This window comes from Paenibacillus phytohabitans, from assembly GCF_013141775.1.
Taxonomy (GTDB): domain Bacteria; phylum Bacillota; class Bacilli; order Paenibacillales; family Paenibacillaceae; genus Paenibacillus_AQ; species Paenibacillus_AQ phytohabitans.
The window spans coordinates 1-115,343 of sequence record NZ_WHOB01000089.1 but is presented as its reverse complement, the minus strand read 5'-3'; the positions used below and the strand labels follow the sequence as shown (position 1 = coordinate 115,343).

The following is a 115,343-nucleotide window of genomic DNA, read 5'->3' as shown; positions in this document are numbered from 1 at the left end:
GATTACGGGTCCTGGAGCCGCCGCCATCCGGTAATTCTGACCCCGCATCCCGGGGAGATGGCCCGGCTGGCAGGGACTTCTACAGCCCAGGTGCAGCGTGACCGGATCGGACTGGCGCTGTCTTATGCCGCAGCGCATGGCGTAATCCTGGTGCTCAAGGGAGCCCATACAGTCATAGCAACGCCCGAAGGACAGGCTTATGTGAACATCACGGGTCATCCGGGTATGGGAACCGGTGGCGCGGGTGATGTGCTGACCGGAATCATCTCCGGCCTGCTGGCCCAGGGCCTGGATGCTGCACAAGCGGCAGCCTTTGGGGTCTATCTCCACGGGCTGGCCGGAGAACGTGCCGCCCGGAAACGGGATAACCCGGCGGCCTTGATCGCCGGGGATATTATTGAGGCGCTGTGAATCGTAACTCCGGAGCTGCTGCGGCTCATTAGATATACAACATACCCGTGATTCTGCCGCTTCTGCTGCGCCCATGCTAGTCTAAGGGTAGCACTGCTCTGCCCTGAATGATTTAGTATTACGGCTCTGCCAGCGGCGGCACTGTATCAGAACAAGACCAGGCAGAGCAGCGGGATAAACAAGGCGAAGAAGGGAAGCAGGAGCGGGAAGCGTTCACCGGCAATCTGGGCGAACCGGAACAACAGCAGCACTACAAGTCCGGCAAGACCGCTGGTCATTGCGTCACCGCCCTGCTCAGAAGCCAGCCACAGGCCGGCTCCAAACCCGGCTACGGCGTATAACACCAGGGCCGGACTGAGCGAAGTGGACCGGAACATGCGCAGCAGGGCATCGGCAAGTATCGCTGCCGGTAAGCCGTAAGCGTAAATGGCATACGGCACCGATACCGGCCAGCCATCCGGCACTCCGCCTTCGTATCCATGGCCGAGCATAAACAGGGAAACGAGAATAAAGGTCAGTCCGGCGGCCGACAGCTTGGTCAGTGCGTACATGCCCGCAGTCAGGCGGACAGAAGGCAGATCATAATCCTTATGTGTGGTCATCGCTTAACATCCTTTCGGGGTGGGTGAAGAGCACGGCCGGAATGACCGGACGAATCCGGAGCATGAATCAGCTTGTAACCATGTCCCCTCCGTTAACATGAATACAGGTGCCTGTTACATAGGAAGCATCAGGGCTGGCCAGATAGACATAGGCTCCTGCCAGCTCATAGGGCTGTGCCGCCCGCTTGAATGGGGTGTCTGTGCCGAATACACTGACCTCTTCAGCGGAATAGCTGGAAGGAATCAGCGGTGTCCATACCGGACCGGGAGCCACACTGTTGACACGGATGCCGCTGTCCGCCAGTGAAAGAGCCAGGGAGCGGGTGAAGGAGACAACGGCGCCTTTGGTGGAGGAATAGTCAATGAGCTCCTTGTTGCCCTGGTAAGCGGTAATGGAGGCGGTGTTAATAATGCAGCTTCCTTTGTGCAGATGCGGGAGTGCGGCCTGGGTCAGGAAGAAGAAAGGGAAGATATTGGTGCGGTAGGTCTGGTACAGCTGCTCCTCTGTGATATCCAGAATGCTCTTCTGCGGATATTGGACGCCGTGGTTATTCACCAGAATGTCCAGCTTGCCGAAGGTCCGCACGGTGTGCTCCACCGCTTCGAAGCAGCACTCTTTATAGCGCAGATCCGTCTCAATCCGCAGGCAGCGGCGTCCAAGCTCTTCTATCCGGTGCTGCGTGGCTGCGGCATCAGAAGCTTCGTCCAAGTAAGCGATGGCAATATCTGCTCCTTCTTTGGCAAAAGCGATGGCGGCTGCTCTTCCAATGCCGCTGTCTCCGCCGGTAATCAGGGCAACCTTTCCTTTGAGCCTGCCGCTGCTGCTCTCGGGATTCTCGCTAATCGGACGCGGATTCATCAGACTCTCCAGACCCGGCTGGCGGTCCTGGTGCTGTGGGGGGAAGGCGATAGGCTGCACGCGGCATACCGTCTTTTCTCCGTAATAGGGGTAAACGGGATTCATCGGGCGATACTCCTCCTTGCCTGTTGGCTCTCCGTATATTGGTATGCATGCGCCCAGAAAAGCGTGCGCCGCAGTCCTCTTCTGGGTGATCCTTAAGACGGTCTTAACTTTACATACTAAAAACTTAGAAATGGAGAGAATAACTAATGCTATACAGACCAATGACAGCCGATGATTACGAGGCAGCTTATCAATTATGGAAGAATACGGACGGGATGGGTCTTAGTGAAGCGGACTCGCGCGGGGAAATTATCCGTTATCTGGAGCGTAATCCGGGAATCAGCCAGGTGTGTGTGGATGAGGACGGTACACTTGCGGGTACAGCGGTGTGCGGACATGACGGGCGTAGAGGATATATGTATCATGTGGCTGTCAGCAGCAGCAGCCGGGGTAAGGGTGCCGGGCGTGAGATGGTCACGCGCTGCCTGGAGAGACTGCGGGAGGAAGGCATCAGTAAATGCCATCTGATGGTCATCGGGCATAACGCTCTGGGCCGCAGCTTCTGGTCAGGCACCGGCTGGCAGGAGCGGGATGGCCTTGTGCTGTTCTCGCGGAACAGCTGATAGGTCACAAACAATGTAATAGTGTAGCTTTTGTGCGGACGCAGTATAATATATAGGAGCTTTACAAATGACTTGCACTATTCTATGTGCAATGTCGAATTTTAATAGCGGGAGACCTGAGCGATGCGGTTTAAAGATGTATTCTCAATTATCGGTCCGGCGATGGTCGGACCTTCCAGTTCGCATACAGCGGGGGCGGCGCGGATCGGCAGAGCGGCACGCCAGGTGCTTGGTGAAATGCCGCGTACGGCAGAAGTCACGTTCTTCGGTTCTTTTGCGGCCACGTATCAGGGACATGGAACAGACCGGGCTATTGCCGGAGGTCTGCTGGACTTTACCACCGATGACCACCGGCTGCCGGATTCCATAGAGCTTGCGGCCGAAGCCGGAATGGAGATTTCCTTCGGTCAGGGAACGGGCTTGTTCCCCCATCCCAATACGGTCCGCTTGCGGCTTACCGGCAGCGAGAGCGGCACAGAGCTGACGCTTACCGGGATTTCGATCGGCGGCGGCAATATCGAAATTGTTGATATTGACGGGTTCGGCGTGAAGCTTACCGGCATGTATCCAACCGTGCTGATTAATCATATGGACTATCTGGGCGTACTTGCCAGCGTTACGGATGTAATGCGGCAGGGCCAGTGCAATATTGGACATATGTCGCTGGACCGCAAGAACCGCAGCGGAGCAGCCTTGACGGTGCTGGAGCTGGATGAAGCCGCTACACCGGAGCTGCTGCGTAATTTGCGGGCGCTGCCGGCTGTGAAGTCCGTGAAAGTCGTCGATTTGAATGAACAGGCACATGTGCAGAAAGGAAAGGACATTACATCATGAATTTTCAAACACTCAGCCAGCTGGCTGTATTATGTGAAGAGCGGGGTCTGGGAATCGGCGCTCTGATGCTTGAGGAGCAGAGCGCGGAGTCGGGGCGTTCCAAGGAGCAGGAGTTCGCTACCATGAGCCAGTATTACGGCGTTATGAAGGAAGCGGTGCACCGCGGCATGCATGAAGACACCACCTCACGCAGCGGTCTGACAGGACTTGACGCCCAGCGTGTGGCTGCTTACAATGCAGCGGATGAACCTTGCCTTGGCGGTCCTGCCGGCCAGGCCATGGCGTATGCTCTTGCGGTTTCGGAAGTGAATGCTTCCATGGGACGGATTATCGCTACGCCGACCGCAGGCTCCTGCGGAATCATTCCCGGGGTGTTCCTGAGCTGTCAGGAGCGCTTCGGCTGGGACGATGACTATATGGTTACCGGCCTGTTCGCGGCTGGAGCCATCGGGTATGTTATTGCCAACAATTCTTTTGTATCGGGAGCGGAAGGCGGCTGTCAGGCCGAGGTCGGCTCAGCCATCGGGATGGCGGCAGGGGCCTTGACTGAAATGCGCGGCGGCACACCGGCGCAAGCCGTGCATGCCGTAGGACTGGCACTCAAGAATACACTGGGACTGATCTGTGATCCGGTAGGCGGACTTGTGGAGATTCCATGTATTGTCCGTAACGGCTTCGGTGCCGTCACGGCGCTTGCTGCGGCCGATATGGCACTGGCCGGTGTCCGCAGTGTGATTCCGTCCGATGAAGTAATCAAGGTCATGCTGGAGGTAGGCTCCGCTATGCCCGAGAAGCACCGCGAGACGGCAGGGGGCGGACTGGCCCAGACACCAACCGGCCGCAAGATTATGAAAGATTTACGGAACAAGAAATAATCTGCGGGTGCTTTCGGGCGGGGCTATTTGCGGGGCTATAGCATACGGAACCGTTCAAGCTGATCCCACAGCCCCTCACGCCGGAGGATTTCCTCCTGCTTCGGTCCCATCAGGTCGAAGTGGGGAAACGGCTGGCGGTTATGAATATATTGCGGCGGAAGACCGTTCTTCCTGCACCACTCCCTCAGGCGGGGGAGATCACTGCACCCGACCTTGGTCACTGTGGTGATGTCAGGAAACCGCTTGTCCAGCCAGTAATGCGTAAGGAACGCGATTTCACCAGCGGAGACCGCTTGTTTCCAGCGGGCTAGTTCTGCTCTGTTAATGCCAAAGGCCATAGCTGTCATCATCCTTATTGATCATAGTAAATTGATTATATACAAGAATATAAGATACTTCCGGAAAGGGGAGAAGAACATGAACGGGCAAGTTAGAGCGGATATCCGCCCCGGACTTCAGGTTGATATTGTACTGAAGCAGGATCAGGCGACCGGCAAACTCACACATGGCGCGGTTAAAGACATCCTGACCAATTCGCCCCGCCATCCGCACGGAATCAAAGTGCGGCTGACTGACGGACAGGTGGGACGGGTCAAGAACATTACAGGCTAAGCAATATACAGAAGAATGAAGAAGCGCCGCGAGCCGGGGCGGCTGTGTCCCTTGGGCAGCCGCCGGGGTAAGAGGCGCTTTTTGATTTGCATACAGGATCATGAGCCTGCTTAACGGCCCATGAATTCCTCTACATACTGGTCGGCCTTGGTCTGATTACATAAATTGCAGGCGCAGACACAGTTGTCCGGCGTAGTGTGCCCGCCCTTGGCACGGGGCAGCAGATGGTCAATGGTATCCCCGTATAAGCCGCAGAAATAGCAGATATACTGGTCCCGGGTCAGAATATAGGCGCGGAAATCCTTATTGCTGTATAAGCGGCGGATTGTACGGCGGTTCACGACAACTGCGGCATGCTCCCGGACAAGCGTTACCGCAAGCGCAAGATCGATCTCCTGATGCCAGCGCCGGCCTTTGTCGCTGTGGCCGCGCATCAGAATCATACCCTTGCCTGAAGGGATGAGCGCAGAGGCATCCTGCGGATCGGGCTTCGGTCCGCGCTGCTGGGGGATCGTGCGTCCCGTTTCAGCACTGCGCGGACGGGCCTTGCCCTTGAGGCCGGAGGTACCCGCGCTGCCGCGGCCTTCCTTGGCACGTTCGGGCAAGGAAGGCTGACGGCCCATGGCAGCAGGCGGTTTGGCAGCTCCGGAGCCCGCTGCAGAGATCGAGACCAGTGTCTTATCCCGCTTGGCAGTCCCCGTGCCGGTCGGACGCTCCGGCAGTGCGGGTGCCGCGCTTGCACGCGGCGGCGCAGCCGCAGCCCCTGCTTCGCGTAGCTTGCGGCATTCCCGGCAGGCTCCGCGCCGGGAGATTCCCTTGGAGCGCTTGCCTGTCCGTCTGCGGAATTCGGAGAGCGGCTTAAGCTGATGGCAATAGGCACATTGTTTGGATGGAGGAAGAATAGTTTCAGTCATAAGTATACTTGGCAGGACGGCCCTCAGCCGCAACTGTCCAATCCCTTCTGTATTTTGAAATAGAAACTTATTTACGTTATACCGCTATGTGATTTCATTGATTTGATAATAGTATAGCGTAAAGCACAGGTATTCACACAGCATGCGCCAAAAGCCGCAAATCTCCAGGGCTGTGACATCCTTCTTCGCAGTCTTGAGGAAAAACCCGTAAACTCGCAAAGTAAGGCCGTAAATCGATGATGAGGCTTGTATTGGAATACAATAATTATGAACCAGATAGGGGGAAGCTGAATGACCGTTAGTGAAAAAAAGCCCGGGGCCGTAAGACTGCTGTTTGTGCTTCAGGCATTCTTAGGCCTTGGAGCTGTCGCCGGAGGGCTGGTCCTGCTCGCCGATCCCAGTGGTGAAATGATTGGAATGCCGGCGTCCGTACTGGAGAGATCTCCGTTTGACAGTTATGCAATTCCCGGCATTCTGCTGCTGGTCATTTTTGGGCTGCTGCCGCTAATGGTGCTCTATGGTCTTTTCAATCAGCCTCAGTGGTCTTGGGCCTATGCGCTGACCCCGTTTAAGGCGCTGCATGCAGCATGGAGCTTCTCGCTTTATATCGGCTTTGGGCAGATTATCTGGATTATGGTGCAGACGTATATGATGGATACAGTCAGTATTGTTCATGTTTTCTACATGTCTCTGGGCATGCTGGTTCAGATCGTTACGCTGCTGCCTGCGGTACAGAGATATTTTATGCTGGACGGCCGTTCTGAAAGAAGTTAGAATGACAGTGAACATAAAAGGGCTTTCATTTGGGCCGCGGGAGTGAACCGGAAGTGACTACCATATACGATATTGCCAAAAGAACCGGCTATTCACCAACCACGGTATCCAAGGCGTTCAATAACTACTCTGACGTGCGGGAGAAGACGCGGCAGGAAATACTGCGTACCGCCCAGGAAATGGGATATCTTCCTAATGCGCATGCGCGTACACTGACGACCAAGAAATCCTGGACGATCGGTGTGCTGTTTGTGGAGAATACGGGAGCGGGTATCCGCCATCCTTTCTTCAGTGCGGTTATTGAGAGCTTCAAGCAGGTTGCCGTAGCCAAGGGTTACGCCCTCATGTTTATCTCGAAGGATGTCGGCGGTAAGCAGAGCGGATATCTGGAGAACTGCCGGATTCGCGGAGTCGATGGGGTTGTAGTGTTCCTCTCTGATTATGAAGACCCGTATTTCCGGGAGCTTCTGGAGAGTGATATCCCTACAGTGATTCTCGATTTCGAAACGGCGTTGTCGCATACGGTCTGCTCGGATAATATGACCGGTGCGCTGCAGGCAGTGGAATATCTGGTATCGCTCGGACACAGCAGAATTGCCCATATTTCCGGCGGAGAGAACACCTATCCGGGGAAACAGCGGGAGCTGGGGTACAGAGCGGCAATGGAGCAGCAGGGGCTTGAGGTACCGGACGAATATGTTGCCGAGGGAGCATTCTACTCTCTGGAGAACGGCTACGGCGCAATGAAGTCTTTGCTTGAGCTGCCGGAACGGCCGACGGCTGTGTTTGCTTCAGGTGACTTGCTTGCACTGGGTGCCGTGATGGCTGCCAAGGATCAGGGCCTGTCTGTACCGGAGGATATTTCAGTCATGGGTTATGATGATATTGAGCTTGCGGGATATGTTACCCCTGCACTGACCACCGTCCGCCAGAACACGGAGCTGCTGGGTACCCGGGCGGCGGAGCTTTTGCTGGCTTCGATGAACGGCCCGCGTACAAATCAGGAGGCGCTGGTTCTGCCTGTAGAGATCATCGTCAGGGATTCCTGTGCCCCGCCGGGGAAGAGATAAAAGTGCGTTCAACCGGAATGCATTTTTTTTCAGCAAAATCGAAACCGGTTTCGATTTTTTCGTTTTTATTTCGAGTTCAAATGATGAAGGAGTGAATCAACATGACAACCGTTCAAACCGTAGTAACCGCCAAAGACACAGAGGATCGTCTGAGTTCCAAAGAAGGTATTCAGTTCAAAGCAGCAACCCCTGGTACAACAGCAGATATACTGCTGCAGCCGGAGCAGGAGTTTCAAACAATCATTGGTTTTGGCGGCGCTTTCACTGAAGCGGCTGCGTATACCTTATCCCGGATGAGTCCGGAGAAACGGGCAGAGGTCATCCGGCGTTATTTTCACCCGGTGGATGGGCTGAATTACACTATGGGCCGCGTGCATATTCATAGCTGTGACTTCGCGCTCGGCAACTATACCTATGTGCAGGATGAGGATACGGAGCTTGCGACCTTCGATATTTCGCATGATCACCAGTGGGTCCTGCCGCTCATTAAGGATGCTATGGAGGTCAAAGGCGGACCCTTCACGATGCTGGCTTCACCTTGGAGCCCGCCGGCCTGGATGAAAACGAACGGGGAGATGAATAACGGCGGTTCGCTGAAGCCGGAATATGCTGCAGTCTGGGCGCGCTATTATACCAAATTCATCGAGGCTTACCGCAAGGAGGGAATTCCGGTCTGGGCAGTATCCGTGCAGAACGAGCCGGCAGCAGTGCAAGTATGGGACTCTTGTGTATATAGTGCCGAGGAAGAGCGCGATTTCGTCAAAAACCACCTCGGCCCGGTAATGCGCGAAGCCGGAATGGACGATGTGAATATCGTCATCTGGGACCATAACCGCGATATTATGATCGAGCGTGTGACTCCGATTCTGTCCGATCCGGAAGCAGCGCAGTACGTATGGGGAACCGGAATCCACTGGTACGGCGGCGAGGAGTTCGACAAGGTGGAGAAGGTGCATGAGCTTTTCCCGGATAAGCATGTGCTCTTCACCGAAGGCTGCCAGGAAGGCGGCGTGCGTCTGGGGGAATGGTTCACGGGTGAGCGCTACGGCCGGAATATGATCGGCGATCTGAATGCCTGGACAGAGGGCTATCTGGACTGGAATCTGGTGCTGGATGAGACGGGCGGACCGAACCACGTGGGGAATCTCTGCGATGCTCCGGTGATTGCGGATACGGCTACGGACGAGGTCCACTATAACAGCTCGTATTATTATATCGGGCATTTCAGCAAATTCATTGCACCGGGTGCTGTGCGGATCGGGCTGCAGTCGGCTGCGGAAGGCGTGCTGTCAGCGGCGTTCCTCAATCCGGACGGCAGCATCGCTGTTGTATTGATGAACGAAAGCGAAGCAGAACGCTCCCTGACGCTTGGCTTCGGCGGTGAAATCGCTGAGTGCACATTGCCTGCACATTCCATTGCCACACATCTGATTTCGCAAGGTTAAGCTTGCGACGGGGAAGAAAGGAAGCGCAGAGCGGGCAGAGTTGACTCATGCGGGAAGCTTGGAGTATGGAGGTGGAGGGTGGGATTTTGCAGGTAAGTAGGCTAGATGCGCGGAAGCTGGGAGTTAAGTAGTTAGAAAAACTCGTTAGAAGCTGTAAGCTAAAGTTTGATTCGGAGTGAGTTCAAGCCCCTCCCTAGCCGTCTGTTGCACTTTGTACACTAGATTGCTCCTATCTCCGCCGAAACTAGCGATCAATTGCACTATGTGCATTAGAATCCTGCGGAAGAGGCATTTTTAGGCGAAAATCCTGAAATCTATTGTATGAAATACAACAGAAGGCTGCTCGGGGGTGCAATAACACAAATTCTAATGCATAAAGTACAATCACCCAGGATTTGCAATCATACAGAGAGTTCAGCCTAATGCCGAGGCTTACAGCTCAATAGCTGAAGCGAAGCCTCGTAAGCGTACACTGATATTTTTAGGAGGAGTAACTATGAGTAATTATTATTTCGATTCAGGTAAATTTGTCATAGAGCAGTTCCACGAAGGCAAACCGTTCGCCAGCTTCCTGCCCGGACTGGCCGGATTGAAGGGGATCCCGATGTGGACGTTCTACGTGAACCGGGGGCAAGGAATCAGCAGCTTCGGAATACGGGACAAAAATTCGCCGATTATGGAGTTCTCTCCGGCCAATATTTCGTATAAGAATGTAGCTTCCACCGGATTCCGCACCTTCATCAAGCTGAAGGGTACAGCAGAAGTCTATGAGCCGTTCCAGTCGGCACGCCCTGATCCTGCGGCCAAGCGGATCATGACGATCCTGCCGAACGGACTGACCATTGAGGAGTCACATGCAGGACATGGGCTGAAGACGACAGTCCACTACTTCAACCTGCCGGGTGACGATTATGCCGCGCTGATCCGGCAGGTGGAGATCGAGAATATCAGCGGGACAGAGCTGGAGCTGGAGCTGCTGGACGGTCTTCCGGAGGTTCTTCCCTTCGGCGTAGCGAACGGGGGCTACAAAGAGATGGGGAACCTGCTGCGCAGCTGGATGGATGTGTATAACCTGGAGAACGGAATTCCGTTCTACAAGCTGCGCTCCAGCACGAATGACGATGCGGAAATGAGCCTGATTGAGAGCGGGCACTTCTATCTCTCCTCCACAACGGAAGGAGAACAGCTGTATCCGGTCGTAGATTATGAAGTAATCTTCGGCGGCAATACTTCGCTGACGTATCCGGACCGCTTCGCGAAGCTTCCGCTGGCGGAGCTGCTTGCACAGGCCCAATATCCGGCCAACAAGGTGCCGTGCGGCTTCAGCGGCGTATCCAGAACACTTGCACCGGGAGCTTCGCTGAAGCTGAATACGATCATTGGACATGTAAATGATATTGCCAGAATCAATCATCGGGCGGCTGAGCTCTGCCGGGAAGATTATTTTGCTGCCAAGGCACTGGAAGCAGCCAGTTTGACCGAGGATTTAACGGCGGATATTGCTACGCATACCTCCTCGCCGCTGTTCGATGCTTATTGCCGCCAGTCTTACCTCGATAACTTCCTGCGCGGGGGCTATCCGTTTATTTTTGATAACGGCGGTGACGGCTTCGTTGTACATCTATACTCGCGCAAGCATGGCGATATGGAACGGGATTACAACTTCTTCTCGCTGGCGCCTGAATACTATTCGCAGGGCAACGGGAACTTCCGTGATATGAACCAGAACCGGCGCAGCGATGTGTTCTTCCACCCACAGGTGGGCAGCTTCAACATCAAAATGTTCTACAGTCTGATCCAGGCAGACGGCTATAATCCGCTTAGCGTGCAGGGTACCAGCTTTGAAATTCTGCCGGGTGAGGGAGAGAAGCTTAAAGCATGGGTTGCCGGGGCGCTTGCGGAGCATCATGCCGGATTTGAGCGGCTGCTGGCCGGACGCTTCACACCAGGAAGCCTGATTAACTACATTGCGGATCACAATATTGCTTTGAACATCAGTGAGCAGGAATTCCTCAGCGGTGTGCTTGCCCTGTCGCAGCAGAACATTGAAGCCGCCTTCGGAGAAGGCTTCTGGTCCGATCACTGGACCTACAATCTTGATCTGGTGGAAGGTTATCTGGATATTTATCCGGAACGGCAGGAGGCGCTGCTGTTCGGGGACGAGACTTATACGTTCTATGACAGCCCGGCTTATGTGCTGCCGCGCAGCGAGAAATATGTAATCAGCAGCGGGCAGGTGCGGCAATTCGGGGCGCTGCTGGAGGATGAAGAGAAGCTGCACAAGCTGAAGCGCAAGGCCAGCGATACCCAGTGGCTGCGCACACAAGGCGGGCACGGGGAGATCTACCGGACCAGCCTGTTTGTGAAGATGCTGTCGCTTGCCATGAACAAATTTGCCACGCTTGATCCTTACGGGATGGGGGTAGAGATGGAAGGCAACAAGCCGGGCTGGAATGATGCTATGAACGGACTGCCGGGACTGGTCGGCTCCGGAATGAGCGAGACCTTTGAACTCAAGCGGATGCTTGTGTTCATGCTGGATGCTCTGGAGAGCGGCGCGAATATTCCTTCAACAGTAGCGCTTCCGTTAGAGATGGCTTCGCTGCTTGAGCAGGTGAACCGTGCTGTAACTGAAGTGCTTGACGGTTCACTGGCCCAATTCCCGTATTGGGACCGCGTGGCTTCAGCGCGCGAGGCTTACCGGGCAGAGATCCGCTTCGGAATTACAGGCGAGACCGCCGAAATTTCCCTTGCGGTCATCCGCGGGGCACTGGGCAAATGGCTGCGTAAGGTGGATAAGGGGATTGAGCGTGCGGTAGGAATTGGCGGCGGACTGGTTCCGACCTATTTCCGCTTCGAGGCAACACGGTTCCAGCCTGTAACGGATGAAGCCGGAGAGCCGGTCATCAGCGGCTACGGGCTGCCGAAGGCTCTGGTCGAAGAGTTCGAAGCTACTGCCCTGCCGTATTTCCTGGAAGGTCCTGCCCGCTGGCTCAAAACGCTGGACAGCAAGGAAACCGCCAAGGGAATCTACAGCAAAGTGAAACAGAGCGGGCTCTTTGATCCGGTTACATCGATGTACCGGACTTCAGTGTCGCTGGAAGAAGAATCGCATGAGATCGGCCGCATCCGGGCCTTCACACCGGGCTGGCAGGAGCGGGAGTCCAACTTCCTGCACATGTCGTACAAATATTTGCTTGAGCTGCTGAAGGCGGGGCTGTACGACGAATTCTACAGCGAGCTGAAAACCTCGCTGATTCCGTTCCTTGACCCTGAGGTCTACGGTCGCAGTACACTGGAGAATTCCTCGTTCATCTCAACAGGCGGCAATCCCGATCCTGCAACGCATGGCAGGGGGTTTGTTGCCCGGCTGAGCGGCTCAACGGCGGAGTTCCTGAGCATGTGGAGAACGATGATGGCCGGCAGCCGGCTGTTCTCTGTGGAAGACGGCGAGTTAACGCTGCAGCTGAATCCGGCACTTCCCGGCTGGCTGTTCGATGAGCAGGGTAACCTGTCCTTCACCCTGCTGGGCAGTACAGAAGTGACGTATTATAATCCGCGTCATGCCGATACCTTCGGCGGCAGCAAGGCGGTCATTCAGAATCTGACGCTGGCATTCCGGAGCGGAGAAGAGCGCGTGATTGCCGGCGGTCTGCTGCGGGGCGGGGATGCCGAGGCATTGCGGCGCGGAGAGATTGCCGCCATCCGTGCGGTAATGGAATAATCAGGCGGATTTCCACCGCGAAACAGCGGGTTGAATTCAAGGAATCTGTAGACTACAGCGGCCGGAGGGCCAAATATTCTTTGGAGTCACGGCAATCCCATATTAGCAAAAATACAAGTTCAATCTATATATTCATTCAAGTTAATAAAGGTACAGGAAGGAGGCCCGGTGGGCCTCCTTTTGATTGCCCGGGGTTAGGTGGATTAGTGGTGGATACTCTTGAATCCGCCAGTTGTCGGCGGTACGGGGAATGAGGAGCAGAAGCTCTTAAGCCCTCTGATTCCGCCGGAAGTAGGCGGAATGAGCAAATTAGAGGGATAAATCCCTCTAAATCCGCCGGAAGTGGGCGGAAGGGAACGAGCAAATCAAAGGGATAAATCCCTCTAAATCCGCCAGAAGTAGGCGATATGTTGAAATGAGGAGCAGAAGTGCTCCTCATTCCACTAAAAGTAGGCAAAACGAGCAGCCCCGAGGGACAGGCAGCTTTGAATTTGTCCCAAACGGGCAGAGTAGCACTTACCCATGCAAGCGCGGAAGGGGATTGGAGCGGGAGGAGACAATAGCTGCCGGAAGTTCTGCGCTTCCGGCAGCCGATCTCCGATGGCGGTTGAGTTTTTGAGCCAAGCCGAAAAATGAGCCCCCAAATACGAAATCTGGGACCTTACGCCCAAATACTAAAACGCATACAATAAATACATAGAGATGAAAACGCTTCACACATTAAAGTTGGGGATTTTGGAGGTCCATACGATGGAGAACAAACAAAGCACCAAACCAAATCCGGTAATGGGGCCGCTCATTCCGGCGTCAATCGAAACCGGTTCAGTTCGCAAAAATACGCTCTGGAGGAAATTTGTAGCCCAGCGTCATCTGCAGACCATGGCACTGCTTGGTGTAGTGTGGATGATCATATTCAACTACATCCCGATCTACGGCTTGATTATTTCTTTCAAGGAATATAATATCGTCAAGTCGATCGCCGAAGCCCCTTGGGTGGGCCTGGAGCATTTCAGGGAACTGTTCGCAGATGAGGATCTGCCGAATGTTATCCGCAACACGCTGGGGATCAGCTTGATCAAGCTGCTTATCGGGTTCCCGCTGCCGATCATATTCGCCCTGTTCCTCAATGAGGTCCGTTCCATCAGATTCAAGAAGACGATTCAGACGATCTCCTATCTGCCGCATTTCCTCTCCTGGGTTGTGCTTGGCGGCATTCTGGCCACCTGGCTCGCGGATATAGGGATTATCAATAATATTCTGCTTGCCCTCAATCTGATTGACAAGCCGATCACTTACCTGGCTGAACCGAGTTACTTCTGGACGATAATCATCACCTCCGACATTTGGAAGGAGCTTGGCTGGTCAGCGATTATCTACCTCGCGGCGATTGCCGGCGTGTCTCCGGAAATGTATGAGGCAGCAACGATTGACGGCGCAGGACGTTTCCAGAAAATGTGGTTTGTCACTCTGCCGGCCATCCGGGCCACGATCAGCATCCTGTTCGTCCTGGCAGTCAGCGGTGTACTGAACTCGAACTTCGACCAGATTCTGGTGCTGCGGAATTCACTTAACGACAGTACATCCAATGTAATTGATTACTATATCTATCAGACAGGTATTGTCTCCAACCGCTTCTCCTATTCTGCGGCGGTCACCCTGGTCAAAGCGGTCATTGCACTGATTCTGCTGCTGATTGCCAATCAGGTATCCAAAAAAATCAACGACACGTCGCTGTTCTAGGACAAGGAGGACCTATATATGTTTGCTCTTAAACGTAAAACCAAAGGCGAAGCGATTTTCGATATCGTCAATAATCTGGTTATGCTCTGCGTCTGCTTCCTGACGCTGTATCCGATCTGGTATGTGCTTGTCAACGCTTTCAATGACGGCAATGACGCCATGCTGGGCGGGATCTACTGGTGGCCGCGGATGTTCACACTGAAGAACTTCGATGCAGTATTTGCAAGTCCGGGGATTATGCTGGCGATGGGGGTTACCGTACTCAAGACAGTCCTTGGTGTGGCTCTGCATGTATTCTTTACAGCGATGGTAGCTTATGCCTTGTCCCGCAAGGATCTGGTTGGCGGCAAGCTCTACATTCTGATCGGCACCATTACATTGTTCTTTAACGGCGGCCTGATCCCAACCTTCCTGCTGATGCGTGATCTGCATTTACTGGATAACTTTATGGTCTTTATCATTCCTGTCATGTTCAGCTTCTTCGATCTTATTATCTTCATGACCTTCTTCCGGGAGATCCCAGATGGTCTGGAAGAAGCGGCGCGGATTGACGGAGCCAATGACTGGTCCATCTTACTGCGGATCGTGCTTCCGGTCTCCATGCCGGTTATTGCCACCATCGCGCTGTTCCACGGCGTGTATCAATGGAATGATTATTTTGCCGGCATCATCTATGTGAACAATGTGGACCTGCAGCCGATTCAGACCTATCTGTTCCGGGTCGTGGCCCAGTCCAGCTCCAATACGATGATGGTTGCTGTCCAGGGCAGCGCGGCTACAAGGTCGGTAACCTCACAGTCCATCAAGCTGGCAACCATGGTTGTCACAACGCTGCCAATCGTGTTCGTCTATCCGTTCCTGCAGCGCTATTTCGTTAAAGGCATGATGATCGGCTCCATCAAAGGCTGAGCATCTGCGAACCACAGGGTAACTCCTCCGGAGCCCATTGTCTTGCGGGCAGCGGGGTTGAGCTTATAATTACTATTTTCTAGAAAAGGGGTAAACAAGCATGGGCATGAAACATAAGCCAAAGAAAATGGTCCTGCTGCTCTTGGGACTAATGCTGACATTCTCTGCAGCGGGTTGTTCAAGCAATAATAATGCCGCAAACGGAAATACAGCAACGGAGAAGCCGGCTGAAGCTACAGAGGCACCGGCAACCAATGCAACAGAAACGACAGCTCCGGCAGCAACAGGCGATGAGCCAGGCTGGATGAGCGACACTTCACCAATCACCTTCGACTGGTATCTGAACTTTGCCTGGTTTGCCAACAAATGGGGCGTAGATCCAACTTCGCAATATGTTTCGAAGAAGACCGGCGTTAACGTTAACTTTATCGTGCCTGCAGGGAATGAGAATGAGAAGCTGAACACGCTGATTGCTTCCGGCAAGCTGCCTGACTTCATCACCCTCGGCTACTGGGAAGATGCCATCAAAAAAATGGTAGAAGGCGAATTGGTGCTTCCGCTGAACAAGCTGGCTGATGAATACGACCCGTACTTCTACAAAGTTTCCGATAAAGATAAGCTTGGCTGGTACACTCAGCCGGACGGCAATGTATACGGCTATCCTAACTCTTCCTCTTCTCCTGCCGACTATGAAAAATATGGCGATACCTATGTATCGAACCAGACGTTCGCAGTCCGCAAGGATATTTATGAAGCCATCGGCAGTCCGGATATGCGTACCCCTGAAGGCTTCCTCGCTGCGCTGAAGACAGCACAGGAGAAATTCCCTGAAGTGAACGGCCAGCCGCTGATTCCGCTGGGTCTGCATGAGTTCACTGAGAACGGCAATGACTCGCTGGAAGGCTACATTCAGAACTTCCTGGCGATTCCTTGGGAAAAAGACGGCAAGGTATATGACCGTGAAACCGATCCTGAATATGTACGCTGGATGAAAACACTCCGCCAGGCTAACCAGGACGGATTGCTTGCAAAAGATATCTTCATTGACAAACGGGCACAAATGGAAGAAAAGATCGTACAGGGACGCTACTTCGCAATGCTGTATCAACGTACAGACTTTGCTTCCCAGCAAGGAACTATTTTCCAGAAGAATCCTGATATGGTCTACATTGCTGTAGATGGACCAGCCAACACCAAACTGGATCAGCCTACACTGAATGGCCCTGGGATCTCCGGCTGGACCGTTACCCTGATCTCCAAGGATGTTAAGGATAAAGCACGCGCCATTAAATTCCTCAGCTACCTGAACAGTGAAGAAGGCCAAAAGGATCTTTTCCTGGGCGAAAAAGGGGTCAGCTATGATACAATTGAGGGCAAGGACCAATTCCTTCCTGAAGCCCTTAAGCTGATGAACTCGGACCGTGCAGCCTTTGATAAGCAATACGGCTCTTCGTTCACCTTCTGGATGATGCAAAATACGAATATTACTGACCAATGGGCACCAAAATCCGTTGAGCCGTTCAAACAACTGGAAGACTGGACCCGCGGGAAATCTATTAATACTTCGGAATTCCAGCTGATTGATCCTAGCGGTAACTCGCCGGAAGGCATCATCGCGACCAAGCTGAAACAGCTGCGCGGCAAAACCATGCCGAAGCTGCTGATGGCTGAATCCGATGCGGAATTCGATAAGATCTGGTCTGAATATCTCACTAAAAAAGAGAAGGAAGGTCAAGCGACCTTCGATGCATACCGCCAGACTAAATATGATGAGAACAAGAAAAAACTCGGAATGTAGTCTCCAATATAAGACCCAATTGCCCGCTAACCGCGGGCTTTTGGGTTATTTTCTAGTAACGGGATCTACAAGGCTCCAGCCATTAACGGAGAGGTGAATATGCGCAAACGAACAGGAGCATTATGGAATTCCTTCCGTTATTGGCTCGGACGGAGATCACTGCAAAGCCGGCTGGTTGTGGCTTATATCTTTATTATTCTGGGACCCAGTCTGCTGGTGTCCTTCTATTCGTACAAGGCCATTAACAATACGTATATGCAGGATGCGATCGAGAAAAACGACTATCTGCTGCAGATGGAGAAGCTGCATGTACTCAATCAGATTGAGGCGATGGAGCGGGCGCTCCAGATGGCGTATAGTGATAAAATCACCCGGGAGTATCTGATCAGCGAAAGTGATCCTACACTCGGAGAGCTGATTGATTACAACACAACCAGCTTCATGAACCTCAGCCAGATCCAGTTCAATAATCCGAATATTGAGCATTTGTACCTGTATTCCAGCAGTAAAAATGTATATGAGATGTGGCCGGTTATTTTCCGTGAGTCCCGGGTCTCCATGGAGCCCTGGTTTCAGAAGGCATTGGAGCTGGAAGGATTACGGAATCTGTGGTCCTTTCAGAACTCGGATATCGATCTGATGAAGCGCTTCTCGGGGGAAACAGAGCAGGGGCAACCGAAGGTATCGGTGCTGCGGGAGATCAGCATTCCGGCGGGCAATCACATCGGGATGGTTCAGGTAGATATGCTGCTGAGTAAATTCACACCTAAGACGTATACCTCGGTGCAGGATAATGAATCCCAGATGATTCTTGCGGATGATGAGCTGAACCTGTTCACCAGGACAGACAACTCTTTTCTGGAGAATAATAAGGGGCTGACTGCGGCAATTAAAGACCGGCTGGCAGAATTCGTGAAGACCGGTAAATGGGTGATGGATTATAAGGAGAACGGGAATTCCTTCATGCTGATTCAGGCGCCGCTGGAGCAGATCAATGCTTCTCTGGTTACTGTGGTCTCGATGAAAGGTGTAATGATGGATATTTCGCGTACCCGTAATCTGATTATCGGGGTTAATATCGGCTTCATCTTCCTGGTCACTGCCATTGCTTACGTGCTGAATGCATTCATCCTGAAGAATCTCCGCCGGCTGACCGAAACGATGAAGAGAGTCCGCCGGGGAGAGCCATATGGAAGTATCCGCGTCAGCGGAGGCGGCGAGGTCGGCGAGCTTGCCCATCATTTCTCCAAGCTGATGAACACAATTAATACGCTGGTGGCTCAGGCTGTCCATAAACAGGCGCTGTCGAAGGAAGCTGAGCTGCGGACGCTGCATAATCAGATTGATGCCCACTTCCTCTACAATACACTGGAGAATATCAAAATGCTGGCGGAGATTGAGAATCAGCGGACGATCTCGGATGCGCTTACCCGGCTTGGCGGCATGATGCGCTATAATTTCAAATGGACGGGTGAATACGTGAAGCTGAAAGACGAGATCCGCCATATTCAGAACTATATAGAGGTTATGAATATAAGATTCGAGCATACCATTGGGCTGGAGCTTAATATTGACAGCGCTTATCTGGAAGTGGAGGTGCTCAAAATGTCGCTGCAGCCGATTGTTGAGAACAGTGTGAAGCATGCCTGGAATGCGGACGGGATAGAGCTCACGGACCGTGTTGTGCGGATCGATATTACGGAGGCCGAGGGGGATATCTTCATCTCGCTGCGCGATAATGGCCTCGGGCTGACACCGCAGCAGCTGACCCAGCTGCATGAGGCGATTTATGCCAAGGAGGAACCGGGGGCTGACCCTTCGGGAACCAGCAGCGGCGGGTATAAGTCGGGAGGCGTCGGACTGCGCAATGTGCATCAGCGTCTGCAGCTGTTCTACGGTGAAGCCTACGGGCTGGAAGTGCAGAGTGAAGCAGGGAAATGGACAACTGTGTTCATGTCACTGCCCAAAGTTCTATTGACGGGGGATAACTAGCTATGACCAATCTGCTGATCGTGGATGATGAAAAAATGATCCGTCAAGGTCTGAAGGCGATGATCGAACGGGAATATCCGTCTGTCTACAGCATCACGATGGCGGGCAACGGTGCGGAAGCGCTGGAGCTGTACAAGCAGGAGCGGAAGGATGTCATTATTACGGATATCCGGATGCCGATTATGGACGGGATCACGCTGCTGGAACGGTTGTCGGTGGAAGCAGGCAAGGAGGAGCCGCCTGCTGTCATTATCTTAAGCGGCCATGATGATTTCGAATATGCCAAAAGCGCGATCCGCTACCGCGTGAAGGATTATCTGCTGAAGCCGATCCGCCGCGAGGAGCTGTTCGAGATTCTCGAACGGATCGGCAAGGAGGGAATGGACCGCCAGTCGAGCAGCCTGCGGCAGAAGCAGGAGGCGGAAGGCTACCGCCGCGAGCTGCGGGTTGCCCGCCTGCGGGGGCTTTTGATGCAGCGGGAGACAGAAGCATCGGCGGCACAGCTGGAGGAGCTGTCGACGCTGCAGATTCCTTTTACAGTAGGCGTAGTCAATTATTATCACCGGGACGGCGCGCGGATGAATCACGGAGAGGTCCAGGGCGTGCTGGAGCGGCTGATCGGACCGCTGGAGCATAAATTCACGGAGATTCTGACCGATTGGGACGGGAAGCTTGTACTTGTGGGGAATGTGGAGAGCTTCCTGGAGCTGGCCGGTAAGGCTGATGCCAAAGAACTTAAGCGGCTGCTCATCGGCATCAGCAGTGAGAGCCGGAGTCCGGAGCAGTTCCGTGCCTGTTACATGGAGGCGTACCGGGCGCTGCAGTATACTTTTTTGTCCCCGCAGGCCAGTTTTGTCGACTATAAGGATATCCGCGCCGGGCGCCTGAGCTTCCCTTCCCCGGAGGAGGAGCTGCGCAAGCTGCTTAATATGCTGGGAACCGAGCGGGAGAAGGAGATTAAGACGCTGCTTGGTGTTATTTTTCAGACGGACCATTTGCTGCATCTGGATTTGGATTACCTGGAGAATGTAGGGCGGAGTATTAATGAACGGGTGCTGGATGAAGTGTTCCGTGTGCATGGAGAGGCTTCGGTGGAAGTGCTGAAGCTGTACCGCGCGGTCGGCAACTTGTATAATTTCAGCAATTTCCATGACTATTACCGGGCACTGGAGCATTTGCTCCTTAGCGTGAACGATTATATTATAGGTATAAGATCTGCGCATACCGAGCATGCGGATATGGAAGAAGCGCTGGCGTATATCGAAGCGAATTATGCCCGTCCGCTGAATATGGCGATGGTCAGCAATTATGTCTCGCTCAATTATTCATATTTCAGTGAAGCCTTCAAGGCGTACACCGGGGAGAGCTTTGTGCTGTATCTCAAAAAAGTCCGCATCCGCCACGCCAAGGAGCTGCTGGCTGATCATTCCGTCAAGCTGGCCGGGGTCTCTGAGGCTGTAGGTTTTGAGAACAGCAAGCAATTCGCGCGTGTCTTTAAGGAGCTGGAGGGTATCTCTCCCGGTGAATACCGGGCGAAGCAGCTGATGGAGCGTTATTCGGGGCAGACGGAGGATAAGGAATTTTAAGATATGAACAACGGATGGCTAGAGGCTGGAGGCAATGGAATGGAAGAAGTACAAGGAACACTGATTACCGTAGATACACTTGCCGCCGACTTCCGTAAGCTGGGCGTGCATGAAGGAATGACCCTGCTGCTGCATTCTTCCTTTAAATCACTGGGACAGTGGGTGGCCGGTGGTCCGGTTGCCGTTATCCTGGCGCTGGAGAAGGTGCTGGGTGAAGAAGGGACGCTCGTTATGCCTACGCAATCCTCGGATCTGACCGATCCGTCAGGCTGGAGCAAACCGCCGGTGCCGGAGGCCTGGTGGCCCGGCATCCGGGAGCATATGCCTGCATATGACCCGGACCTGACTCCGCTTAGAGGGATGGGCGTGATTCCCGACTGCTTCCGCAAGCAGCAGGGCGTCCGGCGCAGCAGCCATCCGATCGACTCTTTTGCCGCTTGGGGGAAACACCGGGATGTCATAATCGACGGGCATAGCCTGGAGTACGCCTTCGGTGAGCATTCTCCGCTGGCCCGGATCTATGAGCTGGGAGGAAGCGTGCTGCTGCTTGGCGTAGACAATCTTAATAATACCTCACTGCATCTGGCGGAATACCGGGCAGACTATGCCGGGAAACAGGAAGTCATGGCTGCAGCGCCGATGATGGTGGACGGAGTCAGACAATGGATGGAATTCAGTGATTACAACTGGAACTCGGATGATTTCGCGGAGTTGGGCGCGGACTTTGGCCGGGAGACCAGGCTTGCTGCCAGCGGCCTGGTGGCCGCATCGGCGGCACAGCTGATTCCGCAGCGGGAGATTGTGGATTACGCGGTGAAGTGGCTGGAACGCAAGCGTACGTAAGAGGTGCAGAGGCGTAATTGATTATGGATAGAGCAAGAGAGCTATCGTCTTGAGAGGAGCAGAGTTTCATGACTACAACAACGGTGTACATTACCCGGCACGGGCAGACCGAATGGAATGTGCAGAAGCGGATGCAGGGCCATCAGGATTCAGAGCTTACGCCGCTGGGCGTCCGGCAGGCAGAATGGCTAAGCAGGAGCATGGAGCAGGTGGAGCTGGACGCGGTGTACGCGAGCTCTAGTCCCCGGGCGCTGCGGACGGCGGAGATTATCATGGGAGAGCGGGACTTGCCGCTTACGGCCTGCGATGAATTCAAGGAGATCGGCATGGGAGTCTGGGAAGGCCGTGATACCGCAGAGCTGCAGCTTCAGTATCCGGAGCAGCATCAGTTCTTCTGGAGCGACCCGGAGCAGTTCAGTGTAGAGGGCAGTGAGACCTTTGCAGCGGTGCAGGAGCGTGCGCTGGGCAAGCTGCGGGAGATCGCAGACCTCCACGAAGGCGGCTCGGTGCTCATTGTGACGCATACGGTGGTGATTAAGGTGCTTATGGCTTATTTCGAGGATAGAGCCATGAACAAGCTCTGGGATCTGCCCTACATCTATCCTACCTGTCTGTGCAGAATCGATATCACGGACGGTGTGCCCGAGATTGTGCTTCACGGCGATACCAGTCATTATGAGACCACTGAGGACGGGATGGAATCCTGATTCTGCAGCACGAACTTCTTAAGAGAAACAGGGCGATGTGCATGACGGCATCGCCCTGTTTGACGTGTTGTGCCGGCCGCTTCCTGCGGCTTCGCAGGTGAAGCAGCAGCTGGTTGCGCTGCGCTGCCTGTGGCTCCGTCCAGACTGATGAATTGCTGTACAAATTACAACAATATGTTTCTGGTGGGCAGCGAATCTGCAATAATCTTGCAGAAAGTGCAACAATCTAGCTCTGACCAGCATGAAATCGGCAAAAATCCTGCAAAAAGTACAACAATGCGCCCCGGAAGGCCCCTTCTGTGCGAAAATTCTGCAGAAAGTACAACATTTTACTTCTAGTCCACACGAAATTAAAGTGCCCGCCCGCCGGGAGTCCAAACATCTCACGCAGTTTCGACCGCAGCCTAGCGCATAATAATAAAAAGCAGAGTTCAGTCTATACAGTTATATTGCCCGTTAGGGTGACTTCACTCTTCGGACGCGTGCTCTGTTCCAGCACGGATAAGTCCCCGTCCAGCGCCTTCAGTCCCGTCCAGCGCAGCGCCACTCCTGCATACAGGGCAGGAAGAATTCCTGCGGCCAGCAAAAGAGCAGGCACCCCATAGAGCTCAGCGACCGCTCCTCCTGCCAGGGCACCGAGCGGTGACAGGCTCCCGCCAATCAGGAACCGGACCGAGTTGACCCGCCCCTGCAGGTGGCCGGGAACCAGCCGTCCATGCAGGGAGGAGCTTAAGGAACCGAAGAAAGGTCCCAGCAGTCCGGCGGCGAATACCGCAAATAGGGCAAAGAAATAGCTGGGGATGCCCCCCCACACCATTGTGACGATACCCGATAAGCCCAGGCTGCCGAGCATCACGATGCGCCGCTTCGTGATCTCGCCCATCAGGGAGATCACACCCAGTCCGGCTAAGTATCCGAGGGCAGAGGCCGTAGACAGCGAGCCCACCGCTGCTGCATCCCGGTGCAGCACCTCGCGGACATAAGGGACCATCATGGTCCATACGGCAATGGAGCTCAGATTGCTGACGGCGGCCATCATCATAATCGTCAGCATGGCGGGGAACTGCCGGTAGAACGAGAAGCCTTCGGCTACCTCCCGCAGATAGAGGGCTGTCGAGAAGCTGCCGGCGGGGGCTGCTGCCGGCTTACCCATGCGGGGCAAGAGCAGCAGAGTGGCTATCGCTGCCGTATAACAAACGGCATTGATGCCGAGCGCCGGCAAGGCCCCGCTGGCTGCGGTCAACACGCCGGCGAGGGCCGGGCCGAGAAGTGCGGCGGCACCCTTGCAGCCGTCGATGATGGCGAAGGCGCGCATCAGCTTGCTGGTGCTTGCGATGCCGGGAATCACGGCCATTGCGGTTGGCATGAACAAGGCGGAGCAGGCTCCGCTGAGACTGGCGGCAGCGAACAAATGCCACAGCTGCAGGTGGCCGGCGAGCCCCATGCCCAGCGGCAGCAGGAGGGCCAGCAGACGCAGCGACGCGAGGCAGGCCATGAACCGGACGCGGGGCAGCCGGTCGGATAAGGGGGAGCCGAGCAGGCGGAGCGCCTGCTCAGGAATCATGGAGCTGAGGGCAAGTGCACCCATAGCCAGCTTGGAGCCAGTCAGCTCATAGACAAGCCATTCCATTGCCAGCAGTCCAAAGGCATCGCCGAAGGCGCTCAAGGAAATCGTGGATAATAACCCGTAATAGCTGCGTTTGTGCATAGAACTCACCCCTCCAGGTATTCCCCGATTCGTCCGGGCAGGCCGTTCAGCGCCTCAAGGCGCAGGCTGTAGGACGTGTTTTTGCTGGTAGTATGAACAATGACCAGACCCGCCGCCCGCAGTGCGATCAGATGGTAGTGGATCGTGCTTTTGGACAGGCCGACCTCCTTCACAATCTCAGTGAAATTCAGCTGCCTGCCGGTCAGCAGGCGGAGAATGTAGAGCCGCGTCTCATCCGACAGCGCCCGGGTAAGCCGCAGCAGAGCCGGTGCGGGCCGCCCTTCTTCCGGAGGAAGAATATCACAGGAGTAGCTGGTGAACATAAATTCATCAAAGAGTGTGGAGGTTACGAGAGGCCGGGCATGATATTGCGGTGTAATAATGACCTGCTTCAGGGTTTCTGAAGGGTATAGCCGCATGCCTGCTGTGGCCGTCTCGTACACCTCCATATCATTCGTTCCGTTCAGCAGCGCCGCCCTTGCCGCAGCCTCCTGCTGCAGCCCTTCCATAATGGCCGGATCAATGCTGCTGAAATACCCCGTATCCCAAGCTCTGATGACCTCAGCGGCAGAGCTTCGCAGCTCGGCCAGGTTGGAGGGGACAGTCTGCCCGAAGCGGCCGGCAATCTCATACAGCTCACCCGGGGAGAGGGCTTCGAACCAGCCCAGGAACTTCTTGACCGTGCGCTCTTCCGGGCAGCTCCATATGTAAGGAGACAGACTGAAGTTATCGGTGAGCTTCATTACTTCTTTCATTTTCTGGAGCATAACGGGGGCGAACCGGGTCTGTACCTCGCGAATCCAGGAGATTCCAGCGTCCATAGCATTGTGGTTCTGCTTCCCGATAAAAGCATTTAAGCTGGAGATGCACTCATAGATTGGCGCGAAATCGACTGTTACCTTGTAATCCATAGGGGGTACCTGCTTTCTGGAGAAGTGATATTACGGCAGCGATATAATGAACAAATGATAACTATTTTCGATTTAGTTCTATAAATATAGAACATATTATTAGTTTTATAATAAACGAACAAATTTGCATTTGCAAGGGCTGACTTCACGAGTCTCCAGGATTTTTTAGAGCGCGTGTCACAAAATCAGGATTTTGACAGTTATACAGGCATAGAGGAGGGGGAGCTGTGGATGAAACGGAAATCTGCCGGACGAATAGAGATGCAGAACAGGAGCAGGCGGCAGAGCTGACCATGGAGCAAAGGGTTGAGAAGGTTCAGCTGGGAGATATACAGGCCTTCACTTGGATCATCAGACATTTTCAGCGGCCGATCTACCTGTACTGCTATTACCTGCTGGGTAACCGGGAAGAGGCGGAGGATGCGGCTCAGGAGATTTTTATCAGAGCCTTGGAGCGGGTGGGGCAGTACTCGGCAAAGGTCTCTTTCTCGGCCTGGCTGTATACCATTGCACGCAACCATTGCCTGGACCGGATTAAACAGAGGAACAAAGGCTTCAGGCTGCTCTCCATCTACAGGAGCCATCAGCAGCAGGCGGAGTGCGCCGAAGGTTCACGATATACGGAGGTTGTTCATGAACTGCTGGAGAAGCTGAGTATGGAGGAACGGCAAATTCTGCTGCTGAGGGCACTGGAGGAGCATAGCTTTGAGGAAATCGGAACGATTATGGACTTGAAGCCCGGGGCGGTCCGCAAAAAATATGAGCGGCTGCGCAAAAAACTCGGACGCCGTCAAAACAGTGGAGGGATGATCGCTCATGAACCACGCTAACTGGGAGGAAGAAGAATTGGAGCGGATCGGACGGATGGTCCGTGATACACCGGTCCAAGTAGATCTGGAAGAACGCATAATGAACCGGTACAAGGACGGGCAGCAGCGGGGAACGAGGACAGAACCAGTCGGACTATGCAGAAGACGAGGCAGTGTACTTCGAAGGGGTACAGGCATAGTGGCTGCGGTGCTGCTGCTGCTGTTTCTGCTGATCACGGGGACAGAGTTTATCTCTCCGACGCTGGCCGCGTCCATTAAGCAGATTCCGGGGATGGAGTCGATCTTCAGGCTAGCCGGGGATCTGGGGCTGCGGAATGCGGATCAGCAGGGGCTGGCGGCAGTACAGAAACCTGAGCTGAGCGATACCCATGACGGACTAACGCTTATTGTACCTGAAGTGCTGTACGATGGAATTCGCGTATCACTGGGGATCGGGCGCCAAACGGATGTATTGGAGTTCCGGCAGGGGGATGTTAGTGATCTCATGACAGATATTAAGCTGTCGATCAACGGTGAGGATATTAATACCTATGGTCCGCTTGGCAGCAGCGGCGGCGGTTCGTTTGGCCCGTTCTTGCTTCGCGGGAAGGATGCGGATTCAAGGATCATTCAATTCACGGATTTGCAGAATCAGGGGGGGCGGGCGTTCCCGGATGATTTTGAGCTTACGCTTACCATAGACGTACAGGGGATCCAGGAGCCTTTTGTAATTAAGCTGCCGGTGCAAAAGAAGACCTATCACAGCATCATTGCGGAGCCGTTAATCCGCCAGAGCTCCGGTATGATTTTCACACTCGATACTGTTGAGCTTACTCCGATTACAACGAGGATCACCACCCGGCTTGAACGGCCTGCAGGTCAGCCTGTCGATCATAAGGATTTCTTGGGCTATGACCTTGTGGATGATCAGGGCCATGTATTGCGGGAGATCAACGGGTCTACCGGCTGGAATGCCACAGGAGGCAATGTGCTGATCGCTGCTGCTCTATTCGAACCGCTCCAGTATAAGACGGATCATATTACGGTAAAGCCCTTCCGGATATTGTCCATAGACACAGAGGGGAACCAGGAGAAGGAGTATATCCCTGAATTTGAGGTGGAGGTGCAGGTACCGGTATCATTGCCGGATCCGGTGCCATCACTGGCGAAGTAATCATACCCGTATAAAAAGGCGGCACCTGCAGCGCATTATGCGCCGCGGGTACCGCCTTTTCAATGTATAACTTTGAGCCTGGTCAGTTAATGAATTGAAGTGACTTCAAGGTCTTCTCCAGCATCGTAGCGGCTTCCGCACGGGTAGCCAGCTTCGCCGGAGCGAACGCGCCGTCAGGTGTCCCCTGAATGATGCCTTCGGCAGCTATTCCTGCTACTGCTGCTCTGGACCAGTCCGGGATGCCTGCAGCATCACTGAATTTAGCCAGCACTGCCGGATCGGCAGTCAGGGTTTTGCCGGTGTACTTGATGGCTTTGGACAGGACCGCAGCCATTTCCTGGCGGCTGATCGGATTGCCCGGCTTGAAGCTGCCATCCGTATATCCGGTAATCAGACCTGCTGCGGCTGCTGTCTGTACGGCATCAGCATACCATGCACCTGTACTGACATCACTGAAGGTGGTTCCTCCGCTTGCGGATGCGAGTCCGAGAGAGCGGGTAATCAGTGCCGCGAATTCTGCCCGCGTGATAGACAGCGAAGGCGAGAAGGCGGTACTGCTGGTGCCGGTAATAATCAGCTTGGAAGCCAGCAGCTCAATGGATGATTGCGCCCAGTGCCCTGTAGTATCACCGAAGGTCTTGGTGGACTTCACAACCGTATAGTAGCTGTTGCTGTTGCGTTTGATCGTCACTTCAGTATTTCCGCCTGAGATGCCGGCGAAGATTGAAGGTACGAAGGACAGCTTGCCGGTAGCCGGGTCATAGGATACGGCTGTTGCCCCTTGAGAACTCAACGCTCCCGTTGCAGTGATAGTCCGCTTCACGTAGGTGCTGCCGAAGCTGTTCAGCGGCACACTTGTATTGCCGGCCTCAGCGGTAACCAAGAATTCAATGACCGGTGCGGCCAGAGTGACGGAGCCAGCCTGTGCTGCGATAGCCTTATTCAGACTGTCGAGTGTGGCGGTAGCCGCCTGGAGCAGAGAGACTGTAACCGTAAAGTCACTGGTACCAAGCTGGGCAGCCAGTGCCGTTCCGTTAATAAGGCTCAGCGGCAGCGAATAGGATGCTCCGCCGGTAGAGGTGAAAGTCAGCACTGTATTTGGTTTCGCAGCAGCCTGCTGAACCAGGACACTGCCCGGCAGTACAACTTGAGCACCGCCTGCTGAAGCAGTAAGCGGGATGATCAGCTCACTGGTGCCGGCAGGCAGGGCTGCGAGCTGTGCAGTCAGATCAGCTGCGGTAATCGTTGTTACCTGCGGCGGCACTGCTGCTGTGGCAGTAGCTGTTGGACTAGGTGATGGTGTTGCAGTTGGTACCGTTGTTCCCGGACCTCCACCTGAACCTGAAGTCGGTGCCGGTGTTGGTGTAGGAGTCGGTGCCGCACCTTTCAGGTCTGTGATGCGTCCTTCAAGGCAGGAAGTCACCGGATTATGGCTCTTCAGGTAGGCTAACAGGACTTCAAAATCTGGTAGACCCAGCTCATAATACCGTCCGTCTGCTTTGGCTGAAGCCAGCGCACGGTAGAAGTCGCCGCCTCCTGCCATGAAGGAGTTCGTGGACAGGATGTAGTAGGCTGCCGGATCAACAGGCAAGTAGGAACCGTCCGCCTGCTTGATATCAACGGAAACAATTCTTTCGCCAGCCTGAGTTACTTTGTTGGTTAATGAATCTACAATCTCCGGCTTTTTGGTCGAATCATAGGTGTATCGCATACCGGAGACGTGTGCGAACCGGCCCTGGTCGGAGCTGATTCCGCTGACCGCATTCTCCAGTGAGGAGATGATTTCAGCACCGGTTACTTTAAGTGCGGCAAGGCCGTTACCGAAAGGCAGGGTGGTCAGCACCTCGCCCATTGTAATGTCACCAACATTGATGGCCTCACGTATGCCGCCGCCGTTCTGGATAGCAACAACACCCTTGATGGAGGCGCGATCGCTAGCCGAAACGAAGCTCGGCAGGAGTTCTGTGACTTTCTCCGCGATGCTGTCGGCAATCATATTCCCGATGGGTGTTTCTTCACTGCGTACAACACGTGTCGATTTGCCATTGATCATGCGGTAAGTGTAGAGATCGACATTGGTGTAGCCTACAACCGTACTCCGTACAGTTGCCAATTCGGCATCGTATGGAGCAAGGAGTGCGCTAGCCGCAGCGTCTGGACCAAACAGGTTAACGTCCAGCAGTTTGCCTTTGTAAGTCTTGATTTCACCGTCTTTGTCGAAGGTGACGTCAAGCTCACCGAGGAACTGGCTGTACTCACCGGTCTGCACAATCAGTACATTCTTGCCGGTGCCTACATTGACGATTGGTGTTGGAGGATTATCCACCTTCGTATGTGAATGTCCGCCGACGATGATATCAATACCCGGAACGGCCTTGGCCAGTTCCTGATCAACGGTGTAACCCAGATGGGTAACCGCGATAATCTTGTTGATCCCTTGCGCCTCCAGGGCCTCAACTGTCTTCTTTGCACTTTCTATATGATTCTTGAAAATGATCTTATCACCTGGCGAAGATAATCCGACCGTGTCCTCGGTAGTCAGGCCGAAGATACCAATCTTTTCGCCGTAAACATCCTTGATGACCGATGGATAGATGTTTCCGTCCTTGGCTGTACTCTTGGCCTCATCGGTTTCAAGTATTCCGGTCATCTCATGATAGAGATCCGCAAGCTCACTGTTATTCGTGGTGAAGTCGATATTGGAGCTGGCAAACGGGAACTGGGCGGCCGTTACGAAATTCTTCAGCACTTCCGGTTGTTCCTTGTTCATATCGAATTCATGGTTACCGAAGGTCATTACATCATAGCCGATGTTATTCATGAACTTGATATCTGCCTGGCCCTTGAACTGATTGAAATATAAGGTTCCGGAAAAGACGTCACCTGCATCCAGCAGTACAGTATTGCCTGTCCGTTCGCTGCTGGTAGCTGAAGTGCGTTTCGCCACATTCTCTAAATGACCGTGAGTATCATTGGTATGCAGTACCCGCAGATTGAAATCCTCGGTAGCGAAGTCAATTTGTGCGAGTAGCGGATCATGGTCACTGATCCGGATATCGGCCGGGAATTCAGTGCCTGGAGGATAATCTCCCGGATCAGCAAAGTCCGAGTTGATATGCACGATGTCGAGTGTGGTGTCTGACGCCAGTCTATTGTTGACGAGGATATGATCCAGCGTCTGTGAATTGCCTTGGAATACGTAGGAGTAACGTTCGTTCAGCGGCAGGGTATTTACGAGATTCGTAAGCGCGCTGCCTTTGAGAATATTCAGCGTATTGGAGAACTGGAAGTCATTCAAATCGCCGAGTACGACGACATTGGCATCCGCATTCTCTTGGAGCACATCCTCAACGAAACCGTTGACGATCTTGGCAATCTTGGCCCGCTGGACTTCCGTTGTGAAGACCGGAGGCTGAACGGAGCCAAAGAGGTAATTGTCGCTGCTCTTGGAATTGAAATGGTTGGCGATCACGATTACATCGTTGCCTTCGAAAGTAAATTCCGCAGCCACCGGCTTGCGCGAGTCAATGAAGGCTTCGTTCGTCGGATCGATGCGTCCCGGATTCACACTAAGACCGGAGGTCTTGCTGTAGGTGACGGATTCAGTGGCAGAACCGGATGTGCCTGATTTCAGTGCAACGCGGTTCGTATTGTACAGGAAGCCTGAACGGATATTGCCTTCCGGAACGCCGCCGTCCTGATTGTTAACCGGAGCGATGTCGGTGTAGGCATAAGCGGATGCACCGCCGTCGATGTCTTCAATGGCGGCAATCAGTACTTCGAAGCTCTCATTAGCCTCGGTAACACCAGTGCCCGTACCATTATTATCCTGCACTTCGGTCAGGCCGATAATGTCCGGCGTTTTGAGATTGTTTACGATATCCTTGGCTACATTTTTGATCTTCTTGGGATCGTTAAGTTTAGAGAAGTTCTCAATATTAAAGGAAGCAATATTTAATTTGCCTTCTGCATTGGAAGAGAGAGAAGTCACTTCCCTTTGCAGTTTGCTGGGTGAGACATCCGGCAATGTGCCCGTTTCCGTGGAAATCAGGAATTTGCCGTAATCATAGTTCATAATACCGGTAATGTTGCTTGTGAACTGCTGACCTGTGGTGAGCACCGGTGCAGATTTCACGGAGAGGATCAGGCGCTGGGGATTGAAGTCAGCACCAGTCAGCACCAAGCCGCCCGCAGCAGAAGTGACTTCAGTCGTGTTGGCTGTTCCGTTAACTGTAACCACAGGGATTTCGAACGTGCTGCTGGAAGCATAATAGACAGCAGGGCCCACAGTGGTTGGTTTGGTAAGCTCCAGACGCATACCTTCCAGACTTTCGTAGAAGTCGATGGCATCCGTGTCAGGTTCAAATTTGACAAACTTATCATCATCGATAACCGTAGTCGGTACCACACGTCCGCCAGTACCCAGAAGGGTTGCTGCCGGAAGCGGATTGCCGATGCTGAGAACTGTAGTTTTACTGGCGGCGATTTCGGTAGTCGTCAATTGTCCGGAGAAGCCATACTCCTTGACAGTTCCGTCTACGGTTATAGCATCGCCCACTTTAACGGCACTGCTACCGCCTTTTTGGTAGATGAGAATGGCTTCAGAAGTTTTGATATCGTTATCCATATCAGCGGTTGCGGATTGGATATAGAAGTTGTTCGCGTCCTTGATGTAAGTGACAATACCTTTGACGTTGGTAACCAGGCTGTCAAGGTATGGAGATGTATGCGAAGCACCTTGAATCTGGCTGATCTTCAGATTGTCCAGTACAGCTGCAACCGTGTATTTAAAAGTAGCTGTTGGACCTTTCTCCAAATCGGGTAATAAAGAATAAGCTTTTATGGTAAGGGTGGTATAGTTTGAACCGACCACGATAGGGGATTCATACCATACGTTTTCTGCTTCTGCAATAGGGCTGTCGTTAGTGTATACGCTGTAATACACGCTTGCTGTTACTGAAGTGCTTAATGTAATGGTGGAACCTATGCCTACTTTGGAACTTGAAGCGGGGGATGCTGTGACTGAGGGGGCTTGGGTGATGCCGACATCAAACGGTACTGCTTCTGCTGAAGCCGTGCTGACCCCGGATGAGAATCCCGGGAATATCCCGGTCAAGAGCAATGCAACCGCAAGGAATAGACTAAGCGGCCTCCTGCATTGTGAAGAAAGTTTCATGTAAGTATACCTCCCCATAAAATATCATTTCCACTTAAATATAATAGAGATAATAGGTTTCCAAAGCAATTTTTCGTCAAAATTTGTTAATAGTGCATAAATTAATAGGAAGAATTCCTAAAATATTTTAATATTTAAGGAAAATTATTAGGAATACAGCTGAATTTCCTGAAAACTATGTAAACTCAATGTTATTGCAATGTAAAGTATGAAAGATAATAGAAACGGCCCCGCTGCCCATTGAAGGACGGCGAGGCCGTTTCTACTTGTTTCTATAACATCAGCTTATCTGCACCGCCCATATAAGGCCGCAGTGCCAGCGGAATATAGACCGATCCATCTTCCTGCTGATGATTCTCCAGCAATGGAATCAGAATGCGCGGCGTAGCTACCGCCGTGTTGTTCAGGGTATGGCAGTACTGCAGCCGCCCGTCTTCATCGCGGTAGCGGATACCTGAGCGGCGGGCCTGGAAGTCAAGCAGATTCGAAGCCGAATGGGTCTCCCCATAAGCCTCTCTGCTGGGCATCCAGGTCTCGATGTCATATTGCTTATGTGTCTTCATCGCCATGTCGCCGCTGCAGACGGCCACTACCCGGTAAGGCAGCTCCAGCAGCTGGAGAATATGCTCGGCATTGCCGAGAATCTCCTGCAGCATCTGCTCCGACTCTCCGGGATCGTTCCGGCACATCACCACCTGTTCGATCTTCGAGAACTGGTGCACCCGGTACAGCCCGCGTACATCGCGGCCTGCCGAGCCTACCTCACGGCGGAAGCAGGCCGACATACCGGCCAGCCGCAGCGGCTGCTCAAGCTCAAGCGTCTCATCGCTGTAGAGCGAGACCAGCGACACCTCCGAGGTGCCGGCCAGCCAGCGCTTTTCTCCCGTCAGCTCATAGGTCTGATCCATGCCGCCGGGGAAGAACCCGGTCCGCTCCAGCGCTTCCGGCCGGACGATTACCGGCACATCCATCACGGTGAAGCCGCGCTGCATCAGCACATCCAGCGCCAGCCGCTGTACGGCCAGATGCAGGAGCAGTCCGGCCCCCTTCAGCACATAGCTGCGGGGTCCACCGGCTTTGACCCCGCGTGGGATGTCGAGGATGTCGTGCAGCTCTCCGAGCTCGACATGGTCCCGCGCGCTGAAGCCGAACACCGGCGGCGCGCCATGCCGCCGCAGCTCTACATTCGCGCTGTCATCGGGCCCGATCGGCGTATCCGCCGATATGGGGTTCGGCGCGAGCAGCAACAGCTCGCCGCAGCGGCGCTCCGCCTCCAACAACTCCGCCTCCAGCGTGGTCAGCTGGGCGTTGATTGCCCGCACCTGCTCCTTCGCCTGTTCGCCGCCTGCAGCGTCGCCCTGGCGCAGCAGGCGCTCGACCTCTTTGGTCAGCGCGTTCCGGTCTGCCCGGCGCTGCTCCGTTTCCCGGCGGGCAACCCGCCGCCGGTCATCCCATTCCAGCAGTTCCGCAAGCGGGAACGCTATCTTTTTCCACTCTGCCGTCTTCCGTACAATGTCCTCATTCTCCCTGATCCAGTTCATGTCCAGCATGCCGCTATCGCTCCTTTTGTGTTAAAAAAATGCAAAAAACGCCCTCATCCATGGGACGAGGAGCGTCAGCTCGCGGTGCCACCCAGGTTGACCTAATTCCGTTTAAATAGCTGTAAAGCGCGGAATAAGGCCCTCTTTGGTCTTCGCGGTAACGGGCGAAACCCGGTAAACTTAGGGAACAGGAGAACTGCTCCGGTCGCAGACGCCTCGCGGTTGGATGCCGGTCATTGGCCTGGTCGGGATATAGGTTTGCCGTTTATTATAACCAGAGAAGGGCCGGGTTGCAAGCACATTTGAGGTTTGACAATATTCCCTGTACTCTGCTAGGATTATTACTAATTTAAAGTATTTGTGTCCGGCACAGCAGCCCGGCATATCTTATAAAAGCGGACGGAAGAGGTGCGGAAGTGGCCAAAATAGTGGTAATTAACGGTACGCCATCCCTGGTATCCCGAATCAATGCGGTGATCGAATATGCGGAGGGGGATCTGCGGGAACGCGGGTTTGAAGTGGAACGGATTAATATAGCGGAGCTTCCGGCGGAGGATCTGATTCATACCAGGTTTGAGAGCGAAGCCATCGTCAAAGCGAATGGCCTGGTGGCTGAAGCGGATGCGGTGATCGTCGTCAGTCCGGTGTACAAAGCTTCCTATACGGGAGTGCTGAAGACCTTCCTGGATCTGGTTCCGCAAAAAGGGCTGGCCGGCAAAATCGTGCTGCCGCTCTTCATGGGCGGTAGTCTGGCCCATCTGCTCGCGATCGACTATGCGCTGAAGCCAGTGCTGTCTGTGCTGGGCGCCCGGCATATTCTTGGCGGAGTCTACGCGGTAGACTCACAGGCTGTGCGCAACGACCAGGGTGTCGTTGAGCTGGCCGAGGAGCTGAAGCTGCGGCTGAACAGCGTGCTGGAAGAACTGGCGGATGAGACAGCGTATAAGGCGGCACGTAAGTCGGGAGAGTAGGCGTAAGATATCACCCTCCTGAGGAACATAAAAGGGCGCTAAACCACCGGAATGCGGTAGTTTAGTGCCCTTTTTGCTGGGTGTAAGCCCGGCTTTTACCGTGATTTATGCCCTTTGAAAGCTTAGCGCAGGCTCCCAAAGTATAACCGTATTCCCGGCAAGGCTTGCCGGGATATCTATAATCCGCTGGTTGCTGCTTCCCCGGTAGGGGAGAGTGGTGTCTTTGAGTTCCTCTACAAATCGTCCGTCGATGACCACCTGGCACAAGGCCAGCAGATTCCATTCCGGCGAACCGGGGGAAGCCGTCAGCTCCTCGTACGTATAACCGGTATAGATCCAGACCGGGAAGCCCGGCAGCTCGGTGCGGAGCTCATGGATGAAGTCAGCCGCTCCCTCTGCCGAGAAAAAAGGGTCCCCGCCTGCCAGCGTCAAGCCGTCCAGCAGCGGATTGTCTGCTATCTCGGTGATAATCTCGCGCCTGCGCTCCGGAGTGAAGACCTCTCCATAGTTGAAGTTCCAGGTCTTCGGGTTGAAGCATCCGGGGCAGCGGTGGCGGCATCCGCTGAAGAAGAGGACCGCCCGCAATCCCTCTCCTTCATTGATCGACTCCGGATAATATCCGCAGATGTTCATAGATGCTTAACGCGGTCCCGTACTTCGGCTTGCTTGGCGGCATTGAAGCGGGTCTGATAGTCGCCGGTCAGATATCCGGTTACCCGGCGCAGCCGGCGGATATGCGTTGTGTCTTCATGAGCGCCGCAGGATGGGCAATTCGTGCCGATTACACCTTCGTGGCCGCAGCCGGAGCAGCGGTCGATCGGGTGGTTGATGCTGAAATAGCTGATGTCCTGCTCCAGCGCGTATTTGATGATTTTGACGAATGCTGCAGGGTTGCTGCGGGCGTTGCCGTTCAGCTCTACATAAGAGATCGCTCCGGCGTTGCAATATTCATGGAATGGAGCTTCCAGGCTGATCTTCTTGGCTGCGCTCAGGTCGTAATAGACCGGAATGTGGAATGAATTCGTATAGTATTCACGGTCCGTTACACCCGGGATGGAACCGAGAACCTTGCGGTCTATCTTGGTGAATTTGCCGGAGAGACCTTCGGCAGGCGTAGCGAATAGAGTAATGTTCAGATCCAGCTCTTCGCTCTTGCGGTCGCAGTATTCACGCATGTGGCGGACAATAGCCACTGCCTTGGCATGGACCTCCATATCTTCGCCATGGTGTTTGCCGTACATAGCCTTCATGCACTCGGCCATACCGATGAAACCAAGGGACAGGCTGCCGTGCTTCAGCAGTTCACCTACGCTGTCTTCCGGTGCAAGCTGTTCGCCGCCTTCCCAGACGCCTTCACGCATCATGAAATCGGAGGCTTTGGCTTTCTGGGAGGCCTGAATGCGGAACCGGTGCAGCAGGCCGTCCAGCGCAACATCCATATAATGATTAAGATCTTCGAAGAAGCCTTCCTCGTCAGCGGCAAGGCGGCGGCCGGTTACTGTGCCGTAAGCCAGTCCAAGACGTACAAGGTTAAGCGTATTGAATGAAAGGTTGCCTTTGCCCGAGCAGTGATTACGTCCGAAGCGGTCGCCCAGAACACGTGTCCGGCAGCCCATCGTAGCAAATTCAGTATCCGGATCGGTTGGATCGTAGTACTGCATATTCAGCGGAGCATCCAGATTGGCGAAGTTCGGATACAGCCGGCGTGCAGAGCACTCTGCCGCTTTCAGGAACAGCTCATAGTTAGGATCACCAGGCTGCTGGTTGACACCCTGTTTGCATTTGAAGATCTGAATCGGGAACACCGGTGTTTCTCCGCTGCCAAGTCCGTTCATAGTAGCAGTTAAGAGGGAGCTGATCACCAGCTGGCCCTCCGGAGAGGTGCAGGTTCCGTAGTTGATGCTTGTAAAAGGAATCTGGCCGCCTGAGCGGCTGGACATGGTATTCAGGTTATGTACCATGCTCTCCGCAGCCTGAAGGGTTTCAATTTCTGTCTCTTTCAGGGCGAAACGGAAGGCACGCGGATACTTCTCTTCCAGATCGCTGCGGGTCATAGTGACCTCGCCGAGTGCTTCGCCGGCTGCACCTTCCTCGAAATATTCCATTCCTTTGCGGAACAGCTTAGCGAAGGATTTAGTGACATAAGGCGCCAGATCGTAATCCAGCTTGTTGGCGGATACGCCGCCGTACTGGGCATTCTGCTGGGACTGGAAAATAATCGCCACCAGCGACATAGCCGTCATAATCGAATTCGGAGGGCGGACGCTGCCGTTGCCGGTATTGAAGCCTTCGCGGAGAAGCCGTTCAAACGGGATGAAGATGCAGTTGGTTGTTCCAATGGCATATTGATCCAGGTCGTGTACATATACAACATTATCTTCAATAGCCTGCACGAGCTGTGGCGGCATCGTGAAATTGCGGGCGTACCACTTGGAATATTCACTGCCGAATTTGCTCATCTTGCCGGAGAAGCTCTCCCCGTTCAAGTTGGCGTTCTCGCGCAGCAGATCCAAATCCCGGCTGTCGATAATATCCCGTCCCAAATGAATAACTTCTTCCAAAAGAACTTCCTGTGCAGCTTGTCCTTCGTTATATCGTTTCTCCAGCAGCGTCATTGTATAGCTCTCTCCTCTCGGTATCGTAAGCGTGAAGCGTGTGCTCCATGACATCAGTAAAAAGGCATCTCCAGCCGGGAGGCGGGAAATGCCCGAATGCGTATTGCAAATATCCGAAACAGCGGACATTTGCCGGTGGTCTATGTGGAAAATACGAACGGGCACAGGGCTTGTCCTGTTCTGGAACCTGTTCTTGTACCTTCCGCAGAAGCCGATACCTGAGGACGATACTCTATCGTCCTCAGGTATCGGCAGCCTCTGGCCCGATTAACGGAAAGGCTAACTCTGCTCGTGCAGGCCGCATGCGGGCACCTCGCCTGTTCCTCGCAGGAGTCTAACCGGTGCCACAGAAACAGGCAGGTCTCCTGGCTTCCGGCATGCCCTCCGGCGCCTTCCCGAGGGGCCTCGCAGCCCCTTAGTGGCTTGTTGCCTTAGGATGCTGCTCCAGCGGCGTCTGGCGGCTGGAACATCCGGTTACAGTGGCGGGACCGCAGCGGATTTGCACCGTGTTTCCCTATTAAGCTTCAACCCTAGCAAGAGGGCGAAACACCTGTTTCTACTATATTTTGTTGTTGTTAAATAAAAGTAACTCAATATATTGTGTTTGTAAACATTTTTTTGCGAATCCGCGCGGGGAGCGGGTTCCGCAGGTTTACTCACAGATGATCCACAGTTAGTCCACAGGTAATCCACAACTTTCCTGTGGATATGGCCTTAAATGAGTCATAAATTGTCCCAAAAGATGCCACAAAGACTCCATAAATAGAGTGCGTCTAATCCTGGTAATTTTACAGGGGAGATAGTAATAGAGAGGGGGTTTCTATGGGTATTTGTGGGAGGGGCGCTGAAGGGTTACAATTAAGGAGTAAGGATAGAACAGACTCATCAAACTTGCAGGAGGGATTTCATAATGGCGATTGGCGAAGTGACCGTTATTCCGATTGGCACTGGCAGTACCAGTCTCAGCAGCTATGTGGCCGATATGCAGCGTGTGCTGCAGACCGTGGAGGGGATTACCTATGAGCTTACTTCGATGGGGACTATTATTGAAGGGCCGGTTGCACGGATTCTTGCTGCGGTAGAAGCGCTGCATGAGTCACCGTTTACGTCAGGAGCACAGCGGGTTTCCACCTCGCTTAAGATTGATGACCGTCGTGACAAGCCTTCTACGAGCCGCAGCAAGCTGGAATCCGTGGAACGCAAGCTGCAAGGAGAGTAAAAAGTATCTGTAGTTGTAATCAGATTCAACCTATAAGGAGCGGATCTTTCATGGCAAAAGCCTCACAACAGATCGGGATTCAAATGTACACACTGCGTGACCAGACGGAGCGCGATTTCCTGGGTACACTGGGCAAAGTTGCGGAGATGGGATATCAGGCGGTAGAATTCGCCGGTTATTTCGGCGTGTCTGCAGGAGAACTGCGCCGTACATTGGACCGGTTGGGTCTTGCTGCACCTTCGGCGCATGTAGGCCTGGATTTCAGCAGTCTGGATAATATGGAACGGGCGTTAGCCAAAGAAATTGAATATGCGAAGGAGCTTGGGTTACAATATATGATCACCCCTTCGGCACCGCTTCCGCAGAACCCCTCAATGGAGGATGTGACGGCGGTGATTCCATTCCTGGAGAAGGCCTCCGCGATGGTCCGTGCAGCAGGCCTGCAGTACGGGTATCACAACCATGATTATGAGTTTGCGGAGGTAGACGGCAAAGCAGTCATCGATATATGGCTGGAACAGATTCCTGCGGAGCATATGTTTGCAGAGTTCGATCTGGGCTGGGTACACAGGGGCGGAGCACGTCCTATTGACTATGTCTCCCGTTATGCCGGCCGTGTTCCGCTGGTCCACATTAAGGATTTCGGGGCAAATAATGAAGAGACTGACCTCGGGAAAGGGCAGGTTGATTTCCGGAGCGTCTTTGAGGCGGCAGAGAAGAGCGGGATTCTGTACTATATAGTAGAGCAAGAGGCTTATGCCGTGTCCTCGCTGGAGAGTGCGAAGGAGGCGCTTGGTTATTTCCGCGGGCTGGGGCTTATGCAGGGGTAGGCAGAGGTAATAGTCAAAAAGGGTTGCGTTTTCTGCTGAAAGAGTTATAATATTTTTTGTTTGGCAGGCAGACTATCCTTTAAGCTGGTGTAGCTCAGGGGTAGAGCAACGCACTCGTAATGCGTAGGCCGGGGGTTCAATTCCCTTCACCAGCATCTTTTGAATTCATATGCAGCGCGGCCTCCTGGGATTTCGGAGGCCGCGTTTTTTATGTCCTTCTACCATCCTTCTTCCCTTTACTCAACTAAAGTATGTGTGCCGAAGATCATGGAAGCGAATCTTTGGAAAATTAATATAGGCTGGCCTTCTGAATATATTAAATAAAGATTCTTAGGAGTGTTGTGGTTGGGCGGATACTTATTTGTATTATTAGTAGGGTTGGTAGCAGGAGCTATAAGTGGTGTTATAGGGACAGGCTCATCCATCATGTTATTGCCTGTTCTAGTCCTTACATTTGGTCCAAAACAAGCTGTACCCATCATGGCAGTTGCTGCTGTCATGGCGAATATTTCAAGGGTTATTGCCTGGTGGCGTGAAATCAACTGGAAAGCTTTTGTAGCCTATTCCATTACAGGTGTACCTGCTGCAGCGTTGGGTGCCCGTACTTTGTTGATATTGCCAGTGCATATGGTCGATATTGGACTCGGCATTTTTTTTCTCGCGATGATACCTTTAAGACATTGGCTCGATGCCAAAAAAATTCATATTCGCTTATGGCAGCTTTCCGTCGCCGGCGGATTGATTGGCTATTTGACTGGAATCGTTCTTTCAACAGGGCCTCTAAGTGTCCCGGCATTTAGTTCCTATGGATTGATAAAAGGAGCATTTCTTTCAACAGAAGCTATTAGCTCACTTGCACTTTATATTAGCAAGGTTGTGACTTTCCAAGAGCTCGGGGCACTTCCGAGAGAAGTGATTCTACAGGGTGTTATTGTAGGTCTCTCTCTCATGCTTGGCACTTTCGTTGCCAAGAGAGTGGTGCAGCGTATGAGTATTGCGTCATTCCGATATGTCTTGGATGTTCTCCTCTTGTGTTCCGGACTTTCGATGCTGTGGACTGCATTCGTTTCTAGTTCAAGATAGAGCGACGCGCTGTGAAAAGCTGGCAAGAAGATTTCCGCCAGCAACCTTATGCTTATAAACCTTTATTCGATTAACAGCACGGCCTTACCGGAATATCTGCGTTCCAGCAGCGCCTCGGATACCTCCGCTATCTTCTCCCATGACGCTTCCACTTCAATGAGGGGTATTAATTGGCCTGTTGAGAGGAGGCCGGCCAGCAGTTTGAGATCGTCGGCTACGGAGTAACGGCTAACTTCTTCTCCAAGAAAGAAGCTGTACAAGGTTCTGCCGCCTAAGCCTCTGACATCAAGTGTGGAGTAAGGAGAGGCTGAATGTCCCATCGAGACTAGGGTCCCTCCCGGTTCCAGCTGAGGCATCAATGCAGCCAGTGTATCACCGCCCACCGAATCCACGATTAGATGATAAGGCCCGAAAGGAATTGCCTGAGATATCGCAGCTTCTCCAACCACAACCTCATTAGCGCCGGCTTCCCGGGCAACCTGGGCTTTTTCCTTTGTTCTTGCTACACCTACTGTAAATGCCCCGGACTGTGCGGCTAACTGATGAGCCATGATTCCCACGCCTCCAGTGGAGCCGGTGATCAATATTTTCTTGCCGAGCAGCATCCCGCCCTTTCTAAGGGTGTAAAGTGCGGAAAGGCCTGCTACAGGCAAAATGGCGGCTTGGGCGAAGGTTACGTTATCCGGTATCTTTGCCAAGAACGAAACGGGAACTGCTACTCGCTCTGCCCATGCCCCCATCGGAAGAAGTCCGGTGACACGGCTTCCTTCTCTGGGTCCGGTGCCGTTCCGGGCTTGCTGGACAACAGTTCCGGCGAAATCCCAGCCCGGCCGGAATCCCTCAGCCACCTTCCTTGCATCAACAACTTCACCCCGGTTAAGGGAGAAGGCATGCACTCTAACGATTGCCTCCCCGGGCTGGGGCTGCGGTGCGGCGACTTCCTTGACGGTCAAATATCCCTCAGCCGGTGAGTCTGTAACAATTGCACGATTCATAGAATCTCCTCCATAAATATAATTAGATGCGTAATGGAAATTGCGCCCTGTTTTCATAGTGGAGTATACTGTAGGAATTGGCTTGTACCAAGAGTAGAACTACACCTCATTATGGATAAAGGCGGTGAGCCTGATGACTATACGTAAGGATAGGGACGTTCAGGATGAGACGATGAAGGGGTTAATCGCTGAAATTGAGAATCTTCGCGTATCACGTCAACTGGATTATGCTAATCAACCCCATCCGTTGTTGAAACGGTTTACTCAGCAGGAGCTTAACGATATGGCTTGCCCTACGTATAAAAACCTATTAATGGGACGCTCACACCGCATGCCGGATCGCCGGATGATTATCTGTATTGCTGAATATCTGGAGTGTACAGCCGTTGAACGGAATGCTCTGCTGCTGGCTGCCGGTTATCTCCCGGTCTATCCGGCGCTTGAAGGCGCAGCTATGGAGCAGGCGCTGGAAGAAGTGAGGCAGATCCTGAGTAGCCTGCCGCTGCCGGCAATGATTGTGAACCACATGTTAAATATCAAGGCGGTGAACGAACGGTTTAGCCGGTTATTTGAGCTGCCAGCTTCCTCTGCTTTCTATAAGGGCTTGAATATGGCCGATCTTCATTTCAATGCTGATTATCCTGTGCGCTCCCGCTCGACCTTCAATGCCGCATCCTTTGAATTATGGGAATCTCATGCAGTGGAGGGTATACATGCTTATCAAAAAATACACACCGGCTCCAGACAGGAGCCATGGTATACGCATAGCCTCGAAAGACTCCGGCAATACAGTGATTTCAATAAGTACTGGAATAAGCGGCCTGACAACACAGGTAACGAGTATGGTCAGCACAAAATGATCTTAGCCAGAATGGGTGCCTCAGATAAGTTGGTTCCTATCCGGTACAAGCAAATTCATATTTCCGCGGGCCATCATCTATATCCAAGAATTGAGGCCTACTTACCGGTCGATGAAGCTGCTCATACAGTTTTTGAACAACTGGGAAGCTGAGTGAAAACTGGACATTATGTGTTTTCTGGAATGGAGGCAAGCCTTGTATGAAGTGTCTGACGATTCGCCAGCCTTGGGCCACCTTAATTGCGCTGGGTGAAAAACAGATCGAGACCCGTTCCTGGCCGACGTCTTACCGGGGGGATTTAGCCATCCATGCCGGTATGCAGGTAGATAAGGCCATATGCAAGACGGAGCCGTATCAATCAGTGCTTGCCCGGCACGGCTACACCGCGGATAATCTGCCCTCCGGAGTAATCCTTGCGACCAGCCGGCTGGCCGGTTGCTGTGGGGTTACGCCTCAACAGGCGCAGCAGAGCTGGCCGGGCGGGAATGAATATGTGTTCGGCGATTATGCAGAAGGCCGGTACGCCTGGAAGCTGGAGGGGGGAGTTGCGCTGGCTCATCCTATACCTGCCAAGGGGCGCTTAGGTTTCTGGGAATATCCCGTTCTTGAGGAGGAATGGTGAATCCGTTTGTGACCAAATAAATAAAAATTTCATGCAGATCAGCTGTCAGCGGGTATGATAGGGATATTCAGCGGGTAATCTTCTTATATATATGGAAAGCGGACTCTGCGGCGGTATGCTGCAGGAGCCAGGGCAGAATTGCCGGGAAGGAGCGTATGCATAAGAGATGGGCAGCCTTCTTATCGCATGGCTTTGTATGCTTTGTTTGTTTATTGTGTTTAAGGATCAGGTAAGCCGGAAGATCCTGTATCCCGTAGCGGCTGTGGTTATCTGCGGCACGCTTGGGTATTGGACGATTTTAATGTAATCTTTATCTGGGTATCAGCTTATTTTCAGGTAAGGGATGTATATTGGGGTTACCAAACATCCCCCGGTGTAATATGGTACCCTGAGGTCTTGCCGATCATGGCGGGCCTCTTTTTTATGAGGGGAGAAACGCTGAGAATTAACATCGCCAGAATGCTGTTCATCTCAAGGCGGTTGAATCCGGAGCGCCAAGACCCAGATATCTGCGCATGCGGATAGTAGACTGGGCGGTAATGACATCATCCAGCAGCAGCATCCGTTCATGATAACCCCTGCAGACAAATTTGGCTTCAATGCCAACTTCCAGCTGCTGCTGTGCATAGACCTTCAGACCACGGGCTCTCATCTCGGTGCGGACATTCCGCAGGTCGGCTATGGCTGCGCCCGCCGCTGTCTGGACAACCTCCAGGTAAGGAGCGGGTGTGCGCAGCTCTGCGGATAGGATGGAAGCATCGCGTTCAAAGGCGGATAAAATGAGCGGCAGCAAGATATACGATTTCACCAGCATATTGTCCTGGCTCTCAGCTCTGTGCATCAATCTCACCTCTCTAATGAGAACATATATTCGTAATTTAACCCGAAGTTCAAAAAAAATCAATAGTATTTAAAAAAGAGGGCTATTAATGTGACATAATTCACAATAAAATAAGAAAAATTATTTTATATTAAAATTGAAATATTAAAGATTAAAAATAAATCAGATTAAAAGGAGAATGGCAATGAGTCATGAAGGAAATCTCCGCCGCGGTTTATTATTCGGGTTATTCCTTAGCGTTCCGCTCTGGGTGTCAATGATTGGCTGGATTCAGCTGCTCTAAAAATGGATTCCTGCGTGTGCAGATTTTCAGCCCTCTACGCAAACTCCCTAGAACTGTCGATTAAAGACTGCTGCCAGGGTTTGCTTAGGCGCCAGTTTTTGTGAAAATATATGAATATCATAGAGCCCTTATTATAAAAGAGCTCTCCGGTATGAACGGAAAACGGGCGGTATCCTTAAAGGGGATAGCGCCCGTTTCTTCACGTTTACCATGGTGAGCTTTGCTTAAGCGGAGATGAATTTGGGGAAGGGGGAAGGAATAGGACTAAAATACTAAATTTTAATATTTAAAATTGTAAGAAATAGCTATGTGAAAAGGAAAACATACTGCGGCGAATTAGCGGGATTATCGACTTTTTTCGTCAGGAAGTTATATTCTCATCTTGTATAAACCCTTATATATAAAGGGTTTATCAATATTTTTTTATCAAAAAAATAGCTGTGAAATGAATTGGAAATATATTGACAATATGCCAGTCGGCATCTAAACTGAAGTTAGTTCTAAAGTAACAAATATCACAGATTTCAGTTGGGTATTACATAAGCTTTTCCAATTTCATATCAATCATGTACAAACGCAAACCGTTTCGAAAGAGCGGGACGCAAAGTCAGGAATCTGATGCCCCTTAAGTCCGGGCTATGGTCGTCCGGCCGCCGTGAAGCTAACCCTTCGTGGCGGCCTTTTTTTTTGTTATAGTTTTGCGGCGATTTCATAGAATAGTTGAATAGGAGGTGTAGATTATTGAGAAGAAAAATGCGAAAAGCGGCCGCCTTTATTCTGGCGGGCGTACTGACCGTAAGTAGCGCCTTCACTTGGGGGACGGAGGTAAGGGCAACATCTGGTGTGCCTTACAATCCAACGCCGGTCTTGGGGATTGCCGGGAATTTTAATGCTTTTATCTTTGACGATTTCACGCAAGGCAATGATCAAATTGAAGGCCGTCTTGCAGCGGGGGGGAATATTACTCTCTCTGGAGGTTACGGGGTAGCCAGGGCCTACAGGAATTCTTCAGCCACCGACGTACTCGTTGCCGGCAAGAAGTTTAAACATTCGGGCAGCGGAGAAATCTACGGAAACGTTGTGTATGGGGACACCATTGAAGCCAATGAGCCTAGTGTGAACATTATAGGCGCGAAGAAGCAGGGAAGCCCGATTGATTTCCCGGCTGAGAAGCAGTATCTGATCTCGCGTTCTGCAGCATACGGGGCATTGTCCGCTACGAAAGAAGTTGGTAATAATTATGGAACACTTACAATAAGTGCGCCGGATCTTTTCAACGTAGTTCATCTGGATGCGGCAACGCTGGCGAATACAAACAATATTCAATTCAACATTGCCCAGAATGCCACGTTAATTATTAACATAAGTGGAGCTACGGTCAATGTACCAAGCTTCGCAATGAATAACGGTAGAGCAAGTCAAGTGTTGTTCAATTTCTACGAAGCGACCAAGGTGAATATTGCGTATACGACCTTCTTGGGAACGATACTGGCGCCTAAGGCGGATGTCAATTATTCCGGTGCAGAGCTTTACGGAACGCTAATTGCCAAGTCTTTTAGCGGCGGAGTAGAAATGCACCTTGGAACATACGAGGGAGATGGACCGCCGCCAATTCCGACGCCGACCGCAACACCAACACCCAGCCCATCGCCAACACCAACCGCAACACCAAACCCGACACCAACAGTGAAACCGACTGCAACGCCAACGCCGACGGCGACGGTGAAACCAACTCCAACACTGACACCAACACCGACAGCAACGGTGAAACCGACACCGACGGTAAAACCAACGCCAACACCTAAGTGCACTCCGACGCCAACACCGACAGTGAAGCCGACACCAACACCAACGATAAAGCCGACGCCGACAGTGAAGCCGACGCCGACACCAACGGTAAAGCCGACGCCGACAGTGAAGCCAACGCCGACACCTAAGTGCACTCCGACGCCAACACCGACAGTGAAGCCGACACCGACAGTGAAGCCGACACCGACAGTGAAGCCAACACCGACAGTGAAGCCAACACCGACAGTGAAACCGACACCGACACCTAAGTGCACTCCGACGCCAACACCAACAGTGAAGCCAACACCGACAGTGAAACCAACACCGACAGTGAAACCAACACCAACGCCAACGGCGGCACCGACACCAACGCCAACAGCGGCACCGACACCAACGCCAACGGCGGCACCGACACCAACGCCAACAGCTGCACCAACACCGACACCAACGGCAGCGCCGACACCAACGCCAACAGCTGCGCCAACACCAACGCCAACAGCTGCGCCAACACCGACCCCAACGGTAGCGCCGACCCCAACACCAACGCCAACACCGACACCAACGGCAGCGCCGACACCAACGCCAACGCCAACACCGACACCAACGGCAGCGCCGACACCAACGCCAACAGCTGCACCAACACCGACACCAACGGCAGCGCCGACACCAACGCCAACAGCTGCACCAACACCGACACCGACGGCAGCACCAACACCAACGCCGACGGCAGCACCAACACCAACGCCGACGGCGGCACCAACACCGACACCAACGCCAACGGTAGATCCAACACCAACGCCAACTGCAGCACCGACACCAACACCGACGGCAGCACCGACACCAACACCGACGGCAGCACCAACACCAACACCAACGGCAGCACCAACACCAACGCCGACGGCAGCACCGACACCAACGCCAACAGCGGCACCGACACCGACACCAACAGCAGCACCGACACCAACGCCAACGGCTGCACCGACACCAACGCCAACAGCGGCACCGACACCAACGCCAACGGCTGCACCGACACCAACGCCAACAGCGGCGCCAACACCAACGCCAACGGCAGCACCGACACCAACGCCGACAGTAGCACCGACACCGACGCCAACGGCAGATCCAACACCATCACCAACGATAGAGCCGACACCAACGCCAACGGCTGAACCGACACCAACGCCAACGCCAACGGCGGCACCAACACCGACACCAACGGTAGAGCCAACACAGACACCGACACCAACACCAACGCCAACGGCAGCACCAACACCAACGCCAACGGCGGCACCAACACCAACGCCAACGGCAGCACCGACACCAACGCCAACGGCAGCACCGACACCAACGGTAGAGCCGACACCAACGCCAACGGCAGAGCCAACACCGACACCAACGGCAGCACCAACACCAACGCCAACGGCAGATCCAACACCATCACCAACGGTAGAGCCAACACCAACACCGACAGCAGTACCGACACCAACGCCAACGGCAGAGCCGACACCAACACCAACGGTAGAGCCAACACCAACGCCAACGGCAGAGCCAACACCGACACCAACGGTAGAGCCAACACCAACACCGACAGCAGTACCGACACCAACGCCAACGGCAGAGCCGACACCAACACCGACAGCAGTACCGACACCAACGCCAACGGCAGAGCCGACACCAACACCAACACCAACAGTAGAGCCGACACCAACGCCAACGGTAGATCCAACACCAACGCCAACTGCAGCACCGACACCAACGCCAACGGCAGCACCGACACCAACGCCAACAGCGGCACCAACACCAACGCCAACGGCAGATCCAACACCGACACCAACGGTAGAGCCAACACCAACACCGACAGCAGTACCGACACCAACGCCAACGGCAGAGCCGACACCAACACCAACACCAACAGTAGAGCCGACACCAACGCCAACAGTAGATCCAACACCAACGCCAACTGCAGCACCGACACCAACGCCAACGGCAGCACCGACACCAACGGTAGAGCCGACACCAACGCCAACGGCAGCACCGACACCGACGCCAACGGCTGAACCGACACCAACACCAACACCAACACCAACACCAACACCAACACCAACACCAACACCAACACCAACACCAACACCAACACCAACACCAACACCAACACCAACACCAACACCAACACCAACACCGACATTACCACCGGCACCAGTGCCATCGTCTGCACCGCCCGTCTTTATTAATGTAGTGCCAACGCCGACTCCAATAATCGGCTATATTGTAAATCCAGATACCATAATCATTGATGATCCGCTGCCTTTGGGCCCTGTGGCAACAGTAACACCTCGGCCGTTAGTGGTGACACCAAGTCCAACCCTAACGCCAAGCCCAAGTGCAACACCAAGTCCAACACCGATTGTGACAATCATTGATGAAGAGATTCCGTTAGGCAATGTACCTGCGGATGCCGCGCTCCCGAAGACTGGTGAGTCCAGTCCGGCTCCTTATTACTTAGTCGGTCTAGCCCTTGCAGGATTGGGAATATTCCTCGGCAGAAGATCCAGAACAGATAAACGTAAATAAATGCAATCCGTAAGATCCTTTCCGAAAGGCTGGCGATATGACCGCTAAATCGGGAAAAGGCTGCTTTGGGAGAAGACGTTCTCCTGAAAGCAGCCTTTTTTATATGGGATATACATTTGTTATTATGTTTCCTCGTAAAAGAAAATGTGCTAAGGAGAAAGAGGTGCGTCTTTAAGATCATGGGCCCTCATGTTTATATTAAAATTTGCAATATTAAAATTAGTTCTTTATACATGGTTCCAAAATATTCTTGTAGGTGCCATCGAGGGCGTTGAGAGGATCGGGATTTAGGCGAAAAAGCTATAGATTCTTTAAAAAACCTTTTGTAACAGTGCTTTGGAATGAATCAGCAGATATAATCTATTACCAGATGTTTCAAAGGATTTCATTGACAATCAGCCTTGATAGCGGATAAACTAAAAATAGTTCCAAAGTAACGAATGTCATAGACATTAGTGTAAAAGTTTGTTTTAGTACATAATTTCACAACCTAATCTTTCACTGTATAAACGCAAACCGTTCGAAAGGACGGGACGCAAAGTCCAGGAGTCTAAAGCGCGATGGAGCGCAATGATCGTCCGACTGCCGTAAAGAGAGCAATCCTCTTTCCGGCGGTCTTTTTTTATTTATATAAATGTGGCCTATATCTATATTAACTGTGAGGTGAGCTGTATGTTCCAATTAAAAAAATTCAAACGTCTTACGGTGTTCGGACTTATAGCAGTTCTGATTGTGGGAAGCGGCGGAATTATTTCACTGGGGAGCACCTCAGTTAAAGCCGAGGGCAACTCTTTGCCGGGTAATGCATCCAAGTATAATGTGTTCATCTTGGGAGATGTTGATGTTAAACATAGTGATATTGAAGGTAGATTAGCTGCCGGCGGAAACGTGAATTTAAATGTTAATTATTCTGTGGGACATAGTCTTACTAGTGAGGAAACGAAGGAAGCCTACTCTCTCATCGCCGGTGGTAATCTGTATTATTCCCAGGGAGAAACCGTGGGTGATGTAGTCTACGGGGGGAGTTATAGCGGCAGCGGCGGCCCGCGCGGGGGAACAGGAAGCTTACAACAACAAATAAATGTTGTGGACTTTGCAGCCGAGTTCAGTTTGCTCCGTGAGAAATCTCAGCAGCTTGCTTCTCTGCCTGTTAATGGGGTTACCACTGCCAACTCCGGTAATTTCTTTTTGGAAGGTACAAATTCGGATGTTAACATATTTACTGTAGACGGCAGCAAGCTGTCTAGTGCAAATGAGTTGAGAATTAAGATTCCCGATGGCTCAACAGCTATAGTTAATATCTCCGGTACTTCAGTAACTATGAAGAATATGGGGACTGGAATTAATGGTAACGGAAATAAGGATAACGCTATGAACAGTAAAGTGTTATATAACTTCAGTCAAGCGACCAGTCTTCAAATCGAAGGTATCGGAGTTCTGGGATCTGTGCTGGCTCCATATGCCTCTATTCAATTTAATAATGGTCAAATCAACGGGAATCTGATCGGAGCTTCGCTCTCAGGATCGGGGGAATCGCACCATATTCCTTATAAGGGGCAAGATCCTCCGTCGCCAACACCGGCAGCGACGCCGACGCCAACGCCAGCAGCGACGCCGACGCCAACGCCAGCAGCGACGCCGACGCCAACGCCAGCAGCGACGCCGACGCCAACGCCAGCAGCGACGCCGACGCCAACGGCAACTCCGGCAGCGACGCCAACAGCAACTCCGGCAGCGACGCCAACAGCAACGCCGGCAGTGACGCCGACGGCAATGGCAACACCGGCAGCGACGCCGACGCCAACAGCAACGCCAGCAGCGACGCCGACGCCAACAGCGACGCCAGCAGCGACGCCGACGCCAACAGCAACACCGGCAGCGACGCCAACGCCAACAGCGACGCCGACGCCAACGGCAACACCGGCAGCGACGCCAACAGCAACACCGACAGCGGCACCAACGGCAGTGGCACCAACGGCAACGCCGACAACAGCGCCAACGCCGACACCAACGGCAACGCCAACAACAGCGCCAACGGCAACGCCGACAACAGCGCCAACGCCGACACCAACGGCAACGCCAACAACAGCGCCAACGGCAACGCCGACAGCGGCACCAACGGCAACACCGACAGCGGCACCAACGGCAACGCCGACAACAGTGCCAACGGCAACACCGACAGCGGCACCAACAACAGTGCCAACCGCTGTACCGACAACAGCACCGACAGCAACCAGCACGAGCGTCTTTGTCCCAAGCTTCGTATTTCCGACATCAACCGCTCCGACAGTGATTGGGACTATTGTGACTGATACTGACACGACTATTATTGATGACCCGGTTCCTCTCGGGCCGGCAGCATCACCGGTTGTGACGGTGCTGACAACAACAGCGCTACAGCCAGTTGTGGAGGTTCCTGCACCTGGACCTTCACCTGTAGCAGGACCGGCACCTGAAGAAATCATTATCGATGACGAGATTCCTCTGGGCAGTGTGACTGCAGAGCAAACCCTGCCGCAGACGGGTGAATCAAGTCCTTCGCCGTACTATATTACGGGTGTTGCTCTTGCCGGTCTGGGCCTGCTTCTTAGAAGAACTGCCAGAGTGAACAAGCGCAAATGATTATGATTAAGCCGCTGTGTTTGGATGAGGGCTGCTGCCGGAGAGATTCTCCGGGAAGCAGTCTTTTTGTATACGGGGAGCGCATTCAATTCGTAGCTCACTACTTACACACACCAGGCAGCGCAGACTGACGGCAGTGTTTTTAGTTGGACGGATACCATGCTATACTATGCTCAAATTATTCAAAAGCAAGAATACACATTTCCTCAAAGGGATGGTTGCTTACTGAAAGGGTGAACGTTATGTGGGGTATATACCTGCTAGTAGTGCTGTTTGTAATCGCGGGGATTTTGGCTTTTGCCGGATTTTACTTTTATGGAGTCGCTATTAAGCGGGCGCCCAAGGAATTCCTGGGCAAGACGCCGGATCTGAAGGTGGACCCGCCGGTAGCCGGAGCTTCGTGGGGGGAAGGGGCGGAATGGGTGGCACGGCAGAACTTCCGGGAAGTGGAGCTGGTCTCGGAAGATGGCCTGAAGCTGCAAGGCTACTATCTGGCTTCAGAGCGTGCTGCGGGCCGTACCGTAATTATCGCCCACGGTTATTCCGGCAAGGCTAAGGACATGGGGGCAACCGCCAAAAACTATTATGACAACCTGGGATATAATGTACTGCTGCCCGACGCCAGAGGTCATGGGAAGAGCGAAGGGGACTACATTGGCTTCGGTTGGCCGGAGCGCCGTGATTATCTGCAGTGGATCGGATTTATTCTGCAGGAGACCGGGCCGGAGGCGCAAATTGTGCTGCATGGCGTATCTATGGGCGGATCGACAGTGTTAATGACCGCCGGTGAACAGCTTCCTCCGCAGGTCAAAGCCGTTGTCGCTGATTGCGGCTACACCTCAGTCAAAGCGCAGCTGACTTACCAGCTGTGGCGGATGTATCATCTGCCGGGCTTTCCCTTTGTGCAGATTGCCAGCCTGGTAACGCGGATGAAGGCCGGCTATTATTTCGGTGAAGCTTCAGCGCTGAATCAGGTGCGTAAAGCCCGGGTGCCCATTCTGTTTATCCATGGAGATGCGGATAAGTTTGTGCCTTTTGCGATGATGGATGAGCTGTATGATGCCTGCAAGAGTCCGAAGGAGAAGCTGGTGGTACATGGAGCGGGGCATGGTCTTGCCTATGATACGGATAAAAGGGAGTATATCCGCACAGTAGGCGACTTCGTGGAACGTTACATACACAGTCCGGCAGCGGCTGATTGGGTCTAAAAAAGTCCCCGGAACGTAGACGCGCCCGATATCCGCAAACAGCGGGTATCGGGCGCTTATTATGTTCCACACATGGGGCCTTCCCTGTGTCAGGGAAGCAGCCAGCCATGTCTTATCGGTATATGAATCCCCCGCCGTTTGTGAGCGAAACGGGTGTCGTTGTTCCTTGTTATTTCCAGCAGCCGTGTGGCGAGAGAAATCCTTCCAATACGACAAAAGCCCTACCTCTCTTTTGTCCTTGCGGCTCCGTGGCCGCGCCAGTGCGAATCGGAATGCTATGTTCGAATTTAATCTCATAAAAAGGAAAAGTACTGCAAGAAAACGTAAGATTTTGTGTCCAAACTGCCGATAGTAAAGACAAGTAATTCACCGGCCTGACATCTTCTTGATGGGGATAATCATACACGAAAACAAATATTAAATTATTATAACATGTGATATATAGAAATGCAAGCGGATATTGGGCTGAGGCCGGGACGGATGATGGGACAGATGAGATTATACAGAAGATTTTTGAAAAATCAGATCCGGAATTATATATTCGGCTCAGCAGTAGCGGTGCTGGCGGTAGGGAGTTTGATTCTGCTCTCCTCTCTGGAGATTAGCAGCATTGAATACTTCAGGCTCTTGCTTGTGCTCGCCCTGTCATTCGTGATTATGGCGGTCATGGAGATCGGGGTTTTTATCAATCAGATCAGACCGGTACGCACTGCGCTGTATGAGGAGAACCTTACTTTGTCTATGCTGGAAGAGGCGTATCTGCATACACATCAATTGCCCAAGCGCGCGGTTCAGCGGATTATGGGGCCTCACCTTCTGGGCTTGTCCCTCCCGGCTGTCCTGATGACATTCTGGATGATCTACAACGGCTGGATTACTATTCCTTATTTTTATCTGATTCTGGCTATGTGCGGCGCTGTTCTTGTGGCGTGTATGCATGCGCTGATTGAATTTTTTCTGACCTGTACGGCCATTATTCCGCTGATCAAAGAATTCAGGAACCGGGCGCTGGAGCAGTATGGCGTCGACTTTTCCCTGGAAGGCCATGTGTTTGTGCCTATTCGTCCCAAATTCCTGATAAGCTGCATGCTGATCGGCACCTTTCCGCTGTTTCTGTTTATCATGGCTACCCATATTCGTCTGAATGGTCATGTAGGTCCTGTAGTTGTGGTAGGGCTTCAAAGTTACTGGGCCTGGGCGAGTATGGTGCTGCTGATCGGCACGCTCTTCTCCTCCATTGCAGCATGGCTGCTGACCAACAGTGTGCAGCATCCTATTAATGAGCTGTATCAGGCAATGAATCATGTGAAAGACGGCAATATGATTCAGGTACAGGATGAATACTCCGATGAATTCTCCAAGCTGGTTGCGGGGTTTAATATGATGGTCCGGGGGCTGCAGGCCCGGGAGCAACAGAGCCGGCAGCTGCTCGACAGCTACTTCACTACACTGGCTGTAGCGCTGGATGCCCGTGATCCTTACACGGCAGGGCATTCCCTGCGTGTCGCGGAATACTCGGTCATTATCGGCCAGCTGGCCGGACTCACCGGGCAGCAGCTGGACGATCTGCGCAAGACGGCCCTGCTGCATGATATTGGCAAGATTGGGGTGAGGGACAGCATCCTGTTCAAGGAAGAAGCCCTGACCGATGAGGAGTTTGACCAGATCAAGAGCCATTCGGTGCTTGGAGAGAATATTCTGCGGCAGATTGAACCAGTAGAAAAGATGGCACCCTATCTGGGCGGCGTCCGTTCCCATCATGAACGTTATGACGGTAAAGGATATCCGGATGGCCTTGCCGGTACGGATATTCCTTTACATGGCCGGATTATCGCTGTAGCGGATGCCTATGATGCTATGACCTCTAACCGCCCGTACCGCAAAGGGATGGATCACGACCGGGCGCTGGCTATTCTGGAGCAGGGTAGGGGCACTCAATGGGACCCGGAATTCGCCGGCTTGTTTCTGTCTTACTTTGGACGGAAGCCGGAACCTCTTCAAACAGGCTATCCCGTCAAAACAGGATAAGGATGCAGCGTTCTTCCGGTTATCCTTATATTTCTTGCAGAAGCGGATGCCATCCAGTTTATGGTGGGTTCCGCTTCTGCTTTGCGTGCCTATTTTGTGAACTGCCATTGAAATGCGACAATTAACGACTACATTCATTGAAGGATTGCGGGCGGACCGTTATAATTATTAAGTCTGGATTTTAATTAAAAAATAAGGGAGATTTCTATGAAACGCGCAGATGTGCTGCTGATTTCTATCGTTTTGATTGCTGCGCTCGCTTTTCTCGTGCCGAGATGGCTGTCAAATGATGCTGATAAAGGTGGGCCGGGCAAAGAACTTACGGCCAATATAACGGTAGACGGCAAGCTGTTCAAAACAGTAACGCTTACCAAAGAAGAGCAAACCATTGATATTCGCACAGACCGGGGCTATAACATTTTGAAGGTGCATGATTACGGGATTGAGATGTACGATGCGGATTGTCCCGATCAGGTATGTCTCGGCTTTGGATTTATCACGCTGCCCAAGCAGACCATAGTATGCCTTCCGCACCGGGTATTAGTTGAAATTGCAAGCGGGTCGGGGGAGGATGAAGTAGATGCCTATGTCCAGTAGCGAATCGGCTACAGCGCTGAAGCGGACGGTTATTATTGCGATTTTCGCGGCCGTTGCCGTAGTGCTGAGTATTGTAGAGGCTCAGATTCCGCTTGCGGGAATGGGGCTGATGCCCGGAGCCAAGCTGGGTTTCGCCAATATTATGATTTTGACCTGTATTTACTTTTTGCGTGGACGAGATGTGTTCGTGCTGGTCATTCTGAAGACGCTGCTGACCGCATTTCTGCTCGGCACACTGTCCAGTCTGCTCTTCAGCCTGTTCGGCTCGCTCTTCAGCTTTGTGGTCATGTTCGCACTGGTAAAGCTCGGCGGCAAGAAATTCAGTGTGATCGGAATCAGCATTGCAGGGGGGCTGGCTCATAATACCGGCCAGTTGCTTGCGGCCTCGTTTGTATTCAATTCAACGAGTATTTTCTACTACTTGCCGATTCTGCTGATTACCGGGATTGTGACGGGGATTGCTGTCGGCTTCGCCGTGCGGTATGTCGTAGACTCGCTATCCAAGATATCCTTGTTTGAAGAGTTCCTGAACGGACCGGGCCACTAGCTGCGGAAGGATGACTAACATGAATCAATCGTACAAAGATACAGAGGCCGGTGAGGAACCGGCCGTTATTACGCTTGCGGGAGTCTCGTTCGGATATGATCCGGAGCATCCGATTCTCCACGACATAAACGTGTCTATCCCGCAGGGGCAATGGGTAAGCATTGTAGGACCCAACGGCTGCGGGAAATCTACGCTCGTCAAGCTTCTGAATGCACTGCTGCCCAAGAGTGCCGGGGAGATTACTGTCTGCGGACATACGCTGCAGGAAGAGACCATTGGAGACATCCGGCAATGCATCGGGATGGTGTTCCAGAATCCGGATAACCAGTTTATCGGACAGACGGTAGAGGAAGATATCCTCTTCGGCCTGGAAGGCCTGTGTCTGCCCTACGAAGAGATGAAGCAGCGGCTTGATCTCTATACCGTGAAGCTGGGCATTGATCATCTGCTGTCCAAGCATCCCGGAGAGCTGTCGGGCGGACAGAAGCAGCGTGTCGCGCTTGCTTCGATTCTCGCCATGAAGCCAGGCATCGTCATCCTCGACGAGGCCTCTTCTATGTTGGACGAAGGCAGCCGTGATGAGCTTATGGGCATTCTGCGGGACATGCAGGCAGAAGGGGCGTACACGATACTGCTGATTACACATGATCCGGATGAAATCCTGGCTTCGGACCGTGTGCTTGCGCTGCATGGCGGAAGCATAGCGGCGGATGTGCCGCCTGCGCAGCTGTTCCGTAATGAAGACCTGCTGGAGAAATGCCATTTGCGGGAACCCTACCCTTGGCGTCTTGCCCGTGAACTGCAGAACCGGGGGATTACGGTGGATGTACCCGCCAGCGAAAAGGAGCTTATAGACACACTATGGCCATACAACTTCAGCAAGTAAGCTATACGTATGCTGACCGCAGTATGTGGAAGCAGACGGCGCTGCATGGGATTAATCTGAATATTGCCCAGGGGTCGCTGACCGGGATTGCCGGGGCAACGGGCTCCGGTAAGTCCACGCTGCTCCAGCTGTTCAACGGGATTCTGAAACCGACAGAAGGTACGGTGCAGGTGTTTGATATAACCATCACTGCAGGAGAGAAGTCGCCGAAGCTGCTTCCGCTGCGCCGCCGGGTCGGACTGGTCTTTCAATTCCCGGAGCAGCAGATGTTCGAAGATACGGTGGAGAAGGACCTCTGCTTCGGGCCGCTTAACTTCGGCGTGAGTCCGGAGGAGGCCAAGGAGCGGGCACGCAAAGCGATGACGGACATGGGCCTGGACCTTGCCCTGCTGGAGCGCAATCCGTTCCGCCTGAGCGGCGGACAGATGCGCAAAGCGGCCATCGCCTCGGTGCTGGCGATGGACCCGGACATTGTCGTGCTGGATGAGCCGACAGCGACGCTGGACCCGGTAAGCCGCGCCGAGCTGATCGCGCTGCTGGAGCGGCTGTGCCGCGAGCAGGGCCGGACGATCATCATCGTGACGCACCGGATGGATGAGCTGCTTCCGTATGCCGACAGCTGGGCCCTGCTTAAGGACGGCGGACTCGCCTTCCAGGGCAGCGGCCAGGAGCTGGCCGCTGATCCGGCGATCCTGGAGCGCTGCGGACTGACGGTTCCGCAGTCGCTCCGGTACTGGCAGGCCGTCGCCCAGCGCTTCGGCCTGGCCGGCGAGAAGCCGCTCCTTACGGCGGAGGCCCTCGCGGAACGGATCGCCGCCCTGCTCGAAGAGCGCAAGAACGCCGCCGGCATGGAAGAAAAGGGGAATGGCCATGAATGAACGCCTGCTGCTGGGACGCAGCATTGATACGGGCTCATGGGTCCATAAGCTGGATGCCCGGTCCAAAATTACGGGCATGCTGCTCTATGTAGTGATTATTCTGCTGTCCAATTCGTGGATGGAGATTGGGCTCATAGCAGTATTCTCCATCATTGTTATGGCAACCACCCGCATCCCGCTAAAATATTTCATTAAGGCTGCGAAGCCTTTGCGTTATCTGATGTTATTCATCTTCATTGTGCAGTCCTTGTCCGTGAAGGAAGGGGATGTCCTGTGGTCGCTGGGCTCCTTCTCTCTGCATGAGGGGGGCCTGCGGCTGGGGGCGTTCTCAGTCATCCGCATGCTCTTCCTGCTGACCTTCACGGCACTGCTGACCTTTACGACAACGCCCGGCAAGCTGAACCAGGGCCTTGAAGGTGTGCTCGCTCCGTTTAAGAAGCTCGGCCTGTCACCGGACCGGATCACGCTGATGATCAGCATCGCACTGCGCTTTATCCCGACGATTCTTGATGAAGCGCAGATTATTCTGAAGGCGCAGGCCTCGCGCGGCGCGGATCTGAAGGAGCTCCCCTTGAAAGAGAAGGCACGGATGCTCGTCTCCCTGCTGGTTCCGGTCATCGCCAGTGCTTTCCGGCGTGCCCAGGACCTGGTGTATTCCATGGAAGCCCGGGGCTTCCGTATGGATGCGCCGCGCAGCCGGTATCACCGCCTCAGGTGGGGCGCTGCTGATACGCTGTTTGTTGCTATGTTCGTTGTCTTAGGAATTGCAGTAGCATTATTGTAGGAAGTTTAGGAGGAAACAAGAATGGCACGTTATTTTAATGGTAAAGAGATTGAATTATTGGCACCTGCCGGAACGTTTGAGATCTTCAAGGCTGTGATTGAATCGAAGTGTGATGCCGTGTATTTCGGCGGTCCGGTGCTGAATATGAGAATGATGCGCAAGGGCTATAACTTGAGTCATGAGGAAATAATTGAAGCCGTGTCGATCTCCCACAAGCTGGATAAAAAAGTATACGTCACTGTAAATAATCTGTTCAGCGAAGAAGATGTGGAAGAAGCCCGAGAGTATCTGAAGTTTCTGGATGGCGCCCGTCCGGATGCGCTGATCGTTCAGGATATGGCTGTGCTGGAGCTGATCCGCGAGATGGAGCTTACCGTTCCGGTTCACGCTTCGGTCATGATGAATGTGCATAATCTGGAGATGATTCACGCACTGAAGGAGCTTGGCGTCAGCCGGGTCGTTACCTCCCGTGAGATGGATCTGCAGACAGCGAAGCTGCTGGGAAGCAGAAGCGGTGTAGAGCTGGAATATTTCATCCATGGCGATATGTGTTCCGTGCACGGAGCGAACTGCTATTTCAGTTCCCAGGTGTTCGGGATGAGCAGCAACCGGGGCAAATGCATGAAGCCTTGCCGCTGGGATTACCGGATCAAACGTGACGGCTATGTCTTCCCTGCGGAATACCCGCTGGCCGTGAAGGATATGTTCATGTATGAGCATCTTCCGGAGCTGATTGAGTCCGGTATTACTTCCTTCAAAATTGAAGGCCGCATGCGCGACCAGGAATTTATGGTGAACCTGGCCAACAGCTATGGCGATGCGATTGACCGCTATATCGATGATCCGCTGGGCTTTGACCGTACGGTGGATTCCAAAGAGCTGTACAAGAACCGCAAACGTGACTTCTCCACCGCCTATGCTTTTGGCAAACCGGGACTAACGAATATCAACCGCCGCTATGAAGGTACAGGCAAGTTCTATAGCACTGGCAAAGTATTCAGTACACCGACTGCAGAGCGCGAGCTGTCCGAAGCACGGGTAATGCAGCTGCGCGAACGGATGGCCGAAGATAAACGCAGTAAGCAGACGAAGCCGGAGCTGGCTGTGCGGGTGAATAATATGGAACAGGCGCGCCTCGTGCTGGAGATGGGTGTAGAGAGCTTATATATTCCGGGTGATGTGTTTGAGCCGGACCGTCCGTTTACGAAGCAGGATATTAAGGAGCTTGGAGCCATCAAAGGCCGGACCAAGCTGTACCTCGGAATGCCTCGGATGATGACGGAGCTGCATTTTGATCAATATGACCACTTGCTGAACGGGGAGAAGCTGCCGATTGATGGCTTGATGATTACGAACCTTGGAGCAATCCGCCGCTACCGCGGGACCGGTTACCCGATGATTGGCGATGCCAACCTGAATGTTTACAACCACCTGTCTGCCGGACTGTATACCGGACTGGGCCTTACGAAGCTTACAGTTTCACCGGAAATGACGTTGGAGCACTTTGCCTCCTTCATCTCGCGCAGCGATTTGCCGCTGGAAGTTGTGGTTCACGGAACGCCGGCGCTGATGTATATGGAGCATGATCTGTTCGAGAATACAGAAGTGATGGAGCCGATTGGTGAGGAAGACAACCAGTTTGTCAGCAATGATGTGCTGGTACTCAAAACCGACAAGGGTGAGAATCCGGTCTACCGCGACCAATATGGCCGCTGCCACCTGCTGTTCGCCAAAGAGCTGTGTTATCTGCCGATGCTGGATGAGATGAACGGACTTGGGATTGCGAGCTTCCGGATCGAAGGGGCTACTTACAGCACAGATGAACTGCGCACGATTATTGCTGCTTACCAGGCTGCGCTTAACGGACCGAAGCTGGGCGATGATCTGCTGGGCGGACTTAAGCCGGTATACGCGGGCTACACACTAGGCTCACTGCAATTTAATTAATAATAATTCAATTTTAAAATAACGCTGCGGCGAGTATAATAACGGTAAGCGGCGCATTTATAAGTTATTTTTTTCACAATCTAATAAGCCTGAATCGTATCTTCTTATTCACATCATGGACATCATCTTGGATCATCAGCAGCTGAAAGCGAGGGAACCTTCATGGAACAGAGCAACATCATTGGAAGAGATGCGGTAGCCGCCAAAAGAAAGCAGTATTTCTACCCGTGCACCGCACATTTTTACCGGGATGCACCGCAACTGGTACGCGGAAGCATGCAGTACGTGTACGATGAGAACGGCAAAGAATATACGGATTTCTTCGCCGGGGTGTCGGTTGTCGCCTGCGGCCACTGCAATCCGGCGATTACCTCCCGCACGATAGCGCAGCTGCAGCAGCTGCAGCATACCTCGACCGTCTATCTGACCCAGCCGAATGTAGATTTGGCCGAGCGTCTGGAGGGTCTGCTGCCGGGCGCGTTGCGCCGGACCTTCTTCGTTAACAGCGGCTCGGAAGCGAATGAAGGGGCACTCCTGCTGGCACGGATGCATACCGGACGCAAAGGGTTCATTGCCCTGGAAGCCGGCCTGCATGGCCGGACCAATCTTACAATGAGCGTGACCGGCCTGCAAATGTGGCGGACAGACGCTTACCTGGATGAAGATGTGACGTTCATTGAGCGTCCGTATCATCCGGAGATGACGCTGGAAGAAGCTGCTGCGCGGTCGATTCAGAGCCTGAAGCGTGTACTCGCCGAGAAAGGGGATACTATCGCCGCCATGATCGTTGAACCGATTCAGGGGAACGGCGGCATGATTATGCCAGCCCTGTCTTATTTCCGCGAGGTAAAAGCGCTGCTGGAACAGTACGGTGTACTGCTCATTGACGATGAGATTCAGACCGGCTATGGCCGTACGGGAGCTATGTTTGCCATTGAGCATTTCGGCGTAGTACCGGACATCATCAGCATGGCTAAGGCACTGGGCAACGGAGTGCCTGTCGCCGCATTTTCGACTACAGATGAGATTGCCGCATCGCTGAACAAGCCTTCGGCCTCAACGTTCGGGGGCAACCCTGTATCCGCGGCTACGGCGCTGGCTGTGCTGGATTATATCCAGAGTGAACGGCTGCCGGAACGTGCGGCTGAGCTGGGCGGACGTTTGAAGGAAGGCCTGCTCCGGCTTCAGGAGCGTTATCCTGCGCTGATCACCGATGTGCGGGGGACCGGATTCATGCTGGGTGCCGAGCTTGCCGGCTCCGAAGCTGAGGGCGCTGCTGAGCGGACAGACCATGTCCTTGAAGAGATGAAGGACCGCGGCTACCTGATCGGCAAAAACGGCATAGGCCGCAATGTTCTCGCCTTCCAGCCGCCGCTGGTCGTCACCGCAGAGAATATTGATGCTATGCTTGCTGCCTTGGATGAAGTGCTGTCCCTGGTCAAGCAAGCGATTCATTGAAGAAAGAGGCACAACATTATGGTTATCATTAATGCTTTTAAGCATACGGCACTTAAATTGAAAATGTTCAGCGAGCTGGTTATGTTCTCCCATACGCTCTTCTCCCTGCCTTTTGCCATCATCTCGATGGTATGGGCGGCGGGAGGCTGGCCTTCCGGCCATATGATGCTGTGGGGGCTGATCGCTCTGATCGGCGCGCGTAACGGGGCCAATGCGTTCAACCGCCTGGTGGACCGTACCTTTGACGGTAATAATCCGCGTACCGCACACCGGCATCTGCCGCAGCGTCTGATCGCTGAGAAGGAAGTTATCCTGTTCATCATCATCAACTATGCGCTGTTTATTGTCGCATCCGGGATGCTGAATCTGCTCTGCCTGCTGCTGTCCCCGGTGGCCATCGTGCTGATCTCGAGCTATTCGTATACGAAGCGTTTTACCTTCCTGAGTCATCTGTATCTGGGCTTCGTGATTGCCTCGGCGCCGATCGGTGCCTGGTTTGCAGTAACTGGGAATATTGCCTTCACTCCATTCGTTATCGGAACGGTGGTCATGCTCTGGATAGCCGGCTTTGACATCATCTACGGGACCCAGGACATCGATTTCGACCGGAAAAATGGCTTATGGTCCATTCCGAGCTTCTTCGGACTGGAGAACGCCCTGCGGATCTCCAAGGGTCTGCATTTCATTATGATTATGCTGCTGCTGTTCCTGTATCTCTGGCGTGATCTCGGCTGGATGTATCTGGTCGGCATCGGGATTGCTACACTGCTGCTCATGACAGAGCATAAGATCATCAAGCCTTCGAACCGTAAAATGATGAAGGTGGCTTCTTATAATTTGAACCAGGTGATCAGTATGGTGATATTGCTGTGTACGTTGATTGATTATTTTTACGTTAATTAGTTTGCTAGGGGCTAGGTATGCGCTGGCGAGAGTGAGGTTGGGAGGCTGCACTGCGCGGAATATTTGGACTTCCGATCGCTGTTAAGCTCAGATTCCCTGATTAGAACCGCTGTGAGCGGTAGGAATCCGAGCTTAAAGGCGAACGCTGACGCTTCTCCAGTTCCAAAATTCCTCTCCGTTCCGTCCTAACCTCTCCCTAGGCAAGATTAACTTCAAAAAGACAACAAGCCTACCCAGCGGGGCGGGCGGCAAAGAGCGCGACAAGCTTAGGCTTCGCGCTTTTCTTTTTGTCTGCGTGAGACAACCCCCAAGAGACACCTCCAAGAGACAACCCACAAGAGCAAACCCCAAGAGCCCCCCCAGGAGACTGCCCCAAGAGACAACCCACAATAACAACCCCCAAGAGACAACCGCAAGAGACAACTCCAAGAGACAACCCCAAGAGACAACCCCCAAGGGACAACCCACAAGAGCAAACCTAAAAAGCAAGTCCACAAGGATAACCCCAAGAGCAAACCCACAAGAGACAACCCACAAGAGCAAACCTAAAAGCAAACCACTAAGCTAAACACGCTCACGTTCGCTTTGCTGCGTTCGCTTGTTTAGCAACATCAAACAGGTAGAAATAAAGCATGGCTTACCAATTTTATTGCGCGCCGTACAGTAGAATCCAAACACGAATGAATCCTACCTATTGGGTTCTTGTATAGTTTAGGTCTCCAAAAGGTACCTGATTACCTCTGTACGGGCATAATTGTTGTACGTATTACAACTCTGATTCATCAATAGTAGGGTGTTCGGACGGATTGTTGTATGAAATACAACAATTGTTCCGCTAAGCGGCTCGGAGGAGAAAAAATGCTGCAGTTTGTACAACAATTTTACTTTAAGGCCCAGTTTATGAGCAAAATGTTGTATTCTGTGCAGGATTTTCATAAAAATCACTGGGATATAGGCGGGGGGGTCCGCATAAAGCAAAAAAAACGAGCCCCAAAGGACTCGTTTACTTAGAAATTGATATAGCATGCCGTGGTTAACCAACTGCACGGACAGCCGCTTCGGCTCACCGGTCGCGTCCGGCGAAGTACTGCAGCAGTGTGTCCAGATCGGCATGCGCCGGGAAGCTGGAGAGCTGCTGCACAATCGCTGCAGCCTGGGACAGGTAGTCCTGGCTGACAGCTTCTGTGCGGGCCAGAGCGTCGCTGTTCTTAACCAGCTCCAAGACATGCGCAACCTCTTCGGAAGAAGAAGAGGGGCCAATCTGGCGGATCACAGGAGCAAGCTCAGGGTCCTGCAGGGCGAAGAGTACAGGCAAGGTAACCTGACCATGGCGCAGGTCGCTGCCTGCGGGCTTGCCGAGCACATCCGCCGACTGGGTGAAGTCGAGGATGTCATCCTGAATCTGGAATGACATGCCGAGCGATTCGCCGAAATTATAGAGAAGATCGGCGACTTCTTCGGTGCTTTCTGTGGATAGTGCACCTACCCGCAGGCAGGTAGCCATCAGCAGTGCTGTTTTGTTACGGGACTTCTCCAAGTATTGCTCAAGTGTCAGGTTGTAATCAAAGGCATGCTCCATTTGCTGGTATTCCCCCAGACATAACTGGGCAGTGGCCACAGAAGACAGATCGTGAACGTAACGGTTCTTATCACCTGAATACTTGCTTAGCAGCTCGATGACGCGGGCGGACATATAATTGCCGATATGCACAGCAGATAAGATGCCGGTCTTGGTATGCAGCGCAGGCTCGCCCCGCCGCAGTTCGGCGTCGTCAATAATATCATCATGAATCAATGAGGCGGCGTGGATGAATTCAGCGGCTGCGGATAATTGCAGGGTTCTGCGTCCGGCCGGCTTACGTCCGAACCGGCTGCCGGCTATGACCATCAGCGGGCGTAACCGTTTGCCGCCGGAGCCGGTCAGTTCGAGAATACTCTGCGCCAGCAGCGACTTTTTGGGAACATCCTTATCGCGGGTCACCAAATTCTTAATTTCGCGGTTAATTTCATCCAGATCAATATGCAAGGCTTCGTGCAGCTTCATCTTTTGTGTTCCCACCTGTCAAATGGCTTTGCTTGTGCGGCTTCGCTGTCTGCGCTCCTGAATGAGGAATTCATCAAACCCCTGGGCCGGATCCTGTTCCGTGAAATCTCCATTTGACCGTCCAATTTGCATTTTTTTGATTGAGGGAGCCAAATATGCAACCAGATCCAGCTCTCGGCATTTCACTGCAAACTGCAGGTAAAAGCTGTATAGGTAATCTCCATCCAAAATGCTGCGGGTCAGGTCAGGATGATGTGGGACACATTCCATATGGCGCTGTGCAGCCACGGTAAGAATGGTATAAATACCTAGCAAATGGACTTTGCGGTCATATTCCAGATCATGGCGTTCCAGTACCGAGAGCAACTGCTCGCATTCTGCCGGAGAGAGATACAACTGAATTCCGGCGATCGGGGACATTTCAGCCTGAAGCATCCGGAATGTATCTTCAATGAGTTTTTTGTTCACAAGATTCTCTCCTTCTTGTCGGTTTTGCCGGAAGAAACCACAGCCCTGATTATCCCTACAAAACCATTCTGTACATCTTTATGCAGATATGTGCTTTCCCCTTGTTAAACAAGGAGAGTAATGTGTCCTAGGGACACATTACTCTTAAGAACATCATATTCAGCTTGCAGCAGCGCAGCATGTGCGTACGCCGCTACTGTATTTAAGTTATACACTTACTAAGAAGTTACCCGTATGATCAGTCGGTAAACAGATACCAGCGCCGGACGAGTGGAATCCTCTTCCACTGCTTCTTGAGCCAAGGAAGAACATAGTAATCCAGACCGAACACGCTGCCGGATCCGCCGATGCAGGCAATAGCCGCCCCAACGTACCAGAGCATTTCTGTAGCTGCCATCTTGGTGGTCCAGATCATGACCGCCATACCTATAGTAGCCAGGGAAGAAATAGCTGTGAACAAACCAACGATAAGCATAACACCGAAGACGATTTCGGCACAAACCATGCCGATTTGGAACCATTTAGCCAGGAAGGTGTAAGAACCGTCCGGGTTGTAGAACATAAGATCCATGAACCAGTTAGAAATATCGTAGATGAAGCCTGGAACCGGCAAAGCCGATACTGCTTCTTTGGCAGTGGATACTGCGGAAGCTGCAGACTGGGCATCTACGGTGTCTTTAACGGCATCCACAGCCACGCTGGCTGCAGAAGTAGCATCTGCATAAGGAGCTGCAGGAATCAGGAAAATCTTATTGGGATCAACCCAGATTTTTCTGATCTTCTCTATACCTTCATATAGCCACATACCACCCAAAAGCATACGGAGCGGAACGAGCCAGAAGTTCGGCGAGCGCTTGGAGAAGTATCCGCCGACAAAGCTCTTGCGGTTCTCAACATGGAAGAACTCGTGCATCATGTAAGTCCATACTTTGTTGAAGCCTACAACCTGGGACAGGTAGAACATATTGATGAAATGTTTGGACAGCATAGCCATGAAGCCGGTCAGCATGAAGAATTTGCCTGGAAGACCAACGTTCGCTACACCGTAGCGGCTGCCGATCGAAACCATGGTGCCATGGAATCCTGGTTTGTAAGCTTTTTTAGGCGTGCCCTTGATATCGGCAGTAATATTGCCCGCGATAACAGGTGCAGCTTGTTCAGCATTCTCAACCATTTGTGGAACTGGACGTTCTTCGCCTTCAGGGATGAAGAAGATGTTATCCCCTACAACGTATACGTTCTTATGGTCAACACTTTCAAGGTGTTCATTCGTAACAATACGTTTGCGGCCTTGCTGCTGAACATCAAGACTGCCAACGATTTCGGAGCCTTCAACACCGGCAGTCCAGACGATAGTCTGAGCATCCACGATGTTTTTCTCGCCGAGGGCTACAGAACCTGTGCCAACTTCGGTGATTTTGGCGCCTGTAACGATTTCTACATTCATCTTACGCAGACGGGCTTCGGCTTTTTGAATCAGCTTCTCTGGAAGGATAGGCAGAATCTTCGGAGCCATATCAGCTACAATCAATCTTACTTCAGAAGGATCAATGAAGAATTCCTTACACAGTTCTTCACGTTGCTCAGCCATTTCACCAACCAGCTCAACGCCAGTGAAGCCGGCACCGATGATTACGAAGGTAAGCATGGAACGGCGTACTGCCGCATTCTTTTCCTTCGCAGCTTTGGTGTACATGTCGCGGATTTGACGCTTCAGGGCAACTGCATCGTCATAAGACCAGAAGGAGAAGGTATTCTCTTCAGCTCCGGGAATTCCGAAGAAGGTTGGTTTGCTTCCTGTGCCGATTACCAGGTAATCATAAGCATAGGTAGCTTTGTCGGACTTCAGCTTCTTGTTCTTGAAATCAATGTTGCTGATTTCGTCGAGCACAACATCCACTTTCAGGCCGGCAAAGATTTTCTTCAAGTCAATTTTGATCGAATCCTCAGGTGCGCGATTCGCAGAAACCTCATGCAGCTCAGTCAAGAGAGTGTGGTATGGATTTCGGTCGATCAGTTTGATTTCTACATCTTTGTCGTTCTTAAATTTCTTTGCCAGTTTCTTAGCCGTGAGTACGCCGCCGTAGCCGCCGCCCAAAATGACTATTTTCTTCAAGAGAAACTCACCTCATTCGTCTGATTAGCTGCAAAAGGATAGCGAATAATTATTTCGCGCCTTCAAGTGCTTTTTGTGCCAGTGTGAAATATTCGCCAACGTGGATAGATACGCCGGAAATTGCATCTGTTTTGCCTTCAGCATCCAGGGTAGGAGCTGTGCCTTTATTTTCAAGGAAGTATTTCTCAGCAAGAGCGATTTCTTCGTGCCATTCAGCAGAAGCGCCGCCAGCTTTCATTCCATACTTACCGTCTACAGAATATTGTTTCTTATCATCGCCTGCAGCATTCACGCCGCTGAAATTAACAGCTACAACGTTACCGCCGGCAACGGATACAGCTACAGTGGATTTCCAGCCGGATTCAGCATCCATTTCGCCTTCAGCTTTGTAACCGCCGTCTTTGTAAGGACCCACTTGTACTGGACCAGCAGCAAGAGCAGCTTGAGCAGCGCCTACGAAGTCACTAACATGTACGGATACGCCGGATACAGCGTCAGTATGTCCTTCAGCATCGAAAGCGAGTGCTGCCGGATCTTGTTTTTCAATCAGGAAAGCTTCAGCTTTAGCTGCTTGTTCATGCCATTCGGATTGAGCACCGCCAATTTTAACCAAACCGTAGTTGCCGTCTTCAGATACTTTTTTCTTCAGATCGCCGGCTGTTTTGGTATTGAAAGCATTCCAGTCAGCTTTGGTGATTTTGCCGCCTTCTACAGTAAGCAGAACGAAAGTCTGCCAGCCAGTTTCTGCATCAACATCAACTGTTCCGTAGTAGGTGCCGTCTTGGTATTTGCCTGTTTCTGTTCCAGCGTTAGCTGCAGGAGCATTTGTTGCGTCAGCAGCAGGAGCAGTGGTCGCAGCAGCAGGTGCATTAGTTGCAGCAGCGTTGCCCGCATTGTTGTTGTTACCACAACCCGCGAGTAAAGTGCCAAGTACCAGGGCGCTCGACAAGATTACAGAAGCTTTTTTCATTTTGATATGACCTCCAAGAAAATAGTTTAAAATATATATATTAAAATGTAAAACATTTTAATAGTAATTGGAAGTGATAAAAATCACTTTATAAATGACATTTGTCACTTTGAAATCGGTCTAAGGTCCCTTTTTGTAGCAGGCATACGACATATATCGGCAGGTAATAAGAAAAAATTTAATTATCTCGTTTCTTGTTCGATGGCATTCTAGCACAAGCTGGGAAATACTCATGTGAAAATAATCACTTAAATGATAAATAAATTTACTTCTGAAGTATATCAAATTTTAAAATATATGAACAGCTTTTTAAAAGACTATTATGTGACAAACTATGACTTTATTTGCGGTTTGCGCTGCCGTTCCTTTATAGGGGCCTGTCCCGGGGGTTTGGATTCACACAAAGGGCCAACGGGTAATAATTCACTGAGAATTATTAGCTTGTGCCAAACAATAACCCACAGCTAAGGAGATGAGCTTGTAATGGACAACAATGTGCTAAAAGGTAAATGGTTGCAGATCAAAGGTGAAGCCAAGAAGCAATGGGGCCAACTGACGGATGATGACCTCGATGTAATAGACGGCGAAAAAGATAAACTGGTAGGTAAGCTGCAGGAGCGTTACGGCCATTCCAAGGATGATGCAGAGGCGGAATACCGTAACTGGGAGCAGTCGATCCGCAGCTAAACGAAGAATATGGCCAGGCCTCAGATCAGATCATCACAAATGCAGGGAGAGGCGGATGTCTATGAATAATTCCCCCGTCATTACAGGCCGGATTATTGAGATACATGCTAACCGGGTGCTGACACAACAAGGAGATACCATCAGCACCTACCACCCCCGGTACTATATACTGCCGGAAGCAGAGACGTGGACACCGGCCGAATTTGATCTGAATGAGGCACCTGTTATACAGCTTGGCGGCAATGGCGGAGCTTCCGTACCCAAAAGGCGCTGGAAGGCAATGATGCCCTGGTTCACGCCGCAGAAGAAGAGCGCAAATCGTATCTGATTTGCGCTCTTCTTCTGCGGACAGGTACAAGGGAGACTGCGTTTAAAAAGACCACCTCTTATACATATGCCATAGCACTGTGGCTTCATGATTTCATTCCTCTATGATAGTATAAATAATAATCGTTGTTATATCATTTTTGGCTGCAGGAGTGAGGCTATGGAATATGTAAAAATATTTTTTGTGAATACCGCTTTGCTGATTACCTTGTCTTATCTGGCAAACTTAATATACAAACATACGGTGACCTACGCTTCTGAACCTGTGAAAAAAGTAAGCTGGGTCCTGCTCGCGATCTTCGCCGGGTGGGTAAGTACAATTTTCGGATACAGGCTGGACGAGCATGTGATTTTTGACCTGCGGTTTGTGCCGCTTATTATTTCTACGCTGGCTTATCCCCAGCCTCTGGTCCTGATCATTATTGGGGTCGGCACCGGGCTTACGCGGTTGACCTTCGGGGTTACCGAAGCAGCTGTGGTAGGCGTGCTGAATTTATCTATCCTGGGCTTCGTCTGCGCCGGCCTGAGCCTCTGGATGCAGCGTTCTTCTGCCTCTGTGATCCAAAAGGGACTGATTGCTGTCCTGGTGGTAAATGTAGTGAATGCGTTGAATATTACGGTGTTTGGAGTCATCCCGGCGCAGGAATACATAACGGATATTCTGCCGGTCACATTCCCGGCAGGCTTTGCTCTCAGTGTGCTGTTTGCGCTGATTATCCGCGACTTCCAGCTGGATCTGATGCGCACCGGACAGATTGTTAGAGCCAATGAGCTTTTGTCAGAGCAGACGGAGGAGCTTCATAAGAATAAAATCGTGCTGGAGGAGAGGGCTAAACAGCTGATGCTTGCCTCGCAGTTCAAGTCGGAGTTCCTGGCCAATATGTCCCATGAGCTGAGAACACCGCTTAACAGTATCATTAACCTGTCCCAGCTAATTGAAGAAAGCGAAGATGAACTGAGCGTGGAAGAGCTGGCAGAATACGGCGGGATCATTCACCGCTCGGGTGAGGATCTTCTCTCGCTTATTAATGATATTCTGGACTTGTCCAAGGTAGAAGCCGGGAAGCTGGATATTATTAATGAAGACTTCAATGTCAGTGAGATCCCTGATCTGCTACTTCAGCAGTTCAGTGTGGTAGCCAAACAGAAACAGCTGGCCTTCGATATTTCACTGGATGCAGACATGCCGGGGGTTATCCATACGGATCCCCAGCGGGTGCAGCAAATTCTCCGCAATCTGCTCTCAAATGCCTTCAAATTCACTATGACAGGCGGTGTATCGGTGAATGTCCGCGTAGTGGAACGGCAAGAGGGGCTCTCCTCGCGGAAATGGGCCGCCTTTGAGGTGCAGGATACCGGGATAGGCATTCCGCCGGAGAAGCATGATCTGATCTTCGAGGCGTTTGAGCAGGCGGATACAAACATCGGCCGCAAGTACGGCGGAACAGGGCTGGGCTTGTCAATCAGCAATGATCTGGCCAGACTGCTTGGCGGGTTCATTACTTTGCACAGCCGCGAAGGACAGGGAAGCTTATTCTCCCTGTATTTGCCGCTTTAACCCCAGAGAATGGGCAGATTCCGGGCTCCAACTTTATTTGTGATTTCGGTGTATTGACAGGAGATTGATGCGGAGTAGAATGAAGCAAAAGCCGCATCAAAGGAGTGTTATCACCCCATGAACATCATGAGAAACCGGCCGCTGCGGAACCGCTCCAAGGAAGTCCGCAAGGCCTCGATACATCGTAAGAATCTGCAGATCGCTACCTTTGAGGGGATACCAGCCACAATATTTCAGGTGCTGCTGCAAGGGCAGTTCCTGACAGGCTTTCTGTTATATTTAGGGGCGAGCTCCAGCCAGATCGGATTCGTTCTGGCGCTTACCACCCTGGTGAATGTGGCACAGATTGGTGTAGCTTTCCTGATCCAGAAGCTGCCGAGCCGTAAATGGGCTATGGTTACTTTTATCGGCCTGCACAGACTGCTCTGGGGATCTACCGGTCTTGTGCCGTTCATTTTTCCGCAAGAGTATTGGGTTACCGCTTTCATAGTTATGTATACAATCGCTTTCATTGCCAATACGGCAGGCGGCGTGCTCTGGAGCTCCGTTATTAGTGACCTGGTTCCAGCGCGGGTCAGAGGCCGGTATTTCGGCATCCGTAATACATTGCTGAATGCGCTTGGAAGCCTGGTGATGTACGGAGGCGGCATTATTCTGGACCGTTATCCGGGCGGACACGGGTTCCTTATCCTGTATATTATCGTGTGGATTTTCTCGCTTTCCAATGTTATTGTGTTCTTCTTCTACCCTGATGTTCCGTTCGAGAAATCAGAAGAGACAGAATTTCTGCCAATGTTTAAGAAGCCGCTTCACGATAAGCTGTTTATGAAGTCCACGCTGTTCCTGGCCGCATGGCTGCTGCTGCAGAATTTGACCGTGCCGCTGTATTCCTATGTGATGCTGCAGCTGCTTCATATCAATTATGAGAAGCTGTCGCTGCTGAATGTATCGCAGACAATCTTCATGATGGGCAGCTTCTATGTATGGGGGAATCTGAACGCCAAGTACAGCAACAAACGGCTGCTGCTCTGGACGCTGCCGATTATCGCGGTCTCCTCGCTGATGTGGGGCCTGCTGTCCGTATTGCCGATGCTGCCGGTTCTGTTTGCCGCGCATATTGTATTTGGCATGGGCGTGGGGGGCTTCAACCAGCTGGCCTTCAACTTCATTATCGGGGATACGCCGAAGAAGGAACGGCCGATGTATATGGCTATGTATGCGGCACTTACGGGTCTGGCAGCCTTTTTCGGTCCGCTGCTGGGCGGCCGCATCTACGAATGGATTAAGAATTGGCCCGAATGGACGCAGGTGTACGGCATGCAGCTTGTGGTAGGGACGCTGATGATCACTTTGGCGCTGCTGCTGGGCCGGCGTATTTTGCGGGATGAATAGTGAAATGTTCTTAATAAAGGAGGCAGCCGGGTGACAAGAATTGCGTTAGTACTGGGAGCTACGGGTCTGGTGGGCAGTGCCCTGACAGAGGATTTACTGAATGGTGACTGGGATGAGGTCCGCGTGCTCGTCCGCCGGCCGCTGAAGCTGCAGCATGCGAAGCTTCGGCAGATCCAGATCGACTGGGATCAGCTTGGACAATATAAGGAGCAGTTCGCAGGAGTGTATGCGGTATTCTGCTGTCTGGGAACCACGATTAAGAAGGCGGGTTCACAGGAGCAATTTGAGAAGGTGGATCTCGAGTATCCGCTGGCCGCTGCGGCTATTGCCAAAGCGTCTGGTGTGAAGCAGTTCCTGGCGGTGTCTTCGATAGGTGCGAACGCGAAATCACGCAACTTCTATACCCGTACCAAGGGCCGGGTAGAGGACGGGCTGATTGCGGCCGGATTCCACGGTCTGCATCTGTTTCGGCCATCCCAGCTGCTCGGCGACCGGGAGGAATTCAGGCTGGGGGAACGTGTGGCTTCCGTGATCATGAAGGGGCTGGATTTCGCTATGGTCGGCAAAGCTGCGAAGTACCGGGCCATCCCCGCTGCCAAGGTGGCGCGGGCGATGAGGAATATTGCCCTTGCCGATACAGGCGGTGTGCATATTTATACCAATGAAGTAATTCATGTGATCGGCAAGCACTAGAACTTCAGAGGGTTTGCAATAAGCAGACCTGAGGACTTACAATGAGACATAAAATGATGTGTACATAACGGCCCGCAGGCCGCGTACAGCAAGCAGGAGGAGCGAGTCATGAGTAAAAAGCAGGTAGCAACAAGCAAAGCCCCGGGGGCCATCGGACCGTACAGCCAGGCAATTATTGCCGGCAACTGGGTATACACCTCCGGCCAGCTTGGTATGGACCCGGAAACGGCCGCACTGGCGGACAATGTGCAGGAGCAGGCACGCCAGTCACTTAGCAATGTGAAGGCCATTCTTGAAGAGGCCGGCGCATCTATGGACCATGTAGTCAAAACAACGGTATATCTGAAGGATATGAATGATTTCGCAGCCGTTAATGAAGTATACGCCACTTTCTTTACTGAGCCTTATCCGGCCCGCAGCGCAGTCGAAGTTGCGCGCCTGCCGAAGGATGCACTTGTTGAGATCGAAGCGGTAGCACGCAAGAAATAAGCTTTACTGAAGATAGAACCCGAAATGCTTGGCCGAATCCCATGTACCTCTTTGCAGGTGCGTGGGATTTTTGCTGCGGAATGGTGTGGAATAGAAAAAATTATTGATATTGTTGACATTCTACCTACTAGTAGGTATACTGAAATCAAGAGGTGAAGGAAATGAGCAGAGCCGATGAAATCATGGATGTGGCCAACCATTTTATTCTTGAGAGGGGGTACAGTGCGTTCAGCTATGCGGATATTGCCGGGGAGATCGGGATTCAGAAGGCAAGCATCCACTACCACTTTCCTTCCAAGGCTAATCTGGTGCAAAGTGTAGTAGGCCGTTACCGGCAGCAGATTAAATCCAATCTGGCTTTGCTGGACGGGATGGAAGGTGATCCGCAGGAGAAGCTGACACAATATTTGAACTATTGGGAGGACTGCCTGGAGGCACAGGCAACAGATATTTGTCTCTGCGCACTGCTGGCGTCAGAGATTCCGATTCTTCCGGATGAGGTGCGTAGTGAGATCATGGCGCATTTTGAGGAGCTGACGGACTGGTTCACGAGGCTGCTTAAGGAGAGCAAGGTGCCGCTGCAATATACAACTGCTGATGTATCGGATGAAGAAATGGCTCATGGAATACTGGCAGGTATTCACGGCGGAATGCTTGCTGCACGGACATTTAATGATGTAGGGCAATTCCGGATGATCAAGAGCGGATTGCTGCATCAGATTCACCCGGCAAAGTAAGTCCAGTTAAAGATACCCGTCATATACTTGGAGCGGCAGGGTGACGGGTAAAGCAGAACGAGCTTCATTCAAAGATATAAGCCGTAAGGCATAACATATAGATGGGGAAATCAGATTAAGAAAAGTAAAGTGAGATTATATTTTTTCATCTACAACCTACCTACTAGTAGGTAAAAACAAAGGAGATGTTTATAATGACAAAACCAACCATTATTTTTATCCACGGTGCGTTTGTAACCCCTAAGAGCTTTGAAACACTGATGGGCTATTTCAGCAGCCAGGGGTTCCCGGTGCTTGCACCGGCCTGGCCTTATCACGAAACGAAGGCGGCTAAGCTGAAGAGTGATCCTTCCGGTCAATTGGGCGGAGTCGGCCTCGGTGAACTGGTTGAGCACTATGCCCGTATTATCCGCACCCTGCCCCGGAAGCCGGTTATTATCGGTCATTCCTTCGGCGGAGCCCTGACCCAGCTCCTGATGGACCGGAATCTGGGCCTGGCCGGAATTGCCATTGATTCTGCAGGCACCAAAGGGATCGTCGCGGCGGCTTATCCGACAACTACCCGGACCATTGCCCGCATCTTCCTGACCCCCTGGAAGAAAACCTTCCTCATGAACCCGAAGGAATTCAAATACGGCTTCGTTCATAATATGCCTAAAGCTGAACAGGAGCAGGCATACCGGGAGCATGTGGTGCCGGAGACCTCACGGATCTTCTTCCAGGCCGCCGCCGCACCATTCTCTGCCAAGACGCCGGCAGCGGTCAATTACAACAACGGCGACCGCGGGCCGCTGCTCATGATTGCAGGAGAGGTGGACCGGATCATTCCTGCGAAGATGGTGCGCAAAAACTTCGGCTTCTACAATCAGAACTCGGGAGCGGTGACCGAATACAAGGAGTTTGCCGGCCGCAGCCATTGGATCATTGCCGAGCCGGGCTGGGAAGAGGTGGCAGAGTATATGGAGAGCTGGCTGGAACGCCAGCTGCCGTCAGATTTGAGCTGACAAGCAAATCCTCCGGTAAGCCGGTAATGATAAAGGCTGTCCCGTCCCTTTGCAGGAGCGGGGCAGCCTTATGTCTTTTCACCGATATCGTTAATATCTGCTGCGGGTACGCGGCGGGGTGAGCAGCAGCCAGATGCTGTAGAGCAGCAGAAGTCCTGCGGCAATCAGCCCGGTGAAGAAAATATTATCTGTATCCTTCTGTTCGATAGCAATGGCAATGAAGGCCCAGACGAAGACGAGCGGATAAAGGCTGTCCCGGTGAGGGAAGCTTACAATAACAGCCAGCACTGCACCAACACAGAGCATAATTACAGCCCAGAGTGAATCGCTTAGCCCGAAGCCGTCCCAGTTGTTCTTCTCCAGCACGATGCTGACATTAACGATGGTAGCTACAGAGATCCAGCCGAGATATATGCTAAAGGGCAGTCTAACCAGCCATTTCTCGCCGGAGGTAGGGTCCGGGATGCTGCGGGTACGGCGGTAGATTACGATCAGTGAAACCAGCATAAGCACCATGACAACCAGCGACAGCTCGATGTACAAATAATGCCAGAGGAACAGCCAGCCCATATTAAATATACAGCTGAGCATGAACCATATGCCTATACGCTGCACGGAATCTCTGCCTCCGGTATCACTGCGGAACTGATAAATAATGAACCCGGCAAGCAGCAGGTAGATCAGAGACCAGATGGAGAATGCGTAGCCGGCCGGTGTAAGGTAAGTATGATATCTGTCTGAAATTTCTCCAGTACTGTTCCCGCCAAGCGGCAGCGTTACCGACAGCGTATTGACGGCAAGCACGCCGAGGTACAGCAGCAGATTCCACCACTTATAAGGGTTGCTTCTTCTCATGTTCTTGTCACTCCCTAAGTTAGGTTATTAGTACGTGCCTATCCTTGGCCTACATAGAATATACCCGCTTTAACAGCAATTAAGACTATCTCCGGCAAAAAAATGACCAACAAGTCATGAAATTAACGGATAGCATTCCGTAAGCTCGGGGTAATATGTAGAGAAGAAGAGCTAATACGGGAACGATTAAGATCAAGCAGGCAATAGCCGAAGGGGGACAAAAGGCATGGAGAGCAGCGAGGCGATACGCCCCGAGAAGATGGGACCACTCGTAATGAAGGAGACCTGGAACACTCCGGGAAGCGTGGTTTCCTGGGAACGGTCGGAGAATGTCTATATCTGCCGCGGGGAATGCGCCGGGGTTGTCTTTATCTTTTTGAGCGATGATATGTTCCGGATGAAAGTCTTCCATGGTGAGGTTCCTGACCTGACCACATCGGAGGCGGTGATGAATGAGAGCTGTATCCCGCATCTGTTTCCTGTGGATGAGACAGAGGAGCAGCTTATCTTCACGACGAGCGCCATCCGGCTGATTATCGAGAAATCATCGTTTCTTCTCCGCGTGGAGAATACCTCGGGCAAGGTGATTATGCAGCAGAATCTGACCAGCTGGAACCCGCGCGGCGCAAGTCATGCGGAGTATGATATGCAGCCGGATTCGCATTTTTACGGACTGGGTGAGAAGTCGAGCTTCCTCGATAAACGCGGGGAGCGTTATACGAACTGGAATACCGATGTTTTTGCCCCGCATTTGCCGGAGATTGAAGCACTCTACGAATCTATTCCGCTGCTCATTCACATGCACGGCGATCTCTCCTACGGATTATTTCTGGACAATACGGGCCGGAGCGATTTCGACATGCGCTCGCATGGCGTTGCTTTTACCATTGGCTGCTCTACGGGAGAATACGACATTTATTTCATTAACGGGCCTGAGATGAAGGATGTGGTCAAAAGATACACCTCGCTCACCGGCCGGATTGCGCTTCCTCCCAAATGGGCGATCGGCTACCACCAGTCGCGCTACAGTTATATGAACCAGCAGGAGGTGCTGCAGCTGGCCCGTACCTTCCGTGAGAAGGATATTCCGTGCGACGTCATTTATCTGGATATTCATTATATGGATGAGTACCGCGTATTCACCTTTGACCCCGTCAACTTCCCTGATCCGCAGAAAATGATCTCGGAGCTCGGGGAGCTGGGTGTGCGGATCGTGCCCATTGTGGACCCAGGTGTCAAAAAAGACCCCAAATACGAGGTGTATAAGCAAGGTGTGCTGGAGAAGCATTTCTGCCGCCGCCTGGAGGGCGATATCTTCTTCGGCGAGGTCTGGCCGGGGATCAGCGCATTTCCCGATTTCAGCGACAGCCGGACTGCCGAGTGGTGGGGTGACCTGCACAAGTATTACACGGACCTGGGCATCCAGGGGATCTGGAATGATATGAACGAGCCGGCGGTCTTCAATGAGACCAAGACGATGGATCTAGATGTGATGCATTTCAACAACGGCCGTCCGGTTACCCATGAGGAATACCACAATCTGTACGGGATGATGATGTCCAAAGCCACGTATGAGGGACTTGCCGAGCATATGGGGGGCGAGCGGCCTTTTGTGCTGACTAGGGCCGGTTATGCGGGCATTCAGCGGTATGCAGCCGTATGGACCGGGGATAACCGCAGCTTCTGGGAGCATATGGCGATGGCGATGCCGATGGTGCTCAATATGGGACTGTCGGGACTGGCGTTCTCCGGGCCGGATATCGGCGGGTTCGCCCATCATACGTCTGCACAGCTGCTGGTGCGCTGGACGCAAATGGGCGTGTTTTTCCCATACTGCCGCAATCATTCCTCCATCGGAACGCTGCGTCAGGAGCCCTGGTCCTTCGGGGAAGAAGTGGAGGGGATTCTGCGTGAATTCATCGGCCTGAGGTACCGCTGGATGCCGCATTTGTACAATCTGTTTCATGAGGCGGAAATGTGCGGGCTGCCTGTGATCCGTCCGCTTATCCTTGAATATCCGCGTGACCCGCATGTGACCAATCTGTGCGATCAGTTCCTGCTTGGCGAGAATGTGCTGATTGCTCCCGTCTACCGCCCGGATACAGATCACCGCTCGGTCTACCTGCCCGAAGGCTGCTGGATTGACTATTGGGATGGGGAGATTCACGAAGGCGGCCGTCATATTCTTGCTGCTGCACCGCTGCATATTATGCCGATGTATGTGAAGGCGGGCAGCTTCACGGCCGAAGGTCCGCTGAAGCAGTATGCGCTGGAGGACACGGAAGAGACGGTCATCTTCCATCTGTACGGAGCAGAAGCTGCCAAAGGATTCTCGGCGGCCTTCAAGCTGTATGAGGACGACGGGCACAGCTTCGGTTACCGAAAAGGGCAATATACGGAGCTTGCTGTGCAGGCTACGGGGACTGAAGGCGGTTTGGTGCTGCAATGGGTATATGGCGTACATGATTATAAGCCGCGCCGGGAGATGCTGCGGTTTGCGCTCTGTTATCCATTCTTCACCGTGGCGGCGGTGGACGGCCTTGAGGAGATCACCCTTGAACAGCTGAATGAAGGCAAAGAGGGCTGGGTTTATAACGGCAAGAAGGGTGCGATTATTGTACAGGTAGCGGATGCTGCAGACGGGGAGTTGCGGATTCAGGCGAACAAGTAATCCTTTTAGTCTATAAAGAGCCGGCTTCGCCTCGCATAGAGGGGAGGACGGTTCTTTGTGCTGCCTGGATAAATCAGTTTTGCCGGGCACAGGTGATGCATAGGACAGGAGTTAGTTGGATTTTCTCCACCTGCTGGCAGATGAAGGGCTCCCTGATAAACAACAGTTGGAAAAAGAGCACTTAAATTTCTGCATATGGGCCAAGCCAGTAGTAATGGGCGCAATTAAGTAGCGTTTATCCACTTATTTGATGAAAATCACTTAAAATAGCCGAATTAAGTTACATTATTCCACTTAATATTCTATTGATGTCCTTTGTAAGGACTGAAAATGAGTTTGCACAATCCTGCACAAAATACAACATTCCTATCATGAAATCTACCGGAATCGGAAATTGTTGTAAGGAATGCAGCATTTTCTCTCGTTCAAGCGGCGTGGGGAGATAATTCTTGCATTTCATACAACATTCCCTTCGGAAGCCTTCGTATTATGGGATCAAAGTTGTAATACATACAACATTTTGGATTTATTTGATCTGACCACCGCCGATCGAGCGGTTGCGTGTTTAAAATTAGTTTTAAATACTTAAATACGGCTATCAGAGTTTAATTGCGGCGTATGGGATGAGGGGAAATGAGGAAGGTGCTAGTGAGTTCCCTAAGTACTATTGAGTTCCCGCTATGTCATTAAGTTTCCTGAATTGCCTGCGAGTCCTGTACAGTGCAGTTGAGTCCCCGAAAGACATGCTAATTACACAATAATCCTAGTGGCGTTAGGCCCGACGCTTGCGGCTGCCGGTTTTGCTGTGCCGATGGTGTGGGATATCTGATAATTGGGTTAATGATTATCGTAGGAGGTACCAAGGGCTTAGTCCAATGGCGAGGCAAGTCAAATGACTTCAAGCTTCAAGCTTCAAGCAGCCCCGATTGGGTCTGAGGACCCCTCCGGAATGCTGACGGAACTGCGAATGGGGTGGATTTGCAAAAGAATCTGCAGATTTTCTGCAGAAAACGTGCAGAAAAGTTTTTAAATATAGACTTTTTCGTATAAGATGAAGGGATGAAGAAAAAAGTTGCAGTGATAACCACAATGGGATGGCTGTACAGTTACTGCTGCTAGTACAGCTTCATAATATATTTCTCGCAGAGAAGGAAACAGTCTTCCCGCTGGGACGGACTGGCTCTTTCTGTTTGCTTAAAAGAATGGAGATCATCAATGATTAAGCATCTGTATGCAATATGGTTAGGGGACGTATTATTTTGCTTCTCGGGTGAAACTTCTGAGCCGAAGGTGGACGCGTGGACACGTGTGATTAAACGGCTGGAATTTCGGAGCGGCTGGCGTCCTTTTGCGGGTGCTGCGCTGCGGCTGGCGGAAGTGAAGTATCCTGCCGCCGCCGCCGTGGAAGGGAAGACGGCGCGGCGCGGAATGCCGGGGCGCACCCTCGAAGGGCTGGCCCTGTCGCCCAAGGACGCTTTCGAGCTGCTCCTTGCCTGGGATGAGCAGGCAAGCCGCGCCCAGGGTATAGAGCCGGGCGGAGAACTGCGCTACTGGTCGGCTGCTGCCCGGTTTGCGCTGGAGCTGATGGGCAAGGGCGGGATTGTCCCCGGCGCTCAGCCGCCGCGCAAGGTGGGCTCACGCCGCCGCGGAGGCGAGCAGGCGGCAGCGGTATGCTGGTCGCCGGCTTTCCGGGAAGAGGCGGATAAGGAATTCTTCCTGCAGATGGCGGCTTCCATGCCGGTGCTTGCGCTCGGCACTCACGTTGCCGAGGAGGGGGATCTGTCCTCGCGTGAGGAAGCAGGCGGGTACGTGCTCTATTCGTTCCTGCAGGCTGTGATGACAGCGGAGATCAAGAATGTGGTCGCGGCCAACGAGAGTGCGCTGAGTCCCTTCAAAGCGAACTACCGCCGCGGCTACTCGCCGCTTACTGAACTGTGGTGGAACAGTCTGCTGACCGGCAGCCGGGATATCCCTGTTCAGGGGACTCCGGCTGAAGTGACCGAGCTTCTGGCTGCCGTGAGTGAGACGGCAGGCAACGAGGTGCCGCATTTCGAGACTGAGGAGGCACGCAGCGGACAGCTCAGCCTGGGCCTGCGGCTGGAGCCGCCTGCGGACGACAGTGAGCTGTGGCGGCTGACGTTCTGGGCGGAGAGCCGGGAGGAAGGTGAATTCTGGATTCCGGCCGAAGCGGTCTGGAGCAGCCGGGAACGGGAATTCACGCTGTGGGGCAAGCGCTACCGTAACATTCAGCAGCAGCTGCTTGCTGCGCTGGGGCGGGCAGCCAAGATCTCGCCGGACATTCAGCGAGCGCTGGCCGAACCGGCGCCGCGCGGGGTAGAGCTGCTTCCGGAGCGGCTGTATTTCTTCCTGAAGGAGAGTGTACAGCAGCTGCGTGAACGGGGAATTACGGTGCAGATGCCTTCACGCTGGAGCCGCGAGGGACGGCGGCGGATCGGGATGAGAATGAAGATGCAGCCGCCGCCGGGCGGAGTGGACGGCCCTGTACAAGCAGCGCTGGGCATGGAGGAGCTGATCTCCTTCCGCATCGAGGCCTCCCTGGGTGATTCGGAGATCAGCGAGGACGAACTGAATGCTCTGGTGGAAGCGGGAGTACCTTTTGTACGTTTCCGGGGCGAATGGATCGAAGTGGACCCGAAGGAGGTCCGTCAGGTCCTGAGATATATGAAGCGCAACGAGAGCGGAGAGATGACGGCAGCAGACTGGATGCGCCTGGAAGCCGAGGATGGCGAAGAACGGCTATGGAAGGGCATGTCGGTCACGGGCATGGAGACCTCCGGTTTGCTGGCCTCTCTTATGCATGGCGATGTGCTGCGCGGGCTGCCCATGCGTCCGGTGCCGGATGACCTGAACGGTACCCTGCGGCCTTATCAGGAACGGGGATATCAATGGCTTACTGCGCTTAGCGGTCTTGGCTTCGGGGTCTGTCTGGCCGATGATATGGGGCTTGGCAAAACCGTGCAGGTGATCACCTGCCTGCTGGACCGTGCCCTGAATGCGCCGCCGGGCGAGAAGCAGGAGCCAGTGCTTATTCTCTGCCCGACCTCACTGCTGGGGAACTGGCAGCGGGAACTGCAGCGGTTTGCACCTTCGCTTAGTGTGCATATCCATCATGGCGGCCGGCGGGTACGCGGAGAAGGCTTCACCGAGCTTGCCGCCAGCCATGAGATTGTACTGACTACGTATCATCTGGCAGGCCGGGACAGTGAGGATCTGGCCGGGGTGCGCTGGTCAACCGTTGTGCTGGATGAGGCGCAGTATATTAAGAACCACCGCACCAAACAGGCGCAGAGTGTCATGAAGCTGAACGCGCCGCACCGGATTGCGATGACCGGTACCCCGGTAGAGAACCGGCTCGGCGAGCTGTGGTCGATCTTTCATTTCTTGAATCCGGGGTATCTCGGAACCTATCATTCCTTCCGCCAGCGGTATGTATCCGGCGAAGGCGGGGAACGGCTGCGTGAGCTTCACCGCCTCGTATCGCCATTCCTGCTGCGGCGCCTGAAGAGTGATCCCGATATTTCGAAGGATCTTCCCGAGAAGATTGAGCTCAAGTCGTATTGTCCGCTAACAGAAACGCAGGCAGCCCTGTATCAGGGCGTTGTGGATGAGATGCTCGGCGTAATCGGTGAGCGGTCGGGCATGGCCCGGCGGGGGCTGGTGCTGTCCTCGCTGACCAAGCTGAAGCAGATCTGTGATCATCCGCAGCTGTTCCGCAAGGATGACGGCCGGAGCCTGCGCAGTGAGCCTTCCGGCAAAATGGATGTGATGTTCGAGGTGCTGGACAGCATCTCCGAGCTTGGAGAGTCCGCACTGATCTTCACGCAGTATGTGGCGATGGGTGAGCTGCTCGTCAGCCGGCTGGCCAGAAGGTACGGACAGACACCGCTCTTCCTGCATGGCGGTATTCCGAAGCGTGAGCGCGACGAGATGGTGCATGCTTTTCAGGAGGGGGAAGGTCCTGCATTCTTCGTCCTGTCCCTCAAAGCCGGGGGCGTAGGCCTCAATCTGACCAGGGCCAATCATGTGCTGCATTATGACCGCTGGTGGAACCCGGCAGTGGAGAACCAGGCTACGGACCGGGCATTCCGGATCGGGCAGCACAAGAATGTTCAGGTGCATAAGCTGATCTGCCAGGGAACGCTGGAGGAACGGATCGATGAACTGATTGAGCGTAAAAAAAGTCTGTCCGAGCAGGTAGTTGGCTCCGGCGAGAATTGGTTGACCGAAATGTCCAACCATGAGCTGAAGGAGCTGATCGAGCTGCAAGGACAGGACTGGATGTAAATGATAGCTGTTTTGCAGAAAGAGGGGGACATCCATGAGTGAACTGCTGGAGTTGAAGCTGGAGGTGCTGCCGGGAAAGATCAAGGCCACCGGGAGCCTGGGAACCGCTGCTGCGGAAGGTGTAGGCAGACGGAACGGCAAATCCGGCGCAGTTGCAGAGGAACAAGCGCAGCGCGCGGTGTTCACTTTGCATATTCCGGAATGGACGGCCGCCCGGAAGAATGAGGTGCTGCTACAGCTCTCTGCGCATCCGGGTGAATTGTATGAGCTGCTCCAGGGCAGCCTGGAAGGCGGACTTGCTGCCCTTGAGGTGCTGCCTGCTGATGCCGAGCTGGAACAGGCGGCCAATGAACAGGGCACAGGCTTGCTGCCCGCTGGGGAGCTGCGGCTTCGGGTGAAGCAGCAGCTGGCGAAGGAGCCGCTGCTGGCTTTTGCCCTGCGCGGCCTGTCCAAGGAGGAGCTGCTCTCCGGGGTGTTTGCTCTCTGGGCGGAGCAGGAGAATGAGCGGGTTATCGAAGAAGGGATGCCTGCACCTGTAACGCTTGCGTCCGAGCTGGCCCGGCTGGAACGTAAAGGTCCGGCGGTGTCCTCGGGAGAATGGCTGGCCGAAGCGGCCGCGGAGGGCTCACTCCATCAGCCGGGGCCGCTGTTTCATGAGATCTCTGCCCGGCCATTTCCGGCAATGCCTGATGTCATTGAACCGGAAGAGGACTGGAGCGCCCTGCTGCCGCAGACGCCCAAGGCCCGGGAAGGACTTGCCCTGCTGATGCGCCGGGTATCAGAGGCCGCCGCCAAACGTGCGGCTGGCTTGAATAAATTGTAAGCGCACAACGCGAATAAAGGCAGTACTTTAACATCCTAGCCGTTAAAGTACTGCCTTTATTGTATACAAATATACTTATACTAAGGGATCATTACTGCTGCCTTCCGCTTCTGACAGTTCGAGGATCTCCCGGCGCAGGCGGAGCATCTTCTGATCCAGTTCATCAGCGGCACGCGCAGCCTCCTTTAATTCCTCAGCCACATGCGGCGGCAGCTGTTTGTCAAATTTATAGTAGAGAATATGCTCCATGCTGGCCCAGAAATCCATAGCGAGTGTACGGAGTTGAATTTCGGCTTTGACCCAGCGGGTTCCTTCCAGCAGCACAAGGGGGATGGCGACGATAAGATGCAGACTCTGATAGCCGTTAGGCTTCGGATGGGCGATGTAATCCTTAATTTCCAGTACACGGATATCCTCGCGCGCGCACAGGTGATCCACCAGCCGGTAAATATCCTTCACAAAAGCACAGACGATCCGCATACCTGCAATATCGTGAATGTGCTGCTCCATATTTTCCAGCGTGAAATCATGGCCTTTGCGTTCCATCTTCTGTACAATGCTCTTTGGTTCCTTAATGCGTGACTTCACATGCTCAATGGGACTGAAGCCGTCGCGCACCTGCCACTCTGTACGGATGACATCAATTTTATTCTCAAGCTCATTCAGAGCATGTCGGTAAAGCGCCGGCAAAGCTTTGAAATTCTCAACCTGCTTGGCAAAATCTTCGTGTACCTGCCACTTCTGCATATCCTTCACATGGACCTGCAACTTGTGTAGTGTAACCTGTGTATCGTATTCTTCCACTGAAACTCTCCCGGTATTCGTTATTTGTGACTGTAGACCATGAACGGATGACTACGGCGTTCACATAAAATGCGCTGCAGTTTATGTGATTCTATTTTAACCGAAGTACAGCCCCGGAAGCAAAACAAAGCCGGATGAAGCAGAAGAGAAACATTCTTCCCGGAGCCGCGTATTAGCTCACAATAGGCCTATCTGTCAGTCGGGACGGGGCTTTCCGTTCCAGATTAGGGCGGCAGAGCCGTTTTTACTTGTTAGTCGGAGAACCGCCGCCGTACCCTTCATCCTGGTAGCCGGTATTTCCGAGCCTCTGCAGAACATTCATTTCATCAATGAGCCCGCGCGTTTCGTCTGTGCCGTGGTCATGCAAATACTGGAAGAGATGAATGGTGGCATCGTCAAACTGCTCCGCAGCATCATCATGATCGGCTGATTTATAGGGGACAAAAGCACGCCGGAAGGCATAGTCGTCCTCACCGGCCAGACCTTTCAGAAGATCCTGGAGCACGGTAAGCTCTTCATCCGAGAGCAGAACCTCAAATTCGTTCGAGTCGTTACGCACATCCTGGATCAGGCCATGATTCACGGATACGAAATATCGTTTATGGTTATCGTCAGGCAATGTTATCCCTCCATTATTCGATAATGTTCGTCATGTAGTATTTAACACCTGACGACAAATAATGAATCTGTCAGGGACTTTTGGTATGATAGAGTCACGTTTCCACTGCTGTACGGAGCGATAAGGATGTATGGGGTTATTTTGCGGCTGCGAATCAGCCTATTCTCACTCTGGAGAAGGAGGAACTACAATGAATTTTCTGCAACGCATTAAAGACGGTGCCAGCCGGGTGAGTGAAAAAGCGCAAAGCTCGGTGGAAGTAGGCAAGCTGAACGGGCAAATTTCTGATATCGAACATGAGATGCAACTTGAATTTTTGAAAATGGGAAAGCTTTTCTACGAAGGATATCGTTCCAGAGATATGTCGGTGGCAGAGGGGCAGATGATCGAGCTGGCGCGCGGCTGTAACAAGCTTCAGGAGCAGATTGAGGGCGTGCGCTCAAGAATTGCCGAACTGAAAAATGAACGGCTCTGCGCCTGCGGCCAGATCGTAGCACTGGATGCCAACTTCTGTCCGCACTGCGGACGCAAGCTTGAGGAGCTGCCACTGCGCAAGGAACCGGTGCTGAGCAAGGAACCGGCGCCAACCGTTACGGTACATACCGTACATGAGCACGAAGATGAGGAAGATCAATACTACGGTGAGGAAGAATTGACAGAAGCGGAGCGGGAACTCGCTAAGAGACCTGAACAGCCTGTCCAGTACGCCGACGTCTTGCCGGTAATTGAAGTTGAACCGGAGCCTGAAGAGTATGAACGGGTTCTTCCGGATACAGAACGGGGCCGCCGTGAGGCCGATGAACTGGAGCGTGAACGTGAGCGCCAGCTGGAGCTGGACCGCCGGATCCGCGACTGGAAAGCCAGTGAGCCTGCAGAAGAGACTGCCGTCAGCGAATCGGGTACACGGGATATTGTGAAATGCCAGATTTGCCGCGCCGATCTGCCGAAAGGCTCAATGTGGTGCCCGCGCTGCGGGTCGGAGCAAATTTAGACAGGGTTAGACAGACAGCTTAGGGGGACAACATAGATGGAACAGTTGCTGCTGCATCTGCGCAATTTGGGTTTCACAGAGATGGAATCCAAAATTATGGTTGAGCTGGCCACCAAGGGCCAGGCTTCGGGCTACGAAGTGGCAAAGCAGCTAGGAGTATCAAGATCGAATGTATACGCGGCGCTTCAGCGCCTGACTCAACAAGGCTACGTACGCTGCGGGGAAGGGGAGCCGGCCCGCTACAGCGTGCTGGACCCTGAAGAGCTGGCGACGATGATATCCGGCCGGGTACAGGCGTCGCTGGCGTATATGGAAAGTGAAATGCCGCGCGGAGGCCCGGTCAGCCCTTCATTCTATAACGTGGAAGGTGACCGCAACGTAACGGGAGCGCTGATCCGCCAGCTGAATCTCGCGGCTCAGGAGATCGTGGTCGATGTATGGCGGGAGGAAGCCTCGCTGCTGCGCAGCGAGCTGGAGCAGGCAGAGCTGCGCGGAGTGAAGCTGCTGTGGGCTTTTGACGGCGGCAACGCGGCCTCTGCGCCATACCCGGTATGGCCGCCGCTGGACGGTAAGCCACAGCGCAGCGGGGGGCGGAAGTTTTCTTTTGTCATCGACCGTTCCTGGTGTATGCTCGGCATGCGTTATGAGGACGGAACCGCGCAGGCGGTGGTTACCGAGCACCCGGTGCTCGTGGAGCTGCTGCTGAATCATTTTACACAGGAAATGGTATTGTTCGAGCTTGAAGAAGATATGGGGCCTGAGCTGCAGAAGCGGTACGGGGAACGCTATGGCCGGATATACAGCAAATATGTACTGCATGACCAGGATGAAGCCGGGGAAGAACAGGCGGAGTAGCTCCTGGGATGCAGAGGGTACTAAGCTAGGGAGGTGACAAGCGTGGAGTGTATTGTTCATTTTGATGTGCAGCATTCGGAAGGCGTGAAGCCGTTACGCGGATTGCTGTTTTTGGACGAAGGGAAGACCCCGGGAGAGCAGGATCTGATCGGCATGTTTAAGGACATGAATTTTAATGTCCGGCTGGAGGACAGGGAGAAGTTAGTGTTCAAACCTGTGGGACCTGGAGAGAAGTATTCAGAGATTCGGATTACGAGCTTTGACAACGGCAAGAAGAACAGCAAGCAGGATAACGAGCTGAAGTCGATTGTCGGTAACCTGCTGCCCCAGAAACCTACGGGTCTGTAGCAGGCGAAGCAGGGTCCATTTGAGGATAGAGGAGGAGCACGGATGGAGTTATTGAGACAAAAGGTCATTAACGAAGGTATTGTTCTCGGCCCTGGTGTGCTCAAGGTTGATTCTTTTCTGAATCACCAGATGGACCCTTTCCTGATGCGTGAAGTAGGGCGCGAGTTTACCCGCCGTTTCGCCGGGGAAGGAATCACCAAGGTGCTGACCATCGAATCCTCGGGGATTGCCCCCGGCATTATGACGGCGCTGGAGCTTGAGGTCCCGATGATTTTTGCCCGCAAGCAGAAGTCGCTGACGCTGACGGAAGATATTTATGTGGAGAAGGTCTACTCCTTCACGAAGAAGGAAACCAATGAAATTACCGTCTCCCGAAAGTTCATCGCACCCGGTGAGCGCGTGCTGATCGTCGATGATTTCCTGGCGAATGGTGAAGCGGCCTTCGGGCTGGCCCGGATCGTTGAACAGGCGGGCGGCAGTGTTGCCGGGATTGGGATTGTGATCGAAAAAGCTTTCCAGCCCGGCAACCGTCTGCTGAAGGAAGCCGGCTACCGCGTGGAGTCGCTGGTGCGGATCGCTTCGCTGGATGACGGCGTTGTTGGCTTCGTGGAGGAATAGGAGAACTGCCGGTTGGACTTTTGCGGCAGAAGTGAATAACAGGCAGGCCCCCGGAGGTTATCCGTGGGCCTGCCTGTTTGTGTTTGAAGGCGGAGCGCAGATAGCGCAGATAGCGCGGCTGAAGCTGCAGGTGGGGGTGGGGTGCAGGCTGCAGCCCCGCGTAAAAGCAGGGCCGCTCACGGCTGACGCATCCAGCGTGCGGCCAGCCATACGCCGCCCGAGCTTCGGCCCGGCGCTGGTTTTGGCCTGCTGAGTAATGGGGGGCGGACTGAGTCGAATCTGCTGGACTGAAGCTGGAGGGATGAGCGAGCTAGTTTGTGAGTAGCATGGGCCTTGAGGGGCAGAAGAGTGAGTTGATGGGAGCATGGGGTGATGGAGTTGCGGCGGGCCGAAGAGTGAGTTGATCGGGGAAAGGGATGATGGTGTTACGGGGAGAATGGAGTGTGCATTGTAGAAGCTGGTGTGAGTAATGCAGGTGTTGTGCGAGAGCGGGAGGGTATGAGTGAGTTGGTTTGTGAGTAACTGGGGTTCGGGCGGGCTGAAGAGTGCGTTGGGAGCAAAGGATGATGGTATTACGGCAGGACGGAGAGTGAGTTGATGGGGGAAAGGGATGATGGTGTTACGGAGAGAATGGAGTGTGCATTGTAGAAGCTGGTGTGAGTAATGCAGGTGTTGTGCGAGAGCGGGAGGGTATAAGTGAGTTGGTTTGTGAGTAACTGGGGTCAGGCGGGTGATAAGTATGTGCAATGTACTACGCGGACTGAAATGCGCTTATTTGGGAAATTTGGCGTGTTTTTGCTGCCAAGCGGACTCCAGTGCGCTTATTTGTTCATTTGGGGCATCAGATCACTCAATTTGTGGGGCATAGCGGAATCTCAGTCCGCAGGTCAACTAAAAACCCCCTTGCCGGAGAGAATAAGGTCCTCTCAGTCCGCAAGGGGGTACACAGTGGCTAGATCGCCGAAACGTTGTTGGTGGAAGCAGCCTTAAGCGGTAAAGGGTGCGTTGGCTGCTGCGACTGTGGACGGTACCGGCTGCAAGCATTGAGACCACAGCCAGCCGCTTTTGCCGGCGCAGCCGTTAGCTCAACCGGCCGTGCCTCCCGCCGGCTACGCCCCGGCTCGCACAGCCGCAGCTGCACGCGCCCCGCCTAGCCGCTCGCGTGGCACGGCCCGGCCGCGCCCTGCGCGCCGGCCGCCGCCAGCGGCGAGAGCACGCGCAGCGCCCCCGGCTCGCAGCGCACGGCCAGCGGCGCGGTGCCGAGGCCCTCGCCGTCGCCGATGGCATGGCGCGGCTGCGCGAAGTGGACGGCTACGCTGCGTCCGCGCAGCATGGTGACGTAGGGCAGCGCAACATGCTTGCCCTTCACCACCGTCGGGAACAGCCGCAGCAACTGTCCGCGGCTGATCCCGTGGACGACGCAGACGTCGAGCAGGCCGTCGCCTGACTCCGCCTGCGGGCAGATCAGCAGCCCGCCGCCGTAGCTGGGCAGGTTGCAGACCGAGACCAGCCACGCCCGGTCGAAGGTCTGCTCCCTGCCGTCGCAGGTCACGCTGACCCGGCAGGACTTGAAGGTGATCAGCGTATGCAGAATGCCGATGATATAAGCCAGGCGGCCGGCACCGATGGCATTGCACAGCCGTTTGTAGCGGCTGTTGTTCACATTGACAGCTACCTGGGCATCGAAGCCGCTGGCTACGGCGGTCAGGGTGAGCCCGTCCGCGCCCGAGAGCAGATCAGCTTCGAGGCAGCGGTCCTGCAGCGCGTTATCCAGCGCTGCCTCCGGAGTGAGCGGGATGCCGAAGCCCCGCGCGGTGTCGTTGCCGGAGCCGGCGGGGATTACGCCGAGCGGCACCCCTCTGCGCCGCAGTGCGCCCAGCACGCTGTGGATCGTGCCGTCGCCGCCGATAACGATGGCGGCGCGCCAGTCCTCGCGGCGGGCAAGGGCGTGCAGCACCTGATTCTCCGCGCTGTCTGCGCTTTGCGTGAACAGTGCTTCATGCGGAATGGCGCGCGCCTTGAGCATGGCTTCAACGGTATGCCAAGTCCGCAGCCCCGCTCCGCCGCCCGAGCGGGAATTTATGATCAATAAATACATGGTTGTTCCCCCAGCCTGTAAAGATTCCTGTAAGTCCTGATTCCATTGTACGGAGAGGACAGGCAAAAGGGAATCTTTTTTACCGGTTACAGCTGCCGCAGCTGACTCTCGGCAATTGCTCCTGCCCAGGGCAGCTTATACCATCTTCCGCCCAGTGCGTGGTAGATCATCAGCAGCCATACGGCAAAGCCCAGCAGGGAGAGAAGGGCGGCGACCACAGGACCGAGAAAAGGGATGAAGCCGCTCAGTACATGGGCTACCATCAGCGCCCCGAAGGTAATCAGGGATTGCAGCGAGTGGAACAGGACGAACCGGCTGCGCTTCTCCAGCGCGAGGAACACAATGGCACCAATGAACGGGAAGAAGTAACACAAGGCGGCGGCAATATTATCGGGCAATCCGGTGGAAGATCTGAAAGGGGACAAAGGGCTCACTCTCCTTGGTTTGGAGAAGAAAGGCACGGATAATCAACCTTCTTCCCTTCAAGCCTATGAAGAATCACGTTAAAGTATGAGCTGCACAGGGGATATGTCCAATATTTTCTGCAGCATTGGGTAGACTAATATCAGGTTCCCGAAGCTGGCAGATGACATACAATATATTTTAGCCACAGGGAGCGGGACGTGTCGCTGAGGTCAGGTAGGAGTAGTGGTTATAGCGGAAAATGAGGAGCTTACTTAGCGTGGAAGCTAAAGAAGTATAAAAAATTTCCATTCGCATATTTTACAAGGAAAGGTGGAACTTGGACTGGAATATGATACAATATAACGATAAAGCCCGAAAGGAGTGATTCAGCAAGTGGCTCTTCGGGTAACTAAAGTGTCAAGGTGTCTTTACTCTGAGACATCCTTACTCTCAGCCCAAATCACGACGAACCTGCTTCACCGGCAAGGCGGATTTCCGGAATACCGGAAGGATAGTCAAGGCGGATAATGCAAGCCACGTATGTGTAATGGTTTCTTAACTTGCATTTCAAGGTTACGGCGGACTTTTCATCATGCATTCTCTACAACGGAGCATTCATTTTCAATGTTTTGGGAGGGAACTGATCATGGCAAGTAAAGGTCATAACGAAGTCAAGGAAAGTCTACGGGAAATGACACGCATTTTCCGGCCCAAAGATCCCAAGAAATTTGTGAAGGAGTACGTCCGGAAGTATCGGATCACGGGAGGCTATGAAGAAGAGCTGACCATGGTTGTGGAGCATGAACTGGTAAGAATGAATTCGTCCGTTTCTTAAACAACAGATAGAATTGTTCTGCTTCTGCTTTTTGATGACAACATTTTGCGCTATAACATCCATGAGGATTCTCATAAACCGTGCCCGGGCAGCCTGCTGCCGCTGGAATCGGTTTTTTTTGTATGCCCGGTTTACGGGATACAGGTCCATATAATTAGTCAAATGAATTAATAGACACAAATACATATGAATACGCTTTAAAAGTAGTTTAACAGTTCTCGGCTTATTTTGAAAGCGCTTTTAAAATCAGTGAGGACAAGCTTTTTTCTTTTTCAAAATGATTATGTGAAATTGTTGTGAACGATTGACAAAACAGTGGGGCGAACTTATATTAATAGTGATTGTTATAATTGACAGGAAAATACTCTAATCTACGAATTCGGGAAAAGCGGGGTAGATCAATGATGAAAACGTGGCAGGCTGGAAAGCGGCTTCTTCCCATGACCGCAGCGCTTGGACTCATTCTTGCCGGATGCGGGCGGGAAGACTTGTCGGTACTCAGACCGCAGGGACCCGCAGCGGAAAGCTCGTTTGCACTAATGAAGCTGTCGATCTCAATCATGATCGTGGTGCTTTTGGTCGTCTTCTCCATTGCAGCTTATGTATGGATCCGTTTCCGCCGGAAGCCGGATCAGAACGAGATTCCCAAGCAGGTGGAAGGCAGCTTCAAGCTCGAAGTGCTGTGGACGGTCATCCCGCTTATTCTCGTAGTTGTGCTGGCGGTTCCTACGGTGAAGGCGGTGTTCGCTGCCGGCAATGATCATTCGGATGATAAGGATGCCATTAAGGTCAAAGTGACCGGCCATCAATACTGGTGGGAGTTTGAATATACGGATTACGGGGTGACAACAGCACAGGATCTGGTGATTCCCGCCGGCAAGGATATCGCTTTTGAGCTAAGCACCAAGGATGTCCTGCACTCCTTCTGGGTACCTTCACTCTCCGGCAAAATGGACACCAACCCCGACGGAACGGTCAACCGCTTCAGCTTCAGTGCGCCGAATGAAGGCGTTTACCGCGGCAAATGTGCGGAGCTGTGCGGGCCTTCCCACGGCTTCATGGAGTTTAAGGTGAAGTCAGTCAGTAGTACGGCCTTTGAGGAGTGGTTAGCTTCGATGAAGGCTCCTGATTCCGTGTTGCCGGATGATCCGGCGCTCGCGGAGACCTTCAAATCCCAGTGCCTGACCTGCCATGCGACTGGAAGTATGCAGGATCTTTCCCAGGCTCCCAATCTGACCGGAATCGGCTCCCGCGAATCGGTGGCCGGCATTCTGCTTAATGACGACACACGCGTGGACGGGGCACCGGTAGAAGAGAATCTGAAGACGTGGCTGCATGATCCCCAGAGCGTGAAGCCGGGCAACAAGATGCCGGATCCCAAGGATCTGGGCTTAAGCGATGAAGAGATTGACGGAATTGCCGAGTTTCTGGCCGGTTACACGCTGGACTGAAGCTGGATAGCCTATAGCCCGAAGCGGAAGCAGCATATTTGAAAAAGGGGGTACGTACCTTGGCCGAAGCAGCGCAATCCTTGCATCCCTCCCAGCCCTTGAAGCATGGCCACAGCGTTAAACGGCATACCGGGCTAATGGACTGGATCACCACCGTCGATCATAAGAAGATCGCGATTCTCTACCTGTGGGCTGGAGGCATCTTTTTCGGCATCGGCGGACTGGAAGCAATTCTGATCCGTATTCAGCTGATCAAGCCGATGAATACCTTTCTGGATGCCCAGACCTTCAATGAACTGATTACCATGCATGGCACAACGATGATCTTTCTTGGCGTGATGCCTGTCATCTTCGCACTGATGAATGCAGTCATACCGCTGCAAATCGGTGCGCGTGACGTAGCCTTTCCTTTTCTCAATGCGCTCGGATTCTGGACCTTCCTGTTCGGCGGTATTCTGCTCAACCTCAGCTGGGTTATGGGCGGTGCGCCTGATGCGGGCTGGACCTCATATACCCCGCTCTCCAGCACGGGCTACAGCCCCACGCACGGGGTGGACTTTTATACCATCGGACTGCAGATTGCAGGCCTTGGCACACTGATTGGCGGCATTAACTTCCTGGCCACCATCATCACGATGCGCGCACCGGGGATGTCCTTCATGCGGATGCCGATGTTCGCCTGGACCACTTTTATTACTTCAGCCATTATTCTATTCGCTTTCCCTGCTATTACTGTTGGCCTTGTCCTGCTTACTTTCGACCGGATACTGGAAGCCAACTTCTTCAATGTGGCCGGAGGCGGCAATCCGGTGCTGTGGCAGCATATCTTCTGGATCTTCGGCCATCCCGAAGTATACATTCTGATTCTTCCGGCCTTCGGCGTCATCTCTGAGGTTATTCCGACCTTCTCGCGCAAGCGGCTGTTCGGGTACAGCTCCATGGTGTTCGCGACGATTCTGATTGCTTTCCTGGGCTTCATGGTCTGGGCGCATCATATGTTCACCACCGGCCTCGGTCCGGTAGCGAATGCGTTGTTCTCAGTCTCCACCATGCTGATCGCCGTTCCGACCGGGATCAAGATCTTCAACTGGCTGTTCACCATGTGGGGCGGACAGGTACGCTTCACCACCCCTAATCTGTTCGCAGCCGGCTTCATCCCAACCTTCACCATGGGCGGGGTAACGGGGGTCATGCTGGCCTCTGCACCTGCGGACTTCCAGTTCCATGATACTTACTTCGTAGTGGCGCATTTCCACTATGTTATTGTCGGCGGTCTGGTGCTCGGGCTGTTTGCCGGACTGCACTACTGGTGGCCGAAAATGTTCGGGCGGATGCTCAGCGAGACGTTAGGCAAGTGGACCTTCTGGACGTTCATTATCGGCTTCCACCTGACGTTCTTCGTGCAGCATTTCCTGGGACTGATGGGCATGCAGCGCCGTGTATTCACCTATTTGCCGAATCAGCAGTTTGATCTGCTTAACCTGGTCAGCACTATTGGTGCGATGCTGATGGGGGTCGGCATGCTGATCTTCCTCACGAATATCTTCCTGACCTCGAGACGGCCGGCTGATGCAGCCGACGATCCGTGGGAAGACGGCCGGACACTCGAATGGACGATCCCTTCACCGCCACCGGAATATAACTTCAAGCAGACGCCGCTGGTGCGGGGCCTGGATGCCTTCTGGAAGGAAAAAATGGCCGGACACAAGGGGATGACCCCGTCCGAACCGGTGGGCTCGATTCATATGCCTTCGGCAACGATCCTGCCGTTCCTGATGTCGGTCGGGATTTTCATAGCGGGACTGGGCTTCATGTTCAGCCGTGATGAGTTCAGCAGCAGTATAATGAGCTTTCTGTTCAATAACTATATCGTTACGGCACTGGGACTGCTTATAACCTTCGGGTCCATGCTGATGCGGTCGCTGTTCGATGATCCGGGCTGGCATATTGAACCCGAAGAGCTGGAAGGAAGGTGAGCGGATATGACTACAGCACATGCTGAAGCAGCGAATGGGACACTCCCGCATGAACCGGAAAAAGCAACACTCGAAGGACGCAACAAGGTGCTGGCCTTCTGGCTGTTCCTTGGTGGGGAAGCGGTGCTCTTCGGCACCCTCTTCGCAACCTTCCTGGCGCTGCGCAATCAGACCAATGAAGGCCCGTCTGCGAATGAGCTGTTTCATCTTCCGCTGGTCGCGGCGGCAACTTTTCTTCTGCTGGTCAGCAGTCTGACCAGTGTCTTCGCGATCCAGGCGATGCACCGGGGCCGCGTCACCATGCTGCGGAACTGGCTGCTGGTCACGGTACTGCTCGGACTATGCTTCCTGGTCCTGGAGATTTACGAATTCAGCGTATACATCAGGCATGAGGAATTCGGAATGACCACCAGTGCATTCAGCTCGGCTTTTTATACCCTGGTCGGCTTTCACGGTGCCCATGTGGCCTTCGGTATTCTGTGGATATCAGTACTGATCGGCCAGTTAATGCATAAGGGGCTGACGGTGGTAACTGCACCGAAAATCTATGTGTCGGCGATGTACTGGCATTTCATTGATGTGGTGTGGGTCTTTATCTTCACGGTAGTATACCTCCTCGGAAAGGTGGGATGAAGCCATGGCGACGAAGCAGCATTCTCCGGACTCTCCGGTGAAGCACCGTCACCGCCCGGAAGGACCGCAGCGGCATATTGTAGTCTTTGTCTTCTCCATTGTATTGACGCTGATCGCCTTTGCCGCAGTAGCTGCCGGAGGGGTAAATCCCACCTTCGCCGTTATTCTGCTGCTGGTGATGGCTGTGCTGCAGGTAATCCTGCAAATGGGCTTCTGGATGCATCTGAAGGACAAAGGGCATATGATGCCGATTATCTTCATGCTGGGCGGATTTTTTATCGCGGGCACTTGCATTATAATGTCGCTCTACTGGGTATGGTGGGATTAAGACTGTACGGGGGGAGGGCTTGCCATGATGCCGGTATTACAATACTTCAGCTTTACTGAACTGTGGAGTCCGCTGTTTCTGGCCCTGATGCTCCTGCTGACTGCCGGGTATTTTGTGCTGATAGGTCCGCTGGCCTCCCGGTTTGAGGGCAGTACTGCAGTCCCCTTCTGGCGGAGGGGGCTGTTCTTATGCGGAATGCTGGCCCTCTATCTGGCGCAGGGCGGTCCTGTCAGTCTGCTGGGGCATATCCTTTTTTCGTTCCATATGGTCAGTATGGCCTTGTCTTATCTTGTCGCAGTCCCGCTGATTATGCTGGGGATTCCTGACTGGTGCTGGCGTGCGCTGCTCCGGGTGAATCCGCTGCGCGGCCTTGCTTTTCTGGCTAAGCCCATCGTTGCCGCACTGCTCTTCAACGGATTATTCTCGCTCTACCATATCCCGGCGATTCACGATTATGTCATGCTGCATTTCGCGGTTCACCGCCTGTATTACGCCGTATTATTCCTGACTTCAGGGCTCATGTGGTGGAATCTGATTAATCCCCTGCCGGAATACCGGGCGCTGGGCGGCCTCGGTCAGGTGGGGTTCATCTTTCTGAACATGGTCCTGCTGACACCGGCCTGCGGGCTGATTATTTTTGCCGGTTCTCCCCTGTATGCTACGTATAGTGACCCCAATACCTGGGCGATGGCCATGGGCTACTGTGTACCGCAGAGTCCGGCTGCTTTGCTGCAGGCTTTTGGCGGTCCCGGCTTCTTCGGATCTCTGTCCCCCAAGGTAGATCAGCAGGTCGGCGGCATCGTGATGAAGTTCATTCAGGAATTTATTTTTGCCTCGATGCTTGCTTATGTGTTCTATCATTGGTATAAAAAAGAGAACGGACAAGAGGACACGGAGTTGTCCGCGCCTGCCTCTGAACTTGCGGAGGAGGGTCTGAACTATAAGGGCTGGTAAGTGCCGAGGGGGATAATCATGGATATTTTCACATTGTTTCCAACGATCAGTACATCGTTCATCGTCATTAGCGCGGTGCTGGTGGCTATCGGCTGGAGACAAATCATTCAAGGCAAACGCGAAGCGCACAAGAAAACAATGATTGCAGCTGCTGTGGCGGCAATTCTCTTTTTCCTGGTGTACTCGTCAAGAACGATATTCGTGGGGAATACGACCTGGGGCGGACCGGATGATCTGTCGACGCTGTACCATGTCTTCCTGATCTTCCACATTGTGCTGGCTACCGTAGCTGCTGTATTCGGCATCACTACGCTGACGCTGGGCTTCAAGGCCAAGTATGCCAAGCACCGTAAGTGGGGAAGAGTGACGGCTATGATCTGGTTTGTCACCGCTATTACGGGTGTTGCCGTTTATGTGCTGCTCTACATCTTCTATCCGGGCGGACATACGCTGCCGGTCTGGAAAGTCATTATGGGCGGTTAGCTGTAATTGAAGACAAGCCTGTACATCTGCTGTTCCGCTTATGCGGGGCTGGATGTATGGGCTTTTTGTTTGTGGTGCATGTGCGGCAGCGGGTCCATTTTATTCCGTAATAGCACAGTGAACCGGGAAGGCGTGTTTCCGGGCTTTATAATAATCCGCATAATTACTTTTGTTGAGAACCCTTGACACTGGAAAATACAGGTCATATACTGTGTATATAGATATATACAGTAAGCACAGAGAGAAGCACACTGAACTGTGTGAATCTGCTGCCGACTGCCGATGATGAAATCACAAAGCGAGGTTAACGGTTATGACAACATTAAAGAATGCATGGTTCATCGTGCGCAGCGATTTCCGCGGTGACAGGCTGAAGCTGCTGTGGGCGCTGCTGTTCGCCGTCGTATTCATGGGGTATATGGCCGCACTGGCCGGAATGGTATTGGATGATGCGATGGACCGGGGTGAGGGGAGGCTGCTGAGCGATGTTTTGCTGGTCACCATTATTTCTATGCTGGGCATTACCTTCTCCCGGAGAAATATGAAGTATTTGGCGGATGATACCTATACCCGAATGCTGGTGTATATGCGGTCCCTGCCGGTACCTGCTGAGGTCATTCTCTGCAAAAGAAAACTGAATACGCTGTTTGCCTTTATCTTAAACAGCACACTGTACTTTGGTTTAATCTATACGATCGGCGCCAATATACGCAGCGAGCTGCCGGTCAGCGCGTATCTCGCATTTGCCCTTACCTGGATTGGATGCGGTCTGGTCATTGCCGGAATATACATTTTAATCGAGTTCTCGTTCAGCGGCAAAGCATATTTCCTGATTATGATCATCGTCATGTTTCTGGCCATAGGTATTGCTGGACTGGTCTATCTGGCCGGAGGGAATCTGCTGCTTGCAAGTGTGACTGTCTCCAAGGAGTGGGGGCTGTTGTCTCCTCTGATGTGGGGTTCGCTGCTGCTCGGCATTGTATCGGTGCAGCTGTTCTCCCGGTGGACGATTCACCGGCTGAAGAGCCGTGATCTCGTATGAAACGGGGCAAAGTGTTAGTCCGGCATGCCGGAGCGTGGAAGGCAGGTGCGTATCATGTGGATACCCATACAAATTAATGAGAACAGTGCAGAGCCGCTGTATCATCAGATCGAAACCCAGCTGAAATCGCTGATTATCTCTGGTACGATCACGGAGGGCACCCTGCTTCCTTCCATCCGTGAATTTGCGGGTGACCTGAAGTGCAGTGTGATCACCGTCCGGCGGGTCTATCAGGATCTGGAGAATGAAGGGCTGCTGCGCACAAGACAGGGAACGGGCACCTTCGTCTCCCATGTAGGAGACGGAACCATGGCAGGCTATAAGCAGGATGCCATCCGCAAAGCGCTGGAGAGTGCAGTGGATGTGGGGCTGTCCGTACATTGCAGTGAAGATGAGCTGACACAGCTGTTCAAGGAAATTGTGCAGGACAAATACGGGAAACAGAAATGAAGGACGGGGATCTCATGGTACAGCAAGCCATAGAACTACGGAATGTGTGCAAGAAGCGGAGGGGCAAGACGGTAGGGCCGCTTAATGTTAATCTGCCGCAGGGTTACATTACTGCGCTGGTGGGCCAGAACGGCTCCGGCAAAAGCACGCTGCTGCACATGCTGCTGCAGCTGACTTTTCCAGAAGAAGGCGAGATCCGCTGGTTTGAGGAAGCCTACCGTGACGGGCTGCCGCTGCAGCTCCGCCAGACTATCGCTTATGTACCGGAGATCTCGCAGAATGAAGAGAATCTCTGGACAGCCCGCGAGGCTGCCGGATTCCGCCGACACTGGTATCCTTCCTGGGACCAAGGCTATTACGAGGAGCTGCTCCTGAAGCTGGAGGTGCCGGAGAATGCCAGGCTGGGCAAAATGTCCAAGGGTGAACGCCGCAAATTCGAGATTGCCGCGGCCCTGGCTGCGAAGCCCCGGCTGCTGCTGCTGGATGAGCCGTCTTCCGGCCTTGACCCTTTTGCCTGGAAGATTATGATTGAGACTCTCCAGCGGTACATGGATGAGCATGAGGCTACCATCGTAATCTCAACCCACATTGTGGAAGAGGTACGGCGGCTGGCGGATTACATTGTCCTGATGCATCAGGGGCAGCTGCTGGGAATGGCCGAGAAGGACAGCTTGTTCGGCTCCTGGAGTGAAATATGGGTTCAGGCAGAAGGCGGACAGGCGCTGGAGGAACTGGCAGCAGAGCTGCCGCAGGCGCTGGAGCTTAAGCTGGAGACGCCGGGAGTGGCTTCATTTTTGACCCAGCAAATCTATCAATATGAGAAACGCATTCATGATTTGGGCGTAAAGGTTATCAAGAGCCGCAGCCTGGAGCTTGATGAAATCCTAAGCTTATGGAGCCGGGGACATCGTCCGGTTCTGATTGACCAGAAGAGAGGGGAATAAGGAATGGAAGCTTTGCATTTGGAACAGGTAGTGAAGCAGTACGGGGATAAGACAGCAGTCAACGGAATCAGTCTGAAGGTAGAACAAGGCGAAATTTACGGTCTGCTGGGTGCAAACGGCGCCGGCAAAACGACGACTATGCGCATGGTGCTGGGTCTGATCTATCCAGATGAAGGCCGGATTCTTTATAACGGCAAGCCGTATAGTACGGAGCTTCAGCATCTGATGGGTTATCTTCCAGAGGAGCGGGGGCTCTACCCGAAGGTCAAAGTAAGCGATCAGATTATCTATCTGGCCCGGCTTCGCGGCATGCCGGCAAGTGAGGCGGATAAGAGCCTGCGTTACTGGCTGGACCGGTTCGACGTTCCGGAATATTACAATAAGAAGATTGAAGAATTGTCCAAGGGCAATCAGCAGAAGATGGGCTTCGTTGCTGCCGTCGTCCATAAGCCGAAGATTCTGATTCTGGATGAAGCCTTCAGCGGCCTCGATCCGGTGAATGTGGAGCTGCTGAAGGATACAGTCAGAGAGATGCGGGATCAGGGCACGAGTATTCTTTTCTCCACCCACCGGATGGAGCATGTGGAGGAGTTATGCCGCAATATTACGATTCTCGACCGCTCGAACACCGTAGTTCAGGGGGATATCCGTGAGATCAAGAAGGGGTATCCGCGGGAAGCAGTCGTACTGCGTACAGCCGGGGAAGTGAACGGGCTTGCGGAGATTGCCGGAGTTACTGCAGTAGAGCGCCAGGAACGCGGATATCTGCTGTCCATCAGCGATATTGGCGCAGCACAGCGCATTCTGCAGCTGGCCATGGCTCAGGGCGAGGTAGAGCATTTCGAGATTAAGGAACCGACGCTAAACCAAATCTTTATCAGAGCGGTGGGTGAATCTAATGAATAAGATGGGGAGCATTATCAACTTCACATTCAAGAACAAGGTAAGAACCAAGTCCTTCATGATTACAACATTAATTCTGGTGCTCCTGCTGAGTATCGGGATGAATGTTCCTTATCTGATCAAGGTGTTTAAGGGAGAAGACGGTGCTAAGGAAGCTACGCAAATCGGAGTGGTTGCCGAGCAGGGCTTCCGGCCTACCGAACTGCTTCTGGCGTATACACCACCGGCTGAAACAGATGCTCAAGTCGAATTCACAGTTTATACCTCCGCAGATGATGCTGCGCTGAAGCAAGGGCTGGAGGACGAGAAGATTGAGGGTTATCTCACCTTTGCTTCAGAGGGCAGTGAGGGGGTACCGCCGGTAACGTATCACAGCAAAGACGGGGATATCAGCGACAAAGTGCAGAGTTATCTTCAAACTGCTTTGCAGCAGGTGAACACCGGCCTTATTGTCGGCGATAAGCTGACGGAGAGCCAGGTAGCGGCGATATTCGCTCCAGTTTCAATTGGCACAGAGCAGCTGAATGCAGATGCAGCAGCCTCCGGTTCAGAAGAAGGGGATGCCAAGCCGGTCATTAACTATGTTGTCGTCTACGTCCTGCTGATGCTATTCTTCATGTCGGTGATGATGACCGGCAACATGATCGCCGCTGAGATTACTTCGGAGAAAAGCTCGCGTATCATGGAGATTCTGATCACCAGCGCATCACCATTAACACAGATGTTCGGCAAGGTCATCGGGATCTTCCTCGTCGGCCTGCTGCAGATCGCGATTATATCTGCCAGCATCGCTGTCAACCTGATGCTGCCGCACAATTCCGGCATCCTATCTGATTTCAACCTGGATCTGGGACAGCTGAATGCCAGCATTCTGGTGTATGGATTTATCCTGTATATCCTGGGTTACTTCCTGTACGCTCTGATGTATGCAGCTGTGGGTTCGATTGTCAGCCGGACAGAGGATCTGGGGCAGGCAGTTATGCCTGTGATGATGGTGGGCTTCGTCAGCTTCTACCTGCCGCTGTTCAGCATCTCGAACCCGGATACCCTGCTGGTTAAGGTAGCGAGCTTCGTTCCATTCACCTCTTCACTCAGCTTGCTGCTGCGGATCGGCGTTGGCCATGTGGCCTTCTGGGAGATCATGGTCTCGCTGGCAATCCTGCTGGCAACAACCTTCGTCTTCGGCTGGCTCGCCGCCAAGATCTACCGCACCGGCGTCCTGATGTACGGCAAGCGTCCTAGCATTAAGGAGATTAGAAAAGCGATGAAGGCTTATAAGATCTAAGGGGTGGGAGTTATGTGTGGGTAATACTTAATGTTGTCACACACAGTACGTCCTAATGTCACAGAGAATCAGAAGATTTGTCATAGAAATCACAACTGGATTCTAAATAAATGCTGATATATCAAGGGATTTGAGTGGTTGTTGCTTAAGATTTCAAGAATTCGGAAAGTGTCTTTTCATAAGATTGAAGAGCCCAACAGTTGAATATGGAATAGCACTTTCCGAATCAGAATTTTGGGGGATTTATGAATAAGATTGGAGATAACATTCGGTTGTTAAGAAAAAGGATGGGGTTAACCCAAATTGATTTTTCTAAGCAAATTGGCATCTCACAAGGTACTTTGAGCGATATTGAACAAGGTCATTGCAATCCTTCTGTAGAAACGGTCCTGTCTATACATGAACAATATGGGGTTAGTTTAGACTTAATTCTAAAGGGATCTGAGGAAGATCAATCGGCGAAGTTACATTTGAAAGATAAAAGAAATGATGAGGAAGAGCTTATTGAAATCATAAAGATGCTTTCCCCCGAAGCGCTATCTGATCTCCTTGACTATGCTACTTATAAACAAAAAAGATTCATAAAAATTAATGAGGCTCAAGGTGACTGTGATCGATAATTAATATAGACTCTCGCTCAGAGGTGATATTTTAATTAATCGGTGTTATTAATCTTTAATAAGGGGTGGAAATGATGAATAAAAAACAACAACAAACTGTAGCAATGCTGTTCTTGGCTTCTTCCACATCGATTGGCGCCAGCCATATCATGCAGTCAAACGGAAGAAATCTAATGGATTTCACGCAAGGGATGCTAACGGGGATTGGAATTGTGGGGATGTTGCTGGCCGTCGTAACCGTTGGAAGATATAATAAGCGCAGTCAGTAGTACGAAAGTGTAACAGGTGAAAAAAAGCTCATCCAATGCTGGATGGGCTTTTTTAGTGTGTATATCTTTAAAATATCACTGGGTAATCATCATAGTGAGATAAACTTTTAGATTAGTGTTCGGAGAAAATAATGTATTAGACTGTCAGGAGTTTCATTAAGCTAACGGGCAGTTTAGTTGAACAGCAAGCGTCAAATAGCCCACACCTTGTAATAAGATGTATGCTGAAATTGGGATGAACTTAAGAAGTCAGGACGCGGCAGCGCGGAGGGAGATCGGTCGACCAAGGAAGGAACGGTCCCAGAGCCTGAGGACTGTTCACATTCTCCAGTTACGGCAGCTGCTCGAATAGAAACGTTAGGTAGTGGAAGGGATGAAGCCCATTCTCTTTCGCCGTTTCCATCACACTATAGATGACGCTGCTGGCCTGCGCACCGCGCGGCGTATTCGCAAACAGCCAATTTTTTCGCCCAATCACAAACGTTTTAATGGATCGTTCCGCCCGGTTGTTATCTAACTCGATCCGGCCATCCTCTAGGAATCGTGTCAGCTTGTCCCATTGATTCAGGCAGTACCCCATCGCTTCCCCCATTTTGCTTTTGGGTAACGTTTTGCCTTTCTGCTGACGCAGCCAACCCAAAAAGGCCTCCAGAATCTGATGGCTTCGCTCCATCCGAACCTGTTGTCGTTCTTCTGCGGGAAGCTCTTTCGTTTCACGTTCCACCGCATACGGCCGGTTGCAGAAGGTCAGACCTTTCTGCGCGGCCGTGCCGATCTTCAGCTGTGACTGGGGGAGCGCCTTTAGCGCTTCGTCAAATCCCCGCCGGGAATGCGCCCAGCACCCGGCCAGCCGGACGCCTTTCACTTTATGGTACCCGGCATAGCCATCCACTTGCAGGATTCCCTCAAATCCGGCCAGAAAATTCCGCGGATGCTCCCCGCCCAGGGAAGGCTGGTACTCATACAGCACCACCGGTGGTCCACTGCTTCCGGTGCGGTACAGCCAGACGTAGGATTTCGACTTCGCCGACTTGCCGGGTTCGCGTAGAACCTGCAGTGTCGTTTCATCCGCATGCAAAATGTCCTGCTGCAGCATGTTCTGCTTCATCACTCGAAACAGTGGCGAGAGCCACTGCTCGGAAGCGTAGATCATCCAGTTCGCCATCGTCTGGCGCGACAAAGGGAACCCCATCCGGGTAAAATCCTGTTCCTGACGGTACAGCGGCAGCCCATTCACGTACTTCTGGTACAAGATATGGGCAAGCAGCGACGGGGAGGCCAAACTACCGGGATAGACCGGGCGGGGCATCTGGGCCGTCACAACGGGCGTGCGTTCGCCTTCACGCTCGCAGGTACGGCAGCCATACACCACCCGTACCTGCCGGAGGACTTTAACCTGAGCCGGGACAATGGCAATTTCCTGACGCGTTTCAGTGCTCATCTCATGTAGCTCTCCGCCACAGCAGGCGCAGATCTGCTCGCCTTCCGGCAACTCGTAGGTCACGGTTTCGACCGGCAGCTTGGACAGATCCGCTTCACGTTTGCCACTCGGCTTGCGCCGTTCATAGGCGATCTGCTCGGTTTCCACCTCAGGCTCCGGCGAAGCCAGCACTTCGGCTTCATTGAACAGATTCAACTCGAGCTGTTCCGGGGAGTCTTCTCACTAGAAGCGCCAAAGCGCCGGTGCTGGGCCAGGCGGAATTGTTCTTCATACCACTGCAGCTCGGCGTTCTGCTGCTCTAGCTTGCGAATATGTTGGTCCTTCGTTTGGTTTTGTTGCTGGAGGTTCTCCAGGGTAGGGTCGTTCACGGGTATCGTCATGAATCATACATTCTTCCTGCTCCACCCCAAATCCTGCTAAACTCTTGGAACGGTATTCAAATGACCTGCCGGGCATTCACTGGGGAATGAGCCTGTCTTTGCTGCAGGGAAAGACCTTCCAGCAGCCAGCGTAGCTCCCGCTGAGAAATCACATGTGTGGAGGCACTTTCGCCTTTCGGCAAGCGAAGGTTCCTTGCTCCAGGCGGCGGTAGTAGAGCCAAAAGCCGGCGTGATCCCACTGCAGGATTTTGAGCTTATTGCGCTGTCGGTTACAGAAGACAAACTGCGCCGTGGAGAACGGGTTCAGTTGAAATTGCTCCTGCACGACAGCAGCCAGGCCGTCGATAGATTTACGCAAATCGGTGACCCCGCAGGTCAGATAGACCTCAGGGCTGGACGGAGGCTTAGCATGGGGACTCCAGGGCTCGAACCAAATCGCGCAGAAGGTTGGGGTCAAAGCCAGAGTTGATTTCGATTCGAGCGTAGCCGATATGGACCTGCAGGTAGGAACTTGGCGGGGATGCTGGGAGCGTGGTCAAGGAAACAAACTGCGGGGACGGTAAAAGAGAAGTCGTTTTGGGGGACTTCGGGGTTCTTTTATAGAGCCAATATTTGATCGGGCGTATACTCTTGCAAGGCGGACCAGGCTTTTAGGCTCAGTCCGCTCGCTCTGCCGGTAATCTGTCACGCGGGCTTGCCAGAGCTGTCGCCGTTCTTCTCGATTCATTCGTTTTCGCCTCCGTCTTTTCGATAGCTTTATATTGACAGAGAGATGTCGCTATTTGAAGGTGGAAAGTATTTGACGCTTAAAAAGCTAGGAGCAAGAACCTAGACATTGTGAGTGGCCAGTGAAATAAAACAATGGAACCAATAATAAAACAGCGGAACCGTTATTTAATGATAGTATACCTAGATAGTAGCCTGAAGAAGTATTCAGGCTGCTATCTTTTTTATAAGGTGAGCCATAGTGGTAGGGGTTATCGCTTGCTGAATGAATTAAATCAGGTTGGTTTTGCTGATTAATTAGGTATATTTCAGGGGAGTTAAGTGAGATTGAGCAAGGAAAAGCGAAGTTTTTAGATGAGACATTAAAGGGACTAAGAAAAGAAATCAATGTTGATTTGAATTGGATATTTGATGAATTAAAAGAATGATTGATTCTGATGTTCAAAAAAATAAAATATTAGACTGGTTAGCACTTCATTAAGCGAATGGTAAGGATAGTTGAAGATTAATTACGGTGAACCGTATCATAAGTAGGCAGGTTTTTGAAGGAAAACTCGCAGGAGCATGTAATTACAGCATACTAACGATAGGAGCAGAGTAGGTCAGACTCCGGTTGGAATGACGCGAAAACGGGCTTCATCGAGTTTATTTGTACTACATAAACGCTAATTAATATCCATGATTCGGAAATATATGATGTGATTAAAGAAGTAGACCTGAAGATTGAGAAAAGTAAAATCTGCTGAAATCTCGATATTTTGAACGAGAGGGAGAAGGAAGTTATCGTCGACCGCTTCGGCCTAGATACTGGTGGAGATGAGAGGACGCTACGGGAGTTGCCAAGGATCTTGGGAGCAGCAGCAGCTACATATCACGAATTAAGAATCGGGCGCTGATGAAGCTATATTATGAGTTTTATAAGGCGCAGCGATGAATAGTAATAAATCAAACATGTGTAATTCAAACAGTAGAATGATCTTATAAGCGACTTGTTTACAGATAAGTTGCTTTTGCTTAATCACGGATAATACAGAAAAGGGGGAATCAACTTTTGACTACTCCAGCGATCTAAAGCGGAAGTTGTGAGTTCATACTTGCATATGATATCTGCTCTCGACTTACCGCTTTTGTAAGGCTGAACCATTTATTTTTTGAATTTAGGTGTGCCTAGCTTGGGCATTGTAGTTTCGCTTCTTTAATTCTTTAAGTTCATCATACTACCCCTCATTTTTCATGTCTAACTTAGTGTAGCTGATCCTAATGATCAAACGCTTAATGTTGCTAACCAAACCATTTAGGTCTTTATTTGTTCATATCAATTTACACCAGGCTCAGCCAATGTATGATGATGCGAGATAAAGAACAATGAATTGAAGAGGATAAAAGGCATAGCTTACATATTGGTTGATTTTAAAGTTTTTGTTTTTACAGATCGAGATAACAATAATGCTTAATACTGAAAATAGTTGAACAATGTTATAGTGATAGAAATAAACTCCAAGAAGTGTAATTACAAGATAGATAGGAAGAGTCCAGAGTTTAGTTCCGAATTTGTAGAAAAGAAGGATTAACCCTATACCATACATTCCATATTCAAAGTTCATTACATCTGCAACTACAAACACAAGAATAATAAGTGGTATTTTCCACCACATATTTAAGGTGGATTTATAGAGTTTTAAAGAAATTAGGCCAGCAAATAGAGTAAAACAGACATTCAGATAGGCACTATGAAATACTAAGTAGTATGGATATTGAGATAAGATAGCAATTGCGAATAATCTAATAAGGTATTGATTTGTATTTTTACTATATTTAAAACCTTCAGCAATCCCCCATGCAAACAAAGGAAAAGCCAGCCTGCCAACAAGCATAATAGTGATCGAATTAGGAAAATATAAATATCCAATATGAGCGAGTAGCATGAATAGGAAGGCAAATAACTTTATCATTATGGTTACATCCTAGCCTGATGCTCAATTATTATTACAACATCTCTTTGGGTATCTACAAAACAAAATCCCTCGCCAAGAATATTTTCTTTATTTGTAAAAAGATTCTTTGACTTTATCTCCGTATTTCCATTAGGCAAGTATGATCCAATTAATATACAATCTCCATCCAACCACATGAAATGATCGGGATAACTGAATGTAGCGATTTCCTTCATTGTGCTTGTAGCATACAAAACGCTTTGTTCATCCCGATTTTTTAAAGAATAAAACCCGTCCTTGATGTATAGGTTCAAATAGTGTATGCCATTAAAACTTATTGTACCCTTGTTTCTGGTTTCAGGATTAACTCTTGTTATCGAAGTGACTGAATGATCAAAGTGACATGTATAAAATATAAATTCATTGCCAACCAAAATAAAACCAATTAGCGCACTGTCATTTGAGCATGTTCTTATCACGGATTCACTAAGGTTCAATCTTCCTTTACAAATGGAATCAATAAACTCATCCACTTTGATAACAATTAAATGTTCATCCATAGAATCGATTGATTTATTTGCCCACCCGAATTGTTTTTCTTCAACTGTGTACTCGCCCGTTTTTATTATAATGTAGCCTGAAGCCATAACCGAAAACTGTTCCATCACATTTAAAAGAGGATCAGATCTAAGGGGAATCCATTCACCGGTCAGAACATCAACTATATAAAAGTGATTTTCATTTTCATGCCCTAAAGTATATGAAAGAAATACATACTTGTCATTGATGCCAACAAATGTACGTATTCTAAAGAAATCCTCTACAAATTCTGACCCAGTAAGGTTGAGATTTTGTGTAGAAACTAAGCTGCTTTCCTTGGTTCGACAGTTTAATTTATGAAGCGAGACATTTTTAAGTGAGTTTCTATTTTTAAATCCATCGGAGTAACATAGATAAAACAATGTTTCGCTATACCCGTTTTCACTTAAGCAAAACACATTTTTCTCGTTAAAATAATATGGCAGAAAGGATTCCATGTTGGAGTCATGGAAGATAAGTCCCTTATAAAAACCAAATTCAATGGCGTGATGTTCATCATTGGATAAGTCGCGTTTATTATGAAAAGGAAACAATCTAGTGTTTTCATAGAAAAAATCGTGAAAATAAATATCATGCTGATCAAACCCTTTTATAGTAACAACCTTCATAACCTTCATCCTCACTCAATATAATAAATACAAAATACGTTCTCTTAGGAATTCTACATTACTCTAGGAAGAATAATAAGATTAAATCTCAACTATGAGAGATTTAATCTTATTATTTAAGTTATTTAATAAAGATACCAGATGTGATTTGGCATCTTGTTTTGAACGAACATTTGATTATAAGGATGGAAGTGTCTTAAGTACCCTTCTCCTTTTGTTAAATATTCATTGATATGTTCAATAGGAGCTTTATTTGTAAAGTTTGTCGCCAGTGTTAGTGCTCTAGATCTTGTCGGAGTAAGGACATTATTTGATGTGCCTTGTCTCAACCACGACAAAGCTGCATTATAGTTTACTTTTGGACCAACAAAAATATTATTGGTTGAATTATCAACATATGCATAGTAGTATCCGGACGGATCTTTTTGAGATTCCTTTTCAACAGTACTATCTTTAAGATTTACATAAACCATTTCACCAATGTACATAATAGAAGCGGTAGCTAAGGTTGCCAAAATCAGTGCACCCAACCATTCAGCAACGGGAATCAATATAACTGCTTGTGCTTGAGCAGTGTCACTTTCCGGGTTTGAATCTTGAATAGTTAGCACTTCATTTGTTTCCGTATTAGTAGCTACTGCTGAAATCTCACCATCGACAGCCGTTTTAATATCAATTTCATACTCAGACTTTATTGGTTCAATAAAAGAAAATCTAAGTACATTTTGTGGTTTCTCTACAATTTGGGCAGTAACTTTCTGATTAACCCTATCATACGTTACATAAGCTTGGACACCATCTTTTTCACCGGAAACGGTTACAGCAGTGTCATTATTTTCAACAACAGTAAGATTATTGATATCTGCATTTTTAATGTATTCACCAGTTTTATTATCTTCAAGAATGACGGAAGACCCTTCCAAACCATCTGTTCCGGCATTATTAACGACCGTAGTATCGGTCTGCGAACTTTGAGTGGGTGTTAAGTCATTCGCACTTACGCTGTTCGTTATCACTACGAACATCAAACATAAAGCAACTAAAGTAGAAATGACACTTTTAATAGAAATTTTCATTTAAGTATTGCCTCCATAGATTTAATTTAGTTGAGAATGACTATACCTTCACCGTAAACATCGTCTTTTTGGGGTTTACCCAGATCCCTCGAGAGCTGTGAGAGTTTCATAATAACTTCATCCTTGGTAATTCCCTTGTATTTTTCAAGTAGCAAAGCTGTTACACCGGTTAAATGAGGTGCAGCAAAAGAAGTTCCACTCATCATTTTGTAACCGCCATTTGCCATGGTGGAGATGATATCAACTCCAGGTGCTGAGTAATCAACCTTCCCTCTGGGGGACTTAGCACCTATCACGTCATGTTTATCTACTGAGGTAACAGAAATCACCTCATCGTAACTAGCAGGAAATCCAACAATGCCACCTGATGAATTACTCCCTGAAGCGATTATTATGATGCCTGCATCGTTTGCTCTCTGTATAGCTTCTCTAAGTGCAGCATCGTCATTCGGAATAGCAAAACTCATATTGATCAACTGAATATGATGTTCTATACACCAATCTATTCCTTTGACTATTGCGTCAATATTACCTTCACCGAACTTATCTAGAACTTTAATGGGATAAATATCTGCACCAGGGGCAATTCCTGTAATTCCAATGTTATTATGTATCGCATTGATGATTCCCGTTACCATTGTGCCGTGCCCATTATCGTCAAGTGATGCTTGATTTGGACTTAAAGCGTTAAATCCTTCATGAATATTACCAAGATCGGGATGAGATGGGTTAACGCCAGTATCTAAAATGGCAATCTTGACACCTTTGCCTGTATAGCCTTGAGACCAGAACTGAGGAGAATGAGTTTTTTCGACTCCCCATGGAATGACCTGTCTATGATATAAACTATCAAGACTTACTGACTGGGCTCTGCTCTTTTCGAGTAGGTAACACCCAAGGTTTGCACTTATAAAAAATATGACAAAAAGAACCTGGAATAGATATTTACGATGTGTTTTTCTTTGTACTTCAATTTCATCTAGCACAGAATTACAGATATCCCCCCCTCTTTCTGAATAAAATAACGTTATTTTATCTAAATTCTAAATATAAACAACTATACTAAAATAATTACTCCTCTCCCATATTTTATAATTCAGAAGTTTATTATAAATTTATTAGTTAGATTTTGTCAATAATATTACTGCATTAATTTTCTTAATTGAGCATTCCGCATTAACCTAAGCCCTTGCTACACAGATGAGCGGATGGATACTATCGGCAAGACATTCTTCGCATGTTACTCACGGTTCTCTTAGAGAACATCGATATGTTCACCGGCTTACACCGGTGAACATATCGATGTTCGTTTCCGTTACCAGTGTGGACTTCGAATGGATCGATCGGAGCCTTTGATTGCCACGTTAAACCGAGTCTTTACCTAATTGACTCGCAAAATCCTTGTAAAGAGGTTGTTTGAGGCTCTCATGGCCTACTGTCAGAAGCTGGAATCATCAACGGTACTCATGTCGCTATCGACAGCGCAGCCATTCACGCTTACGATAAAAAAGAACTCAAGCGAAAAAGCGAATTCACCGGAAATGCCAACTGGGGAGTCAAACTCGATACGCTTGATAACAATCAAGTGGTTCCGAACTTCCGATGGCGCTCAAAGTAACGCCTGCCCATGTGAACGACAGAGACGAGGGGCCAGCGCTCATAACGCTGGTTGCTGCAAAATCTAAGGCGAAATTTATCATGGTCATCTGATACTCAAACATACTAAAGGGCTATCTTTCAAATGTTTTTTACATCTCCCGTAAGGCATTGATTTTTAATTTGTTTTACTATGCTGTCGAGTCAAAAGATTTAAAGTTATAAAATTAGAAGTTTTGTCGAGTAGAGAAATAAAAGAAGGACATCGAGCCTTTATAGGAGGAATTTTGGTTACCACGCCAAATTTCCAAGATAAAGGAGATGTCCCACCATCATGGTATCCCTCTACCTGCCCATCGTCAAGTTCATTTTGGCTTTAAAACTGGTATTCTCCAAGCCGCAGCGGGGTCATCTGTTCACTCTCGTCCACGGCATCATTTTGTGTGCCGGACGAAAGAATGTTACTCAAATTCAGCAAGCGGCTAGGGGCAATCGTCATCTGAGCAACGTCACAAATTTCTTGAATCACTCCCCTTGGTGTGTCAATCACATGCAGCGCCGACGTATGGACAAGGTCATGAATCAAATTCGGGGCAAGCAGGCGAAACGCAGGGATAAGAAGCTTGTGTTTCTCATCGTGGATGACACGTGCTGCAAAAAAGACAAGTCGAGGAAGAAGATGGAGGCGCTAAGCTTCCAGTATTCCCATGAAGCCGGTAAGTCCGTCTGGTGTCATTGCTTGGTTACGGCTCAGGTGGTCGCAAGTGGCTGTTCTTTCGCTTGGAATTATCGTCCCTACTATAAAGAGGCCTATTGCCAGGCCAAGCGACTCCCCTTTAAAAGCAAGAACGACCTGGCCCTTGAAATCATTGAAGCTTTTTCAGCCCAAGAAGATGAGCGCGTCTATGTCCCCATGGACAGCTGGTACACGAGCAGAAAGGACATCAACGCCTTTAATTGCAAGGGATATCATTGCCGCAGTAAACACCAACCGCCTCATTCGTCCGGCAGGGATATCGCTTCCCTTGGATGATTTTGCGGAGCAGTACATCCGAAAATCTGACCTTCACTCCGTTACCGTGGAGGGTCAGGGGAAGTACTGGATCTATCCTTACGAAGGGCCGGTTAGCGATATCGAAAACGTCAAGCTCCTGCTGTCCTGGAAGAATGCATACACCGCTTCGAGCAAACCATAGGTTTGTCTCTTGTGTACGGATTTGTCTTTGGATCTCGTTACGATTCAGAGATATTACGCCGTACGCTGGATCATCGAGACGGGGTATCGTTACTTCAAAGAACTACTGGGCTTCGATCAATACCAACTGCTTTCCTTTACAGGCATTCAACGTTTTTGGGCGATCCAGTTCCTGACACAAAACGTTCTGGAGTCTCAGCGACAGGAGTGGATGAAGAAGCAAGCCGACTCGACACTTGGTGATGTGGTGCGCCGCATTCGGGAAGAACACTTCGGGCAGATCATTGTCTATGTGTACCAGCAGGCTCTCGAGAAAAAAACTCTTTTCGACATTCTAAAACAACTCAAGCTGTCTGCCTGAAACGTCGATTGGTCGCGATACTACAGGTCTGCCCTTTTAGTCCCCAATCAAGTGAAATTCACAAGACTCAAGTTAATAAATATAATCTTAGACTGCCGCTGTTGTTTAACTGACGTTTCCCTTTAGCACAAACACGATAGGCAGCCGGTCAGTAAACGGGATCGGCTGCCTTTATTGAACTAACGGGAAAGTACGACAAGTTCTGCTATAAGCGCCTACGAGTGTGAAAAGCAGGAGATTAAAATAATTAATCTTAACTTTACAACTGAGGATGGGAATGACGGAACCATGTATCCTGAAACCATCTCGCCAACACTCCTGCATGCGTCATGACTAACTGGTCATGGGGTGTGAAGTACAGGTAGATTCGGCAGAATGAAGGCTGGAGCCATTCAAATCGGAAAAGGTATGCCAACAGATATGCCGCGCGGCTGAAAAACTGAATATGGTGAGAACGTTGTAATAGGAAAGAACTGACGAACTTCCGAATGTACAGGTCTAAAGTTAGAGCATAAGGAAACCTATGTACCATCACACGATGGGGTGAGTGGCGTAAAGTAAAAATTTTCCCTCTGAAATACGCTATGCCGGACAATGGCGGCATCAAGCTCACAGGCCTAGAGGAAGCACCTAAGTTTAGAACGGAAAGCTAGGTCGTAAGGGACTTGGAAAACAAGGGACGTCGCAACGAGGGCTGTTACCCAAGACGGCTGCTATAAGGCAGTAGCCGAAATGCATTTATCCTTGCGAGGGTAGGGGCACGACTGATGAACCTCCTGTAATGGGAGTGGAGGAACAGCCCCAAGTCTAACTGAAAAGAACGATCATTCTCCAACGTGAATTGCACCGATCGGGTAGGAATGTGGGAACATCACCTCTACAAGGAGGAATGCCACAGTGCAAGCTCTTCGATACTGGGATTACTACGGCATGACGGACACATTCACAGCGTTATACGATAGTGCCTCGAAAAAGGAAGTTTTCCCGCAACTCTACGACATCATCACATCCAGAGAAAACATCCTCCTCGCCTATCGAATGATGAAATCGAATAAAGGATCGCGGACACCTGGAACCGATGGGAAAACCATTACGGATATCCAAAAGCTGTCCGAAGACGAACTAGTCCTTGATATCCAATACAAGCTAAAGAACTACCGCCCCAACAAAGTCAGACGGAAGCACATCGAAAAGGATAACGGCAAATGGAGACCTCTCGGAATTCCGTGTATTTTGGACCGTATCATCCAGCAGTGCTTTAAGCAGGTGCTTGAGCCAATCGCGGAAGCTCACTTTTATAACCATAGCTATGGTTTCAGACCGTTGCGGTCAACTCACCATGCAATGGCTAGAGTGCAATTTCTAGTGAATCATTCGCAACTCCACTATGTTGTCGACATCGATATTCAAGGCTTCTTTGACAATGTAAATCACGGATTGCTGATCAAGCAGCTATGGAACCTTGGCATTCAGGACAGGCGAACATTAGCATGCATCTCGAAGATGCTAAAGGCAGAAATTGATGGAGAAGGTGTACCTTTCAAAGGAGTTCCACAAGGCGGAATCCTCTCTCCTCTTCTATCCAATATTGTCTTGAACGATCTGGATCAATGGATTGCTGGGCAGTGGGAACTGTTCCCCATGAACGAGTCATACAAGACGAGATCAGGAGAACTGTACGCGAAAAAGCGATCTACTCTGAAAGAAGGGTACATCGTCCGCTACGCGGACGACTTCAAAGTCCTCTGCAGAGACTGGAGAACTGCCCACAAGTGGTATCATGCCGTTAAACTGTACCTGAAGGAACGCCTGAAACTGGACATCTCCCCGGAGAAATCGCAGATTGTGAATCTGCGCAAACGGGAGTCTGAATTCCTCGGTTTCACCATCCGTGCGACTAAAAAGGGCAACAAACGAGTGGCGCATACCGGCATTAAAGCCAAAAACAAGCGGAAGATCAAAGAAGAAGCCAAAGCGCGCATCAAGAAACTTAGAGCTTCCCCAACCGCACAGAATGCACTGCTGTTCAATAGCTTTGTTTTAGGGATTCATAACTATTTCAAATGGGCAACCCACGTCAACCCCGAGTTCTCACGTCTTGCCTACGATCTACGTGCCTTCATGTTCAATCGTCTCAAGCAGATTGGGAAATACGAACACCCTGAAAACCCACCGCCGACGTACAAGAAATTCTACAGTCGTGGCTTCAGGACATTTAAATTGGCAAACGTGTATTTATATCCTCTCGCTGATGTGAAGACAAGAAATACCATGAGCTTCAGTCAACAGCTGACCCTTTATACAGCAGAAGGAAGAGAGCAAATCCACCAAAAGCTACGGCCAGATTTGCAACACGAAATTGCTTCATTAACGAAATCCCATATCCCAAGTCGAAGTGTAGAGTACATGGATAACCGAATCAGTCGCTACAGCATGAAAATGGGGAAATGCGAAGTTACAGGCATGTATCTTTGCGCGGCAGATGTTCACTGCCATCATTTTGTACCGCTTCATCTGGGCGGCAACGATAAATTCTCCAATCTTCGTATCCTCCAAAAGGAGGTTCATCGGTTAATCCATTCTACATGCAAGCAGACAATTGACGGACTCATGGCTAAGCTTGGAATAACTGAATCCATGCAGAGCCTGATCAACCAATACCGCACTAAATGCGAATTGGAAGCGGTCAGTTTTTTTTCCAGAACCTAGAGTAACGGGGAACCAATGATCAAGTATCTTTCATTAGATGGAACGCCGGATGCCGGGAAACTGGCACGTCCGGTGTGGCGCAGGGGAAAAGCCGGAGATTACATCAAACGCTTACCTATTGCAACTGATAGCTACAAAACAATCGATCTTCGATTGATAGCGGATGTCTACTGTGAACTTATCCTCGACAAATTCCTCTGTATCACGAACGCTTCCAAATTCAAGGATTTTCTGGTTTGAATTCGTCTTACTAACCGTTTCAGGGATAGGGAAGTCCTTACCAAATACGTCCTGCAAAGGCAACCGTTCATCTTAGAGGTTTCTGCGTGAGCGCATTCGCTCTGTTTCAGCGAAGTGTTGGAGATCTCATTCGTGTTTAATTCTGAATTTATACTAAAGTCTTCAAAACGAATAAAACAATTCAACAAATTTAGAAAGTGCCATTTTAA

At 51.8% G+C, this 115,343-nt stretch carries 97 protein-coding genes, 1 tRNA gene, 2 pseudogenes and 3 riboswitches (1 of these 103 running past the window's edge); of the genes and pseudogenes, 73 read left to right on the top strand and 27 right to left on the bottom strand.

Annotated elements, in window-relative coordinates:
- Positions 1-411 carry the 3' end of an NAD(P)H-hydrate dehydratase gene (locus tag GC101_RS29710; RefSeq protein WP_171720278.1) on the top strand. Its footprint begins 1,524 nt before the window's first position, so only the last 411 of its 1,935 coding nucleotides appear in the window; its start codon lies off the left edge, out of view; the stop codon is at positions 409-411.
- Positions 412-557: 146 nt separating this feature from the next.
- On the opposite strand, the gene GC101_RS29705 is transcribed toward GC101_RS29710, so the two are convergent.
- Both GC101_RS29705 and GC101_RS29700 read right to left on the bottom strand, forming a co-directional pair.
- On the bottom strand, positions 558-1,013 hold the full coding sequence (locus GC101_RS29705) for a hypothetical protein (RefSeq protein WP_171720277.1): 456 nt from the start codon (positions 1,011-1,013) through the stop codon (positions 558-560).
- Positions 1,014-1,080: 67 nt separating this feature from the next.
- Positions 1,081-1,977, bottom strand: a complete 897-nt coding sequence (locus GC101_RS29700) for an SDR family oxidoreductase (RefSeq protein WP_171720276.1) — start codon at positions 1,975-1,977, stop codon at positions 1,081-1,083.
- A gap of 146 nt (positions 1,978-2,123) precedes the next feature.
- Here GC101_RS29700 and GC101_RS29695 point away from each other — a divergent pair, with 146 nt between their 5' ends.
- The 3 genes from GC101_RS29695 to sdaAA all read left to right on the top strand — a co-directional run bounded on the left by GC101_RS29695 (position 2,124) and on the right by sdaAA (position 4,249).
- Positions 2,124-2,540, top strand: coding sequence for a GNAT family N-acetyltransferase (locus GC101_RS29695; protein ID WP_039310545.1), 417 nt, complete (start codon positions 2,124-2,126; stop codon positions 2,538-2,540).
- A 123-nt stretch (positions 2,541-2,663) separates the two neighbouring features.
- Positions 2,664-3,374: an L-serine ammonia-lyase, iron-sulfur-dependent subunit beta gene (gene sdaAB, locus GC101_RS29690; protein ID WP_171720275.1), complete on the top strand. Its 711-nt coding sequence runs from the start codon at positions 2,664-2,666 to the stop codon at positions 3,372-3,374.
- Positions 3,371-4,249: an L-serine ammonia-lyase, iron-sulfur-dependent, subunit alpha gene (gene sdaAA, locus GC101_RS29685; protein ID WP_171720274.1), complete on the top strand. Its 879-nt coding sequence runs from the start codon at positions 3,371-3,373 to the stop codon at positions 4,247-4,249. Before sdaAB ends, sdaAA begins: the two co-directional genes overlap by 4 nt.
- Before the next feature lie 35 nt (positions 4,250-4,284).
- Here the strand turns inward: sdaAA and GC101_RS29680 are convergent, their stop codons facing one another.
- Complete coding sequence (locus GC101_RS29680) at positions 4,285-4,587, bottom strand: hypothetical protein (protein ID WP_039310552.1); 303 nt, start codon at positions 4,585-4,587, stop codon at positions 4,285-4,287.
- A gap of 79 nt (positions 4,588-4,666) precedes the next feature.
- On the opposite strand from GC101_RS29680, the gene GC101_RS29675 reads away from it, so the two are divergent.
- Complete coding sequence (locus tag GC101_RS29675) at positions 4,667-4,861, top strand: YwbE family protein (protein WP_042133109.1); 195 nt, start codon at positions 4,667-4,669, stop codon at positions 4,859-4,861.
- 110 nt (positions 4,862-4,971) lie between these two features.
- Here the strand turns inward: GC101_RS29675 and GC101_RS29670 are convergent, their stop codons facing one another.
- A complete protein-coding gene (locus tag GC101_RS29670; protein WP_171720273.1) occupies positions 4,972-5,775 on the bottom strand; it encodes an HNH endonuclease in 804 nt (267 codons plus the stop codon).
- Positions 5,776-6,066: 291 nt separating this feature from the next.
- Here GC101_RS29670 and GC101_RS29665 point away from each other — a divergent pair, with 291 nt between their 5' ends.
- The 11 genes from GC101_RS29665 to GC101_RS29615 all read left to right on the top strand — a co-directional run bounded on the left by GC101_RS29665 (position 6,067) and on the right by GC101_RS29615 (position 22,363).
- Positions 6,067-6,549: a hypothetical protein gene (locus GC101_RS29665; RefSeq protein ID WP_246354577.1), complete on the top strand. Its 483-nt coding sequence runs from the start codon at positions 6,067-6,069 to the stop codon at positions 6,547-6,549.
- Between the two features lie 53 nt (positions 6,550-6,602).
- A complete protein-coding gene (locus GC101_RS29660; RefSeq protein ID WP_171720272.1) occupies positions 6,603-7,619 on the top strand; it encodes a substrate-binding domain-containing protein in 1,017 nt (338 codons plus the stop codon).
- 101 nt (positions 7,620-7,720) lie between these two features.
- A complete protein-coding gene (locus GC101_RS29655; protein ID WP_171720271.1) occupies positions 7,721-9,064 on the top strand; it encodes a glycoside hydrolase family 30 protein in 1,344 nt (447 codons plus the stop codon).
- A 496-nt stretch (positions 9,065-9,560) separates the two neighbouring features.
- The gene (locus GC101_RS29650) at positions 9,561-12,788 is read left to right on the top strand and encodes a cellobiose phosphorylase (protein WP_171720270.1); all 3,228 of its coding nucleotides are present in this window, start codon (positions 9,561-9,563) and stop codon (positions 12,786-12,788) included.
- A gap of 750 nt (positions 12,789-13,538) precedes the next feature.
- Positions 13,539-14,528, top strand: a complete 990-nt coding sequence (locus GC101_RS29645; protein WP_039309713.1) for an ABC transporter permease — start codon at positions 13,539-13,541, stop codon at positions 14,526-14,528.
- An 18-nt stretch (positions 14,529-14,546) separates the two neighbouring features.
- Positions 14,547-15,437 carry a carbohydrate ABC transporter permease gene (locus GC101_RS29640; RefSeq protein WP_039309712.1) on the top strand — a complete coding sequence of 297 codons (891 nt, stop codon included), beginning with the start codon at positions 14,547-14,549 and terminating at the stop codon, positions 15,435-15,437.
- 100 nt (positions 15,438-15,537) lie between these two features.
- Positions 15,538-17,235, top strand: coding sequence for a type 2 periplasmic-binding domain-containing protein (locus GC101_RS29635; protein WP_171720269.1), 1,698 nt, complete (start codon positions 15,538-15,540; stop codon positions 17,233-17,235).
- Between the two features lie 99 nt (positions 17,236-17,334).
- On the top strand, positions 17,335-19,227 hold the full coding sequence (locus GC101_RS29630; protein WP_246354576.1) for a cache domain-containing sensor histidine kinase: 1,893 nt from the start codon (positions 17,335-17,337) through the stop codon (positions 19,225-19,227).
- Positions 19,228-19,229: 2 nt separating this feature from the next.
- Positions 19,230-20,813: a response regulator gene (locus GC101_RS29625; protein WP_171720268.1), complete on the top strand. Its 1,584-nt coding sequence runs from the start codon at positions 19,230-19,232 to the stop codon at positions 20,811-20,813.
- Between the two features lie 39 nt (positions 20,814-20,852).
- Positions 20,853-21,656 (top strand): AAC(3) family N-acetyltransferase, encoded by an 804-nt coding sequence (locus GC101_RS29620; protein WP_171720267.1) that lies wholly within the window; start codon positions 20,853-20,855, stop codon positions 21,654-21,656.
- 68 nt (positions 21,657-21,724) lie between these two features.
- A complete protein-coding gene (locus GC101_RS29615; RefSeq protein WP_171720266.1) occupies positions 21,725-22,363 on the top strand; it encodes a histidine phosphatase family protein in 639 nt (212 codons plus the stop codon).
- Positions 22,364-22,799: 436 nt separating this feature from the next.
- Here the strand turns inward: GC101_RS29615 and GC101_RS29610 are convergent, their stop codons facing one another.
- Positions 22,800-24,071: an MFS transporter gene (locus tag GC101_RS29610; protein WP_171720265.1), complete on the bottom strand. Its 1,272-nt coding sequence runs from the start codon at positions 24,069-24,071 to the stop codon at positions 22,800-22,802.
- 5 nt (positions 24,072-24,076) lie between these two features.
- Complete coding sequence (locus tag GC101_RS29605; RefSeq protein ID WP_171720264.1) at positions 24,077-24,982, bottom strand: ArsR/SmtB family transcription factor; 906 nt, start codon at positions 24,980-24,982, stop codon at positions 24,077-24,079.
- Between the two features lie 227 nt (positions 24,983-25,209).
- Here GC101_RS29605 and GC101_RS29600 point away from each other — a divergent pair, with 227 nt between their 5' ends.
- Together GC101_RS29600 and GC101_RS29595 are read left to right on the top strand one after the other, a co-directional pair.
- Positions 25,210-25,812, top strand: coding sequence for an RNA polymerase sigma factor (locus GC101_RS29600; protein ID WP_343049838.1), 603 nt, complete (start codon positions 25,210-25,212; stop codon positions 25,810-25,812).
- The gene (locus GC101_RS29595) at positions 25,799-26,965 is read left to right on the top strand and encodes a DUF4179 domain-containing protein (protein ID WP_171720263.1); all 1,167 of its coding nucleotides are present in this window, start codon (positions 25,799-25,801) and stop codon (positions 26,963-26,965) included. The genes GC101_RS29600 and GC101_RS29595 overlap by 14 nt, the downstream gene beginning before the upstream one ends.
- Positions 26,966-27,047: 82 nt before the next feature.
- On the opposite strand, the gene GC101_RS29590 is transcribed toward GC101_RS29595, so the two are convergent.
- Together GC101_RS29590 and serS are read right to left on the bottom strand one after the other, a co-directional pair.
- Positions 27,048-32,141 carry an S-layer homology domain-containing protein gene (locus tag GC101_RS29590; RefSeq protein WP_171720262.1) on the bottom strand — a complete coding sequence of 1,698 codons (5,094 nt, stop codon included), beginning with the start codon at positions 32,139-32,141 and terminating at the stop codon, positions 27,048-27,050.
- A 272-nt stretch (positions 32,142-32,413) separates the two neighbouring features.
- Positions 32,414-33,691, bottom strand: a complete 1,278-nt coding sequence (gene serS, locus GC101_RS29585; protein WP_171720261.1) for a serine--tRNA ligase — start codon at positions 33,689-33,691, stop codon at positions 32,414-32,416.
- A 407-nt stretch (positions 33,692-34,098) separates the two neighbouring features.
- Here serS and ssuE point away from each other — a divergent pair, with 407 nt between their 5' ends.
- Positions 34,099-34,653: an NADPH-dependent FMN reductase gene (gene ssuE, locus GC101_RS29580; RefSeq protein ID WP_171720260.1), complete on the top strand. Its 555-nt coding sequence runs from the start codon at positions 34,099-34,101 to the stop codon at positions 34,651-34,653.
- Positions 34,654-34,758: 105 nt separating this feature from the next.
- On the opposite strand, the gene nrdG is transcribed toward ssuE, so the two are convergent.
- Both nrdG and GC101_RS29570 read right to left on the bottom strand, forming a co-directional pair.
- On the bottom strand, positions 34,759-35,286 hold the full coding sequence (gene nrdG / locus GC101_RS29575) for an anaerobic ribonucleoside-triphosphate reductase activating protein (RefSeq protein WP_171720259.1): 528 nt from the start codon (positions 35,284-35,286) through the stop codon (positions 34,759-34,761).
- Complete coding sequence (locus tag GC101_RS29570) at positions 35,283-37,268, bottom strand: anaerobic ribonucleoside triphosphate reductase (RefSeq protein WP_042133144.1); 1,986 nt, start codon at positions 37,266-37,268, stop codon at positions 35,283-35,285. The genes nrdG and GC101_RS29570 overlap by 4 nt, the downstream gene beginning before the upstream one ends.
- Before the next feature lie 96 nt (positions 37,269-37,364).
- Between GC101_RS29570 and GC101_RS36640 the strand changes: the two genes are divergently transcribed.
- The 5 genes from GC101_RS36640 (at position 37,365) to GC101_RS29550 (ending at position 40,400) form a co-directional block, all read left to right on the top strand.
- Entirely contained in the window at positions 37,365-37,490 is a 126-nt protein-coding gene (locus GC101_RS36640) for a hypothetical protein (protein WP_256704072.1), read from the top strand.
- Between the two features lie 116 nt (positions 37,491-37,606).
- Positions 37,607-37,837, bottom strand: a riboswitch (cobalamin riboswitch).
- A 341-nt stretch (positions 37,838-38,178) separates the two neighbouring features.
- Positions 38,179-38,487: an MTH1187 family thiamine-binding protein gene (locus GC101_RS29565; protein ID WP_042133148.1), complete on the top strand. Its 309-nt coding sequence runs from the start codon at positions 38,179-38,181 to the stop codon at positions 38,485-38,487.
- A 50-nt stretch (positions 38,488-38,537) separates the two neighbouring features.
- Positions 38,538-39,317 (top strand): sugar phosphate isomerase/epimerase family protein, encoded by a 780-nt coding sequence (locus GC101_RS29560; RefSeq protein WP_171720258.1) that lies wholly within the window; start codon positions 38,538-38,540, stop codon positions 39,315-39,317.
- Positions 39,318-39,400: 83 nt separating this feature from the next.
- Positions 39,401-39,472, top strand: a tRNA-Thr gene (locus GC101_RS29555).
- A gap of 190 nt (positions 39,473-39,662) precedes the next feature.
- The gene (locus GC101_RS29550; RefSeq protein ID WP_171720257.1) at positions 39,663-40,400 is read left to right on the top strand and encodes a sulfite exporter TauE/SafE family protein; all 738 of its coding nucleotides are present in this window, start codon (positions 39,663-39,665) and stop codon (positions 40,398-40,400) included.
- 62 nt (positions 40,401-40,462) lie between these two features.
- On the opposite strand, the gene GC101_RS29545 is transcribed toward GC101_RS29550, so the two are convergent.
- Positions 40,463-41,395 (bottom strand): zinc-binding dehydrogenase, encoded by a 933-nt coding sequence (locus GC101_RS29545; protein WP_171720256.1) that lies wholly within the window; start codon positions 41,393-41,395, stop codon positions 40,463-40,465.
- A 133-nt stretch (positions 41,396-41,528) separates the two neighbouring features.
- On the opposite strand from GC101_RS29545, the gene GC101_RS29540 reads away from it, so the two are divergent.
- Positions 41,529-42,407 (top strand): MmyB family transcriptional regulator, encoded by an 879-nt coding sequence (locus GC101_RS29540; protein WP_171720255.1) that lies wholly within the window; start codon positions 41,529-41,531, stop codon positions 42,405-42,407.
- Positions 42,408-42,454: 47 nt separating this feature from the next.
- Complete coding sequence (locus GC101_RS29535) at positions 42,455-42,877, top strand: ASCH domain-containing protein (protein ID WP_171720254.1); 423 nt, start codon at positions 42,455-42,457, stop codon at positions 42,875-42,877.
- A gap of 466 nt (positions 42,878-43,343) precedes the next feature.
- On the opposite strand, the gene GC101_RS29530 is transcribed toward GC101_RS29535, so the two are convergent.
- Positions 43,344-43,718, bottom strand: a complete 375-nt coding sequence (locus tag GC101_RS29530) for a YhjD family protein (protein ID WP_171720253.1) — start codon at positions 43,716-43,718, stop codon at positions 43,344-43,346.
- An 848-nt stretch (positions 43,719-44,566) separates the two neighbouring features.
- A riboswitch (cyclic di-GMP riboswitch) is annotated at positions 44,567-44,659 on the top strand.
- A gap of 83 nt (positions 44,660-44,742) precedes the next feature.
- Between GC101_RS29530 and GC101_RS35875 the strand changes: the two genes are divergently transcribed.
- From GC101_RS35875 to GC101_RS29445, 12 genes are all read left to right on the top strand, one after another.
- Entirely contained in the window at positions 44,743-48,360 is a 3,618-nt protein-coding gene (locus GC101_RS35875) for a choice-of-anchor A family protein (protein WP_216626800.1), read from the top strand.
- A gap of 500 nt (positions 48,361-48,860) precedes the next feature.
- Positions 48,861-48,950, top strand: a riboswitch (cyclic di-GMP riboswitch).
- Positions 48,951-49,032: 82 nt separating this feature from the next.
- Positions 49,033-50,982: a choice-of-anchor A family protein gene (locus tag GC101_RS29495; RefSeq protein ID WP_171720252.1), complete on the top strand. Its 1,950-nt coding sequence runs from the start codon at positions 49,033-49,035 to the stop codon at positions 50,980-50,982.
- A 242-nt stretch (positions 50,983-51,224) separates the two neighbouring features.
- Entirely contained in the window at positions 51,225-52,190 is a 966-nt protein-coding gene (locus GC101_RS29490) for an alpha/beta hydrolase (protein ID WP_171720251.1), read from the top strand.
- A 513-nt stretch (positions 52,191-52,703) separates the two neighbouring features.
- A complete protein-coding gene (locus tag GC101_RS29485) occupies positions 52,704-54,218 on the top strand; it encodes an HD domain-containing phosphohydrolase (RefSeq protein ID WP_343049837.1) in 1,515 nt (504 codons plus the stop codon).
- 207 nt (positions 54,219-54,425) lie between these two features.
- Complete coding sequence (locus tag GC101_RS29480; RefSeq protein WP_039309813.1) at positions 54,426-54,815, top strand: NusG domain II-containing protein; 390 nt, start codon at positions 54,426-54,428, stop codon at positions 54,813-54,815.
- Positions 54,799-55,362 (top strand): Gx transporter family protein, encoded by a 564-nt coding sequence (locus GC101_RS29475; protein WP_171720249.1) that lies wholly within the window; start codon positions 54,799-54,801, stop codon positions 55,360-55,362. Before GC101_RS29480 ends, GC101_RS29475 begins: the two co-directional genes overlap by 17 nt.
- Before the next feature lie 19 nt (positions 55,363-55,381).
- Positions 55,382-56,248: an ATP-binding cassette domain-containing protein gene (locus tag GC101_RS29470; protein WP_171720248.1), complete on the top strand. Its 867-nt coding sequence runs from the start codon at positions 55,382-55,384 to the stop codon at positions 56,246-56,248.
- Positions 56,224-57,126, top strand: coding sequence for an energy-coupling factor transporter ATPase (locus GC101_RS29465; protein WP_171720247.1), 903 nt, complete (start codon positions 56,224-56,226; stop codon positions 57,124-57,126). Before GC101_RS29470 ends, GC101_RS29465 begins: the two co-directional genes overlap by 25 nt.
- Positions 57,119-57,910: an energy-coupling factor transporter transmembrane component T family protein gene (locus GC101_RS29460; RefSeq protein WP_171720246.1), complete on the top strand. Its 792-nt coding sequence runs from the start codon at positions 57,119-57,121 to the stop codon at positions 57,908-57,910. The genes GC101_RS29465 and GC101_RS29460 overlap by 8 nt, the downstream gene beginning before the upstream one ends.
- Before the next feature lie 21 nt (positions 57,911-57,931).
- Entirely contained in the window at positions 57,932-59,857 is a 1,926-nt protein-coding gene (locus GC101_RS29455) for a peptidase U32 family protein (protein WP_171720245.1), read from the top strand.
- Positions 59,858-60,019: 162 nt separating this feature from the next.
- A complete protein-coding gene (locus GC101_RS29450) occupies positions 60,020-61,315 on the top strand; it encodes an aspartate aminotransferase family protein (RefSeq protein WP_171720244.1) in 1,296 nt (431 codons plus the stop codon).
- Positions 61,316-61,333: 18 nt separating this feature from the next.
- Entirely contained in the window at positions 61,334-62,218 is an 885-nt protein-coding gene (locus GC101_RS29445; protein ID WP_042133181.1) for a UbiA-like polyprenyltransferase, read from the top strand.
- 1,063 nt (positions 62,219-63,281) lie between these two features.
- Here the strand turns inward: GC101_RS29445 and GC101_RS29440 are convergent.
- The 4 genes from GC101_RS29440 to GC101_RS29425 form a co-directional block, all read right to left on the bottom strand.
- Positions 63,282-64,262: a polyprenyl synthetase family protein gene (locus tag GC101_RS29440; protein ID WP_171720243.1), complete on the bottom strand. Its 981-nt coding sequence runs from the start codon at positions 64,260-64,262 to the stop codon at positions 63,282-63,284.
- Between the two features lie 18 nt (positions 64,263-64,280).
- Positions 64,281-64,730, bottom strand: a complete 450-nt coding sequence (locus GC101_RS29435; RefSeq protein WP_039309806.1) for a hypothetical protein — start codon at positions 64,728-64,730, stop codon at positions 64,281-64,283.
- Between the two features lie 238 nt (positions 64,731-64,968).
- Positions 64,969-66,846, bottom strand: a complete 1,878-nt coding sequence (locus GC101_RS29430) for an FAD-dependent oxidoreductase (RefSeq protein ID WP_171720242.1) — start codon at positions 66,844-66,846, stop codon at positions 64,969-64,971.
- Between the two features lie 49 nt (positions 66,847-66,895).
- Positions 66,896-67,816, bottom strand: a complete 921-nt coding sequence (locus GC101_RS29425; RefSeq protein WP_171720241.1) for an FMN-binding protein — start codon at positions 67,814-67,816, stop codon at positions 66,896-66,898.
- Positions 67,817-68,299: 483 nt separating this feature from the next.
- On the opposite strand from GC101_RS29425, the gene GC101_RS29420 reads away from it, so the two are divergent.
- The 8 genes from GC101_RS29420 (at position 68,300) to GC101_RS29385 (ending at position 74,703) form a co-directional block, all read left to right on the top strand.
- On the top strand, positions 68,300-68,503 hold the full coding sequence (locus GC101_RS29420) for a CsbD family protein (protein WP_042133189.1): 204 nt from the start codon (positions 68,300-68,302) through the stop codon (positions 68,501-68,503).
- A gap of 61 nt (positions 68,504-68,564) precedes the next feature.
- A complete protein-coding gene (locus tag GC101_RS29415; protein WP_171720240.1) occupies positions 68,565-68,831 on the top strand; it encodes a hypothetical protein in 267 nt (88 codons plus the stop codon).
- A gap of 159 nt (positions 68,832-68,990) precedes the next feature.
- Positions 68,991-70,388 carry an ATP-binding protein gene (locus GC101_RS29410; protein WP_171720239.1) on the top strand — a complete coding sequence of 466 codons (1,398 nt, stop codon included), beginning with the start codon at positions 68,991-68,993 and terminating at the stop codon, positions 70,386-70,388.
- Between the two features lie 117 nt (positions 70,389-70,505).
- Positions 70,506-71,780: an MFS transporter gene (locus GC101_RS29405; RefSeq protein WP_042133195.1), complete on the top strand. Its 1,275-nt coding sequence runs from the start codon at positions 70,506-70,508 to the stop codon at positions 71,778-71,780.
- A gap of 30 nt (positions 71,781-71,810) precedes the next feature.
- The gene (locus GC101_RS29400; protein ID WP_171720238.1) at positions 71,811-72,473 is read left to right on the top strand and encodes an NAD(P)H-binding protein; all 663 of its coding nucleotides are present in this window, start codon (positions 71,811-71,813) and stop codon (positions 72,471-72,473) included.
- A 108-nt stretch (positions 72,474-72,581) separates the two neighbouring features.
- Complete coding sequence (locus tag GC101_RS29395) at positions 72,582-72,962, top strand: RidA family protein (protein WP_171720237.1); 381 nt, start codon at positions 72,582-72,584, stop codon at positions 72,960-72,962.
- A gap of 161 nt (positions 72,963-73,123) precedes the next feature.
- Positions 73,124-73,699, top strand: a complete 576-nt coding sequence (locus tag GC101_RS29390; RefSeq protein ID WP_171720236.1) for a TetR/AcrR family transcriptional regulator — start codon at positions 73,124-73,126, stop codon at positions 73,697-73,699.
- A 194-nt stretch (positions 73,700-73,893) separates the two neighbouring features.
- Positions 73,894-74,703: an alpha/beta hydrolase gene (locus GC101_RS29385; RefSeq protein WP_171720235.1), complete on the top strand. Its 810-nt coding sequence runs from the start codon at positions 73,894-73,896 to the stop codon at positions 74,701-74,703.
- 90 nt (positions 74,704-74,793) lie between these two features.
- Here GC101_RS29385 and GC101_RS29380 read toward each other — a convergent pair whose 3' ends face one another.
- Complete coding sequence (locus GC101_RS29380; RefSeq protein WP_171720234.1) at positions 74,794-75,558, bottom strand: tryptophan-rich sensory protein; 765 nt, start codon at positions 75,556-75,558, stop codon at positions 74,794-74,796.
- A 226-nt stretch (positions 75,559-75,784) separates the two neighbouring features.
- Between GC101_RS29380 and GC101_RS29375 the strand changes: the two genes are divergently transcribed.
- The 3 genes from GC101_RS29375 to GC101_RS29365 all read left to right on the top strand — a co-directional run bounded on the left by GC101_RS29375 (position 75,785) and on the right by GC101_RS29365 (position 83,357).
- The gene (locus tag GC101_RS29375) at positions 75,785-78,229 is read left to right on the top strand and encodes a glycoside hydrolase family 31 protein (RefSeq protein WP_171720233.1); all 2,445 of its coding nucleotides are present in this window, start codon (positions 75,785-75,787) and stop codon (positions 78,227-78,229) included.
- A 1,215-nt stretch (positions 78,230-79,444) separates the two neighbouring features.
- Positions 79,445-82,534 (top strand): DEAD/DEAH box helicase, encoded by a 3,090-nt coding sequence (locus GC101_RS29370; RefSeq protein ID WP_171720232.1) that lies wholly within the window; start codon positions 79,445-79,447, stop codon positions 82,532-82,534.
- A 34-nt stretch (positions 82,535-82,568) separates the two neighbouring features.
- Entirely contained in the window at positions 82,569-83,357 is a 789-nt protein-coding gene (locus GC101_RS29365; protein WP_171720231.1) for a hypothetical protein, read from the top strand.
- 75 nt (positions 83,358-83,432) lie between these two features.
- On the opposite strand, the gene GC101_RS29360 is transcribed toward GC101_RS29365, so the two are convergent.
- Both GC101_RS29360 and GC101_RS29355 read right to left on the bottom strand, forming a co-directional pair.
- Positions 83,433-84,104, bottom strand: a complete 672-nt coding sequence (locus GC101_RS29360; protein WP_171720409.1) for a GTP pyrophosphokinase — start codon at positions 84,102-84,104, stop codon at positions 83,433-83,435.
- Positions 84,105-84,405: 301 nt separating this feature from the next.
- On the bottom strand, positions 84,406-84,780 hold the full coding sequence (locus GC101_RS29355; protein WP_171720230.1) for a hypothetical protein: 375 nt from the start codon (positions 84,778-84,780) through the stop codon (positions 84,406-84,408).
- Between the two features lie 190 nt (positions 84,781-84,970).
- Here GC101_RS29355 and GC101_RS29350 point away from each other — a divergent pair, with 190 nt between their 5' ends.
- From GC101_RS29350 to GC101_RS29335, 4 genes are read left to right on the top strand one after another with little or no spacing between them, the layout of a single operon-like run.
- A complete protein-coding gene (locus tag GC101_RS29350) occupies positions 84,971-85,771 on the top strand; it encodes a zinc ribbon domain-containing protein (RefSeq protein WP_171720229.1) in 801 nt (266 codons plus the stop codon).
- A gap of 36 nt (positions 85,772-85,807) precedes the next feature.
- Entirely contained in the window at positions 85,808-86,626 is an 819-nt protein-coding gene (locus GC101_RS29345) for a TrmB family transcriptional regulator (RefSeq protein WP_039309760.1), read from the top strand.
- 42 nt (positions 86,627-86,668) lie between these two features.
- A complete protein-coding gene (locus tag GC101_RS29340; protein WP_171720228.1) occupies positions 86,669-86,974 on the top strand; it encodes a hypothetical protein in 306 nt (101 codons plus the stop codon).
- 42 nt (positions 86,975-87,016) lie between these two features.
- Positions 87,017-87,592, top strand: a complete 576-nt coding sequence (locus tag GC101_RS29335) for a xanthine phosphoribosyltransferase (protein WP_042133215.1) — start codon at positions 87,017-87,019, stop codon at positions 87,590-87,592.
- A gap of 1,150 nt (positions 87,593-88,742) precedes the next feature.
- Here the strand turns inward: GC101_RS29335 and GC101_RS29330 are convergent.
- Positions 88,743-89,690, bottom strand: a complete 948-nt coding sequence (locus GC101_RS29330; RefSeq protein ID WP_171720227.1) for a diacylglycerol/lipid kinase family protein — start codon at positions 89,688-89,690, stop codon at positions 88,743-88,745.
- Positions 89,691-89,776: 86 nt separating this feature from the next.
- Complete coding sequence (locus GC101_RS29325; protein WP_171720226.1) at positions 89,777-90,115, bottom strand: DUF4870 domain-containing protein; 339 nt, start codon at positions 90,113-90,115, stop codon at positions 89,777-89,779.
- 626 nt (positions 90,116-90,741) lie between these two features.
- On the opposite strand from GC101_RS29325, the gene GC101_RS29320 reads away from it, so the two are divergent.
- The 14 genes from GC101_RS29320 to GC101_RS29255 all read left to right on the top strand — a co-directional run bounded on the left by GC101_RS29320 (position 90,742) and on the right by GC101_RS29255 (position 102,268).
- A complete protein-coding gene (locus GC101_RS29320; RefSeq protein ID WP_019913840.1) occupies positions 90,742-90,930 on the top strand; it encodes a hypothetical protein in 189 nt (62 codons plus the stop codon).
- 401 nt (positions 90,931-91,331) lie between these two features.
- Entirely contained in the window at positions 91,332-92,381 is a 1,050-nt protein-coding gene (gene coxB / locus GC101_RS29315; RefSeq protein WP_039306711.1) for a cytochrome c oxidase subunit II, read from the top strand.
- A gap of 137 nt (positions 92,382-92,518) precedes the next feature.
- Positions 92,519-94,357, top strand: a complete 1,839-nt coding sequence (gene ctaD / locus GC101_RS29310) for a cytochrome c oxidase subunit I (RefSeq protein WP_171720408.1) — start codon at positions 92,519-92,521, stop codon at positions 94,355-94,357.
- Positions 94,358-94,363: 6 nt separating this feature from the next.
- Positions 94,364-94,990, top strand: coding sequence for a cytochrome (ubi)quinol oxidase subunit III (locus GC101_RS29305; RefSeq protein ID WP_039306709.1), 627 nt, complete (start codon positions 94,364-94,366; stop codon positions 94,988-94,990).
- 4 nt (positions 94,991-94,994) lie between these two features.
- Complete coding sequence (locus GC101_RS29300; RefSeq protein ID WP_171720225.1) at positions 94,995-95,318, top strand: cytochrome C oxidase subunit IV family protein; 324 nt, start codon at positions 94,995-94,997, stop codon at positions 95,316-95,318.
- Positions 95,319-95,345: 27 nt separating this feature from the next.
- Positions 95,346-96,272: a cytochrome c oxidase assembly factor CtaG gene (gene ctaG, locus GC101_RS29295; protein WP_171720407.1), complete on the top strand. Its 927-nt coding sequence runs from the start codon at positions 95,346-95,348 to the stop codon at positions 96,270-96,272.
- Between the two features lie 18 nt (positions 96,273-96,290).
- Positions 96,291-96,755, top strand: coding sequence for a DUF420 domain-containing protein (locus tag GC101_RS29290; protein ID WP_042133229.1), 465 nt, complete (start codon positions 96,291-96,293; stop codon positions 96,753-96,755).
- Between the two features lie 313 nt (positions 96,756-97,068).
- Entirely contained in the window at positions 97,069-97,797 is a 729-nt protein-coding gene (locus tag GC101_RS29285; protein WP_171720224.1) for a hypothetical protein, read from the top strand.
- Between the two features lie 54 nt (positions 97,798-97,851).
- Positions 97,852-98,247 (top strand): GntR family transcriptional regulator, encoded by a 396-nt coding sequence (locus GC101_RS29280; protein WP_039306744.1) that lies wholly within the window; start codon positions 97,852-97,854, stop codon positions 98,245-98,247.
- A gap of 14 nt (positions 98,248-98,261) precedes the next feature.
- Positions 98,262-99,191 carry an ATP-binding cassette domain-containing protein gene (locus GC101_RS29275; protein ID WP_171720223.1) on the top strand — a complete coding sequence of 310 codons (930 nt, stop codon included), beginning with the start codon at positions 98,262-98,264 and terminating at the stop codon, positions 99,189-99,191.
- Between the two features lie 3 nt (positions 99,192-99,194).
- The gene (locus tag GC101_RS29270; RefSeq protein ID WP_171720222.1) at positions 99,195-100,097 is read left to right on the top strand and encodes an ABC transporter ATP-binding protein; all 903 of its coding nucleotides are present in this window, start codon (positions 99,195-99,197) and stop codon (positions 100,095-100,097) included.
- On the top strand, positions 100,090-101,379 hold the full coding sequence (locus GC101_RS29265) for an ABC transporter permease (RefSeq protein ID WP_171720221.1): 1,290 nt from the start codon (positions 100,090-100,092) through the stop codon (positions 101,377-101,379). Before GC101_RS29270 ends, GC101_RS29265 begins: the two co-directional genes overlap by 8 nt.
- A 245-nt stretch (positions 101,380-101,624) precedes the next feature.
- Complete coding sequence (locus tag GC101_RS29260) at positions 101,625-101,999, top strand: helix-turn-helix domain-containing protein (RefSeq protein WP_171720220.1); 375 nt, start codon at positions 101,625-101,627, stop codon at positions 101,997-101,999.
- 71 nt (positions 102,000-102,070) lie between these two features.
- Entirely contained in the window at positions 102,071-102,268 is a 198-nt protein-coding gene (locus tag GC101_RS29255; RefSeq protein WP_246354575.1) for a hypothetical protein, read from the top strand.
- A 241-nt stretch (positions 102,269-102,509) separates the two neighbouring features.
- Here the strand turns inward: GC101_RS29255 and tnpC are convergent.
- Together tnpC and tnpB are read right to left on the bottom strand one after the other, a co-directional pair.
- Positions 102,510-104,089: pseudogene (gene tnpC, locus GC101_RS29250) on the bottom strand (IS66 family transposase).
- Between the two features lie 148 nt (positions 104,090-104,237).
- Entirely contained in the window at positions 104,238-104,546 is a 309-nt protein-coding gene (tnpB, locus tag GC101_RS29245) for an IS66 family insertion sequence element accessory protein TnpB (RefSeq protein ID WP_281365934.1), read from the bottom strand.
- 931 nt (positions 104,547-105,477) lie between these two features.
- On the opposite strand from tnpB, the pseudogene GC101_RS29240 reads away from it, so the two are divergent.
- Positions 105,478-105,749: pseudogene (locus GC101_RS29240) on the top strand (sigma factor-like helix-turn-helix DNA-binding protein); the annotation flags it as partial.
- A gap of 397 nt (positions 105,750-106,146) precedes the next feature.
- On the opposite strand, the gene GC101_RS29235 reads toward GC101_RS29240, so the two are convergent.
- The 4 genes from GC101_RS29235 to GC101_RS29220 form a co-directional block, all read right to left on the bottom strand.
- Positions 106,147-106,767: a TraX family protein gene (locus GC101_RS29235; protein WP_171720218.1), complete on the bottom strand. Its 621-nt coding sequence runs from the start codon at positions 106,765-106,767 to the stop codon at positions 106,147-106,149.
- Positions 106,768-106,772: 5 nt separating this feature from the next.
- Positions 106,773-107,957 (bottom strand): hypothetical protein, encoded by a 1,185-nt coding sequence (locus GC101_RS29230; protein ID WP_171720217.1) that lies wholly within the window; start codon positions 107,955-107,957, stop codon positions 106,773-106,775.
- Between the two features lie 125 nt (positions 107,958-108,082).
- Positions 108,083-109,033 (bottom strand): hypothetical protein, encoded by a 951-nt coding sequence (locus GC101_RS29225; RefSeq protein ID WP_171720216.1) that lies wholly within the window; start codon positions 109,031-109,033, stop codon positions 108,083-108,085.
- 26 nt (positions 109,034-109,059) lie between these two features.
- Positions 109,060-110,019 (bottom strand): S8 family peptidase, encoded by a 960-nt coding sequence (locus GC101_RS29220; RefSeq protein ID WP_171720215.1) that lies wholly within the window; start codon positions 110,017-110,019, stop codon positions 109,060-109,062.
- 944 nt (positions 110,020-110,963) lie between these two features.
- On the opposite strand from GC101_RS29220, the gene GC101_RS29215 reads away from it, so the two are divergent.
- The 5 genes from GC101_RS29215 (at position 110,964) to GC101_RS29195 (ending at position 115,134) form a co-directional block, all read left to right on the top strand.
- Entirely contained in the window at positions 110,964-111,662 is a 699-nt protein-coding gene (locus tag GC101_RS29215) for a transposase (protein ID WP_171720214.1), read from the top strand.
- Positions 111,655-111,825, top strand: coding sequence for a hypothetical protein (locus GC101_RS29210; RefSeq protein WP_171720213.1), 171 nt, complete (start codon positions 111,655-111,657; stop codon positions 111,823-111,825). The genes GC101_RS29215 and GC101_RS29210 overlap by 8 nt, the downstream gene beginning before the upstream one ends.
- A gap of 27 nt (positions 111,826-111,852) precedes the next feature.
- Positions 111,853-112,185 (top strand): hypothetical protein, encoded by a 333-nt coding sequence (locus tag GC101_RS29205; RefSeq protein WP_171720212.1) that lies wholly within the window; start codon positions 111,853-111,855, stop codon positions 112,183-112,185.
- Between the two features lie 897 nt (positions 112,186-113,082).
- Complete coding sequence (gene ltrA / locus GC101_RS29200) at positions 113,083-114,894, top strand: group II intron reverse transcriptase/maturase (RefSeq protein WP_171720211.1); 1,812 nt, start codon at positions 113,083-113,085, stop codon at positions 114,892-114,894.
- A 15-nt stretch (positions 114,895-114,909) separates the two neighbouring features.
- A complete protein-coding gene (locus tag GC101_RS29195) occupies positions 114,910-115,134 on the top strand; it encodes a hypothetical protein (RefSeq protein WP_171720210.1) in 225 nt (74 codons plus the stop codon).
- Positions 115,135-115,343 lie beyond the last annotated feature (209 nt).

What these genes read in the sequence shown, in the direction of transcription:
- GC101_RS29475 (WP_171720249.1), top strand. Translation starts at nt 54,799, where the DNA reads ATGCCTATGTCCAGTAGCGAATCGGCTACAGCGCTGAAGCGGACGGTT.
- GC101_RS29560 (WP_171720258.1), top strand. Translation starts at nt 38,538, where the DNA reads ATGGCAAAAGCCTCACAACAGATCGGGATTCAAATGTACACACTGCGT.
- GC101_RS29215 (WP_171720214.1), top strand. Translation starts at nt 110,964, where the DNA reads ATGGTATCCCTCTACCTGCCCATCGTCAAGTTCATTTTGGCTTTAAAA.
- GC101_RS29445 (WP_042133181.1), top strand. Translation starts at nt 61,334, where the DNA reads ATGGTTATCATTAATGCTTTTAAGCATACGGCACTTAAATTGAAAATG.
- GC101_RS29365 (WP_171720231.1), top strand. Translation starts at nt 82,569, where the DNA reads ATGAGTGAACTGCTGGAGTTGAAGCTGGAGGTGCTGCCGGGAAAGATC.
- GC101_RS29255 (WP_246354575.1), top strand. Translation starts at nt 102,071, where the DNA reads ATGATGAATAAAAAACAACAACAAACTGTAGCAATGCTGTTCTTGGCT.
- GC101_RS29680 (WP_039310552.1), bottom strand. Translation starts at nt 4,587, where the DNA reads ATGGCCTTTGGCATTAACAGAGCAGAACTAGCCCGCTGGAAACAAGCG.
- GC101_RS29395 (WP_171720237.1), top strand. Translation starts at nt 72,582, where the DNA reads ATGAGTAAAAAGCAGGTAGCAACAAGCAAAGCCCCGGGGGCCATCGGA.
- GC101_RS29335 (WP_042133215.1), top strand. Translation starts at nt 87,017, where the DNA reads ATGGAGTTATTGAGACAAAAGGTCATTAACGAAGGTATTGTTCTCGGC.
- sdaAB (WP_171720275.1), top strand. Translation starts at nt 2,664, where the DNA reads ATGCGGTTTAAAGATGTATTCTCAATTATCGGTCCGGCGATGGTCGGA.
- GC101_RS29625 (WP_171720268.1), top strand. Translation starts at nt 19,230, where the DNA reads ATGACCAATCTGCTGATCGTGGATGATGAAAAAATGATCCGTCAAGGT.
- GC101_RS29440 (WP_171720243.1), bottom strand. Translation starts at nt 64,262, where the DNA reads ATGAAGCTGCACGAAGCCTTGCATATTGATCTGGATGAAATTAACCGC.
- GC101_RS29615 (WP_171720266.1), top strand. Translation starts at nt 21,725, where the DNA reads ATGACTACAACAACGGTGTACATTACCCGGCACGGGCAGACCGAATGG.
- nrdG (WP_171720259.1), bottom strand. Translation starts at nt 35,286, where the DNA reads ATGAACATCTGCGGATATTATCCGGAGTCGATCAATGAAGGAGAGGGA.
- GC101_RS29645 (WP_039309713.1), top strand. Translation starts at nt 13,539, where the DNA reads ATGGAGAACAAACAAAGCACCAAACCAAATCCGGTAATGGGGCCGCTC.
- GC101_RS29305 (WP_039306709.1), top strand. Translation starts at nt 94,364, where the DNA reads ATGACTACAGCACATGCTGAAGCAGCGAATGGGACACTCCCGCATGAA.
- GC101_RS29620 (WP_171720267.1), top strand. Translation starts at nt 20,853, where the DNA reads ATGGAAGAAGTACAAGGAACACTGATTACCGTAGATACACTTGCCGCC.
- GC101_RS29415 (WP_171720240.1), top strand. Translation starts at nt 68,565, where the DNA reads ATGAATAATTCCCCCGTCATTACAGGCCGGATTATTGAGATACATGCT.
- GC101_RS29320 (WP_019913840.1), top strand. Translation starts at nt 90,742, where the DNA reads ATGGCAAGTAAAGGTCATAACGAAGTCAAGGAAAGTCTACGGGAAATG.
- GC101_RS29330 (WP_171720227.1), bottom strand. Translation starts at nt 89,690, where the DNA reads ATGTATTTATTGATCATAAATTCCCGCTCGGGCGGCGGAGCGGGGCTG.
- GC101_RS29405 (WP_042133195.1), top strand. Translation starts at nt 70,506, where the DNA reads ATGAACATCATGAGAAACCGGCCGCTGCGGAACCGCTCCAAGGAAGTC.
- sdaAA (WP_171720274.1), top strand. Translation starts at nt 3,371, where the DNA reads ATGAATTTTCAAACACTCAGCCAGCTGGCTGTATTATGTGAAGAGCGG.
- GC101_RS29595 (WP_171720263.1), top strand. Translation starts at nt 25,799, where the DNA reads ATGAACCACGCTAACTGGGAGGAAGAAGAATTGGAGCGGATCGGACGG.
- GC101_RS29350 (WP_171720229.1), top strand. Translation starts at nt 84,971, where the DNA reads ATGAATTTTCTGCAACGCATTAAAGACGGTGCCAGCCGGGTGAGTGAA.
- GC101_RS29370 (WP_171720232.1), top strand. Translation starts at nt 79,445, where the DNA reads ATGATTAAGCATCTGTATGCAATATGGTTAGGGGACGTATTATTTTGC.
- GC101_RS29665 (WP_246354577.1), top strand. Translation starts at nt 6,067, where the DNA reads ATGACCGTTAGTGAAAAAAAGCCCGGGGCCGTAAGACTGCTGTTTGTG.
- GC101_RS29195 (WP_171720210.1), top strand. Translation starts at nt 114,910, where the DNA reads ATGATCAAGTATCTTTCATTAGATGGAACGCCGGATGCCGGGAAACTG.
- GC101_RS29545 (WP_171720256.1), bottom strand. Translation starts at nt 41,395, where the DNA reads ATGAATCGTGCAATTGTTACAGACTCACCGGCTGAGGGATATTTGACC.
- GC101_RS29460 (WP_171720246.1), top strand. Translation starts at nt 57,119, where the DNA reads ATGAATGAACGCCTGCTGCTGGGACGCAGCATTGATACGGGCTCATGG.
- GC101_RS29695 (WP_039310545.1), top strand. Translation starts at nt 2,124, where the DNA reads ATGCTATACAGACCAATGACAGCCGATGATTACGAGGCAGCTTATCAA.
- GC101_RS29410 (WP_171720239.1), top strand. Translation starts at nt 68,991, where the DNA reads ATGGAATATGTAAAAATATTTTTTGTGAATACCGCTTTGCTGATTACC.
- GC101_RS29570 (WP_042133144.1), bottom strand. Translation starts at nt 37,268, where the DNA reads ATGACGCTGCTGGAGAAACGATATAACGAAGGACAAGCTGCACAGGAA.
- GC101_RS29630 (WP_246354576.1), top strand. Translation starts at nt 17,335, where the DNA reads ATGCGCAAACGAACAGGAGCATTATGGAATTCCTTCCGTTATTGGCTC.
- GC101_RS29590 (WP_171720262.1), bottom strand. Translation starts at nt 32,141, where the DNA reads ATGAAACTTTCTTCACAATGCAGGAGGCCGCTTAGTCTATTCCTTGCG.
- GC101_RS29490 (WP_171720251.1), top strand. Translation starts at nt 51,225, where the DNA reads ATGTGGGGTATATACCTGCTAGTAGTGCTGTTTGTAATCGCGGGGATT.
- GC101_RS29635 (WP_171720269.1), top strand. Translation starts at nt 15,538, where the DNA reads ATGGGCATGAAACATAAGCCAAAGAAAATGGTCCTGCTGCTCTTGGGA.
- GC101_RS29465 (WP_171720247.1), top strand. Translation starts at nt 56,224, where the DNA reads ATGGCCATACAACTTCAGCAAGTAAGCTATACGTATGCTGACCGCAGT.
- GC101_RS29230 (WP_171720217.1), bottom strand. Translation starts at nt 107,957, where the DNA reads ATGAAGGTTGTTACTATAAAAGGGTTTGATCAGCATGATATTTATTTT.
- GC101_RS29675 (WP_042133109.1), top strand. Translation starts at nt 4,667, where the DNA reads ATGAACGGGCAAGTTAGAGCGGATATCCGCCCCGGACTTCAGGTTGAT.
- GC101_RS29300 (WP_171720225.1), top strand. Translation starts at nt 94,995, where the DNA reads ATGGCGACGAAGCAGCATTCTCCGGACTCTCCGGTGAAGCACCGTCAC.
- GC101_RS29360 (WP_171720409.1), bottom strand. Translation starts at nt 84,104, where the DNA reads ATGCAGAAGTGGCAGGTACACGAAGATTTTGCCAAGCAGGTTGAGAAT.
- GC101_RS29280 (WP_039306744.1), top strand. Translation starts at nt 97,852, where the DNA reads ATGTGGATACCCATACAAATTAATGAGAACAGTGCAGAGCCGCTGTAT.
- ctaG (WP_171720407.1), top strand. Translation starts at nt 95,346, where the DNA reads ATGCCGGTATTACAATACTTCAGCTTTACTGAACTGTGGAGTCCGCTG.
- ctaD (WP_171720408.1), top strand. Translation starts at nt 92,519, where the DNA reads ATGGACTGGATCACCACCGTCGATCATAAGAAGATCGCGATTCTCTAC.
- GC101_RS29455 (WP_171720245.1), top strand. Translation starts at nt 57,932, where the DNA reads ATGGCACGTTATTTTAATGGTAAAGAGATTGAATTATTGGCACCTGCC.
- GC101_RS29495 (WP_171720252.1), top strand. Translation starts at nt 49,033, where the DNA reads ATGTTCCAATTAAAAAAATTCAAACGTCTTACGGTGTTCGGACTTATA.
- GC101_RS29390 (WP_171720236.1), top strand. Translation starts at nt 73,124, where the DNA reads ATGAGCAGAGCCGATGAAATCATGGATGTGGCCAACCATTTTATTCTT.
- GC101_RS29535 (WP_171720254.1), top strand. Translation starts at nt 42,455, where the DNA reads ATGAAGTGTCTGACGATTCGCCAGCCTTGGGCCACCTTAATTGCGCTG.
- GC101_RS29425 (WP_171720241.1), bottom strand. Translation starts at nt 67,816, where the DNA reads ATGAAAAAAGCTTCTGTAATCTTGTCGAGCGCCCTGGTACTTGGCACT.
- GC101_RS29655 (WP_171720271.1), top strand. Translation starts at nt 7,721, where the DNA reads ATGACAACCGTTCAAACCGTAGTAACCGCCAAAGACACAGAGGATCGT.
- GC101_RS29380 (WP_171720234.1), bottom strand. Translation starts at nt 75,558, where the DNA reads ATGAGAAGAAGCAACCCTTATAAGTGGTGGAATCTGCTGCTGTACCTC.
- GC101_RS29670 (WP_171720273.1), bottom strand. Translation starts at nt 5,775, where the DNA reads ATGACTGAAACTATTCTTCCTCCATCCAAACAATGTGCCTATTGCCAT.
- GC101_RS29275 (WP_171720223.1), top strand. Translation starts at nt 98,262, where the DNA reads ATGGTACAGCAAGCCATAGAACTACGGAATGTGTGCAAGAAGCGGAGG.
- GC101_RS29420 (WP_042133189.1), top strand. Translation starts at nt 68,300, where the DNA reads ATGGACAACAATGTGCTAAAAGGTAAATGGTTGCAGATCAAAGGTGAA.
- GC101_RS29540 (WP_171720255.1), top strand. Translation starts at nt 41,529, where the DNA reads ATGACTATACGTAAGGATAGGGACGTTCAGGATGAGACGATGAAGGGG.
- GC101_RS29260 (WP_171720220.1), top strand. Translation starts at nt 101,625, where the DNA reads ATGAATAAGATTGGAGATAACATTCGGTTGTTAAGAAAAAGGATGGGG.
- GC101_RS29605 (WP_171720264.1), bottom strand. Translation starts at nt 24,982, where the DNA reads ATGGATTACAAGGTAACAGTCGATTTCGCGCCAATCTATGAGTGCATC.
- GC101_RS29375 (WP_171720233.1), top strand. Translation starts at nt 75,785, where the DNA reads ATGGAGAGCAGCGAGGCGATACGCCCCGAGAAGATGGGACCACTCGTA.
- GC101_RS29270 (WP_171720222.1), top strand. Translation starts at nt 99,195, where the DNA reads ATGGAAGCTTTGCATTTGGAACAGGTAGTGAAGCAGTACGGGGATAAG.
- GC101_RS29470 (WP_171720248.1), top strand. Translation starts at nt 55,382, where the DNA reads ATGAATCAATCGTACAAAGATACAGAGGCCGGTGAGGAACCGGCCGTT.
- GC101_RS36640 (WP_256704072.1), top strand. Translation starts at nt 37,365, where the DNA reads ATGCGTATTGCAAATATCCGAAACAGCGGACATTTGCCGGTGGTCTAT.
- GC101_RS29565 (WP_042133148.1), top strand. Translation starts at nt 38,179, where the DNA reads ATGGCGATTGGCGAAGTGACCGTTATTCCGATTGGCACTGGCAGTACC.
- GC101_RS29385 (WP_171720235.1), top strand. Translation starts at nt 73,894, where the DNA reads ATGACAAAACCAACCATTATTTTTATCCACGGTGCGTTTGTAACCCCT.
- GC101_RS29650 (WP_171720270.1), top strand. Translation starts at nt 9,561, where the DNA reads ATGAGTAATTATTATTTCGATTCAGGTAAATTTGTCATAGAGCAGTTC.
- GC101_RS29640 (WP_039309712.1), top strand. Translation starts at nt 14,547, where the DNA reads ATGTTTGCTCTTAAACGTAAAACCAAAGGCGAAGCGATTTTCGATATC.
- GC101_RS29480 (WP_039309813.1), top strand. Translation starts at nt 54,426, where the DNA reads ATGAAACGCGCAGATGTGCTGCTGATTTCTATCGTTTTGATTGCTGCG.
- GC101_RS29530 (WP_171720253.1), bottom strand. Translation starts at nt 43,718, where the DNA reads ATGCACAGAGCTGAGAGCCAGGACAATATGCTGGTGAAATCGTATATC.
- GC101_RS29290 (WP_042133229.1), top strand. Translation starts at nt 96,291, where the DNA reads ATGGATATTTTCACATTGTTTCCAACGATCAGTACATCGTTCATCGTC.
- GC101_RS29265 (WP_171720221.1), top strand. Translation starts at nt 100,090, where the DNA reads ATGAATAAGATGGGGAGCATTATCAACTTCACATTCAAGAACAAGGTA.
- GC101_RS29285 (WP_171720224.1), top strand. Translation starts at nt 97,069, where the DNA reads ATGACAACATTAAAGAATGCATGGTTCATCGTGCGCAGCGATTTCCGC.
- GC101_RS29700 (WP_171720276.1), bottom strand. Translation starts at nt 1,977, where the DNA reads ATGAATCCCGTTTACCCCTATTACGGAGAAAAGACGGTATGCCGCGTG.
- serS (WP_171720261.1), bottom strand. Translation starts at nt 33,691, where the DNA reads ATGCTGGACATGAACTGGATCAGGGAGAATGAGGACATTGTACGGAAG.
- GC101_RS29705 (WP_171720277.1), bottom strand. Translation starts at nt 1,013, where the DNA reads ATGACCACACATAAGGATTATGATCTGCCTTCTGTCCGCCTGACTGCG.
- GC101_RS29610 (WP_171720265.1), bottom strand. Translation starts at nt 24,071, where the DNA reads ATGCACAAACGCAGCTATTACGGGTTATTATCCACGATTTCCTTGAGC.
- GC101_RS29450 (WP_171720244.1), top strand. Translation starts at nt 60,020, where the DNA reads ATGGAACAGAGCAACATCATTGGAAGAGATGCGGTAGCCGCCAAAAGA.
- GC101_RS29345 (WP_039309760.1), top strand. Translation starts at nt 85,808, where the DNA reads ATGGAACAGTTGCTGCTGCATCTGCGCAATTTGGGTTTCACAGAGATG.
- GC101_RS29235 (WP_171720218.1), bottom strand. Translation starts at nt 106,767, where the DNA reads ATGATAAAGTTATTTGCCTTCCTATTCATGCTACTCGCTCATATTGGA.
- coxB (WP_039306711.1), top strand. Translation starts at nt 91,332, where the DNA reads ATGATGAAAACGTGGCAGGCTGGAAAGCGGCTTCTTCCCATGACCGCA.
- GC101_RS29225 (WP_171720216.1), bottom strand. Translation starts at nt 109,033, where the DNA reads ATGAAAATTTCTATTAAAAGTGTCATTTCTACTTTAGTTGCTTTATGT.